This is a genomic window from Streptomyces barkulensis, assembly GCF_002843305.1.
Taxonomy (GTDB): Bacteria; Actinomycetota; Actinomycetes; order Streptomycetales; family Streptomycetaceae; genus Streptomyces; species Streptomyces barkulensis.
This window is the reverse complement of sequence record NZ_PGSG01000110.1, coordinates 1-112970: the sequence shown is the minus strand read 5'-3', so window position 1 is coordinate 112970 and position 112970 is coordinate 1. Positions and strand designations below refer to the sequence as shown.

The window sequence follows — 112970 nt, the reverse complement described above, 5'->3', positions numbered from 1 at the left end:
CGAAGAGGGCGTCGGCCTCGTCGAACAGCAGCAGTGCGCCGCCGCGTTCGGCGGCGTCGAAGACGCGGCGCAGGTTCTTCTCGGTCTCGCCGATGTACTTGGAGACGACCTGGGAGAGGTCCACGACGAACAGGTCGAGCCCCAGCTCGCGGGCCATCACCTCGGCGGCCAGGGTCTTTCCGGTGCCCGAGCCGCCCGCGAACAGGGCCGTGACCCCCAGGCCCCGGCGCAGGGTACGGGCGAAGCCCCACTCCTGGTGCACGGTGCCCCGCTGCCGTACGTGGGCGACGATCTCGCGCAGGACGCGCGACTGGCGCTCGGGCAGGACCAGATCGTCCCAGCCCGCCTCCGGCTCGATACGGCGGCCCAGTTCGTCCAGGCCGATGCGGGCTTCGGCGAGCCCGGCCCGCCAGGCCAGCTCGCAGACGTCCGCCCCCGGCCCGGCCGCCCCGTCGTTCCCGGCTTCCCCGGCCTGCCGGCGCACGGCCGCGGCGGCGGAGCGGATGATGTGCGGCGGCAGCGCGAACTGTGCGACCAGTCCGCGCAGTCGTCCTTCCCCGAGCTGCGGCGTCCCGGCGAGGGCGTCGGCCCACAGGCCGAGTTGCTCCTCCTCCCCCAGTGCCGGCACGGTGACGCGCTCGGCGCGCGTCCGCTCCGTCCGCCTCGGGTCGGGGCTGGAGACGGCGAGCGGTACGGCGGCGGAGGCGGCGAACGCGTCGACCGCGGCGTCCTGTTCGCGGTCCGGCTCACCCGCCTCCAGCAGCAGGGCGGCGGGCAGCAGGATCGCCTCGCGCTGCCACAGCCGGGCGAGCCGGTCGCGTTCGGTGTGGTCGGTGGGCAGGTCCTCGGCGTTCAGGGTGTAGAGGCCGAGTCCGCAGGCGCGGGCGGCGGCCGCTGCGATGTCGTGGCGGCTGTGCCGGTCGCCGCCGGTGAGTTCCACTCTCGGCGGCGTGCCGGGGCCGGCCCCGGCCCAGACAGCGGCGACGCGGTCCGCGGCGTGCTCGAAGGAGGGCGGCAGCCCGTCGGGCGCGGTGGCGCGGCTGAGCATGCCGTGCAGCCGCGTGTCGAGGTACGGGGAGCCGAGGAGGAAGTGCAGGACGCGCTCGTCCAGACGGATCCGGGTGGTGGTCAGCCGGGTCTCGTCGTCGAGTTCGGCCAGGCGCCAGCGGCGCAGCGGTGCGACGGGGGTGAGGGCGCTCCAGTGGGGCTCGCCGAGGGCGGCGAGCGCGAGGGAGAAGGTGGGGTGGGCGCGCTCGGGGTCCCCGCTCGCGGCGGCGCAGCGGCTGCCGGCGGTGGGCTCCAGTTCGGCGGCGGCCAGCAGCAGGACGATCTCGCGTTCGAAGGGTGTCAGCCCGAAGCAGCGGACGAGCGCCTCCAGTGCGGCGGGTTCCGAGGCGCCGGCCGGTTCGGAGGTGCCCGTGGGACCGGGGGCGTCCGTGTCCGCACCGCCCCCGCGGGCACGGGCGGCGTGGGCGTCGAGGCGGGCCAGGACGGCACGCATGGCGGCGGCCAGCGCCGGGCCCTCGGCAGTGCCCGTCCCGCCGGCGGTGCCGTCCGTGTTCCTGTCCGCCCCCGTCGTCGTCACCTCGTCTCAGCCCTCCTGGTCGTTCGTGGTGCCGTCGTCCCTGCCCGCCGGTGCGCTTCCGCCTGCGCGTGTGGATCCGGTGCCGGGCTGCTCGCGCGTACGGGGCCGGGACGCGGCGGTCCTGGCCGTGGCGCGCCGCTTGCCGGCGGTCTTCTTGCCGGCGGTCTTCTTGGCGGACGTCTTCTTGGCGGACGTCGATGTCTCCGGCTCGCTCCCCGACTCCGCCTGCGGTGTGGGCGCGGTGGATCTGGCGGCCATGCCGCTCGTCCGGCTCGCCCGGGCGGCCGCCTTCCGGACGGCCGCCCCGGATGAGCGCTCCGCGGGCGCGGTGGCGGGTACGGCGGGGCCGGCGGGGCCGGTGCCCGGCCGCCTCGGTGGCTCCGGTGCGCCCGGGGCTCCGAAGGGCAGCGCGCGCACCGTGTGCCGCTGGACCGGCCGGGGCACGACGGGCTGTTCGCGGCCCTCGATCAGCACCAGGGCCGCCTGGTAGGCGACCGACAGCGAGTACGGCGTCTGGTGGAGCATCCCCCACAGCCTGGAGGTCTCGTCGATGTCCATCCGGGTCGGTGTGAAGCGCACCCTCTGGACGGCTTCCGCCAGGTCGCTGCCCGCCAGGTACGGCCGTTGCGCGGCCTCCTCGATCAGCTCCCCCGGCAGCACCGGGAACTCGTGCAGGGTGCGTACCACACAGCCGATGAGCCGCTGCCCGACCAGTTCCGCCTCGTTGCCGTAGGCGCTGATCAGATAGTGCAGGTCCAGGGCCGCCGCCGGGCGCCTGAGCAGGGTGCCGTCCGGGGCGCGGGTGGGCAGGTCGTCGTTGCGCCGGGAGGCGTTCGGGGTGACCTGGTAGAGGAAGACGGTGATGGTGGCGTCGTCGGTGGCCTCCGCCGGCGGCCGCTCGGTCTTCACCGCGACCTGCATGTCGATCTCGGGTTGCAGATTGTGCTCGATCAGCAGGGCGAGTGCCTGTGTGACCGTGGCGATGGCGAGTGCGTTGCTCATCTCCTCAGTCCCTCCGCCCGCTGTCGGCCAGGTAGTCCGCGAGGCTCAACGCGGGTGCGGGCCGCGCCGGCCGCTGCGGCCGGCCCGCACCGGTGGGGCCCGCGGCCGGGGGTGCGGCGCTGACCTCCAGCCGGCCGATCCGAACGTGTACGGTCCGCTCCGCCGTCCGGGGCCGGCGCCTCCCGCCGGCGGCGCGTGCGGCGTCGCGTGCGGCCGAGGCGCCGGCGGCGCTGGGCCGCAGGGGCACGGTGCCGGCGGGGGCGAGGGCGGGGCCCGTGTTCCGGCGGGCGGGGGCGGGCACCGCCGCGGGGGGCACGTCCTGAGCCGCACGCGCCGGGACCGTACGCCCGCCGCGCCGGGGGGTGGGTTCCGTTCCGGGACGTGGCGGTGCCGCCGTGCGGCCGGTGGTCCGCGGCGGCCGGGCGGGCCGAGCCGACTCCGGCGGTCGCTCCCGGTCGCCGTGCGGGGCGGGTTCGGTCCGCACCACGGTGCGGTGCTCGGTGCGGATCTCCCGCTCGTGCCGGACCGCCGTCCGCTCCTCTCGCCGCACGGCCGGACGGGGCGCGGGGCGGAGGAAGGGGCCGGCTTCCTCCGTGCCCCGGGGCTCCGCCCGTAGTGCCTCGACGCGCTCGTACGGCTCGGGCAGCCGCGGACGCACCCGCACGGGGGTGTCCGGCCCGCCGCCCGGGGCGGCCCCGGCACCCGGGACCGCGGGGACGTGCCGGGTCAGCAGCCGGTCGAAGTAGTCAGACATCGGCGCACAACTCCAGGTAGTAGCGGCGGCGCAGTGGGCTGAGCGCCAGGATCTCCGGCTCGGTCCAGCCGTACGCGCCGGCGAGCAGATGGACGTCGAGGAGCAAGTCCCTCGCCCAGGCGTCGAGTTCGCCCCAGAGGTAGGAGGCGATGTCGAGCTCGGCCCGGGTGGTTCCGCCGCATTCGGGGCAGTGGACCTTGAGCGTCACGTCGGCGGCCGGGTCGGCCTGTTCGGCGGCCTCGGCGACGCGCCGCAGCACCGTCCCGGGCAGCAGGGCGGGCAACCGGTCGGCGGGGACCGGACGTCCCGCGCGCCGGGCCGACACGGTGCAGCGTGCGACCAGCAGGGCCCGGGCAGAGACTCCGTCCGGATCCTGCCCGTCTCCCGTGCCGTGTCCGGCCTCCGCGGCCCGGCCGTCTTCCACGGCCTCGGCCACGGCCGTGAGGTCGGCGACGGTCGGCAGCCGGAACTCCACCTCCCACTCCTCCTCGGCCACCCGCAGCGGGGCGTCCCGCCGGGGCGGCCGGGCGGCCAGGTCGTCCGTGCCGAGGTCGAACTCCATCGCCTCTCCGCACGGTTCGCACTCCACCCGCACCTGCATCCGCTCGCCGAACAGCGCCCGGCGCAGCGCGAGCAGATCCGCCTCCCGCTCGCCGACCGGCGCCGACAGCAGTTCGCCGTCGCCGGCCTCCGGGCGGGCGGTCCGGTGCAGCAGAAGGGCGCGTCCGGGACCGGCCAGCCCCAGCCCCGCCTCCCAGACGGCCAGCAGTTCCGCGGGCCCCGCCGCCACCGCCGCCATCGCCGCCGCCGTCTGCGCCGCCGCCCCCGCCGTCATCCGCCGTACCGTCCGCTCAGGGGTTGGTGAAGGAGGGCTCGGTGGGCTCGGGCACCTCGTAGTCGCGCTCCCAGCCCTCGCACTCCAGCTTGAGGCTCTGGATGGCCACCGCGTTGGCGTTGGCGTCCAGCTCGCCCAGCACCTGGTACTCGCTCGGCCAGGTCCGGTAGAGCTTGTGCGAGACGGCCACCTGCCCGGCCTCGTTGAGGACCTGGATGACGATGTCCTTGCGGAAGTCGGCGAGCGACACCTCTGCGCCGAGACCGGCGCCGACCTGCCACACCTTGTTGGCCCAGCGGTCGAATTCGGGGTCGTGCGTGACGCCGCGCTCCAGGGTGATGCCCTCGAACTCGGAGCGGCCCGGCGATTTGCGCGGTGAGCTCGGATCGCCGCCGTGCCGGTGCTTGACCACTTCCGTGGTCCGCTTCAGCGGGCTGACCTTGCTGACGCCCGCGACCGTGCGCCCGCCCCACAGCACCAGGAACTTGAAGTTCTTGTAGGGGTCAAAGCGCTGCGCGTTGACCTGGAATTCAGCCATCGGAATCCTAAATCTCGAACTGTCCGGCGGTCTGCTGGATCTTGACGACCACGAATTCGGCGGGCTTGACCGGCGCGATTCCGACCAGGACGTTCACCACACCGCGCGCGACGTCCTCGTCGGTGGTGGTCTCCTTGTCGCACTTGACGAAGTACGCCTCGCGCGGGGTGGCGCCCTTGAACGCGCCCTGCCGGAAGAGGGTGTTGAGGTAGGCCGAGGCGTCCAGCCGGATCTGCTGCCACAACTGCTCGCCGTTGGGTTCGAACACCACCCACTGCAGTCCGCGGTACAGGCTCTCCTCGATGTGCAGTGTCAGCCGCCGCACTGAGACGTACTTCCACTCGCTGTCGAGGGCGTCCGCGCCCTGGAGGGTGCGGGCGCCCCAGACCACCGATCCGACGGCCGGCAGGGTGCGCAGGCAGTTGACGCCGAGCGGGTTCAGCAGGGCGTTCTCGCGGTCGGTGAGCCGCACGCTCAGCGAGCGGACGCCGGCCAGCCGCGCCTCGGTGCCCGCGGGCGCCTTCCACACGCCGCGCTCGGCGTCGGTGCGGGCGCAGACGCCGGCGATCGCGCCCGAGGGCGGGAAGGAGCGCAGCCGTCCCGTGAGCGGGTCGTTCATCTGCACCTGGGGGAAGTACAGCGCCGTCCGCCCGTCCCGTACGGGGTCGAAGGCGCTCAGCCCGGCGCGGGCGCTGTCGACGTCGGTCCAGGAGCCGGGGGCGTCCGCGAGCAGGAAGATCCGCCGCTCCCGGCAGAGCGCCTGCGCGGCCGAGATCACCGTGATCATGTCGTCGGTGGAGTCGTAGGCCGCGAGTTCCGGGAGGGACAGCAGGTTGACGTCGTCGACCTCGCGCAGCGCGTGGAGCCCGGTCTTGCCGGCCTCGTCGCCGATGATGTCGCGCGGACCGGGCGGGTCTCCGTCCACACCTCCGGTCAGCGGGAAGACCGGCGGGTTGACGGTGGCCTCCAGGCCCAGGTCGTTGGCGCACTCGCCGACGAAGCGGACGGTGTCACGGGGGTCGGTGGAGCCCGCGACGACCTGGAGGCGGCGGCCGAAGGCGGTGACCTCCGCGCCGGCGAAGGCCCGCTTGCCGGGCGCGTCCGGCAGGGCACGCAGTCTGCGTTCCAGGAGCAGGGCCAGCTCGGCGACGTTCCGCGGGGGCTCGCCGTCCCGGTCGGGGTCGTGGAGCGTGAACTCGCGCTCCACGTCGCCGATCTTCACGGTCAGGTCGACGGCGAGGTCGGGCAGCTCGTCGGCGAACGGCTTGGAGACCGTGCCCGAGGGGTCCGGCCTGCCCTCGCCGACGACGTCGGCCCTCACCAGAGCGGAGCCGGCGTTCACCACCGTCTCGGCGTGGCGGCCGTGGCCCGGGTCCATGGACAGGCCGGTGAAGGTCTCGCGCGTGCCGCCGTCCGCGTCCAGGATCCGCAGGTTGAAGGTCTCCTCGGGCTCACGGGTGTCGTGGTCGACGGCCAGGCGCAGCCGGGAGCCCCAGACGCCGGGCTCCTTGGCGTGCACGGTCATCACCGGGCAGGCGCTGTGCCCCTCGGTCGACTCCAGGGTGGCGCCGGCCTCCTCGCCGGTGCCGGCCGCGGCGACGCGCACGACAACCGCGGTGGTGCCGCCGTTGCCGAAGAACTGGTGTACGGCGTAGGCGACGGCGCTCTGCGCCGTGAGCCCGCCGAAGCGGCGCTCGAAGTCCGCGAAGCCGGTGACTCTCACCGGCTGGTTGAGCGGGCCTCGGCGGGTGTGACCCACGAAGGCGGTGACCGAGGTGGTGACCGCCGAGATGGTGCGGACGCTACTGGGAAGTTCCTCGATGTACACGCCGGGATGGCCCGTTTGCACCGGCATTCCCCTCCATTCCCTTCGCGCACCGAGGGTTGAGGAGAAAGGGTGAAGAGAATGCGCGCAGGCGGCAACGCGCCGCGCACGCCTTTTTCGATTCCCCCGTCACACACCCCGTGCACGGTCGGTTTCGCACGGCCGGGCCGGGCGGCCCGTAACCCCTGATGCATGAGTTCTCCAGGAAGTGTCGAGCCCTGCCGTACGACGGGTCAAGGAGGGGTTTCGGTCATCCGGAAAGATCTCCCGGCCGGCGCGCCGCTTCCTCGAATTCCGCCCGACCAAGCCGATTTACGGAGATTAAAAGATATGGAAATAAGATCAACGAGGAGCCCGTCCCGCGAAATCGGGCATCGCCAACAGGACGAATGCGCAAGTCCCTCGGCGCGTCGATTTGCGGTCGGTGCGGGCCGGTGCCGGATCCCGTCCGGCCCGGGGAGCGTTTGGCGCCCCGCGCCGTGGCCGGAACCGGCCCACGCCCCGCGCCGGCCGCCGCACCCGTGCCGAACCTCCGGATACGTGCGGCGGCCGTCACCCCGCTCTCTTCGAGGGCCGGGCGCGTACGTGCATCCGCTCGCCCTGCGGCCCGAAGATGCTGATGAACTCGACGGGCCGCTCCCCGGCGTTCGCGAAGCCGTGGGGGGTGCGGGTGTCGAACTCGGCGGCCTCCCCCGCGCCGAGGACGAGGTCGTGCTCGCCCAGAGCCAGCCGCAGCCGCCCGGACAGGACGTAGAGCCACTCGTAGCCCTCGTGGGTCTGCTGCTCGGGCCGCCCGTCCCCGCCGTACCCGGCGGGCATGATCTGCTTGTAGGCGTGCAGGCCGCCCAGGCTGCGGGTCAGCGGCACGAAGGTCTGCCCGTAACGGGTGAAGGGGCGGGGGTGGACGCGGGGGTCGCCGGTGGCGGGCGCGCCGACGAGTTCGTCCAGGGGGACGCTGTAGGCCCTGGCCAGGGGGAGCAGCAGTTCCAGGGTCGGTCTGCGCTGCCCCGACTCCAGTCGCGAGAGGGTGCTGAGCGATATCCCGGTCGTCTCGCTCACCTGGGAGAGCGTGGCGCCACGCGCCTGGCGCAGGGTCCGCAGCCGGGGGCCCACACCGGTCAGAACGTTCTCGAGGTCGTCGTCGGCCATCCTCCTATTTGCCGTTCCGGCAAAGATGTTTGTCAAGCGGACAGTCCTGGGCGGAGGCTTGCCGCATGGCGGAAGGAAGAGGAGACATGACCGGACAAGACGAGCATTCCCCGGCCGCGCCCGCCCAGGGGGCCGGGGAGTTCTGGGACGACCTCTACGGTGCGGGCGAGCGGATCTGGAGCGGCGAGCCGAACGCCGTCCTGGTCCGCGAGACGGCGGATCTGGCCCCGGGCAGTGCCCTGGACCTGGGCTGCGGTGAGGGGGCCGACGCGATCTGGCTCGCCCGGCGGGGCTGGCGCGTCACCGCGGTGGACGTCTCGCGGATCGCCCTGGAACGCGGAGCCGAGCAGGCCCGGCGGGCGGGCGTCGCCGACCGGATCGACTGGCTGCGGCACGATCTGGCCGAGTCCTTCCCCGGCGGCGTCTTCGATCTGGTCTCCGCCCACTTCCTGCACGCCCCCTCCCCCGTCGAGCTGCCCCGCGAGCGGATTCTGCGCGACGCCGCGGCGGCCGTGTCGCCGGGCGGCGTGCTGCTGGTCGTCGGGCACGCCGGCCCTCCCCCGTGGGCGGCCGACCACGGCCACGACGACCACCCGCCCCTGCCCACGTCGGCGGAGGTCCTCGGCTCGCTCGGCCTCCCGGAGGAGGGATGGGAGCCGCTGGTGAGCGGGGAGTACCGGCGCGATGCGACCGGGCCCGACGGGCAGCGGGCCGTCCTCGAGGACGCCGTGCTCAAACTGCGGCGGCTGCCCGGCTGACACCTCCGGGCCGGGCCCGGAAACAGGACCGGGCCGGGGCGGGGACGCGTGTGCGTTCCCGCCCCGGCCCGGTGGTGCGCGGGGCCGCGCCCCGGCTCCGGCGCGTCAGACGAGCCGGGCGTCCAGGGTGATGTTCTTGACGCCGGCCAGGGCCTGGCTGACCGGGCAGTTGGCCTTGGCCTCCTCCGCGGCCGTCTGGAAGTCCTCCTCGGACAGCCCGGGAACGGTGGCGCGGACGGTCAGCTTGATGGCGGTGATGCCCTCGCCCGGCTGGAAGGTGACGTCGGCCCGGGTTTCGACCTTCTCCACCGTGTGGCCCTTGCGCGCCAGGCCGCCCGAGAAGGCCATCGAGTAGCAGGAGGAGTGGGCCGCCGCGATCAGTTCCTCGGGGCTGGTCTTGCCACCGGGCTCCTCGGCACGGGCGGGCCAGCTCACCTCATAGGTGCCGATCCCGGAGGATTCGAGGGCGACGTTGCCCTTGCCCTCGAGAAGGTTGCCTTCCCAGTGGGTCTTGGCGGTACGGGTGGTGGCCATGACTGTCGCTCCTGACGGGTTGTGAGTGACAAGAAGGTCTGCGGTGATCAGTTTATGCGGCAAGGCCGCCCCGGTCCGGCGAACCGGTCCGGGCCCGGTGCGTGCCGCACCGGGGCCGGCGTCCACGGGCCGCGCGGAACGGATAACCGATGGCCCGCGGTCCGGGGCACCGGTAGCGTCTCTTCCCGCCCGGCGCGGCGGCACACCTCCGTCCCCGGACCGTGTATCCCACCGCCCCCGCGATCCCGTCCGCGGGCCCCGCGCTAGGGTGCAGCGTGCTTCTGCGATCCCCTCACGGCTCCCTGGCCGGCGTACGCGTCCTGCACCACCGGGAGCAGGACGCTTCCTGGCCGATGCTGCTCTGGCGGCCCGAGTCCGGGCGGCGGATGATCAGCAGCGCACTGCTGGGCGGCGGGCTCGGTGAGCGCGGCTGGGTCCTCAACGCCCAGGTGCCCCCGGGCTACGCGCGCCTGGACGCCGAGCGGCACCTGGCCGAACTGGCCGGGCGGGCGGGCGCGGAGGGCCCCGGTGTGGGCCTGATGACCGCGGCCCGGGTGCTGGACCACTGCGTCGCGGTGGACGAGGGGGTCGAGGCCCTGGTCACGGCCGGGATCGGCGTACACGGCTGGGCCGCGGCGCCGGGCGCGGGCAGCGACGTACCGCTGCCCGCCGGCACGATCAACATCGTGGTCTCGGTGCCGGTCGCGCTGTCGGACGCCGCCCTGGTCAACGCCGTGGCCACGGCCACCGAGGCCAAGGTCCAGGCGCTGCGGGACGCCGGTGTGGACGCCTCGGGCACACCGACCGACGCGGTGTGCGTCGCCGCCGTACCGCCTTTGCCGGGTCGTCCGACCGCCGTCGAGCCCTTCGCCGGTCCCCGCTCCCCGTGGGGCGCCCGCCTGGCCCGCGCCGTGCACCGGGCGGCCTATCTGGCCTGCACCCGTACGGCGGCGGCCGACGGCTGACGGTCCGCCCGGCTCACAGATCGGCGCAGATCCCGCGCGCCCGCTCCAGGTCCTTCTTCGCCTGCGCGTCGAACCCGAAGGTCGAGAGAACCCGGTGGTGCGACTTCCGGAGCGCCTCCGCGAGCGGCTCGTACCGCTCGTCGCCCGCGGCCGCCGAGGCGGAGAGGGCCTGCGCCGCTCCCCAGCGGTTGAGCGCCGCCTCACCGGCCGGCCCCTTGTCCGTGTACCGCGACTCCTCGAAGCGGTCCAGGGCGCCGCACGCCGCAAGCGCGTCGGCCTCCGGGCCTGCGGCGGCGCCGCTTTCGCCGGTGAGGGCCCAGGCGGCCCCGACGCCCGCGCCGCCGATCACCAGTCCGGCCGCCAGCGCGGCGAGAAGCGGGCCCGTGCGGCGGCGGGCAGGGGACACCGGGGTTTCGGATGGCTGCTGCATGGGTCCGAAGCGTAGCGGCAGGCCGCCGCGCCGGTGAGAGGCCCCTCCCCCGCGAACCGCCCTGTCCGGCGGCCGAGTTGCCCGGCCGGCGAGTTGCCCGGCGGGCGCTCCGCCCCCGCCTCCGGGATCAGGCCGCGCCGTGGAGGCGGCGGTGCAGCTCGCGCACTTCCTGCGCGAGGCCGGGGACCGGCCCCTCCACCGCGACACCGGGCGCGATCTCCTTCACCGGCAGCGTCCGCACCGGTGGTGCGGGCACGCCCAGTTCGGCCAGCCAGGAGGCCAGTTGCGCGGAGGAACTCGCGTAGACGATGCGGCCCAGCCCGACCCAGGCGTGGGCGGCGGCGCACATCGGGCAGTGCTCCCCGGACGTGTAGACGGTCGCCGCCTCCCGTTCCTGCGGTGTCATGTGGGCGGCGGCCCAGCGCGCCGGCTCGAACTCCGGGTGGCGGGTGCGGTCGCCGAGGGCGACCCGGTTGCGGTCCTCGGCCAGGACCGTCCCGTCCCCGCCGACGAGTACGGAGCCGAACGGTTCGTCGCCCGCCTCCAGCGCCTCGGTCGCCAGCTCCACGCAGCGGCGCAGATGGCGCAGCCCGGCATCGTCCACCTTGACGGCCTCCTGCGGTGTGTGACCTCGCGGCTCGGATGCTACCGGGCCCTCCCGGCCGGGCTGGTCTGCGCCGCGCACACCCGGAGAGGGCGGGGGCGCGAGCCCCCGCCCGGCCGGGTCAGTACATGCTCGCCCTGTACGCGCTGAGCGCCTCGGGGACGGGCTGGTAGAAGGTGGTGCCGCCCCTGCGGCAGTCGCCGCTGCCGCCGGAGGTGATGCCCAGAGCCTTGGAACCGTCGTAGAGCGGGCCGCCGGAGTCGCCGGGCTCCGCGCAGACGTTCGTCTGGATCATGCCGCGGACGGTGCCGCTCCCGCTGTAGCGGACCGTGACGTTCAGGGCGGTGACGGTGCCGCTGTGGGTGCCGGTGGTGGATCCGGTGCGCTTGACCGACTGGCCCACGTAGGCGTCGGCCGGGGTGAAGCCGCCCGGATGCCCCAGGGAGGTGTTGTCGTAGCGGACGAGGGCGTAGTCGTTGCCGGGGAAGCTCGACTTCACGGTCGGGCCGATGAGCGTGCGCTGACCCGAGTCGGCGTACCAGGTGTCGACCACGTCGCCGCAGTGCCCGGCGGTGAGGAAGTGGTACGTGCCGCCCTTGAGGACGTTGAAGCCGAGTGAGCAGCGGTAGCCGTTGCCGTAGATGGCGTCGCCGGCGGAGCCCAGCGGGGCGATGACGCCCGGTGTCCGCTCGATCCTGATCGCGCCCGCGGCCGCGCCCGCGGCCTTCCGCAGGGCCGCTACGTCGGCGGGCGAGACGGTGCTGTCGGCGGTCACGACGACACGTCCGGCCCGGTCGTCGACGTGCCAGGCGATGCCGTCGACCTCCGTCTGGAGCACGGCGTCGCTCGCCCGGGAGAGTTCGGCCGCGCCGTAGGCGCGCGGGGCGGCCGCGGTGGCGCTCGGCGCGGTGGTCACGGCGGCGACGCCCAGGCCGATCACCGCGGCGAGCAGCCGGGCGCGGCGGATGGTGCTCCTTGCGGTGCTCCTTGTGGTGGTGCGTCTGGTCCTCACGTGGTCTCCTCCTGGTGGTGGGGAAGCCGGTGGGCGACGGCACGTGGGGGGTGTCGCGCGGCGCGCGGAGACGTGTCCACCGAGGGCCGTTGATGACGTGCACCTGACATCAACACAGCGAGTATCGGACCGTCGCGCGACCCGCGCAAGACCGCCTCCCCGCACCCGCACCCGGCCGTCTCTCAGACGCGCCGGGCCACGACCAGCCTGCAGCGGGGGCTGCCGTCCTCCCGCCTGCCGAGCTCCTCCAGCGGCAGCGTGCCCACCTCGAACCCCGCGTCGGCCAGTTCCCGGCGCACGCCGGGGAGGGGGAACGTCCGGTAGTACATGACGAACCGGGGACGCCACAGCGCGTTGCGCACCCGCATCGCCGCGTCGAAGCCCCACAGCGCCCAGTACGCGCGCGACCCGACCCGGGGCGGCGCGCCGACGGGGAAGGCGAACAGCCCCCCGGGGCGGAGCGCCGCGTGCACCCCCGCGAACAGCCCGGGCCGCTCCTCGGGCAGGAAGTGCCCGAACGCCCCGAAGCTGACGGCCAGGTCGAAGGCCCCGGCGAAGGGCAGTCTCCGTACGTCGGCGCGCACCCAGCCGACCGCCGGCCCGCCGGGGTCCTCCGGGTGGGCGGAGCGGGCCTCGCCGAGCATGCCGGCGCTGAAGTCGACGCCCACGGCCCGCCGTTCGCACAGCCGCAGCAGGACGCCCGTTCCCGCGCCGGTCCCGCAGCACACGTCCAGACCCGTCCCGAACGGCCCCAGCGGTTCGAGCGCGCGTGCGGTGGCCTCCAGCAGGCGGTCCGATGTCCTGAACGGCGTCAGGTCGAACTTCGGCGCGAGCAGGTCGTAGCCGCGCTCGACGGACGACAGCGCCTGCACGGCGAGTTCGGGGAGGGTCGGGCCCTGAGCGGTGAACATGCCGCCCACCGTAACGAGCGAACGGGTCCGCCCGTCACCCCGGCAGCCCCCCGCCCCTGCCGACGGGGGCCGCGGCAGGGGCGGAGGGCTGCCGGGGTGACGGCGGGCCGGCAGGGGTTGGCGGCGCGTCACATCTCGAAGACGACACGGGCCCTGACATGGCCGCCGAGGATCTCCTCGATGCAGTCGTTGACGGCCTCCAGCGGGCGGGTCTCGTAGATCACCTTCGTGCGTCCTGCCGCGTGGAGGGCGAAGACCTCCGCGAGGTCCTGCCGGGTGCCGACGATCGAGCCGATGACGGAGGTGCCGTTCAGCACGGTGTCGAAGACCGGGACGCGCAGGGCGCCGCCCGCCGGGAGCGAGACGAGCACCAGTTTCCCGCCGCGCCGCAGACCGCGCTGGAGCGCCTCCGTCGCCCGGTCGTCGACGGCGAGCGCGATGGCGGCGTGGGCTCCGCCGTGCTTGCGGAGCACCTCGGCCGGGTCCTCCTTGCGTGCGTCGATCAGGATGTCGGCGCCCAGTTCCGCGGCCAGGGAGAGCTTGTCGTCGGTGACGTCGACGGCCGCCACCGTGGCTCCGGCGATCTTCGCGTACTGGACGGCGAGGTGTCCCAGTCCGCCGATGCCGGAGACGGCCACCAGATCGGTCGGCCCCACCCCGGCCACCCTGACCGCCTTGTAGGTCGTCACGCCCGCGCAGGTCAGCGGGGCCGCCTCGCGCGGGTCGATGCCGTCGGGCACCGGCTGGGCGAAGTCGGCGTGGGCGAGCATCATCTCCGCGTGGCCGCCGTCGACGCCGTAGCCGGTGTTCTTCTGCCGCTCGCACAGCGTCTCCCAGCCGGACAGGCAGTGCTCGCAGCGCCCGCAGGCCCAGCCGAGCCAGGGCACCGCCACCCGTTGGCCGACCGACAGATGGGTGACGTCGTCACCGAGCCGCTCGATGATGCCGACGCCCTCGTGCCCGGGGACGAAGGGCGGGTTCGGCTTGACCGGCCAGTCGCCGCGGGCGGCGTGGATGTCGGTGTGGCACAGACCCGACGCCTCGACGCGGACGCTGACCTGCCCGGGGCCGGGCCGCGGATCGGGCCGCTCCTCGATGACCAGGGGTTCGCCGAGGGTTCGGACGACTGCTGCTCTCATGGTCTTGGCTCCTCGTGTCCGGCTCCGGCGTACCGGATTCCTGTCCTTCTCCTTCACTCTCCCGCCTCGTGAGGGGCGGCGACAGGTCCGACAGGAGCAGTCCGCGGGGCCGAACGGCCCCTCCTCCGTGGTGCCGTACGGCCTCGGCCGGCGCGGTCGTCGGCACGGCGGGTGCGGCGTTACGGCGGGTGCGCCGACACGGGGCGCGGATTCAGAGGGGGCGTCGGCCGCCGGGCGCGCCCAGGAGCGCGGCCAGTGCGCCGGGCAGGTCGTGCAGCGGGGCCGCGGCGCCGGGAACGCCCGGGGGCCAGCCCGGTCCGGCCGGGTGGACGGGGGCGGAGGCGGGGGCCGTCTCCAGCGCGGTCCGCAGCCAGGAGGGATCGGCCGTCGCGGAGGAGCGGGCCCACAGCACCACGGCGCCGGGGCGGGTGCGGACGAGGGCGTCGGTCAGGGCGGGGACGGGCAGGTCGCCGGCCAGGACGGCGGCACGGCCCTCCTCCGCCAGGGCGGCGGCCAGGGCCGTCAGCGGCAGCGTGTGGTGCTCGGCCGGTGCGGCGGCCAGGAGCACGGGGCCAAAGGCGCCGGGGCCGGACGGGAGCGCGGCGGCGCGGTCCTGGGCGTGGCGGCGCAGGGCGCTTTCGACGATGCCGCTGGTGACGTGCTCCACCTCGACACCGCGGCCGGTCTCCTCCCAGTGGTCGCCGATGGCGGTGAGGGCGGGCGCGAGCACGGTCGTCCAGGCGTCGGCGGCCCCGAGCCGGGCCAGCGATGCCGACACCACCGCCTGGACCGCCGCGGTGTCCAGCGCGTGCATGGCCTCGGTCAGCTCCGCCGCGCCCGTGCCCGTATCCGGCGGGCCGGCCGCGGCCACCGCGCGGGCCGCGTCGGCGGCGGGCACGCCCCGGCGGACGAGCGTACGCATGCGCTCCAGCCGCTCCAGGTCCCGCGCCGAGTAGCGGCGGTGTCCGCCGGGGGTCCGTCCGGAGGGGGCGAGGCCGTAGCGGCGCTCCCAGGCGCGGAGGGCGGCGGTGCTCATCTCCAGGCGTTCGGCCACCACACCCACCGGCAGCAGGATCTGGCCCGCCTCCTGCCCGAAGGCCGGGCACGCGCCGGCGCGGGAGGGGTGAGCGGAGGGCATGACGCAATCGTCCGCCCAGGTCGGACCGGGCGCAAGTCATCGGTTGTACAAGTTGCGCACAACTTTGTTTGCCCCTGCCGGACACGGGCACCCGCGAAGCGACGGGCCGCCCCGAACGGCCCGGCGCGCCTTGGAGGGGGCTTTCACACGTGCGTCGGCACCGCGCACTTCCCGTCGCCCATCCGCGCCGCGCGATGCCTCCGCTTCACCCGTCCAGAGCGCCCGTACTGAGAGCATTGTCTTCAATGTTCGGGTGTGAAAACTTCTGTCCGTATGTGCGCCGGGCGTCTCGGCCCCGCGCCGGGAAGGAGCCGCGATGCGGCACCAGGCCACCGACCTGGCCCTCGCCCCTGCCAGTCCCGCACCCGCACATCCCGTGTCGGCCGCTCTGGGAGGAGAGCAGACCGTCCGGGCCGCGCCCCGCTCGCCGCACCGCCCGGACGAAGCCCGCGCGGAACACCCCGCGGAACGCCGCACGGACCGCGGCCCCCTCCCCCGGGACCCCGACCACGACATCGCGGCCGCCGTCGACGCCGTGCTCACCGAGCATCTGACGCTGCGCCGGGCCGAGGCGCGGCGGATCAGCGACCGTTTCACCGCCGATGTCGCCGACCGGCTGATCGATCTGGTGCGGCGCGGCGGCAAGCGGCTGCGCCCGGCCTTCCTGTGGTGGGGCTGGCGGGCGGGCGGCGGCACGCCGGAGCACGCCGACGCGGAGGCGGTGCTGCACGCGGCCGCCGCGCTGGAGCTGATCCAGGCCTGTGCGCTGGTGCACGACGACCTGATGGACGACTCGCCGCTGCGCCGCGGCGCGCCCGCCGTCCATGTGGCCCTCGCCCACCGGCACCGTGCCCGGGGCCTGCGCGGGGACGCGGACGCGTTCGGGGCGTCCGCCGCCCTCCTGACGGGGGATCTGGCCCTGGTCTGGGCGGAGGACCTGTGGGACGCGGCCTCCCCCTGCGAGGAGGCCCGGCGGCGGGCCCGCCCCGTCTGGCGGGCGATGCGCACCGAGATGGTGGCCGGGCAGTACCTGGATCTGTACGGGCAGGCGGCCGGCTCACCCTCCCCCTCCTCCTCCCTGCGCATCGCCCACCTCAAGAGCGGGCTGTACACCGTGGAGCGCCCGCTGCACCTGGGGGCGGCGCTGGCCGGCGCGGACGCGCACACCACCTCGGCGCTGCGGCGGGCCGGGCGGTGCGCCGGGGTGGCGTTCCAGCTGCGCGACGACCTCCTGGGCGTCTTCGGGGACCCGGCCCGTACGGGGAAGCCCGCGGGCGACGACGTGCGGCAGGGCAAACCCACCCATCTGATGGCCCTGGGCCTGCGCCTGGCCCGCGTCCGCGGCCGGGGTACGGCCCGGGAACTGCTGGAGCACGCGCTCGGCGATCCCGCGCTGACCGAGGAGGACCTGGACCGGGTGCGCGCCGTGCTGACCGAACTGGGGGCCCGTGAGGCCGTGGAGCGGCGCATCGGCGGCCTGGCCGGCGAGGCGCTGGCCGCGCTGGAGGAGGCCGCGCTCGACGGGGCCCCGGCCCGGGAGCTGTCGGCGCTGCTGTACGCCGTCCTGGGCGAACCGGCCGCCGGCCGCCACCGCCCGGGCGGTGCCCTCCGCGGCGCCGCCGTCCTCCCCACCCGCTGAACACCTGCCGAAGGAATCCGGATGAGAAGACTGCACGGGCCGGGCGACCACGTCGTCATCGTCGGGGCGGGGCTGGCCGGGCTGTCCGCCGCACTGCACCTGCTGGGCGCCGGGCGCTCGGTCACCGTCGTCGAGCGGGAGGACGGGCCGGGTGGCCGGGCCGGGCGCGAGGAGTGGGCGGGCTACCGCGTCGACACCGGTCCCACCGTGCTGACCATGCCCGACCTGGTCGACGAGGCCATGGCCGCGGTGGGCGCCAGGCTCTCCGACCACGTCGAGCTGATCGGGCTCCACCCCGCCTACCGCGCCCGTTTCGCCGACGGCGGCTGCCTGGACGTGCACACCGACCCGCACGCCATGGAGGCCGAGATCGCCCGGGTGGCCGGGCCGAAGGAGGCGGCCGGGTACCGGCGGCTGCGCGACTGGCTGGAGCGGCTGTACCGGGTGCAGATGCGCTCGTTCATCGACGCCAACTTCGACTCGCCGCTGGGACTGCTGGGCGCCGACCTGGCCAGACTGGCCGCGCTCGGCGGATTCGGCACCTGGCACGGGCGCGTCGCGCGCTTCCTGAAGGACGAGCGGCTGCGCCGTGTGTTCTCCTTCCAGGCGCTGTACGCCGGGGTGCCGCCCACCCGGGCGCTGGCCGCGTACGCCGTCATCGCCTACATGGACACCGTCGCCGGGGTGTGGTTCCCGCGCGGCGGCATGCACGCCGTGCCCCGGGCCATGGCCGACGCCGCCGCCGGTGCCGGGGCCCGCTTCGTCTACGGCGCCGAGGTGACGCAGCTGGAGCGTTCGCCGGGCGGGCGCGCCGCGGCGGTGCGCACCGCCGGCGGGGAGCGCATCGCCTGCGACGCGGTGGTGCTCACCTGCGACCTGCCCCTCGCCCACCGCCTGCTGGGCGGCGCGCCGCGCCGCCCGGTGCCGCTGCGGTACGCGCCGTCGGCGGTCGTCCTGCACGCGGGCGGTGACCGGACCTGGCCCGAACTGGCCCACCACACGCTGTCGTTCGGCTCCGCCTGGGAGTCGACGTTCCGGCAGCTCACCCGGACCGGCGAGCTGATGAGCGACCCCTCCCTGCTGATCACCCGGCCCACCGCCACCGACCCCGCGCTGGCCCCCGGGGACAGGCATCTGCACTACGTGCTGGCGCCCTGCCCCAATCTGGTCACCGGCCCCCGCGACTGGGACCGTGTCGGCCCCCGCTACCGCGACGAACTGGTCACCGAGCTGGAGCGCCGCGGGCTGGACGGCTTCGGCGACGCGATCGAGGCGGAGCGTCTGGTCACCCCGGCCGACTGGGCCCGGCAGGGGCATGCGGCCGGCACCCCGTTCTCCGCCGCGCACACCTTCGCCCAGACGGGCCCGTTCCGGCCGCGGAACCTGCCGCGCGGCTGGGAGAACGTGGTCCTGGCCGGCTGCGGCACCACGCCCGGCGTGGGCGTGCCGACGGTGGTGGTCTCCGGCAAGCTCGCCGCCGCCCGCATCACCGCCGGCTCCGGCTGCCCACGCCCGCCACGGCGCACACCGCAGGCGCCGGCCGGTGCCGGCGCGGCCGAGGGGGCGGCCGTATGACGGCGCGCGAGCTGGACGCGGCGGGCGTCCACGACCCGGCGCTGCGCGCGGCCTACACCCGCTGCCGCGAGCTCAACGCCCGCCACGGCAGGACGTACTTCCTGGCCACCCGGCTGCTCACCCCGCGCCAGCGCCCGGCCGTCCACGCCCTGTACGGCTTCGCGCGCTGGGCGGACGACATCGTCGACGACCTCGACCCCGCCCTCGCTCCCGAGCGGCGCGCCCGGGAGCTGGCGAAGCTGGACGAGGAGCTGTCGGCGGCCCTGCGCACCGGGCGCGGCGGGCACCCGGTGGTCGCGGCCCTGGCCGACACCGCCGCGCGCTACGCCATCGACCCGGCGCACTTCACCGACTTCATGCGCTCGATGGCCATGGACCTGCACGTCACCGAGTACCCCACGCTCGACGACCTGCGGGTGTACACGCACGGTTCGGCGGCCGTGATCGGTCTTCAGGTGCTGCCGGTGCTGGACACGGTCGTGCCGCGCGAGGAGGCCGCCCCGCACGCCGCGGCGCTCGGGGTGGCCTTCCAGCTCACCAACTTCCTGCGGGACGTGGGAGAGGACCTGGACCGCGGCCGGATCTACCTGCCGCTGGACCGGCTGGCCGCCCACGGCGTCGACCGCGATCTGCTGCTGTGGTGCCGCCGGGCCGGGCGCACCGACGCCCGGGTGCGGGCCGCGCTGCGGGAGTTGTGCGAGACCACCCGGGGGATCTACCGGGAGGCCGAGCCGGGCATCGCCATGCTGCACCCGGTCTCGCGGCCCTGTGTGCGCGCCGCGTTCGTGCTCTACCGCGCCATCCTGGACCGGATCGAGGCGGGCGGGTACGCGGTGCTCCACCGGCGCGCGGTGGTCCCCCGCCGCAGGCGGGCCGCCGTGGCGCTGGGCGGGCTGGCGGACGTCGCCGCCTCACGTGCCCGCGGCGCCCTGACCGGTGACCTGCCGCGGGCGCCCGGCCGTCCGCAAGGCCCCGCGGGGAAACCGGCGGAGAGAACGGCGGAGAGAACGGCGGGGAAAACGGTGGAGAGAACAGAGGAAGCCCCGCGGACCCGTCGGCGGGACGCGCAGCGAGGAGGAGTGCTGTCTTGACCAAGCGCCGTGTCGGGGGTTCGACCGGTTGGCGCAGCCCCCTGCGCCTGATGTCCGACCCCGGCTGGAGCCGCCAGGAACCCACCTGGCGGGCGGCCCGGCCGCAGATCATCGCCGACGCCCTGAAGCGGGCCTCGGCCCGCCCCTCGGGCAACTGGTACGTGGTCGCGGCCAGCCGCGAGGTCCGCCCGGGCCGCCCCTTCGGCAGGACGGTCGCCGGAGTGGAGCTGGTGCTCTGGCGCACGGAGTCCGGGCGCCTGGCGGCCGGGCCGGGCGCCTGCCCGCACCTGGGCGCGCCGCTGTGCGACAGCGTGGTGGAGTCCGGGCGCCTGATCTGCCACTGGCACGGTCTGGGCCTGACCGGGCGGGGCATGCCCGGCTGGGAGCCCTACCCCGTGTACGACGACGGGGTGCTGGTGTGGGTGCGGCTGGACTCGGTGGGCGGCGAGGAGCCGCTGGAGCGGCCCTGCCTGCCGCGGCGCCCCGACCCGGCCGCCTCGGTGGACGCGGTGACGACCCTGGTGGGCGCCTGCGAGCCGGAGGACGTCATCGCCAACCGGCTCGACCCCTGGCACGGGGCGTGGTTCCATCCGTACGCCTTCACCCGGCTGACGGTGGTGGAGGAGCCGGACCCGGCCGTCAACGGCGACCGCTTCCTGGTCGACGTGGCCTACCGCGTCGGTCCCCGGGCGGGCGTGCCGGTGCGGGCCGCGTTCAGCGCGCCGGAGCCGCGCACGCTGGTGATGCACATCGTCGACGGCGAGGGCGAGACGTCGGCGGTGGAGACCCATGCCACGCCGCTCACCGCCCCGGGCGATCCGAATCCGCGCACCGCCGTGATCGAGGCCGTGCTGGCCACCTCCGGCCGGCCGGGCTTCGCCGTGGCCCGGGCCGCCGCGCCACTGCTGCGGCCGCTGATGCGGCGGGCCGCGGCCCGGCTGTGGCGCGACGATCTGGCGTACGCCGAACGCCGCCGGCTGCTGCGCGGCCGGGGCCGCTTCCCGGGGGCGGTGTGAGGGCCGCCGGGGCGGCGGCCCTCACACCGGGCTCAGTGCCGGGCTCAGTGCCGGGCTCAGTGCCGGGCTCAGTGCCGGGCTCAGTGCCGGGCTCAGTGCCGGGCTCAGTGCCGGGCTCAGCGCGGGGCTCAGCGCGGGACGCGGGCGAGGAAGGTGTGGAGGATGCCGTACTCCCAGCCCGGCAGCGGCGCCGTGCGGACGAGTTCGAAGCCCGCCGCCGTCAGCCGCTCCGCCAGTTCCGGCGCGGTGTCGAACTCCAGGACGCTGCGCCACAGATGGCGGTAGAGGTCCGCCCCGCCCGGGCCGAGGGAGCCCGCGGGGATGATCACCGAGCGGCACACGGCCGTCCAGACCAGGCGGTGCCGCGCCGCGCCGGACAGGGCGTACTCGTGGACGGCCAGTCGTCCGCCGGGGCGCAGCAGGTCCCGCAGCCCGTTCAGCACCTTGTCCGGGTCGGTCAGGTTGCGCACCAGATAGGCGGCGAACACCGCGTCGAACGGCCCGCGCACCCCCGCCCGCTCCAGCTCCTCGGCGGGCGTGTGGACGAAGGCGACGTTCTTCGGCCACTTCTTGGCGGCGGCCCGTTCCAGCATCCCGGCCGAGGCGTCCACCGCGGTGATCTCGGCGTGGGGCGCGGCGGCCAGCAGCGCGGCGGTGGAGGCGCCGGTTCCGCAGCCCAGGTCGAGTACGCGCAGGCCCTCACCGCCGTCCGGCAGGGCCAGTCTGCGGGCGGAGCGGCGCAGTTGCCGGTGGTAGCCGGGGTTCGCACCGACCAGGCGGTCGTAGGCGGTGGAGGCGCCGTCGAACGCCGCGGTCAGCGCGCCGTCCTGCAGGAGGGTCATCGTGTCCGTCCTTCCGCCCGTACGGGCCCGGGGTATGGGGTCATGGCCGCACGCCTACCCGGCGTGCGCCGCCCGGAACGCGCCGGTGAGAGCGCCGGACGCGCCGCCGGAGGGAGGGGGCGCGGATGAGCCGCCCGAAGACCCCCGCGGCCCCGGCCGCGCGCACGGGGACGGACGCGGACGTGGTGGTGGTCGGTGCGGGAGCGGCGGGCCTGTCTCTGGTCCGTCACCTCCTCGACGCCTCCTCCCCGCCCGCCCTCTCGGTCGCGGTGGTGGAGCCGCCGCCGGGCCCCGCCCGCAGCCCCGAGCGCACCTGGTGCTTCTGGGAGGAGGAAACCGGACCCGGTGAGCCAGGTGCCGGCCCCGGTACCGGACCCGGCGCGCCCGTCACCGCCTCCTGGCGGCGGCTGCTGGTGCGGGGCCCCGGCGGGGAGACCCTGGGCGGTGACAGCCCCCGGCGCTATCTGATGGTCCGCTCCGCGGACTTCACCCGGGCGATGGACGCCCGTCTGGCCGCCGCCGACGCCGTCACCCGTGTCACCGGCACCGTCACCGCCGTCGGGGACGGGCCGCACGGTGCGCGGGTGAGCGGCACGGACGCCGCGGGGCGCCCCTTCGCGCTCACCGGCCGCTGGGTGTTCGACTCGCGTCCGCCGCGGGCCCTGCCGCCCGCCCACACCACCTTGCTGCAGCACTTCCGGGGCTGGTTCGTGCGTACCGCCGAGGACCGCTTCGACCCGGGCACGGCGGAGCTGATGGATCTGCGCACCCCGCAGCCGCGGTGCGGGCTGTCCTTCGCCTACGTCCTGCCCCTCACCCCGCGCGAGGCCCTGGTGGAGTACACCGAGTTCTCCCCCCGGCCCCTGACCGTCCGGGAGTACGAGGCGGCGCTGCGGCACTACACCGAACGCGTCCGCCCGCTGGGCGAGTTCACCGTCACCGGTGCCGAGCAGGGCGTCATCCCCATGACCGACGGGCGCTTCGCTCGCCGGGCCGGGCGCTCGGTGTTCCGCATCGGCACGGCGGGCGGCGCCACCCGTCCCTCCACCGGCTACACCTTCGCCACCGTCCAGCGTCAGAGCGCGCAGGTGGCCGCGGCCCTCGCGGCCGGGCGCACCCCTGTGCCGCCCCGGCCGCACGCCCGCCGCCATCTGGCCATGGACGCCGCGCTGCTGCGCGCCCTGGCCACCGGCCGGGTGGACGGCGCGGACTTCTTCGCCCGCCTCTTCCGCCGCAACCGGCTGGAGAGCGTGCTGCGCTTCCTCGACGGCCGCTCCGCGCTCCGCGAGGAGGTCGCGATCGGACTGCGCTCCCCCATATGGCCGATGGCGCGCTCCCTGGCCGAACTTCCCCTCCTGCCGCGCCGGCCGTCCGCAGCCGTGCCGCGTCCCGGCGATCCCCACCAGCGAAAGGCCCCCCGATGACAGACGCGAGAAACCCGTTCCCGTACCCGCTCGCGGGCCGGGGCCGTACCCGGCTCGCCCGCGACCGTTACGCCGTGCACCGGCCGGCGCCCGCCGGGGCGGCCCGTGTGGGCGACCGCGGGGTGCGCGCCGCCGTGGTGGGCGGCGGCATCGCCGGACTCACCGCCGCCACCGCGCTGGCCGAACGCGGTGTGGCCGTGGACCTGCTGGAGCGCCGGGAGGTGCTGGGCGGGCGGGTCGGGGGCTGGTCCACGAAGCTGGCCGACGGCACGTCCGTCACCATGAGCCGCGGTTTCCACGCCTTCTTCCGGCAGTACTACAACCTGCGCAATCTGCTGCGGCGTATCGACCCGGCCCTGTCGATGCTCACCCCGCTGCCGGACTACCCGCTGTGGCACAGCGGCGGAGCGCGGGACAGCTTCGCGCGGGTGCCCCGCACCCCGCCGTGGAGCGTGCTGGGCTTCACCGCCCTCAGCCCGACCTTCACCCCCTCGGGGCTGGCGGGCATGAACCCCCGCGCGGCGCTGTCCCTGCTCGACGTGCGGGTGCCGGAGGTCCACGAGCGGCTGGACGGCGTGAGCGCCGCAAAGTTCCTGGACTCCATCGGCTTCCCCGAACCGGCCCGGCATCTGGCCTTCGAGGTGTTCTCCCGCAGTTTCTTCGCCGATCCGCGCGAGCTGTCGGCGGCCGAACTGGTGCTGATGTTCCACATCTACTTCCTGGGCTCGGCCGAGGGGCTGCTCTTCGACGTCCCCGACGACCCCTTCCCCGCCGTTCTGTGGGACCCGCTGGCCGCCCGGCTGGAGCGGCTGGGGGCGCGGGTGCGCACCGGTACCGCCGTGGAACTGGTGCGTCCCGGGCGGGACGGCTTCACCGTGGTGACGGCCGACGGCCGGGGGCCGGGGGCCGAGCGCGGGGAGCGCTACGACGCGGTCGTCCTGGCCGTGGACGGCGCGGGCCTGCGCGCCCTGGTCGACAACTCCCCGCAGCTGGGCGGTCCCGGCTGGCGGGCGTCGGTCGGACGGCTGCGCGAGGCCCCGCCCTTCCTGGTCTCCCGCTACTGGCTCGGCCGGCCCGTGGCCGCCGACCGGCCCGGCTTCCTGGGCACCAGCGGCTACGGCCCGCTGGACAACGTCAGCGTCCTGGACCGGTGGGAGGGCGAGGCCGCCCGCTGGGCCGCGCGGACGGGCGGCAGCGTGGTGGAGCTGCACGCCTACGCCGTCGATCCCGGCGCGGACCGCGCCGCCGTCCAGCGGGCGGCCCTGGCCGGACTCGCCCGCGTCTACCCGGAGACGGCCGGCGCCCCGGTCGTCGACGAGCGGCACGAGTGGCGGCAGGACTGCCCGCTGTTCGCCACCGGCACCTGGCGGGACCGGCCGGGGGTGCGCACCGGCCACCCCCGGCTGGTGCTCGCCGGGGACCTGGTGCGCACCACACTGCCGGTGGCGCTGATGGAGCGGGCGGCCACCACCGGTTTCGAGGCGGCCAACGCCCTGCTGGCCACCTGGGGGGTGCGCGGTCACCCGCTGCTGACGGTGCCGCGCCGGGGCCGCTCGGCGCCGCTGCGGCTGCTGGCCTCTGCCCTCGGCGGCTGACGGGTGCTCGGAAGACCGTTCGGAGGGCTGTTCAGAAGACGGGGAGCGGCGGGGCCCCGGCGGCCGGCAGGGCGCGCTCGTGCTCCAGAAGCGCCCGTTTGCGCTCCACTCCCCCGCCGTAACCGGTCAGGGCGCCGTCGGCTCCGATGACGCGGTGGCAGGGCACGATGACGCCGACCGGGTTCCTTCCGTTGGCGAGGCCGACGGCGCGGGACGCCGTCGGCCGGCCGATGTGCCCGGCGAGCCGGCCGTAGGTCCAGGTCTGTCCGTGGGGGATCTCGCGCAGCGCGGCCCAGACACGTCGCTGGAACGGTGTTCCGTACAGTCTCAGCGGCAGGTCGAAGCTCTCGCGGCGCCCGGCGAAGTACTCCTCCAGCTGCCGGGCCGTCTCGGCGAACGGCGGCCCGGCGGGCTCCGGCAGCCGCTCGCCGAAGGCCGGCTCGTCGGGCCGGTACCGCTGGGCCTCCATGTAGAGGCCGATCAGATGCTCCTCCTCGGCGACCAGGGTGAGCGGGCCGCAGGGGCTGTCGACGACGGTGTGTGCGCGCCTTCCGGGCGCCCGGGGCACTGCGGGCACGTGCTGGGTCTCCTCTCGGCCGCGGTCCGGACGGGTCCGGTCCGCCCGGCACCAGCATGGCCCGTCACCCACCGGCCGACCGGCGGTTTCCGGACATCTGCCCGCCACGCCTCCCCCGGCGGGGCGGAGCGGGGGCGGGGACGGCCGCCGCCGGACGCCGTCAGAGGGCGCCGGTCCGCTGCTCCGGCTCCCCGTTCCCGGCCTGCCCCGGGGGCTCCTCCCCGGGCGGTGCGGTGAGGTACTCCAGGGTGCCGGTGATGTCCAGGAGCCGTTCCAGGAAGGAAGGGCGGTTGTCGAGGTGGAGGCGGGTGCCGCGGGCGCCGGCGAGGCGGTGGACGAGCAGCAGCCCGGAGAGTCCCGTGGAGTCGCAGGTGCTCAGCGCGGCGAAGTCGAGGTGGAGGTCGTCCGGCGCCGGCCGGCCGTCGAGGTGCAGGCGCACGGCGCCGACCAGTTCCCCGGTGGTCTCGTGGTCGAGGTCGCCGGTGACGCGGAGCCGGGCGGTGCCGGGGCCGGTCTCGGCCGTGAGCGCGAAGGAGGGGCGGTGCATGGGTGTCATTCGGGCTCTCCGTGGCCGGTGGTGTCGGGTGTGGGGGCAGGCGCGGGGGCTGGAACGGGAGCGGGGACGGAGTCCGCGTCGAGGGCCCGGTGGGCCTGCTCCAGCAGGCGGGTGGCGCGGGGGAAGTCCTTCAGCCGACCGGCCAGCAGGTCCAGCGCGGGGCGCAGGGAGTGGGCGGGGACCTTGCGGGCGGTGAGGATCCGCGCGGTCCAGGTCATGAAGCCGGTGAACAGCTCCTCGTCGTCGACGTAGAGGGCGGCGGACAGGAAGTCGATGATGTGGGCGACGTCCTCGGCGGTGTGCAGCCGCTGGCGTTCGGTGTAGCCGCGCATGGCCGGGAACCGCTCCTCCAGCCCGGTCATGGTCTCCCCCACCAGCCGGGGGGCGGTGCGCGAGACCATCGTGTACTCCTGGTCGGCCAGGTGGGGCAGGTCGTCGACCGGGTGGTGCGCGGAGCGCGGGCCGGGCAGCGACGGCACGCCCCCGCTCAGCCTGTCGGCGGCGGCGCGGGCGTCCGGGGCCCAGGCGTCGGCGCCCAGCAGGCGGGCGTAGCGCCCGTCGGGGCCGAAGGCCGCACCGCCGGCCAGCACCGGGGTGCCGGCCGCCTGGCAGGCGGTGATCGCGGCGTGGGCGGTGGGCAGACGGGTGGGGATGGAGGAGGACAGCGCGACGGCGCAGGGTCCCGTGCGGTGCAGATGCGCTATCAGGTGCGGGACGGGGACCTGGGCGCCGAGGAAGTCGACCTGCCAGCCGCGCAGCGCCAGCACCTCGGCGAGCAGCCGGGCGGGCAGGGCGTGCCACTCGCCGTCCACACAGGCGACCGTGACGCGGCCCGCCCCGGCGCCGGGCCGTGTCCCGCCGCGCACCCGGTGGGCGAGTGCGGCGATGATCCGGTCGTTGATGGCGGTGGCGGCGTGCTCCTGCGCCACGGTGATGCGGTCGGCTGCCCACTCGGCGCCCACCTTCCGCTGGACGGGCGCGATGACGTCCAGCAGCACCGCCTCCGGGTCCGTGCCGGCGTCCAGCGCGGCGAAGACGGCCTCGGAGGCGGCGTACTCGTCGCCCTCGCGGACGGCGTCCCACAGCCTTTCCCGGGCCGCGTGCGGGCCGGTCCCGTGCGGATCGGCCGCGGACTTCGCGGCGGTGGAGGCGGGGTCTGTGCGGATGGTCATGAGGTGTACCTGCCCCGTGTGTGGCCGTCCACCGCGCTGAGGTGCACGGTGCGCGGCGCGGTGATGGCGACGACGGCCATGTCGTCGTGGCTTCTCCCGGAGACCCACTGGCCGGCGAGCATCCGGACGCGCTCGACCACCGCCTCCGCCGGCATGGCCGCGCACTCCCCGAGCGCGTCCTTCAGCCGCTCCTCCCCGAACATGTCGCCGCCCAGGGGACCGCCGCGCGCCTCGGTGATGCCGTCGGTGTACAGCAGGCACGTCTCACCCGGCGCGAGTTCGACCGTGGCCGTGCGCGCCCGGATCCTCGGCAGCACGCCGATCAGCGACCCGCGGGTGTCGGCCTCCTCCACGCTCCCGTCGGCGCGCACGATCAGCGGCGGAGGGTGGCCGGCACTGGTCAGCCGGAGCCTGACGTGGTTGTCCACGCGGACGGCGGAGGCCAGTACGAGGGTGGCGAAGCGGGTGTGGTGCGAGCTGACCAGCGCGCCGTTGAGCAGGCCGAGCACCCGCGGATGGTCGTCCGCCATCGGCAGCAGCGCGTGCAGCGTGTTGCGGATCTTCCCGGTCAGGACGGCCGCCTCCAGCCCCTTGCCGCACACGTCGCCCAGGACGACCAGGGACTCCTCGTCCGGCCCGGCCGCGGGGTGGAGGTCGTAGAAGTCGCCGCCGACCCACTCCTTGAGCTCCGATACGCGGTGGCCGCCGGCGAACTCGACTCCGTGCACCTGGCGCAGCTTCGGCGGGAACAGCTCACGCATCAGCGTTTCGGTGATGGCGGCCTGCTCGGCGTACAGGCGGGCGGCCGACAGCGCGGCTCCGGCCCGGGCGGCGAACAGCCTCGCGAAGGTCTCCTCGCTCCGGCTGAACGCGGCTTGGCCGGTGCGGCGCAGCAGGACCAGCGCCCCGGCCGGGACGCCGTGGCCGGGCAGGGGGGTGACCACCACCGAGCCCGCCGGTCCGTCGAACCGGGGCGGCACGACCCAGTCGGGCAGCAGCGCGGGGGCGATCCAGCGCGAGGGCGCAGGCGGGAACCCCTGGAGCGCCTCGCTCAGGCCCGGCACCGTCTCCGGGTCCGCCTCGACCGTGCCGTGCACCGGGCCCTCGGGGGTGCTGTGGGTGACCGGGAGCCTGCGTCCGGCCGCCGGGGCGATCAGCACGGCCGCGTCCGCCAGGTGCCGCACGGCCAGGCGCACGATCGCCTCCGTGCACCGCTCGACGTTCAGGGTGGCCGAGAGGGTCTCGGACACCTCCGCGAGAAGGGCGGTGCGTTCCCGCTCGCCGCGCAGGGCGTCCTCGGCCAGGCGCAGTTCGGTGTCGTCGAGCAGCCACCACACCACGTCGCCGTTCCCGCCTCGGGCCGGATGCGCCCGCAGGCTCCGCCCGCCGGCCTCGCCCCCGGGCGCCTCGCCCGGCCCGGAGCCCGGGGCGGAGGACGCGGTCAGGCGCCGGTGGGCATCGGCCAGCCAGTGCGGTACCGCCTCCTCCATCCGTGCGCCGGGCACCGCCTTCGGGAGGAGTCCGGTGGCGACCGCGTTGGCCCCCACCACCGTGCCGGACGGATCCACCACCACCACCGCGCAGGGCGCGTCGTCCCACACGGCACCGGAGCCGGTGCCGCGCGGCCGGGCAGATGAGTCCTCGGAGATCGTCACAACCGGGGCCCGCGCCGCGGGCCCCACCGCCTTCCTGCTGGATGAACGCTGAACGGAACGCCGGGCAGGACGCCGAACAGAGAATTGCCGTCCGGCAACCTTCCCCCGGATGCCGCGATCAGGGCAACCGCGACGCCCGCCGGGCGAGCGCCTCGTGCACGTCCCCCGCCTGCCCCATGAGAACAACCGGCGAGGTGGATTCGGGTGGAAAACGACGATTTCACGGAAATCGTGATGAAGATCACCGCCCCGACTCCGCCCTTCCGTCCCGCCTCGCCGCCTAAGCGGGGGCGGAGGACGGCAGCCGCCCGCGAGCGCGCTCGTGCGGTGTGCCGCGACGGGGAGACGGCGCGGGGCTCCGCCTCCCCGGCCCCCGTCGCCGTCCGCCGAACCGCCGAACCGCCGGAGCCCGGCGGCCGGGCACGGGCAGAGCCCCCGAACGCGGGCGGCGGGCCGTACGGGGCAGCGGTCACGGGCCGCCCTGGGGCCGCACGTCCCCGCCCCGGAAGCGGTGGCCGAGGCCGTACGTCCCGGGCGGCAGGGCCTTCCGGCCCTGATCCCCGCCCGGCGCCCGAAAGCGCTGCCCGCCGCTGCTAGACAGGTCATGGCCGCACGCCGGCGGCCGACGAACCCCGTGCCCCCTCCTCCTAGGAGCGTCATGCTTTCCGCCGAATCGGCCTCGGTGATCCGTGCCACCCTGCCCGCCGTTGGCGGTGCGCTGGACGAGATCACCACCCGCTTCTACGCGACCATGTTCGCCGACCGCCCCGAGCTGCTCGACGGCATGTTCAACCGCGGCAACCAGGCCAGCGGCGCGCAGCGGCAGGCCCTGGCGGGCTCCATCGCCGCCTTCGCCGGCGCCCTGGTCACCGAGCCCGGTACCCGGCCCGACACGCTGCTGGCCCGCATCGCCCACAAGCACGCCGCCGTCGGCGTCACCGAGGACCAGTACACGATCGTGCACAAGTACCTCTTCGCCGCCATAGCCGACGTGCTCGGCGACGCGGTCACCCCCGAGGTGGCGGCGGCCTGGGACGAGGTGTACTGGCTGATGGCCGGGGCCCTGATCGCCCAGGAGGCCCGCCTCTATCTCATGGCGCAGGTCAGGCCCGGGCACCCCTGGCGGCAGTGGACGGTCGTCGAGCGGCGCGAGGAGACCCCCGACACGGTGTCCCTCCTGCTGCGCCCCTCCGACGGGGCGCCCGCGCCGGCCGCCCGCGCGGGCCAGTACGTGAGCGTGCGGGTGCGGATGCCCGACGGTGTCCACCAGTTGCGCCAGTACAGCCTCTCCTCCGCTCCCGGGGACCGGACGCGCCGGATCACCGTCAAGCGGGTACAGGGCGACGGCGCCCCGGAGGGCGAGGTGTCCAACCTGCTGCACCGCACCGTGCGGCCGGGCGACGAACTCACCCTCTCCGCCCCCTTCGGGGACGTGGTGCTGGACCGGTCCGACCGTCCGCTGATGCTGGTCTCCGCCGGAATCGGCTGCACCCCCATGGTCGGCATGCTCGAACACCTCGCCGTCACCGGCTCCACCCGCCCGGTGACGGTGCTGCACGCCGACCGCTCCCCCGGCGACCACGCGCTGCGCGCCGACACCGAGCGGCTGGTGAAGCGGCTGCCGGAAGCGCGCTCGGTGTTCTGGTACGAGCGGCCCGGCGCCGAGGAATCCTGTTCCCGCCGGGGCTCGATGGACCTCGACGGGCTGGAGGTGGACACCGGCGCGAGCGTGTACCTGTGCGGTCCGCTGCCTTTCATGCGCTCCGTGCGCGAGCAGTTGCTGCGCGCGGGGGTGCCGGCCCGGGAGATCCGGTACGAGGTCTTCGGGCCCGACCTGTGGCTGGCCGACGCGGCGGTCTGAGCCGCCGCCCTTCCCCCCGGGGCGGTCACGGGTGAACGTACGGCCCGCCGGTGCGACCGGCGGGCCGTACGTGTGTGCGCTCCCGTACACGCGCAGGGAGCCGGACGACGGCCGGCTCCGGCGGGGCGGGAACATCCCGGGCCCGAACAGCGCTACCCAGTGTGCCCCTGCGTTATGAGCGGTATGAGACGGAAGGTGTGGGAACAGTGGCGGAGACAGGACGGGCGCTTCCCCATCCGGCCGATGAGACGCCGATGGTCACCTCCTGCGATCGGCGGATCACCGTGAAGTGTCTGCGGCTGCCCACCGCGGACCGGCCGATCAGCCGGGTCACCCTGGATCTCGGCCCGGGCCGCGGCAGCGCGCCGGGCACCTGGGCCGCGCTCACCCCCCGGGAGGCCCGCGAACTGGCACGGCGGCTCCTGGACCAGGCGGCCCTGGCCGAGCGCGAGACCCCCACGGCACCCGGCGCGCCGCCGCTCCCGCCCTCCTCCGCGTCATTCGGGCCCGCGTCGCCCGGCCTCCCCTCCTTCTGACCCGGCCCTCCCCCGGCGCCCGGCACGGGCGGCACGGCGGGTGAGACGGCCCGGCCGGCCCGTCCCCGGTGAGGGACGGGCCGGCCGGGCCGACCGGTCACGGGCGGCCGGTCACAGCCGGCCGGTGAGCATGCCGCGCCAGTACACGGGCGGCAGGCCGTACCGCTTGAACAGCCACATGTCGCGGCGTTCCCTGGTGGTGTCGATCAGCGGGAAGCTCGGCGCGGGCTTCAGGTCGTAGTCGAACTCGGCGAGCAGCATCCTGTCCCGAGCGGTCACCAGTGGGCAGGAGGTGTAGCCGTCGTACCGGCGCGAGGGCTCGGCCCCCCGCATGACGTCGAGCAGGTTGCCGACGACCACGGGCGCCTGCTTGCGGACGGCCGCGCCGGTCTTGGAGGTGGGCAGGTTCGCGACGTCGCCGATGGCGAAGACCTCCGGATGGCGGGGGTGGCGCAGGGTGTGCCTGTCCGCCTCGACGAAGCCGTAGGGGCCGGCCGGGTCGGCCAGCGGGCTCTTCTTGACCCAGTCGGGGGCGCTCTGCGGCGGTACCGCGTGCAGCATGTCGTAGCCGAGCGTCTCCTCGGCCCCGGCGGCGCGGTCGGTGAGGGTCACCGTGCGCCGGTCGCCGTCGACGGCGGTCATCTCGGTGTTCAGCCTGACCTCGATGCCGTACCGCCCGGCGACCCGCTCCAGTTCCCGGTTCCAGACCGGCACCTTGAACAGGGCCGGGTCCGGTATCACCAGCACCACCCTGATCCGGTCCAGGACGCCCTTCCTGCGCCAGTGGTCGGCGGCCAGATAGGCGATCTTCTGGGGTGCGCCGCCGCACTTGAGAGGGGTGGCGGGATGGGTGAAGACCGCGGTGCCCGAGCGCATGCCCTTGATGAGCTCCCAGGTGCGGGGGGCGTACTCCGGCGCGTAGTTGCTGCTGACGCCGTCGTGGCCGACCGCCTCGGCCAGGCCCGGGACGCCGTTCCAGTCGAGCTGGATGCCGGGGGCCATCACGAGGAAGTCGTAACCGGCCTCGGTGCCGTCGGAGAGGGTGACGGTGCGGGCGCCGGGGTCGACCGCCTCGGCGGCCTTCCGGATCCAGCGCACCCCCTCGGGGATGACGGAGGCCTCGGGCCGGCCGGTGACGCGCAGGGACGCCTGGCCGCCGCCGACGAGCGTCCACAGCGGCTGGTACCAGTGGATGTCGGAGGGGTCGATCACGGTGATGTCGCGGACTCCCGCGCGCCGCAGCCGGGCGGCGGTACTGATGCCGGCGCTGCCTCCGCCGACGATCAGCACGCGCCGGTCCGGGGCGCCGGGCCCGGCGCCGGAGCTGGTTCTGGGGGACATGGGGTGCTCCCGTCTGCATGGATGCGGTTGTGCCGGTGAGCCCTGGGGCTCACGTCGTCGCGGCGCGGCGGCGGCTCGGGCGGGAGCCGCCGGGGTCCGTGGCTTCCCCGGACACGCCCAGCATCTCCTCGCATACCCAGGGGGGTATTACGAGGCCGAGGGTAGAGCATCGCCCGGAGGAACCACAAATACCCGCGGGGGTATCCGCGGGCAATGTCACCGCCCGCCCGGGCGGCCGTGCCGAGAGGCCGGGCGAGGCCGCGGAGACTTCGGGCAGGACGAGGTGGCCCGGGCCGCTCCTCCCGGGCCGCCTCGTCCTGCTCCCCCCACGCGGCTCCCCACAGCCGCAACGACGATGCTGCCCGTCCCGCCGCGTCCGCCACAGGGCCGAAAGGGGAACACCGGGCGGGGACCAACGGCCCCGCCCGCCCGGCCGACAGGCCCCGCGCCCCCTGTCCGCTGTCCGCTGTCCGCTGTCCGCTGACGCACCGTCACCCGAACCGACCATGCCTCAGAAACGCTTCCCGGCGGCGGTGTTGCACCGCATGCGGACCGTTACCCCGGGGTACCCGGCGTACACGGCGCGCTCTGCGTGCCGCACAGCCGACGGCCGACGACGACCGGGGGTGCGACGGATGAGGCACGGTCTTCCGCGGAGGAGCGCGGGCTCCGACACGACCACAGCGGCACGCGGGGAGCCCGCCGCCCCCCGGTCGCCCCTGGTACGGGCGCTGGTGATGGTGGTGGCCCTGGCGGCGACGGTGCTGTTCGCCGTCGCCCTCGCCAGGCTGACCCTGACACCGTCGCACGCATCGGAGGCACTGGCGCACAGCAACCTGCGGCCGGGCGACTCCATTCGCGGCTACCTGAACCAGCCCGCGTTCCGCGACACCGTCAAACAGCTCGGCGGCAACATCGCCCTGGGGGTGCCGTTCGGGGTGCTGCTGCCGGTGGCCTGGCCGCGCGCCCGCGGACTGCTGCGGGTGGGCCTGCTGACCGCGGCGGTGATGGTGGCGGTGGAGCTGGTGCAGGGGGCCGTCGTGCCGGGCCGGGCGTTCGACGTCGACGACGTCATCCTCAACACCACCGGCGCGCTGCTGGGTTACCTGCTGCTCGGCCGCCGTATCGGCCGTGCCGTCCATCCGCCCCGCCGCCGCTGGTGGCAGCGGGGCACCAGGCGGGAGAGCGCCGCGGCCGCCGGGTCCGGGAAGGCCTGAGACACCGGCGCCGCGGCACCGGCCGGGCCGGTCCGCGGCGCCTTTACGCCTCCCTCATCGCCGGGCCGGCGGGAGGCCCGGTCTCACCAGATGGCCTCCACCCACTCGGGGCGGTCGATGAACGGATTCCGGTTGCGCTGGTACTCGTTGTAGATGACCTCGTTGCGGTTGCGCTCGAAGGAGTCGGGCGGGTCCTCCCGGTGCCACTGCTTCAGGACGCCGATACGCCCGTGGTAGGGCGCCGATCCGTTGCCCACCCGGTCGTTGGGCTCCAGATCGGCGAAGCCGTCCTCGCCCTCGTAGCGCACGGCCATGTAGAGGATCATGCGGGCCACGTCGCCCTTGACCGCGTCGCGGGGCTCGAAGCTGTCGCCGTCGGTGTAGTTGCCGGGGGCCCCCGAGACCGCGCTGCCGCCGTTGTCGAAGTCCTTGTTCCCCCGGATGCTGTTGACCCGTACGTCCGTGGGGCGCAGATGGTGCAGGTCGGTGCCGGGCCCGGTCCTGGTGCCGAAGTCACCGTGGGACTTGGCCCACACGTGCTCGCGGTTCCAGTCGCCCAGGTTGCCGCCGTGCTCGGACTTCGACTGGGAGCGGCCGCTGTACAGCAGGATCACGTTGTCCGGGTCGTAGGGGTCCTCGTCGGTGTCCCCCAGCGCGTCCCAGACCTGGCTGTAGGAGAGTCTGGTCTGCTCGCTGATGATGTCGTTGAGTGCCGCCTTCAGCGCGGTGCCGGTCTTGCCCTCGGCGGACGCGTAGTAGGTGTCCGCCGAGGAGGCCGGGAGCGCGGCGGACGGAACGGGGGCGGGGGCGGCCGAGACGGAGGTGGGGACGGCCGCGGCCAGCAGGGCGGCCGCGGCCAGGGCTATGCCTCCGGCCACGGACCCACGGGAGCGGGACATGTGGGGATGTCCTTTCGATTCGATGAGCCCCTGATCAGGGACTGCCGACGGTTGTTCGATATGCGGAGCCTCCCATATAGACATGTCCCTGCCAACAGCACAGTGGGAAGATCCCGTGACCGTCACGGGAACACCGGCCTCCACCGATCCCGGGTCCGTGCGCCCCGGGCGGGCGGGAGGGCCGGTCCGGGGCGCACGGGGCGGGTCACCCCGGAGAGTGGATCACTTCAGATAGGGGCCGTCCGCCCCGATCTTCCCGGTGCCGTTCAGGACGTGGACGCGCAGATTTCCCTTGCCCGGGGCGTCCACGGCCAGCCTTCCGTCGGTGACCTGCCGGGTCTCCCCGGTGACGGCGTCGGTGTAGGTGCCGTTGGGGATGCCGGTGTAGGTGGCGCCGTGGGTGACGGTGACCAGCGCGAAGCTGTCCGTGGAGCCGCTGGTGTAGCGGCGCTTGAAGGCCATCTCGCCGCTGACCCCCTCGGTGGAGTACTGGCCCGTCTGCAGGGCCGGCACCGCGCGCCGGATCAGGTTGAGCCGCTGCACATGTCTGACCAGCGGCTTGTCCAGGGTTTCGGCGACCGCCCCGGTGGCCGAAACCACCTCGGAGAAGTCCGAAGCGGTGACGCTTCCGGCGAGGTGGTCGCCGAAGTAGGCGCGACCGGTGGTGTCCAGCGGGCAGGTGGGCCCGCAGTCGATCTTCGCCCCCTTGCGGAACTCGATCTCCGAGCCGTAGTACAGGGTGGGGATGCCGCGGAAGGTCCACATCAGCGACATGTTCTCCGCCCAGGCGTCGGTGCCGCCGGTGTAGCGGTCGCCGCTCTTGTTGGGCCCGTAGTCGTGGCTGTCGACGTAGACGACGTTGTAGGTGGCGTCGTTGTAACTGTCGTCGGAGTCCTTGCCGTTGTGGAAGGCGTTCCGGGCGTCGCCGAAGTTCATGTGCATGCGCATGTCGATGACGTTCATGCCCGAGAACCGGCTGTGATCGGGGGCGTGGTAGTCGTTGCCGTGCAGGAAGGCGTTGTCCGAGGCCGGCTGGCCGGCCGGGCCCCGCGCCTGCTCCCACTCGTACATCTCCAGCGCCGCCTCGGCGTCGTCGGCGCTGTACTCCTTGCGCTCCTTCCAGGTGTAGAACTGCGCCGAGTGGTTGACCGACCCGCGGTTCCACTTGTCGTTGACGAAGGCCGCGACCTCGCCGAAGACGAAGAAGTTCCTCGCCGCCTCCGCGCCGAACCGCTGTGTGACGCGCTCCTGGATGGCCGGCAGGAAACGGCGGTTCCAGGTGGTGCGCGGGATGTGGACGGCCGTGTCCACCCGGAAGCCGTCCACGCCCATGTCGATGTACTTGTTGTAGGCGCCGATCAGATGGTTCTGCACGGCCGCGCTCTCGGTGTCGAAGTCGGCCAGGTCCTCGTGGATCCAGCAGGAGCGGGAGTCCTCGCCCTCCCAGTTGCCGATCCAGCAGTCGTGGTACAGGGCCCGGGGGAACATGCCGGACGTGGGGCTGGGCCACTGGCAGTTGTAGACCGTGTACCCCTCCGGACTTCTGGCGCCGGTGGGCTCGCCCCAGTTCAGGCAGGTGTTGCCGGCCGGCTCCGCCGTCGACCACAGGTCCCCGTTGTAGTGGGCCTTGCCGGACTTCGGGTCCACCGTCAGGCCGTCGTACTCGAAACCCTCGTTCGGCTCGTCGTAGTACCAGCTCCACTGACTGTCGCGCACCCCGTAGACGGTCGGAGTGAACAGTCCCTTGGCGCCCCAGCGGGAGGAGTGGTTGTAGACCACGTCCTGGTAGATCTTCATGCCCTTGGCGTGGGCGGCGTTGATCAGGTCCTGGTAGGAGGCGCCGGCGGACTCCAGGCGGGGGTCCACCCGGTAGAAGTCCCAGCCGTGGTAGCCGTGGTAGTCGTAGTCGGAGCGGTTGAGGACCACGGGGGTGACCCACACGGCGGAGAAGCCGAGCCCCTTGATGTAGTCGAGCCGGTCGATCAGCCCCTTGAAGTCGCCGCGGAACATGGGGTCGTCGTTGGCGGCGTTGCCGGACCTCTCGTGCTGGTTCCCGCCGCGGTTGTTGGAGGAGTCGCCGTCGTTGAAGCGGGCGGTGAGGACGAAGTAGATCGGGTCCTTGCGCGGGTCGGTGCCCAGCGGCCTGCCCCGGGCGGGCGCGGGCGGTTCCTCGCCGGTGGTGGCCCCGGCCTCGGCGGAGGGGGCCGAGAGGTTGCCCGCCGCGTCCACGGCCCTGACCGTGTAGGCGTAGGCGGTCCTCTCCTCCAGATCCGTGTCGGAGAAGACGGTGGAGCGGACGTCGGTGACGGCCGTGCCCTTGGTCCCGCCGGTACGGGTCACCTGGTAGCCGGTGACTCCCCGGTCGTCGGTGGACGGTTCCCAGGAGACCACGACCGAGGTGCCGTCGGCGCTCGCGGTCACCCCCTCGGGCGCGGTGGGGGCCTGTGTGTCGGGCTCCTCCTCGGCGCACGGGTCCGCGGCGTCCTGGGTGACGGTCCGGTTCTCGACGGTGGCGACTCCCGCGGCGATGGTGTAGTCGGTCCCGTTGTTGTTGTCCCAGACCCCGTTGCCGTTGTTGAAGGCGGCCTTCATCGAACCGGCGCCGCCCAGGTCCGCGGTGTGCTTCCACCAGCCGGCGCAGGCGGCCTCCATGCCGGCGCCGGGCGGTTCGGTCCACGTGCCGCCGTCCGGCCGGTAGTGGATGTTGGCGGTGGACCAGCCCAGGGCGGCCGTCGAGTAGTAGACCGTGGCGGTGCTCCCCTCGCCGTCCCCCTCGCCCGGGTCCGGTTCGGCTCCCGCGCAGGGGTCGGAGTGGGCGACCGCGCCGTCCCTGACGGTGATGTTCCCGGTGCCCAGGTCGTAGTTCCGCCCGCCGTTGTTGTCCCAGGTTCCCGAGCCGTCGTTGAAGGTGGCCTGCAGCCCGGAGGCGCCGCCCAGGTCGACGGTCTTCTTCACCCAGTCCGTACAGGCCGCCTCCATCGCCTCCCCGGGCACGGCCGTCCACTGCCCGCCGTCCGGCGCCCAGTGCAGGTTGTACTCGGACCAGTTCCTGGTCCCGGTGTGGTAGAAGACCGTCGCGGTGTGCCCGGCCTCCGCCGCGACGGGCACGGTCTCGGGGGCGGTCCCGCCCGGCGGTGCCACCGCGGGCAGGGCCAGCAGGCCGCTCGCCACGACGACCGCGACGGCAGCCGCCGACGAGCGCCGTGGCGGCGGAGATGTACCGATCTTCATGCGCGTCTCCAGGGCAGGGCCGCGGCTGCCGGAGCCGCGGCGGTCGTCGGCTGTGCGGATACGGCGTATCCGCACAGCCCCCGTGAGGACCGGATCCTGACGCGCCTCGGGAACCGGCCGGGCAGTGCGGTGAAACGGTGGAGCGGCAGCCCTGAAACAACTGCCGTAATATTTCCGCAAGTTGTTGCGGTGCCAAGAATTTATCCGTGCATGACACTCACGTAAAGGGCCGCGCCATCCTCCTGCCCGTGAGGCCTCACGGGCAGGAGGGGGCCGCCGGCAGGTCCGAGACCAGTTCGGACCACCGGTGGGTCCGCCTCGCCCGGCAGACCTCGGCCGCCACCTCGGCGGCGTCGAGCCTCCACAGGCGCTTCTCCTCGCCCGCGGTGGCCAGCGTCCGGCCGTCCGGGCTCAGGGCCATGGCGGAGATCTCCCCGTCGCCGGTGAGCGTGGCCACCGTGTCGCGCGAGGCGGTGTCCCACAGGTGGATCGTGCCCGTCCCCGCGGTGACCAGCGTCTCGCCGCGCGGGGAGAACGCCACGTGCTCGGCGCCGTCGGGGTGGCCCGTGAGGGTGACGGCGGTACGGTACGAGGCCGTGTCCCACAGCCGTACACGGCCTCCGGCGGCGGTCGCCAGCAGACGTCCGTCCGGGGAGAACGCCACGCCGGTGACCGGGCCCTCGTGGCCGGTGAGGGAGATCCGCACCTGCCGGTCGCGCACCTCCCACACCAGTACGGTGCGGTCGGCGGAGGCCGTGGCCAGGGTGCGGCCGTCCGGGGAGAACGCCAGCGCGCGCACCCGGTCGGTGTGCCGCCTCGGGACGGCCGTCCGCCGTCCCGAGGCGGCGTCCCACAGCCGGACCGTGCCGTCGGCGGTGCCGGTGGCCAGGGTGCGGCCGTCCGGGGAGAACGCCATGGCCGTCACTCCGCCGGTGTGACCGGTGAGGGCGGCCCGCCGCCGTCCCGAGGCGGCGTCCCACAGCCGGACCGTGCCGTCGGCGGTGCCGGTGGCCAGGGTGCGGCCGTCCGGGGAGAAGACCGCCGCGTGCACGTCGCTTCCGTGTTCCAGGGTGCGCAGCCGGCGGTGTCCGCCCGTCCGCCACAGCTCCACCGCCCCGTCGGCGGATCCGGTGGTGGCCAGGGTGCGGCCGTCCGGGGAGAACGCCGCCAGCCGGGAGAACGGCGCTGCGGTGCCCAGGAGGGCGGTCCGCTGCCGTGTGGCCGTGTCCCACAACTGCACCCGGCCCTCGCCGTCGGCCACGGCCAGGACGCGGCCGCCGGGGGACAGTGCCGTCTCGTAGGCGGCCGGGTCCTCTCCGGCGGTGATGGTGGCGGTCGTGCGGTGGTCGCCGGTGTCCCAGAACCTGACGGTGCCGTCGGCTCCGGTGATGGCGAGGGTACGGCTGTCGGGGGTGAACGCCAGTTCCCGGTGGGCGTGTTCGCGGCGGCCCGTCACCGAGGAGGTCTTGCGGTAGTGGTAGGTCGCGGTGTCCCACAGCCGGGTGATCTCGGTGCCGGCCGCGGCCAGGGTGCCGCCGTCCGGGGAGAACGCCACGTCGTGGACCGGGCTGCGCTGCCCGGTCGACGCGCTCCTCATGATGGTGAGGGTGCCGCTCTCGCGGCCCGTCCCGGTGTCCCACATGCGCAGGGTGGCGTCGACGCCGCCGGTCACCAGGGTGCCGCTCTCCGGGGAGAACGCCACGGCCGTCACCTCGCCCGTGTGTCCGGACAGGACGGCCGTCTGCCGCTCCTTCGCGACGTCCCACAGCCGCACGGTCCCGTCGCCGCCGCCGGTGGCCAGGGTGCGGCCGTCCGGGGAGAACGCCACCGTCGTCGCCTGGCCGGTGTGGCCGGTGAGCGTGGCGGCCACCCGGCGGGTTCGGGTGTCCCACAGCTTGACGCTGCGGTCGTCGCCCGCGGTGGCCAGCAGCCGGCCGTCCGGGGAGAAGGCCACATCGTTCACCCGGTCCGTGTGGCCGGCGAGGGTGGCGGCCACCCGGCGGGCCCGCGTGTCCCACAGTCTGACGCCGTGACCGCCCCCGGCCGTGGCCAGGGTGCGGCCGTCCGGGGAGAACTCCATCGCCGACACGGTGCCGGCCTGTCCGGCGAACCGGTCGGCCCGGTAACGGGCGTAGGCGGACAGCAGACTGCTGCGCGTCTCGGGGACGTCGGCCCGCTGGAAGGCGGCCAGGGCCAGCATCGCCGCCGCCTCCGGGCGTTCCCCGGCCATCGAGTCGGCCTGGGCGGCCAGTTCGTGCGAGGTGACGACGCGCCGCTGCTCACGGGCGATCGAGTACTGCTGGAAGGTCGCCGCGATCGCGGTCGCGCAGAGCACCAGCAGGGCGGACAGCACCGTCGAAAGCCGCCGCAGCCGCATGGTCCGGGCGCGGGCGTCCTCGGCCTCCGCCTTCTCGGCGGCCTCGCTGGCCAGCAGGAACTCCCGCTCCAGCGCGGTGAGACCGGCCCCCGTGCCGCCGAGCCGGTCCCGGGCCGCCGCGAGCCGGGCGCCCCGGTAGAGGGATCCCGCGTCGCGGTCCAGGGAGTGCCAGACCTGCGCGGCCTCCGTCAGCTGCCGGTGGACGAGCAGCCGCCGCCGGTCCGCCTCGATCCAGCCGCGCAGCCGGGGCCAGGCCGCGATCAGCGCCTCGTGCGCCAGGGTGACCGCCGAGCCGTCGAGGGTGACCAGACGGGCCCGCGCCAGCCGCTCCAGCACCTCCGCCTCGACGGTGCGGCCCGCGCCGTCCGCGCCCAGTTCGCCGCGGTCGGTGGGGCGCCGGGTGTCGGGCGCCCCCTCGCCGGGGTTGACCAGCCGCAGCAGGATCCCGCGGGCGGCGGCGGCCTGGTCGGGGTCCAGCCGGGTGTAGAGGTCCTCGGCGGTCTGGGCGATGGCGCCGCGTATGCCGCCGGCGGCCTCGTAGGCCGCCAGGGTCAGCGCGCGTCCGCGGCGCCGGCGCCAGGTCTCCAGCAGGGCGTGGGACATCAGCGGCAGTCCTCCGGGCTCGCCGGTCGCCTCGTCCACCAGCCTCGCGGTGAGGGCGCGTTCGACGATCAGGCCCGCGTCGGCGGCCGGGCGGACGATGGCCCGGCGCAGTTGCGCCGGGGTCATCGGCCCGACCAGGAGCGTGGCGTCCCGCAGGGCGTCGGCGAGGTCGGGATGGCCCGCGCAGTGGCCGAAGAAGTCCGCCCTGACCGCGACGACGACCCGCAGCCGGCTGCGGGGGCGGCGGGCCGCCAGCAGCAGGTCGGTGAACTCCCTGCGCTCCTCGGGGTCGCGGCACAGGGTGAAGGCCTCCTCGAACTGGTCGACGACGACCACCGTGTCCGCGTCGGGGGCGTGGGAGGCGGGCGCGAGCAGGCGGGGGTGGTCCCTCATCGGGTGCGGACCGGGGGTGAAGACGCGGATGGCGGCCGGCCGCACCGCGGCGGCGCCGGAGCGCAGGGCGGGTATCAGCCCCGCGCGCAGCAGCGAGGACTTGCCGCTGCCGGAGGCGCCGACGACGGCCGTGAACCGGCTCTCCCCCACCCGGCGTACGAGGTCGCCGGTGAGCTGCTCGCGTCCGAAGAAGCGTTTCTCGTCCTCCGGCTGGAAGCGTCTCAGCCCCGGGTAGGGTGCGTCGGCGCCGTCCGTGCCGGACGGCTGGGCCAGTACGTCGGCACACGCCCGGCGCCAGCGCTCCTCCCACTCCTGTCGGTCGCCGCCGCAGGCCTGCGCGTAGGCCAGGGCGACCGGGAGCGTGGGCAGTCTGCGGCCGGCCGCCGCCTCGGCCAGGGTCGCCGCCGAGTAGGGCGCCCGCTGGGCCATCGCCCGGTAGGTGGTGCCGCCCGACGCCCGGCGCAGTTCGCGCAGTTCGGCGGCGAACCGCTGCACCGGGCCGGCGGCCGGATCCAGTGGTTTCTCCCGGCGCCCCATCGCATGTCCTCCCCCGTCGCGTCCGCCCGCCGCGTCCGCGATCGGGCGCCACCGTAGGCCCCCCGCGACCGGCCGACAAGCCCGCGCTCCGCACTGTCGCCTCCTTCCCCGGCACGTGCCGCGCACCGGCCGCGAATTGTCCGGCGCGGCGGAACGGGCCTGCCTGACAACGCCTTCCGGCCGAGACTCGGTGCTCGGGCATGGCCGGACGGGCCGGTGTGCTCCGGCCGGGCCGGCGGCGGGGGACACGACCGGGGAGAAGGAGGAACACATGGTGTACGAGACGGCGTTCGCGAGCGAGGACGTGCCCGCGGCCGAGCGGTTCGGGCGCTGGTGCGAGCTGGTCCGGCGGGCCCACGCGCCCCTGGAGGCGGACAGCCCCCACCGGGCGGACTTCCGGGCCCGGCTGCGCGTGCTGAGCCTCGGGGCCGTCACGGTGTGGCCCGCGGAGTTCGCGCCCGCCGTCCTGCGGCGCACCCCGGAGCTGGCCCGGCGGCACGACCCGCGGACCGTCCATGTGTCCCTGCCGCTGCGGGGGCGGCTGAGGGTCGCCCGGGAGGGCCGCGCGGACGGCCACGGTCCCGGTTCCCTGTGCGTGGTGGACACCTCGCGCCCGTGCGAGATGTGGGCGGGCGACGACGACGGCCCGTACAGCGGCATCGGGCTGGAGGTCCCCCGGGACCTGCTGCACCTGCCGCCGGAGCGGCTGGCCGGGCTGACCCGTCGCAGCCTGTCGGCGCGGGAGGGGATGGGGGCGCTGCTGGCGCAGTTCCTGACCACGGTGGCGGCGGACTCCGCCCGCTACCGGCCGTCCGACGGGCCCCGGCTGGCCGCGGTCGCGGTCGACCTGCTGTCCGCCCTGTTCGCCCACGCCCTGGAGAGCGACCACGCGCTGCCGCCGGAGGACCAGCGGCGGGCCCTGCTGCTGCGCGTCCAGGCCTTCATACGCCGGCACCTGCACGACCCGCATCTGTCCCCGCCCGCGATCGCGGCGGCGCACCACATCTCCCTGAGCCATCTGCACCGGCTGTTCCGGGACGAGGGCTCCACCGTCTCGGCGTTCCTGCGCGACCAGCGGCTGCGGCGCATCCGGCAGGACCTGTCCGACCCCGCCCTGCACCGCACGCCCATCCACTCCGTCGCCGCCCGGTGGGGTCTGACCGACCCCTCCGCCTTCAGCCGCGCCTTCCGCGTCGCCTACGGCACCTCGCCCAGCGACTACCGGCAGCGCGTGCTGGCCGGCGGCGGTACGCCGGCGGCCGCGCGGGGCGGCCTCGTGGCGAACGCCGCCGGCCGCTGACGCACCGTTCGGTCCGGCACCCGGTACCCGGTACTCGGTGTCCGGTATCAGCCCATGCCCAGGCGGGCGGTGGCCTTGCGCATCATGCCCGCCTTCTGCTCGACCGGCTTCTGCTGCTCGCCCTGGAGCGCGCTGACGACTGTGAGCGCGCCGGTCAGGACGGGGATGCTCCACTGGGCCCAGCGCAGCTGCCGCTCGGCGTCCTCCATGGAGGCCGGGTGGTGCTGGGACCCGGCCGCCTTGTCCGGGTCGGTGGAGGTGGCCATCTCCAGCTTCTTGCCCATGGCGCGGCTGTAGGCGGTCGCCGCCAGGGCCGCGCCGGTCAGGACGGTCTTGATCGCCGAGGAGGCCCCCACTCCCCGCTGGTGCTCCACGCGGTACATGTTGGACGCCAGCAGGGAGGCGGCGCCCGCGAGGTGGGCGGCGATGGCCAGCCCGTTGACCGGCGTCCACTTCGCCCATCCGGTGCTCGCGATCCTGTCGCCGGCCGCGGCGTCCTCCCACTCCCTGGCGACGCCGTTCAGACCCACGGCGCCCATCAGGGAGCCGCCGAACCATGCGCCCATCCCCAGGTCGTGCAGGCTGCGAGCGAGCGTGTTGCGTTCGGACACGATGATCTCCAGTTCGCCTCGTCCGATTCGAGCGGTATCCACGACATTCGAGAATTTCGCGGCATTCAAGGCATACCAGAGGTTCCCGGGGGCCGCCGCCCGGAGCCGCACGTCCGGGCGGTGGCGCTCACGTCCGCACCGGGGCGCGGCGGCGGTCATCCGCCGGCGCCCTCCCCCGCCCCCGGCCGCCGCGGCTCGGGGCGGCACAGCACCGGGTTCTGCAGCTCGGTGCAGGGGCGGTGGCCGCGGGAGCGCACGATGTCCCTGCCGACCTCGTTCGTCAGATAGCGCAGGAAGCCGGCGGCCAGGGACCTGGCGGGGGGCTCGCCGTAGGTGTAGGCGTACTCCGTCTCCCAGAACGGGTAGACCCCGTGGTCGGCCGCCTCCAGTGTGGCCCGCTGTCCGCCGATGCGCACCAGCCGCAGGTCCTTCCGGCCGGACGCCTCGTCGAGGCCGCTGTAGCCGATGGCTCCGGGCGTCTGCGCCACCTCGTCCAGCACCTCGGTGGTGGAGCCCCGCTCGCAGTTGAGCGGGCCGCGCGGCGTGCCGGGCAGCAGGGTGAGGCAGTCGTCGGAGGTGCGCGCGAGGTTCCGCGATCCGCTGAAGATCCGCTCCTCGAAGACGCCGCGGGTACCGGAGTTGCTCAGTCGGCTCACCAGACGGACGGGCAGGTCCGCTCCTCCCACCTCCTTCCAGTTGGTGATCCTCCCGCCGTACAGGTCCCCGATCTGCTCCAGCGTGAGGTCCTGGACCCCGGCGTCCTCGTGGATCACGAGAGTGAAGAGGGTGAAGGCCACCGGACGCGGCAGCAGCAGCGGCTGGTCGTCCCGCTTGGCCCCGTCGGTGAACGCCAGTATCCGGGTGTTCCTCCCCTTGCTCTCACTCATCAGCGCCTCCAGGCCCCCCTTGCTGCCCCGGTAGTCGTGGTGGAACGTCACGTCCTGCTCGCCGCAGGTCTCCCGGTACGCCTCCGCGGCCTCCCGCAGCACGGGTTCGAAGGCCGTGGACCCGGTGAGGGTGAGCTTGCCGCCGGCGCAGTCCAGCGGCGCCGCGGTGTCGTCGCGGCCGAGCACGGAGAAGGCGAGTTGCCCGAGGATGACCAGGACCAGGAAGCAGACCAGCGCGACGGCCCGCCAGGGCGTCCCGGTCTGGCTCCTGGTCTCCTGTATGCCGCCGTTGCCCACACCGCCCTTGATCCCGCCTATGACCCTGGGCGGCTCGAACGGCGCCTGCGGGTCCGCGCCGGCCCCCGCACCGCCGGTGCGCTCCAGGGCGGCCAGGACCTTGTAGTGGGCGGAGCGGTTGAGCGGCACCTTGGGGAGTTCGATGACGCCGTCGCGCACGCTCAGACCCGAGTCGTCGCTGAAGCAGGGGCGCAGGAAGTCGTCGCTGAGCTCGGTCACCACCATCCCGGCGACCCTGCGCCCGGGGAACTCGACCCGGACACCGACCCTGTCGTCGGGGAGGACGGCGTAGTCGTCGATGTCGATGTGGGTCGCGCCGCTGTTCTCCACTCGCAGCAGGACGAAGGACGGGTCCACCAGCCGGGTGCCGTCGCCGTCCTGCAACTGCTGCAGCGCCCCCGCGTACTGGACCCCCGCGAACTGGGCGTGGACGGCGTCGGTGGCGGTGGTGTCCATCTGCACCCGGTAGCCCAGTCGCTTGCGTCCGACGAAGACGAACTCGTAGAGCGCGGCGACGATCGGCACGAGCACACCGAGCACCGCGAGAACGACTTCCCACCGAAGCATGTCCATGGCCTGTCCGCCCCCCGTGGAGAACATGGTGAAGGGCCGTCAAACATACGAGCGGGCCGGGCTCCGGCGAAGTGGCGTGTCCGGCTTCCGGCGAGTGTTCACCGGCTGTTGGGGAGCGGTGCGCCGGCCGTACGGCGCGCCGTACGCCCCCGGGCGGGCCGGGGGCGTACGGCTCCGGGCGGCGGGCCGCGACGGACAGCTCAGCCGCAGGAGGCCGTCCGCTCGTACCAGCCGGGCTCGGTCTCGGCGAGGGAGGTGACGGTGTAGACGTTCCACAGCCCGAGCGCGTCGCCGGAGCCGACCGCGTAGGTGTAGCCGTAGCGGACGGTGGCGCGTCCCTGCTGCACATGGGTGTAGTTGCTCGCCGTGAAGCAGGCGGGCGTCCCCGGGTCGCCCGGGTCGCCGGGGTCGCCCGGGTCGCCGGGGTCGCCGGGGTCGGTGTCGCCCAGGCCCCAGTCGGCGGTGATGTACGCCGTCGAGCACATCAGGTCGGCGGTGTACGCGCCGGTCGTTCCGCAGCCCTCCGACGGGCGCACCGGGACGGCGTGCCCCATGCCGGTGACGCGGTAGTCGCGCACGACGGTGCCCGCGGAGGAGTCGTAGTCCTTCCGCGTCACCCCTCCGGGCAGCGAGGCCGAGCCGTCCGCGGTGGCATCCGTGCCGTGCGTGTTCGTCCACTGCTTCACCAGCTCGTCCGCGTTCGCCGGGGCGACCGTGGTGTCGGAGGCGCCGTGCCAGATCGCGACCGACGGCCATGGGCCGCCGTATCCCGGGTTCTGGGCGCGGACCAGATCGCCCCACTGGGCGGCGGTCTTCGTGACGCCCGGGTTCATGCAGCCGAACGCCCCGACCATGCCGGTGGCGCAGCCGTGCGGCACGCCGGCCAGCACGGCGCCTCCCGCGAACACGTCCGGGTAGGCGGCGAGCACGCTCGCCGCCATCGCGCCGCCGCCGGAGAACCCGGCGACGTACACCCGGGACGGGTCGGCCCCCACCGCGCTCACGGTGTGGCCGGCCATCTGACGCAGCGACAGCGCCTCGCCCCGCCCGCGCGAGGTGTCGCCGCTCTGGAACCAGTTGAAGCAGCGGGAGCTGTTGTTGGCCGTCTCCTGCTGGGCGGCGACGAGCGCGAAGCCCCGGCTGTCGGCGTACGCGCGCCAGCCGTAGGTCGTCACGAAGCCGGGCGCGTCCTGGGTGCAGCCGTGCAGGACGAGGACGACCGGGGCACCGGCCGGCAGGTCGTCGGGGACGTAGCGGTACATGGTCAGCGCGCCCGGGTTGGAACCGAAGCCGGTGACGCGCTCGAGGCCGGCGGCCGCCGCCGGGGCGGCGGACAGCCCGGTGAACGCCAGCGCGAGCGTGCCCAGCAGCACGCCCGCGCGGCGCAGGAGGTTCATGGTTCTCATGAGGGGGGTCCTTACGCCTGAAAGGGACCTGACAATCAATGCCTGCACCGTAGGGCGTGACGCAGATCACTCGAACATGCCGGAGCCACAGGTTCACCTGCGCGCCGGTGGCCGCCGCCCACATTGCCCCGTAAGGGCCCGCGTCCGCGTAAGGTCACTCGGCGCAGGCCTGCTCCGGCCCCGAGCGGGCGAGGGCGGCGAGGGTGTCCAGCGCGCGGGCGAGGACGTCCGGCGGCGGCGAGGCGAGGGCGAGGCGTACGGCGTGGGGGGCCCGGAGCCCGTCGGCGGCGAACGCGGCCGACGGGGTGACCGCGATGCCGTGCCGGGCGGCGGCCGCGACGAAGGTGTCGGCCCGCCACGGAGGCGGCAGCTCCCACCAGCAGAAGTACGAGGACGGGTCGCCGCCGACCGCGAAGCCCTCCAGTCGGCGGGCGGCGATCTCCCGGCGGGCGGAGGCGTCCCGCCGTTTGGCCCGCACGATCTCGTCCACCGCCCCCTCGGCCCACCAGCGCCCCGCCGCGTCCAGGGCGAAGCGCGCGGGCCCCCACCCCCCGGAGCGCAGCGCCGCGGCGACGGCGGGCACGAGGGCGTGCGGGGCGACGGCATACCCCGCGGTCAGCCCGGGGGCCAGACGCTTGGAGAGGCTGTCGACCAGAACCGTGCGCTCCGGGAGCAGGGCGGCCAGCGGCGGCACGTCGCGGAGGAAGGCCCAGACGGCGTCCTCGATCACGGCAACGCCCAGCCGGCCGAGCACCTCCGCCAGCTCCGCCAGCCGCCGCGGCGGCGTCACCAGGCCCAGCGGGTTGTGGACGGTGGGCTGGAGGTAGACGGCTGCCAGCGGTGCGGCGCGGTGAGCCTCGGCGACGGCCTGCGGGACCACCCCTTCCCCGTCCACCGACAGCGGGACGACCTCCACCCCCAGCCGGCCCGCCACGGACCGCAGCACCGGATAGGTCAGCTCCTCGGCTCCCAGCCGCCCGCCCGGCGGGACCAGCGCGGCGATCGCGGCCGCGATCGCCTGGCGCCCGCCCCCCGCGAACAGCACCCGGTCCGGGTCCGGCCGCCAGCCGCCCCGAGCCAGCAGTCCGGCGGCGGCGCCCCGCGCGGCGGCCGTGCCCGCGGGGCCGACGGGGCGCGTGGCGGCCTCCAGGACGTCCGGGCGCAGCAGCGGCGCGATCCCGGCCGCGAGGAGCGCCGACTGCCCGGGCACCACGGGATGGTTGAACTCCAGATCGATGCGCCCCTCGGCCGGCTCGGCCACCGCCGGGTCCGCCGTGCGGGCGGAGGCCCGGACGAAGGTCCCCCTGCCGACCTCGCCGACCGTCAGGCCCCGGCGGGCCAGCTCGCGGTAGACCCGGGCGGCCGTGGAGCCCGCGATGCCGCGCCGCCGGGCGAACTCCCGCTGCGTGGGCAGCCGGTCGCCCGGCCGCAGCCGCCCGGCGGCGATGTCGGCCGCCATGCCGTCGGCGATCCGCCGGTAGTCGTCCACAGGACCCCCTCGCCGGTCTCTTCCGCTTCGTCCGCCACCGCCACAGCCGCCACAGCCGCCACCGCCCCAGCCGATGCCGCCGGTGCCGTCCGGTCACGTCATTGCACCGAGAGCAATATAGTGCATTGCATCGATGCATGCCGGAACATACGCTCGACGGGCGGTACTTCCCGCGGGCGGCCCGGCGGCCGCGGACCGGCTCCGGAAAGGCGGACACAGGCCATGCTCGGAACAGGTGCGGTGCTCGGCGTCGCGGTGGTCTCCCTGGGGATGGTCCTGACCCCGGGGCCGAACATGATCTACCTCGTCTCGCGGAGCATCGCCCAGGGGCGGCGCGCCGGAATCGTGTCGCTCGGCGGCGTCGCCCTCGGTTTCCTGGTCTACCTCACGGCCGCGAACCTGGGCCTGTCGGTCGTCTTCCTGGCCGTCCCCGGGCTGTACGCCACGGTGAAGCTCGCCGGAGCCGCGTATCTGGCGTGGCTCGCCTGGCAGGCCCTCCGGCCGGGGGGAGCGGCGGTCTTCGCCCCGCGGGACGTTCCGCACGACCCGCCCCGCCGCCTGTTCGTCATGGGGCTGGCGACGAACCTGCTCAATCCGAAGATCGCGGTCATGTACCTCTCGCTCATCCCCCAGTTCGTCGATCCGGGGGCCGGGCACGTCCTCCTCCAGGGGTTCGCGCTCGGTGCGGTCCAGGTGGCGGTCAGTCTGGCGGTGAACCTGGCCATCGTCCTGGCCGCCGGCTCCATCGCGGCCCTCCTGTCCCGGCACCCCTCCTGGCTGAGGATCCAGCGGTACGCCATGGGATCCGTCCTCGGCGTGCTGGCCGTCACCCTCGCCGTCGACGACTCGCGCCCCGCGCGGACGGCCTGAGGCGCCGACGGACGCCGTGAGCGACGACGCCGTGAGCGGCCGAGGGGCCGAGGGCCGAGAGGCGCCGGTGCGGCGGGTCACCACCGCAGGGCGAGCGACCCGTCCGGCTCGCGGTCGACACGCGAGCCGAGGCCGCGGCCGGCGCGGTCCAGGACCGCCCGCAGCCATTCGGCGTCCTCCCGCGAGGCGTGGCGCAGCCGTATCCGCCGCGCCTGGAACGGCACCATCCGCACACCGGCCGTCCGGCCGTCCGGCTCCAGCCGGACGAAGTACAGCAGCCGCAGGTCGTCCCGGTACCGCTCGTAGCCGGTGATGCCCTCGTAGTCGTTCACCAGATCGCCGCAGCCGTACAGCACGAGCCTTCCCCGGTACACCTCCGGGGGACGGGGGTGGTGCGAGGAGTGGCCGTGGACGATGTCCGCGCCGCCGTCGATCAGGGCGTGCGCGAAGCCGGCCTCCTCACCGGAGACCTCGTACCCCCAGTTCGGCCCCCAGTGGACCGAGGCGACCACGACGTCCCCCGGCCGCCTGACCCGGCGGATCCGCTCGGCCACGGCGGCAGCGGCGGCCGGCGAGGGTTCGTCCACGACGTCCACGCCGGGCCGGCCGGGACCGGCGGACCAGGACGGCGGTATGCCGCTGGAGGGCATGCCGAAGGCCAGGGCCACCACCCGCCGCCCGTTTTCCAGGGGTACGGTCGCGGGCCGCCGCGCGGCGGCGAGGTCCCGCCCCGCCCCCGCCGTGGCGATTCCCGCGCCCGCCAGGGCGTCGAGCGTCTCCTCCAGGCCAAGGCGGCCGAAGTCCAGGACGTGGTTGTTGGCCAGGACGCACACGTCGGGGCGGGCGGCCGACAGGCAGGGGAGGTTTGCGGGGCTCATCCGGTAGTGGACGCCCTTGCCCGGCGCGAACGCGCCGCCGCGCGTGACGGCGGTCTCCAGGTTGACGATCCGGGCGTCGGGGGCGACCTCGTCGATCATCGCGAGCGCCTCGCCCCAGGGCCACTCGAAACCGGCCGGCCGGGGCACCGGGCCGCCGGCCGCCTCGGCCAGCTCGACGTAGGAACGGGCGTCCCGGATGTACGCCTCGCGCAGCGCCGGATCACCGGGGTGCGGGAGAACCTGGTCGACGCCCCGGCCGAGCATCACGTCACCGCAGAGGAACAGGGTGACCGCGGCCCCGCTCATGCTTCCAAGGGTAGGACCTTCCCGCCCCGCCTCCGGGGCCGGCCGGCCCCGGAGGCGGGGGACCGTCGGCCCTGCCGCCCCGGCCCCGTCCGTGGTGTCCTGATGGTGGCCGTCGGAGGCGGCCACCGGACGCGGAGAAGCGGAGCGAGACCGCGCACCGCGCAATCGGAGCCCGCGGGAAGCGGGTGGCCTCCGGCAGGCCCCGTGTGCCCGGCGTGACCCCCGTACGCCGGGCACACGGCACGGGCGCGGCTATCCGCCGCTCCCCTCCGTCCCGTCCGTCCCGGCTCCCTCCAGGGTCGCGGCGTGGTCGGGCACAAGGGTCTGCGTCTCCCTCGGCGGCCGCCGGTAGCCGGTGGACGGCGGCCGGGGCGGCAGGCTCAGCTCCGGCGGCTCGACCTCGCGGTAGGGGACGCCGGACAGCAGATGGGCGATCATGTTGATCCGCGCCCGCCGCTTGTCGTCCGCGTCGACGACGTACCAGGGGGACCCGGGGATGTCGGTGTGGGCGAACATCTCGTCCTTGGCCCGCGAGTACGCCTCCCACCGGACGCGGGACTCCAGGTCCATCGGGGACAGCTTCCAGCGCCGCATGGGGTCCTCCAGCCTCGACCGGAAGCGCCTCTCCTGCTCCTCGTCGCTCACCGAGAACCAGTACTTGCGCAGCAGGATGCCGTCCTCGGTCAGCAGCCGCTCGAAGACGGGGCACTGGCGCAGGAAGCGCGCGTGCTCCTCCTCCGTGCAGAACCCCATGACACGCTCCACGCCCGCGCGGTTGTACCAGCTGCGGTCGAACAGCACGATCTCGCCGGCCGCCGGAAGCTGCTCGGCGTAGCGCTGGAAGTACCACTGGGTGCGCTGGCGTTCGGTGGGCGCGGGCAGGGCGACGATGCGGGCCACACGCGGGTTGAGGTACTCGGTGACGCGCTTGATGGCCCCGCCCTTGCCCGCCGCGTCGCGCCCCTCGAAGACGACGACCAGCCGGGCTCCGGTGGAGCGCACCCACTCCTGCATCATCACCAACTGCTCCTGGAGCCGGAGCAGTTCCCTCTCGTACACCGGGCGGGGCAGCCGGGCGCGCCGCCCTCCGGGCCTCTTCGGCGGCCGCTTCCCGCCGTCCTGTCGCGGCATACGTGTCCCTCTCTCCGACTTCCGGTCCCTGTCGGCACAGAGGGGCCCGGCGGGCCCGCCGGGCCCCTCTGTGCCGACAGGGACCGTCTCCCCCGTACCGCGGCGGGAAACACGGGGGACCGGGCCGGGGTGCCCCGGTGCCGGCGCCCCGGAGCGCACCGCGGTCCGCGCGGCGGTCACCATGGGGGCATGTCCCGACGCCGATCCCGTCCGCGCCAGAAGGCTCCGTCCGCCTCCCCCGCCCTCTCCCCCGGCGCGCCCTGCCCGTGCGGGCTGCCCGCCCCCTACGCCGACTGCTGCGGCCGGTTCCACCGGGGGCAGGCGGCCGCCCCCACCGCCGAGGCCCTGATGCGCTCCCGCTACAGCGCCTTCGCGGTGCGCGACCGGGCGTATCTGCTGCGCACCTGGCATCCGGACACCGCGCCGAGGCTGCTGGAGACGGACCCGGACACCCGGTGGCGGCGTCTGGAGATCCTCGGCGCCACCGGCGGCAGCCCCTTCCACACCGAGGGGACCGTCTCCTTCCGCGCCCACTTCACCGAGCGGGGGCGCGAGGGCGTCATGGAGGAGCACAGCCGCTTCGTGCGTCACGCCGGCTCATGGGTCTATCTCGACGCCTCCGGCACTCCCTGACCGTTCCCCTGACCGTACTCGGGCACCCCGGGGCACCCCGGGGCGCCCGAGGGGAGGGGTCCGGCGCGCGAGGACGTGAAGAAGCCGTGCACCGCCCGCGCACGACCGGTTCCGGCACGGGCGCGACCGAGTAAGGTCCTCTCCGGGGACCATCCGTGAGCGATCGCGTACTCTGCGGCGCGGCGCCGCGGTGGAGTGCGTGTCCGCCGCGGAACGTTCGCACGGGCGCACGACGGTCCCCTCCGCGCCCCGCTCTGCGGGCGCGGAGGAGGTACAGGAGGGGGGAGATGGCGTTGCGTCCCGACCCGAGGTCGCGGCTGCGCCGTCCGGCTGCCGGGGAGCCGCGCTCCCTGGGGCCGTGGGACCGCCCGGGGCCGGGCGCGCCGCAGGGTGCCGGTGGCGACGTGTCCGCGGGCGGGGCCGGTGCACGGGATACGGGGGCCGGCGGCGCCCACCGGGGCGGTGCGGCCGGTCCGTCCGGGCCCGCCGCGCCTCCCGAGCCGCGCACCGGCTTCCTGACCGGGCGCCGCGGCCCGCGCACCACCGCCCTGATCCTGACCACCGGCGCGATCGGCTCCGCCCTGGCGACCCTGCTGGTGGCCTCCGGTGTCCTGACGCCCGCCGACCCCCGCCCGCCGCTGTCCGGCGGCCCGCCGCCCTCCCCCGGGCGGACGGCCCCGGCGCCGGACGGCACGCCCTCCGCGTCCGGCTCACCGGACCCCGGGCCCTCCACGCCTTCCGCGCCCGCGGCCGCCCCGTCCGCCCCGGACGGCACGCCGTCCGCGCCCGCACAGCCGTCCCGCGCCCCGTCGGCGTCCGCCACACCGCCGCCCAACCCCGCCTCCCAGCAGTCGCGGCGCCCTGGGCCCGGCATGCTGCGGGAGGGCGACAGCGGTCCGGAGGTGGAGGAGCTCCAGCGGCGGCTGCGGCAGATCCAGGGCGTCTACCCCGGCGGCGAGGTCGACGGCCGCTACGACGCCGAGGTCACCGAGGCCGTCGCCCGCTACCAGCAGTGGTACGGCGTCCGGGGCGACGAGGAGGGCGTGTACGGCGACGACACCCGGCGCGACCTGGAGGCGCGCACCTGACGGACGGGCCACGCGCTCACCGACCGTGTGTTCGCCGCCCGGTCTTCACCACCCGTGCGCTCACCACCCGTGCGCCCCGAGCCAGGACTCCACCCGGCCCTCGTCCCAGGCGCCGTCCGCCACCACCACGCGGTAGCGGTAGGCGAAGCTCTCCCCCGGCGGCAGCTCGAACTCCTCGAAGAAGGCCCAGGAGAAGGCCACGACCGGGGTCGGCTCGGAGCGCACGAACCAGTGGGAGGCGTGGATCGCGCCCTCGTTCCCGGGCGCGTGGGCGAAGACCAGGGTGGTGTGCGCGTCCGCCCCGTCGCGTTCGGCGGTGAAGGCCAGCCAGGGGGCCTGAGTGCCCATCATGGCCGCTGCGCCGGCCTCCCCCTTCCCGCCCCGGCCGCCGGGGCCGAGGACGTCGCCGCCGGTGAGGTCGCGCGGACCGCGCCAGTGGAGACCGGTGTAGCCGGCCATCCCGCGCCCGGCGGTGGTCGGGGAACCGAACACCAGCGGTTCGGCGCGGAGGTTGGCGAGGTGGATCGACCAGTCCAGCGCCCAGGCGCCCTCCCCGGGCTCGGCCGAGTGCACCTCGACGGTGCGCGTCTCGCGGGCCCACTCCCGCCCGCCGTTCTCGATCCACGTCAGCCGTTCGGCCATGCGCACCCGGTCCCCGTCCGGGCCGAGGACGTCCACCGCGTCGAAGCCGTCGTGCCGCATCCACCCCACCCGGTCCCGCAGCGGCAGGTAACCGCGGCCGTGTACGTAGGAGTTGCCGCCCCAGAAGTTCTGCCCGGACAGATGGCTGGCGGTCATCTGCAGCCCCTTGTGCCAGCGGTGGTCGCTGGGCCGGTAGCCGGTGACGGTGCGGCCCGCCAGGGTGCGCAGCGGGTGGGCGTAGGGCTTGCGGGACTCGAAGGCGTCCGGGTCGGGCCGGTACACGTAGGCCATCAGCTCCACTCCGGCGCAGGCGACGGAGATCCGCTCGCCGTGGGTGTGGGTGACGGTCAGCGGCGCGCTCACCGGGTCGCCTCCTTCACGGGGGCGCCCGGCGCCCAGTCGGGGTGGTCTCCGTGCATGGCGGTGTGGTACGGGTCGCCGGGGACGATCTCGCCGGCGCGCACCGGCAGCCCGGTGAAGGCGGACTTGTACAGGGCGGCGGTGAACTCCAGGGTGCGGCGGGCCTCGTGGCCGCTGCCGGGCGGCCGGACGCCCGCGCGCCGGGCGGCCAGTACGGCGGCGAGCTGGGCGGTGTGGGAGCTGGGCAGGTCGGCGGCCGGGGTGCGCCAGGCGCGGACGCGGTCGGCCCCGTCGGGGGCGCCGGCCACGTGGGGGGCGGGGGTGTAGACCCAGTCGTCGTTGGAGTGGCCGTACAGATGGGTGAGCTCGACGGTGGCGTCGGCGCAGTCGATCCGTATGCGGCTGGTCTCCTGAGGGGACAGGACGCTGTTGACGACGGTGGCCATCACGCCGCTTTCGAAGCGGACCAGGGCGGTGGAGACGTCCTCGCTCTCCACCTCGTGCACCAGGCGTCCGGCCATGGCCCGCACCTCGGCCCAGTCGCCGAGCAGATGCAGCAGCAGGTCCGTCTGGTGGATGCCGTGGCCCATGGCGGGGCCGCCGCCCTCGGTGGCCCACCGGCCGCGCCAGGGTACGGAGTAGTAGGCGGCGTCGCGGTACCAGGTGGTCTGGCAGTGTGCGACGAGCGGGGCGCCCAGCGCGCCGGAGGCGAGCAGTTCACGGGCGTGGACGGCGCCGGAGCCGTAGCGGTGCTGGAGGAGGACGGTGGCGTACGGGCCGCCGTCCTCCTCCGGTCCCTCGGCGGCGGCGATCTCGTCGTACTCGGCGAGGGAGAGGCACAGCGGCTTCTCGCACAGCACCCACGCTCCGGCGCGCAGCGCGGCCACGGCCTGCTCGCGGTGGAGGGAGGGCGGGCTGCCGATCAGCACCAGGTCGGGCCTCTCCCGCTCCAGCATCGGGGCCAGGTCGGTGTAACCCGCCACCCTTTCGCCCGCCCGCGCGCGGAAGGCGTCGAGCCGTCCGGTGTCCACGTCGACGACGGCGACCGGCTCGACCTCGTCCGCGTGGGCTTCGAGAGCCGGCAGATGGCCGACGGTGGCGATGGCTCCGGCGCCGACGACGGCGGCGCGGAGGCGTTGGGTGACCGGGGGCATCGGATTCGGGCTCCTTCGGTGGCCGACAGCGACAGAAAGCGCTTACCGAACAGACCCTAGGCGCGGCGCGGGAATCTGGAAAGAGCCGCGGACGCGGTGCGTCCGCGGCTTCGCGCAGGTCAGCCCTGCCCGACGTCCTTGACGAAGACGATCCCGTCGCTGCCGGCCAGGCGGGCCGGCTCCAGGGGGGCGTAGCCGAACCAGGGCGACACCCGGGGCGCGGGCGGGGTGTCGCCGAGGGCCGTGGCGAGCCGCCGGGCGTCGAGGAGGCAGCGGTCCTCGGGGAGCGCGTACAGGAGCCCTTCGAGGGTGTCCGGCGGCGGGGCGTCCACGCCCCGGTGCCGGATCGTGCCCAGAGCCGTGGCCACGAAGGCGTACTCCTCGCCGAGCCGGGCGCCCACCAGCGCGCCGGCGCCCCACCACTCCACCGGCCCCTCCCACATCCTCATCGTGCTCCTCCCCCGCTGGAGATGGGAGTTGTGGGCGTGGACGAGCACCGGGCCCCGGTCGGCGAGGGCGAGGAGGTTTCCGGCCATCATCGAGTCCCGCAGCGCGCACAGCCGGGCCATACGCGCCGGTGACGCGTCGGCCATCCGGCAGTGGTAGCGCAGCAGACCGGTCGCGGCGCGCCCGTACAGGCGCGCCCTCTCCCACTCCTCCCGTGAGGCCGCCGCGATCAGGTGGGGTGTCTGCTCCTCCAGCAACGCCACCAGGTCGTCGGCGAGCAGCCGCAGCCCGTCCGCCTCGGCAGACCGTCCCACCGACCGGGACGGGTCCGTCATCGCGGCCGGTTCGGTCCACCGGGCGTCGTCGCCCAGCAGGCGGTCGAGCGTCCGCTCGTCACAGGGGAGCAGGTCCGCGTCCACATGGGCCGCGAGGTGGCGGTGGAGCGCGACGATGGCCTGCCGGGGGCTCGCGGCGTGGGTGATCTCCAGCGGACCGTCGAAACCGGCGAAGCGGAGCCGCTCGGAGGCGGGCCGGCCCTCGGCGTCGGCGCGGGCGTTGTGGGCTCGCATCCAGCGCACGAGCTCGCGGTTGGCCGCGAAGGCGCCCCAGCCGTGGCTGAACCCGCTCTCCACGGCTTGGTCGAGGGTGCCCGTGCCGGAGGTGACGTAGTCGTCCACGGTCAGGCCCGCCAGGCAGTCACTCTCGATCGCGATCGTCCGGTAGCCCTCCTCCTCGACGAGCCGCCGGAACAGCTCGTTGCGCAGGCCGAGCAGCGCGTCCTCGCCATGGGTGGGCTCGCCCAGGGCGAGCATCCGGGGCCGGGCCGGGAGCAGTTCCATGACGGCGGCGGCCTCGACGGCGCGGGCGATGTCCTTGGTTTCGGTAGCCATGCCTTCAACGCTATCGCTGAACCCTCGGTGGAGACTTTTCCGCGATACCGTCGGTCTCATGGGGAGAAACCTTCAAAGTGGTGAGCGGCTCAGGCCGGTCGATCTGGCGCGCGGGCACGGCCTGTCCACACAGGCGGTCAGAAACTACGAGGAGGCCGGCATCCTTCCGGCCGCCGACCGCACACCCCACGGCTACCGCACCTACACCCCGCTGCACGCGCGGGCCCTGCGCACCTTCCTGGCCCTGGTGCCCGGCCACGGCCACCGGACGGCGACGGCGATCATGCGGGCGGTGAACGAGGGAGCTCAGGAGGAGGCGTTCCGCCTCGTCGACGAGAGCCATTCCCAGCTCCTGGAGGACCGGCAGACCCTCCGGGCCGTGGAGAGCGCCCTGCGCGGCCTGGAACCCGGTGCGGCCCCCGGGCCGGGCTCGGTGTCCGGGTCCGGGTCCGGGTCCGGGTCCGGGTCCGGGTCCGGCGGCATGTTCATCGGGCCGCTGGCCGGGCGGCTCGGCGTCCGGCCCGCGACGCTGCGCAAGTGGGAGCGTGCCGGGCTGGTCCGCCCGCACCGCGACCCGCGCACCGGGTACCGCGTCTACGGCGAGGCCGACGTACGGGACGCCCGGCTGGTCCACCAGCTCAGGCGGGGCGGCTATCCGCTGGAGCGGATAGCCCCGCTGATCGACCGGGTGCGGACGGCCGGCGGGCTGGAGCCGCTGGAGGCCGCGCTGCACGACTGGCACGGCCGGCTGTCCGCCCGCGGTCGGGCGATGCTGGCCGGGGCCGCCGAGTTGGATGCGTACCTGCGCGAACGCGGGTGAAGCGTCCCTCTCCTGAGATCCGCGGACGAACGGCCGCCGCTCGGCGCGGAGTCCGGCGGCGCAGGCAGGGCGGAACGCCCCGGATCCGCCGCAACGTCTCCTGCGCCGCCCCGTCCGGCGGCTATGGTGCGGTCACCGGTCGGGCGAGGGGCGTGAGGGGCGGTATGGCGGACGAGGCGGTCGCGGGCGGCGGTGCGCGTACGGGATCCGGCAGGGAGTCCGTGCCGGAGCCGGCACCGGAAGCCGTGCTGGATTCGGTCCTGGAGTCCGTGGTGGTGCACGCCGTCGGGGCCGTGTGCCTCCGGCGCGCCCGCTGCGCCCTGCCGCCCGGTCTCCCGGCGGCTCCAAACGCGGCTGTACGTGTCCGGGTGGAGGGGCTGCCGATCTCCCTGTACGACCACTCGCTGCGCGGCCGGGTCGTCTCCGGTCCGGCCGGACTGCGGGTGACCGACGTACGGCCGGTGCGGTCCGCCGCTCCCCGGCAGGACCGCGAACTGCCCGCCCTGAGACTGGAGTTGGAGGAGGCCGAGAACCGGCTGGACCGGCTGCGCGAGCGGCGCGACCGGCTCACCGCGGAGATCGGGAAGGTGTCCGAGCTGCGGGCCGTACCGCCGCAGCCCCGCCGCGGGGACCCGCCCCGCTGGGCTCCGGTGGAGTCCCTGCTGGCGCTGGCGAACTTCGTGGACGGCCGGCTGGCGCTGCTCCAGCGGCGGCTGCGGGCGGTGGAGGACGAACTGAGCGACGCGGAGCACGACGCCGACGTACTCGTCCACCGTCTGGAGGCGGCCTCCGGCGCGCTGCCCGCCGCGCGGGCGGGCGAGTCGGCCGCCGCCGTCCTGACCCTGGAGTGGTCCGGGGACGGCGCGCCGCACAGCGACGGCGGGGACGAACAGGTTTCCTCCCGGGCTTCCTCCGAGGCGGAGTTGGAGGTCGAGTACCACGTGCCCGGGGCCACCTGGTCGCCGGTGTACCAGCTGCGGCTGGACGGCACGGACTCCGCCTCCGGCGGGACGCTCGTGCTGCGGGCCTGCGTGGCCCAGCGCACCGGCGAGGACTGGACGGGCGTACGGCTGGGCCTGTCCACCGCCGACCTGCTGCGGCCCGCGGACGTCCCCCGGCTGCGGTCGCTGCGGATCGGGCGGCGCCAGGAGGAGCCCGCCGCGCGGGGGTGGCGCGAACCCCCGCCGGGGCTGGAGGAGTTGTTCGCCGGGTACGACGCGGCCGTCCCGCCCGGGCCGCCGTCCGGCCCCGGCCCCGCCCGGGCCGGCGGGGCGCCGCCGGCCGCCTCCGCGGCCCCGCCGCTCCTGGCCGGTGCGGCCGCGGCGCCGGGACCGGCGGAGACGGCGGACACGAGCCGGGCGCTCCACGAGGCTGAACGCGGATTCGCCGCGTACGGCGCCCCCGCCGCGGCCTCCGCGCCGCTCGCCCCGGCCGCCCTGGCCGCCCCGGCCGCTCCCGGGGCGGCGGCCGCTCCCCCGCCACCGTCTCCTCGGCCGTCCCCGCCGGGCCCGGCCGAGGGCATGCTCGACTACTCGGGCCTGACGCTGGCCGGCCCCGACGAGCCCGGCCGGCGCGGCAGGCTGCGGCCCGCGCCGGACGAACTGGGCACGGCCGTCGCCGAGCACCGGCGGCGGGCCGAGTCCGTGGCGCGGCTGGCGCGGCCCGCCCACGCGGCCGACGTACGGCAATCGGCCGGCTCCTTCCACCACCGCTACGACACGGCCGCCCCCGTGGACGTGGCCGCGGACGGGGCCTGGCACACCGTCCCCGTCCGCGAGATCCCGGTGGAGACGGTGCCTCGGTACGTGTGCGTGCCGTCGGTGGACCCCACCGTGTACGGCACGGTGCTGCTGACCAACGCCTCCCGCCACCCGCTGCCGGCCGGGCCCGCCGATGTCGTCGTGGACGGCGACTTCGTCCTCACCGCGCCGCTGCCCACCCTCGCGCCCGGGGAGCGCCGCGGGATGGGGATCGGCGCGGTCGAGAGCGTGAAGGCGGCGCGGCGTACCCGTCTGCGCGAGTCCACCGCCGGGCTGCGCGGCGGGACGACGGTGCTCGACCACGCGGTCGAGGTCGAGATCGCCAACCGCCTCGCGCACCGGATCACGGTGGAGGTGCGCGAACGCGTGCCCGTCAGCACCGACAAGGAGGTGCGGATCGAGGAGCGCCCGGCCGAGCCGCCCTGGACGGACCCCGGCAGGCCCCTCGACGACGAGGGCTGGGGCGATGGCCGCCATGTGCGCGGTGCGCGGATCTGGCGGGTGGAGCTGGAGCCGGGCCGGACCACCGTCCTCAGGGGCGGATACGAGGTGCGGATCCCCGCGGGGAAGGCACTGGTCGGCGGGAACCGGAGGGACTGATCCACACCATGACTCAAGCACCCCAGGACATGGCCGGCCCCGGCGCGCCGGCCTCCCCCCGGGAACCGGTCCCCCTGCCGGTCACCGCCGTGACGTGCATGGAGGACCGCGCCCAGGTCGAGCGGCGCGGGAGCGTCGAACTGGCCGCGGGCGCGCAGCGGTTGCTCGTCGGCCCGGTGACGCCGCTGGCCGTGGACCGCTCCCTGCGCGCGGAGGTACCGGCCGGGGACGGCGGCGCGGGCGGCGTCCGGGTCGTCGACGCCCGCGTGGTGCGCACATACGCGCCCCCGCGCCCCGGGCGCCCGGGCGAGGACGCCTCAAAGCTGCGCCGCAGGGTCCACGATCTGGAGGAGGAGCTGCGCGACGCGCGGTGGCTGCGGCAGCGGCTGGAGAGCCGCCTCGCGGTCGTCGCCCAGGCCGGGGCGGAGCTGTACCGTGACGTCGCCGAGGGCGCCGGGGCCGGTTCGGCCGATCCGGAGCGCTGGGCGGACCGCATGGAGCGGATCGACCAGGAGGACGAGGCGCGTGCCGGGGAACTGCACGTGCTGCGGCGCCGGCTGCTCCGCGCGGAGGAGGAACTGGAGGACGCGCGCCGGGCTCTGCGGCGCACCGAGGAGGAGCCGCAGGAGCTGACGGCGGTCGTCGAGGTGGTCGTCGAGGCCGACCGCGCCGGGCCCGCCGTACTGCGTCTGACCCATCTGGTGCCCTGCGCCCTGTGGCGGCCGGCGTACCGGGCGACGCTGGCCGGGGACGAGCGGTCGGTGCGCCTGGAGACCGACGCGGTGGTGTGGCAGCGCACCGGCGAGGACTGGAAGGGGGTGCGGCTGTCGCTGTCCACCGCCCGGCCCACCCTCGCCTCCGGTCCTCCGGCCCTGTACGAGGACGAACTGGTGCTGCGGGAGCGCTCTGCCGCGGAGCGGCGCAGGGTCGAGGTGGATCTGCGCGAGGAGGAGGTGCGGACGGTCGGGGAGGAGTCCGTCCCGGGCGGGCCCGGCGGGGCGGACGCGGAGCTTCCCGGGCTGTCGGACGGCGGCGAGGTGCGGGTGATGACCGCCGCGGCGCCCGTCGACGTGGCCTGTGACGGGCGCCCCCACCGGGTGTCCCTGTCGGCGTTCACCGCGCCGTGCCGCACCGGGCTGGAGTGCGCACCCGAACTGTCGCCGCTGGTGACCAGGGTGGCCAGGGCTGCCAACGGGGCCGGGCACGTGCTGCTGGCCGGGCCGGTGGACCTGGTGCGCGGCGGCGGGTTCACCGGGCGCGGCGAACTGCCGTTCACCGGGCAGGGCGAGGAGGTCTCGCTGGCCTTCGGCAGCGAGGACACCTACCGGGTGGTGCGCCATGTCGAGGAGAGCCGCGGCGCCGCGGGCCTGAGCGGCGTCAACCACCGCACGGTGATCACCCGTACGGTGCGGCTGTTCGTCTCCCGGCTGGACTCCTCCCCGCAGGGGGAGGCGGCGGTCGTGGTGGTCCGCGAGCGCGTCCCGGTCTCGGAGGTCTCCGCCGTCGAGGTGCGGCTGCGCCGGGAAGCGTGCCTGCCGGAGCCCGACGAGGGCGTCGACGCGGAGGGCATGGTGCGCTACACCCTCCGTCTGGCCCCCGGCGAGAGGCGCGAGATCACGCTGGAGTACGAGCTCACGGCCTCGGACGGCGTCGTGGGGCTGTGACGGCTGTGACGGCTGTGACGGATGTGACGGATGTGAGGGATTCGACGGGCGGGCCTCCCCATAGCGCATCCGGCACCCGGTGTTCAAGGGCCTCCCGGACGGTCCGCTACGTTCGGCCCCATGGACTTCTCCGCGGCTCTGAAGCTTCTGAGGGACGGCCGCCGTATGGCGCGCCGCGGCTGGATCCAGCCGGGTAAGTACGTCTATCTGGAACCGGGGTCGGTCTGCGTCAGCCCCGACGGGCGGAGCCGGCCGCTCGCCGCCCACCTGCGGTTCGTCACCGCCGACGGCACCGTGCAGGCCGGGGTGCAGCCGTCGCACGCCGGCCTGCTGGCCGACGACTGGTACGACGTCGACGCACCGGAGGAGGCCGGCGAGATCTGACGGCCGCCCCCGGCCGGGGGCGGCCGTCAGATCTCGCCACGCGCCATGGCCAGCAGCCGGCCGTAGACGGCGGGGTCCACCCGTACGCCGTCGTGCGCGTGGGCGTTGGTGATCCAGGGGCGCAGGCCGCGTACGGCGGCGGCGGTGCGCAGGGAGTGCTCGCGGTCGACGTACATGTCGTCGTGGTAGACGGCCGCCGCGACCGGCACCCGGTTGGCGGCCAGGCGGTCGGCGTCGTACAGCGCGGGCCAGCCGGTGCGCCCGGCGAGCAGGTGGGCGGCCTGTGCCAGCGGCTCCAGCGCCGGGTCCTCCTCGAAGTGCCAGGGGTAGACCATCTCCCCGGTGAAGCGCAGCGGCCCGCCGCGCGAGGCGTCGAAGGCGGGGAACTCCTCTCGGACCCGGTGCGCGGACCAGGCGGTGGGCCGGCCGCCCTGGGCGTAGATGGCCTCGTGCAGGATGGCGTACAGGGGGTGTTCGGCGTAGGAGACGGCGGCCTCGACGCCGCGCAGGAAGGTGTCGGACAGCTCCGGTCCGCGCGCACCGGGCACGAACGCGGTCTCCAGCAGGTAGTGCAGGGAGTCGAAGGAGGAGACACCGCCGAAGGCGCTGCCCAGGGTCTGGAAGCGGCGCACGGTCAGCCGTTCGCCGGTGGGCAGCCGTACGTCCTCGCGCTCCAGGTGCCCGGCCACGGCGTCGGCCAGGCGCTGGTCGCCGGGGTAGCGGCCGAAGTAGCGCTCGTTGTGGTCCGCCACACGGGCGTAGGCGGCTCGGTAGACGTCGTCGGCGTGCGCGGTCAGGGAGGGCAGGCCGCCGGTGATCATCACCTTCTCCAGTCCCTCGGGCGCCAGGGACAGGTAGGTCAGGGCGCAGAACCCGCCGAAGCTCTGGCCGAGCACCGTCCAGGGGCGGTCCTGCTCGCCGTCGGCGGCGAGGTGGCGGCGCAGCAGTTCGGCGTCGCGGACGATGGAGTCGGCGCGGAAGTGCGCCAGGTGGGCCGCGGTCGCGGCGGCGTCCGGGAGGGCGGCGAGGGTGCGGCGGTCGGCCGGGGTGCTGCGGCCGGTGCCGCGCTGGTCCATCAGGACGACGCGGTGGTCGCGCAGCGCCTCGCGCAGCCAGGCGCCCGGGGTGTCGGGCCGTTCGGCCCGGTGTCCGGGACCGCCCTGGAGCCACAGCAGCCGGGGCAGGTCCTCCCCCTCCCGCCCGGCGGCGGTCACCTCACGGGCGAACAGGGTGATCTCCCGGCCGTCCGGGCGGGCGTGGTCCAGGGGCACCCGGAGGATGTGGTCGGCGCAGACGAGTCCGTTGTGGCGGTAGACGGCCGTGTCCATGGTGCTGGGCTCCTCGTGCCGGGGTCGGGGGTGCCGGGCGTGTGCCGGACGGCTCCGTTCGCACCGTACGCGGCACACGCCCCCTTCGGGGGCGCCGGCCCCCGCGAACGGGTGCCGCCGGGCTGCGTCGAGGTGGTGTTGACGCCCCGGCCGGGGCGTTCCTACTGTGCGGGGGCGCGGCCCGCCCACCCCGCGTGCGCCGCGTGTTCCGCCCTCCCGAACCGCCTGTCACCACGCACGACTTCAGCTTCTCGACGCCCGGTAAGCCCACCGCACCAGCCAACGAGAGGAACGCCGTGACGTCTTCGCCGAGAGGCGGCGGACACCGCGCCCGCGGGAGCGTGTGGCCGGCCCCGCTGCTGATACTGCTCGTCTCCCTGCTGCTCCCCCTGCTGGCCGCTCCCCCGGCCGCCGCCTCCGGCACCGGTGCCGGAGGCGGTGCCGGTGCCGGTGCCGGTGCCGGTGCCGGTGCCGGTGCCGGTGAGGCCGGATCACGCGAGCGGGGGCCGGCGCGCGGCCGCAGCGCGATCTGGAGCGCGAGTCTCCAGGGGGCGCACGGCACCTCCCCCGACCTGACCGTGCGCAACATCGCCCGCGCCTCGGTGTCGGCCACCTGGCTGCGGGTGCGGATCGGCAACCCGTACGGCGACCGCCCGGCGGTCTTCCGCTCCGCCACGATCGGGCTGCAGCGGCGGGTCGGGGAGGCCGACCTCGTCCCCCGCTCCCTGCGCACCCTCACCTTCGGCGGGCGCGGCCGGGTGACCCTGGCACCGGGCGAGCGCGTCTACAGCGACCCGGTGCCGCTGCGGGTGTCCGCCCAGCAGAACCTGGCGGTCAGCCTGTACGCGCCGGGCGCGCCGGTCAACGACCACACCTTCCCCCCGCCCACCCCGAACCCTCCCGGCAGCTTCCTGTCGCTGCCCGGCGACCACACCCGCGACACCGGCGACGCCTCCTATCCGGAGCAGGACCGGGGGCTGTCGGAAGAACCGGGGTACCACCCGGGCCAGTTGTGGTGGGTGGACGTCGTCGACGGCCGCACGCCCGCGGCGGGCACCATCGTCGCCCTGGGCAACTCCAACACCTCCGGCCACAACGCCACCGGGGGCGGCGACCGGTGGACGGACCTGCTGGCGCGCCGGATCAACGCCCTTCCCCCGCACCGGCAGCTGGCCGTCGCCAACGCCGGGATCTCGGGCAACACCGTCAGCCGCCAGCCCAACCCCTACGACCCCACCGGCCAGTGCTGCGGGCCGCCCGCACCCGACCGGCTGGAGGACGACGTACTGGCCCTGGCGGGCGCGCGGTACATGGTCCTGTTCGAGGGCACCAACGATCTGGGCGGCGGCGAGTTCGCTCCTCCGGCCCCGGCGGAACAGGTCATCGACGCCATGCGGGAGATCACCGAACGCGCCCGCGAGCGCGGGCTGAAGGTCGTCGGCGCCACCCTGATGCCCATGTGCAACGCCGCCGGCGGCGCCAAGGAGGCCAACCGGCTGGCGGTGAACGAGTTCGTGCGCACCGGCGGGCTGTTCGACGGTGTCGTCGACTTCGACGCCGCCGTCCGGGACCCGGCCGACCCGACCAGGATCCGCGCGGAGTACGAGGCGGACTGCTACCACCCCAACGCGGCGGGCCACGCGGCGATGGCGGAGGCGATCGACCTCGGCGTCTTCGGCCTCGGCCGGTGGGAGGCGGGCTCCGCCCGGACCGACCGGGCCGCCTGAGCGGGGCCGGCCCGTCCGGGCGGGCGGGCCGGCCCCGCTCAGGTCCGCAGGTAGGAGGCCCCGTTCAGGTCCAGTACCGCGCCCGCGCTCCACTGGGCCCGCGGGGACGCCAGCCACAGCACCGCCTCGGCCACCTCCTCGGGCGAGGCCACCCGCCCGTACGGGCTCTGCGCGCGGATGGCCTCCCCCTCGGGGCCGGTCAGGCGGTGGGTGACGCGTTCGGTGTCGATGAAGCCCGGCGCCACCGAGGTGACGGCGATGCCGTAGGGGGCGAGGGCGACGGCCAGGGACTGGCCCAGCGCGTGGACGGCGGCCTTGGTGGCGCCGTAGGCGGGGTGGTCGGGTTCGCCCCGGAACGCCCCGCGCGAGCCGACGTTGACGATCCGGCCGCCGGTGCCCTGGCCGATCATGTGGCGGGCGGCGGCGTGGCTGAGGTTCGCCGTGCCGAGCAGGTTGACGTCCACGTGCCGCCGCCAGGCCGCGCACCAGTGGTCGTACTCCGTGGTCGCGGGCGGGTGCGGGGTGTTGACGGCCGCGTTGTTGACCAGGACGTCGAGGCCGCCCAGGGCCTCGGCCGCCGCGTCCGCCAGCTCCGCGGTCTGCCGCGGGTCGGCCAGGTCGGCGCCGAGCAGGACGTGCCCGTCGCCGGGCAGGGAGGCCAAGGTGGCCTCGGCGTCCTGGCGGCGGCTGCCGTGGTGCACGGCCACCGTGTCCCCGTTGGCGGCGAACGCCCGCGCCACCGCCCGGCCCAGCCCCCGGGAAGCGCCGCTGACCAGCACGCGCCGGCCGCTGCCGGGAAACGCGGTGCTGTCCGCGGCCGCCCGGTCGGCGGCGGATGTCTCGGGTCCTCCGGGGTGCTGCACGGCGGGGCTCCTGGGTGGGTCGCGGATGTGGCCGTCGGGCCGTCGGGCGCCCACACCCTAATCCGGATGCGCGGGCGGAGGCGGGCGGGTGAGACCCGGGGGGCGAACGCCACCGTCCGGTGCCCCTGCTCAGGGCGCCGTGCCCGCACCATGCACGACCTCCTGCGGGACCGGGCCGCCCACGGCGTCCAGCCGTGGGCGAGGCTGTGGGACGATCGCCCGCACGGTCTTCTCCCACTACCGCAAGCGCGCGGTGCTGGGGCTGTCGCTCTTCGTTGGCCGGGCGTTCCTCTGCAACGCCATCACCTTCGGCTTCGGCGCGATCCTGACCACGTTCTTCGACGTGGGCACCGGTTCGACCGGCTACCACTTCGCCGTCATCGCCGTCGGCAACTTCTTCGGCCCGCTGCTGCTGGGCAGGTTCTTCGACACCGTCGGCCGCCGCGTGATGATCTCCGGCACGTACATACTCTCCGGACTGCTGCTCTCCGTGACCGCCTGGCTGTTCGGCGCCGGGCTGATGACCGTGGCCGGGCTGGTGGCCGTCCTCCTGGCGGTACCGGCCGAGCGGCGCGCGCTGGAGGACATCGCGGTACCGCTGTCGGCGCAGGTGACGCCCGCCCCGGGCAAGCGCGGGTGACCCCGGCCCCGGAACGGGGCGGAGGGGGTACGGAGGGGGTGCTGCGGCGGTACCCCCTCCGTACCCCCTCCGCCGTGCGGGGTCCGCTCAGGAGCCGGCCGGGCGCGGCGACAGTGCGCGGATGCGCTGGTCCAGCTCGCCGCTGTAGAACTCCAGGAAGCCGTCCGGGTCGGGGCCGGCGTTCATCAGCACCAGCCGGTCGAAGCCCGCGTCCACGTACCGCTGCGCCATCTCCACGAACCGGGCCGGGTCCGGGCCGCAGGCGAAGTTGGCGAGCATGTCCTCCTCGCGGACGGTGGTGGTGGCGGCCGCGAAGTTGACCGGGTTGGGCAGCTCGCTCATGACCTTCCAGCCGGTGACGGCCCACCGGGTGGTCTCCAGGACGGCCCGGGCCGCGGTGTGCTCGTCGAGCGCCCAGGCCACGGGCACCTCGGCGTAGGCGGGGCCGGAGCCGCCGGCGTCGTGGTACCGGCGCAGGATCTCCGGTTTGGCCTCGGTCGCGAACAGCCCGTCACCGAGCTCGGCGGCGATCCGCGCCGACGGGCGGCCGCTGGCGGCCACCGCGATCAGCGGGAGCTCCTCGGGGAGGTCGAAGACCCGCGCGTCCTCCAGGTGCAGGTGCTTGCCCTCGTAGGACCGGTACCCGCCGCGCCACAGCAGCCGGATGATCTCCAGCGCCTCGCGGAGCATCTCGTGGCGCGCGGCGACGGCCGGGAAGCCCCGGCCGACGACGTGCTCGTTGAGCCGCTCGCCGGCGCCGACGCCGAGGACGAACCGGCCCTCCGAGAGCAGGGCGAGCGTCGCGGCGGCCTGGGCGATGATCGCCGGGTGGTACCGCACGGTCGGACAGGTCACGCCGGTGGCCAGTCCGATGCGCTCGGTCCTCGCCGCGATGGTGCCCAGGACCGTCCAGGCGAACGGCGAGTGGCCCTGGTTGTCCAGCCACGGGTGGTAGTGGTCGCTGATCTCGACGAAGTCGAAACCGGCCTGCTCCGCGCGGACCGCCTGCCGGACGAGTTCGGCGGGCCCGAACGCCTCCGCCGCCAGTTTGTAGCCGATCTGCATCTGTCCCTCTGTCCCTCGCCGTACGTCGCCGTACGTGGTGCCGTTCGGTTGCCGCTCGCGGCGGGTTCCCACGGCGCGCGGCGCGAAACGGCGCGGTGGGCCATGTGGGCGAGGGACGGTGATGGAAGTGCCGCACCGGCTCCGGTGACATCGCCCCTGGCCGGAGAGGCGAATACGCCGATCGGGTGATGCGCCGTCACAGTCCCTGCGGGAGCCGTCCGCTGGAGGTCGGCCCGGGAAGGCGGACGTGGATCGATTTTCCACGGCCGGCCGGGTGTGAGCGGCGGATCGCCGGGCACGCGCATGGTGCGGCCGCGCCCGCGACGCCCCTCCCCCTCGTCGCGGCGCGGCCTTGTGCTGTCCGGGGCCGGGGCTCGCAGCCGTTCGGTGAACGACCCTCACTCCATCCGGAAAACTACCGAAACTTTCGACTGGAAACATGTCCCGCTCGATCCATCCCTCCCTTCGCATGCTCCAACAGCCATGTCAGACAAGGGAAGTGAACCTCGATAACGTCCGAAACTTTTCCGGAAGAAAGCATTGACGCTGACTCGTGGTCAGCGCATACTCCACTTCGATCGTTGCTGATCGCCATGGACCTGTCACCGGCCTCGCGCCGGTCGGCGGGGCCAGGAGCCGCGAACGGCACCACCGGCCCGACGGCGTCCCGTCCTGCCCCGGCAGGACGAAGGCGGGCCACGGACGAAGGGACCGCAGTGACCGACACCCCCCGCACCTCCCCCGAACCCAGAACACCAGGCCGGCGCGGCCGCTCCGCGCTGCGCAACGCGCTGGTCGTGGGCGCCACTCTGGCGCTGGCGGCCGCAGGCACCGTCACCGCTCTGACCGGCACCGCGTCCGCCGCCTCCACCCTGGCCGGAGCGGCCGCGGAGCAGGGCCGCTACTTCGGCACCGCGATCGCCGCCGGCCGGATGGGCGAGTCGGACTACATGAGCGTCCTGAACCGCGAGTTCGACTCGATCACCGCCGAGAACGCGATGAAGTGGGACGCCCTGCAGCCCTCCCGCAACTCGTTCAACTTCTCCACCGCCGACCGGATCGCCAACCACGCCCGCAGCCAGGGGATGAAGCTGCGCGGCCACACCCTGGTGTGGCACTCCCAGCTGCCGAACTGGGTGACCAACCTGTCCGCGAGCGACCTGCGCTCGACGATGAACAACCACATCAACCGGGTGATGGGCCAGTACAAGGGCCAGGTTCATTCCTGGGACGTGGTCAACGAGGCGTTCGAGGACGGCTCCAGCGGCGCGCGCCGCAACTCCGTCTTCCAGCAGCGTCTGGGCAACGGCTTCATCGAGGAGGCCTTCCGCACCGCCCGGGCCGCCGACCCGGACGCCAAGCTCTGCTACAACGACTACAACACCGACAACTGGAACCACGCCAAGACCCAGGCCGTGTACAACATGGTCAGGGACTTCAAGGCGCGCGGCGTGCCCATCGACTGCGTCGGCTTCCAGGCCCACTTCAACAGCGGCAACCCGGTGCCCAGCAACTACCACACCACCCTGCAGAACTTCGCCGACCTCGGCGTCGACGTCCAGATCACCGAGCTCGACATCGCCGGCTCCGGTTCCTCGCAGGCCGAGCAGTTCAAGGGCGTCACCCAGGCGTGCCTGGCCGTCTCCCGCTGCACCGGCATCACCGTCTGGGGTGTGACCGACAAGTACTCCTGGCGCTCCTCCGACACCCCGCTGCTCTTCGACGGCAACTACAACAAGAAGCCCGCCTACTACGGCGTCCTCGAAGCCCTCGGCGGCTCCGACTCCGGCGGGACCACGGGCGGCACGGACGGCGGGACGACAGGCGGCACGGACGGCGGGACCACCGGTGGCGGCGACTCTGCCTCCTGCACCGTCACCTACGAGCAGACCGAACGCTGGGGCGACCGCTTCAACGGCAGGGTGACCGTCAAGGCCGGCAGCACCCCGATCACCAACTGGTCCACGACGGTTACCGTCTCCTCGCCCCAGAAGATCTCCGCCACCTGGAACGGCACCCCGAGCTGGGACTCCAGCGGCAACGTCATGACCATGCGGCCCAACGGGAACGGCACACTGGCCGCCGGATCCTCCACCAGCTTCGGCTTCACGGTGATGGCCAACGGCAACTGGAACGCGCCCAGGCTCGGTTCCTGCACCGCCTCCTGACCCCGGTCACGGCGGCTTCCGCACACTCCCTCCCCCCACAACCGGTGGCGCGGCGGTCTCCGGACCGCCGCGCCACCGGCGCGTCCGCATCCTCCTTCCGCCCCCGCCCCCGCCGCCCTCGCCCGGTGCGCCGCCCGCCCGGATCCGCCGGGCGGGCGGCGATGAGTTCCGGCGGCCCGGCCGGTCCACCCTTCGGAAGGCGTTCGGCATCCGCACACCAGGAGGGCACACCGTGCAGAAACAGAAGATCGCGACCTGTCTGTGGTTCGACGGCCGGGCCGAGGAGGCCGCCCGGTACTACACCTCCCTCTTCCCCGACTCCCGGATCACGGACGTCCAGTACTACGGCGAGGCCGGGCCGGGCGAGCCGGGATCGGTCATGACCGTCACCTTCGAGCTCGCGGGACGCGAGTTCATCGCGCTCAACGGCGGCCCGGAGTTCACCTTCAGCGAGGCGATCTCGCTCTCGGTGGACTGCGCCGACCAGGCGGAGGTGGACGAGCTGTGGGCCAGGCTCACCGACGGCGGCGAGGAGAGTGTGTGCGGCTGGCTCAAGGACCGCTACGGCCTGTCGTGGCAGATCGTCCCGCGGGAACTGCCCGAGCTGCTGGGCCACCCCGACCCGGCGGTGTCCCAGCAGGTCATGAAGGCCATGCTCGGCATGAGGAAGATCGACATCCAGGCCCTGCGGGAGGCCGCCGGAAAGTGACGTCCGGCGCCTCCTCCCGGCCCGGGCGGCCCGCGCCGGGCCACTCAGGCCGGGAGGGGGCGCTCCATGCGCACCAGGGCGTCGATCGCGTGGGCCCGTCCGCCTTCGGGGCCGGCCACCGGGCGGCGCACTCGTTCGGCGCGCCGGGGCTCCAGGCCCGATTCCGCGAGGTCGGCGAGGACGTCGTCGGGTGTGAACAGCACGGTGGCGTCCTGCGGTCCGCCCACTCCCTCGGTGAGGTTCACGGTGTCGTGCCCGACGACCAGCAGCACACCTCCTGGGGCCACGGCCCGCGCCGCGCGCCGCAGCACGGCACGGCGTTCCTCGGCGGGCAGGTGCAGGTAGATCACCAGCACCAGCTCGAAGGCCCCGGCCCCGGCCCCGGCACCGGGACGGTAGGAGGCCACATCGGCCCGGACCCAGTCGAGCCGTTCGCGGGCCTGTGACGGCAGACTCCCGGCCAGGCGCCGGCCGCGCTCGAGTGCGACCTCGGAGAAGTCGACGGCGGTCACATCCCATCCCCCGGCGGCCAGCCACAGGGCGTTGCGCCCCTCTCCGGCCGCCAGGTCCAGTGCGCGGCCGGGGGCGAGCCCCTCGGTCTCGCGGACCACCCAGCGGTTGGGCTCACCGCCCCAGACCAGATCCGCGGCCGCGTACCGCTCGTCCCACGCCCGGCTGTCCATCGTCCCTCCGCTCCCCGCGCTCTCCGTCTTCCCCGGACGCCGGCCTCTCCCCGCGCCCGCCTCCGGTCCCGTGCCGGCCGTGCGTGGCGCCCCCTCTGGACATTCATACCCCTAGGGGTATAGAAACAGAGGCGGTGTCCGCGCCCCGGCCTCCCCCGCCCACCCGGCGGAAGGAAGGAAGATCCGCGGTCGACGCCGTCCTGTACGCTGCCGAGTGTCCCCGGTTACCCGGTGGACCGCATGTTCGACACCGTATGTCTCACGCCGACCGAGCGGCCGAGCCCTGTGGGAGAGGGGGAGCACAAGCGATGCACGCCTTCCGTCGCATCCCCGGCCTCTCCCCGCAGGTCCTCTGCGCCCTGGCACTGGCCCTCACGGCTCTGCTGACAGTGCTCTGTGTCCCGGCACCGGCCTCCTCGGCCCATCAGGACCGCGCGCTCGTCCCCGCCGGGTCCGCGCCCCTCACGGAGGGGGCCCACCCCTCGGGGACGCCCGCGTACGCCGACCGGGCCATGGCGGCGGTGACCGCGCCCACGGCGGGCGACGGCGACTCCCCCTCGTGTTCCGGCGACGAGGGCGCGCCGGCGGTCGTACCCGCCACGGGCGCGGGAGACCCCGTGGCAGCGCCCGAGGTGCACGGGCGCCCCGTGTCCGCGGACCCCGACATCCACGGCGCCCGGGCCCCCACGGGCCGGGCCGGGCCCGTCACGCACGACCCGCACGCCTTCACCGTCCTGAGGATCTAGACCTGTCCCGGGGCCGCCTCCCGCGGCTCCCGCCGTCGCCCTCGTTCACACGCGGTCCGCACACGGACCTCCCGGTCCCCCGGTTCCGCGTCACGACAGGACAGGATCTCCCTCATGCTCTCCTCCCTCCCGCGCACCCTGCGCACGGCCAACGCCGCCCTCGCGGCGTGGACCCCGCCGCGCTGGGGCGCCGCGGCGGGCGGCGCCGCCCTGACCGCCCTGCTGGTCGGCCTCCCCACCGCCGTCATCCCCAATCCGCTCTTCTCCCGGATGACCCCGACGCTGTGGTGGAACTACCCGACGCTCGTCGCCACCGCCCTGCTGGCCGGCATCGTCCTCGCCACCTATGTCAAGGCCCCCGCCGCCCCCCGGGCGTCGCGCTCGGGCTCCATCGGCGGTGTGCTGTCCTTCCTGGCCGTGGGCTGCCCGGTGTGCAACAAGTTCGTCCTCATCGCGCTGGGCACCTCCGGCGCGCTCAGCATCTGGGCCCCCATCCAGCCGTTCCTCGCCCTCGCCTCGGTCGCTCTGCTGGCCGTGGCGGCGGTGAAGCGGCTGACCGGTGAGATCGCCTGCCGCGCTCCCGTACAGGACGCGGCCCCCGCGGCCTGACCTCTTCCCCCCGCAGGGCTTCCGGCAGGGCTTCCGGCAGAGCCTTCTGTCCGCCCTCCTCCCTGCCGTCCACCGCTTCCTCCCGTTCCTCTCCGTTCTTCCCTGGAGCTTCGCCATGCCCGCCATGTCCAGCACGTCCACACGCCGCAAGCGCGGCACCCTGGCCGCCGTCGCCGTCCTCGTCCTCGCACTCGTCCTGGGCCTGGTGTCGGCCCTGGGCGCGGGCTCCGGTTCCGGCTCCGGCGACGACGAGCCCGCGGCCCGGGTCGAGACCCCGCAGGACACCGCGCCCCCCGACGAGGACCTCCTCGCCCTCGCCCGCCGCGACGACGGCGATCCGAACGCCCTCGGCAGCACCGACGCCCCTGTGGTGCTGATCGAGTACGCCGACTTCCAGTGCCCGTTCTGCGGGAAGTTCGCCCGGGACACCGAACCGGAACTGATCGAGAAGTACGTCGAGTCCGGCGTGCTGCGCATCGAGTGGCGCGACTTCCCGATCTTCGGCGAGGAGTCCGAGGCCGCCGCGCGGGCCGGGTACGCCGCCGGGCGGCAGGGCAGGTTCTGGGAGTTCCACAAGCTCGCCTTCGGCGAGGAGCGCAAGATGAACAGCGGCCACTTCGCCGGGGACAAACTCGTGGAGATGGCCCGCGAGGCCGGGGTGAAGGACCTGGAGAAGTTCCGCTCCGACATGGACAGCGACGCCGCCGGCAAGGCGATCGAGCGCGACTCCCGGGAGGGCTACGAGCTGGGCGTCACCAGCACCCCGGCCTTCCTGGTCAACGACCGGCCCATCCTGGGCGCCCAGCCGACCGAGGTCTTCACCGACGCGATCGAGGACGCGAAGAAGGCGGCGGAGGCGCACGCCAAGTGAGCGACATCGGATATCTCGCCGCGTTCGCCGGCGGGCTGCTCGCCCTGCTCAGCCCGTGCAGCGCCCTGCTCCTGCCCGCCTTCTTCGCCTACTCCTTCAACAGCCCGGCCCGGCTGCTGGGCCGGACCGCGGTCTTCTACGGCGGCCTGTGCCTGACGCTCGTGCCGCTGGGCGCCGCCGGCTCCTTCGCCAGCCGGCTGTTCTACGGCAACCGCGACCTGCTGGTCACCGTCGCGGGCTGGACGGTCATCGCGCTCGGCGTCGCCCAGATCCTGGGCCTGGGGTTCGCCTCGCGCCGGATGCAGACGGCCGCGGCCGGCATCCGGCCCTCCTCGCCCCTGTCGGTCCTGGCCCTGGGCGCGGTGTACGGGCTGGCGGGCTTCTGCGCCGGGCCCATCCTGGGCAGCGTCCTGACCGTCGCCGCCGTCAGCGGCAGCCCCTGGTACGGCGGCGCCCTGCTGGCCGTCTACGCGCTGGGCATGGCCGTGCCGCTGTTCGTCCTGGCCCTGTTCTGGGACCGCTTCGAACTGGGGCGCAGGAAGTGGCTGCGCGGCCGCCCCCTGCGCATCGGGCCGCTGGAGACGCACAGCGTCTCGCTGCTGTCCGGACTGTTCTTCATCCTGCTGGGCGCCGTCTTCCTGGTCTTCGACGGCTCCTCCGCGCTGCCCGCGCTGCTCGACGTCGACCAGGAGTTCGCCCTGCAGCAGTGGGTGACGGACTGGGGCGGCGGCATCCCCGACGCGGCCGTGCTGGCCGGGATCGCCGCCCTGGCGGCCGCCGTCCTGCTGCTTCGGGCATGGCGCTCCCCCCGGCAGGGCGGCGACAGCGGCGAGGGCGACGGCAGCGGCGAGGGTGACGGCAGCGAGGGCGGGGCGGGCGGCCCGGAACGGAGGCGGGAGACCACCGGCCGGACCGACTGACGCGGACCCCCGGGCGGGTGCGGGTGGCCGCCGGGGTGGGACACCGTCCGTGCGCCGTCCGGCCCGGCGGCCCCGGGCGGAGTGCTCCTACCGGCGGCCGGGCCCGGAAGGGCCCAGTTCGCGCAGCACCTGTTCCAGGGTGCCGAAGCCGACCGGCGGCGCGGGCAGGGGGCGGACGGGCGCGGCGCGCAGACCGTCCAGCAGCAGGGCCAGACAGCGGCGCCACGCGGCGGGCTCGACCGCCGCGGAGGCCGGTACCGCCCGCCCCAGCGCCGCCAGGGCGAACAGCAGGTCCTCGGCGGTGACGTCCGGCCGCACCGCGCCCTGCTGCTGGGCGCGGCGGAGCAGGGCGTCCACCGTCTCGCGGTTGTGGGCCCGCAACTCCTCCAGGGAGGGGGACCCCTCGGCTCCGGTGGTCATCAGGTCGTTGGCCCCCCGGTCGGCGGCCAGTCCCTCGAAGATCCTCTCCAGGTAGGCGGTCAGCCCTTCCCAGGGGTCCTCGGCGAGCCGCGCCTCCTCCCCCATGCGCAGGGTCTCGGTGAGCGAGTCGCGGAAGACCGCCTCGATGAGCGCACCGCGCGTGGGGAAGTGCCGGTAGAGGGTGGCGTTGCCGACCCCGGCCCGCCGGGCGATGTCGTCCAGCGGCGCCTCGACGCCCTGCTCGGCGTAGACCTCGCGGGCGGCGGCGATCAGCCGTTCCCTGTTGCGCCGCGCGTCCCGCCGCAGTGGCGCGGACCCGCCCGTCCCGTCTCTCCCGACCGTGCACATGGACGGCACCCTAACAGTGAAGCGTGGACCGCTCCCCGGTTCACTGTTACCGTCGCAAAAGCGGGGACTACTCCCCGGATGACTCGCCGACACGCCACCGACCACTTCTGGAGGCAGGCCCATGATCGTGCCCGACCTCGGTTACCTGGCCCCCCGCGGCACGGACTTCACCGCCGACCCCCATCCCGTGTACGCCCTGCTGCGCGAGCGCGGCCCGGTCCACCGCTTCCCCACCGACCGGACGAGAGGTGTCTGGCTGGTCCTCGGCCACGACGCGGTGCGGGCCGCGCTCACCGATCCACGGCTGCGCAACGACATACGCCACTCGGCCGACCGGGAGGACGACGGCGGCCACTCGATCGGCCGGAACATGCTCCAGACCGACCCGCCCCACCACACCCGCCTGCGGCGACTGGTGGCACGGGAGTTCACCGGCCGCCGCGTCGAGTCGCTGCGCCCGCGCGTCAGGCGGATCGCGGACGGCCTCCTGGACGCCGTGTCCGCGCGGGGCCGCACCGATCTGGTCGCCTCCTTCGCCATGCCGCTGCCGGTGGCCGTGATCTGCGAACTCCTCGGCGTCCCCGCCTCCGACCGGGCCGCTTTCCGCGCCTGGTCGACCGAGATGGTCCACCCCGCCGACCCGGCCTCCGCGAACGCCGCCGCACAGGCCATGACGGACTATCTCGACGCCCTCGTCGAACAGAAGCTGAGGAGACCGGGCGACGACCTCCTGAGCGCCCTGGCCTCCACAGCCGCCCACGGGGAGGGGGAACTCCCGCCCGATGAACTGCTCGGCATGGCGTTCCTCCTGCTCGTCGCCGGACACGAGACCACCGTCAACCTCATTTCCGGCGCCGTCCACGCCCTGCTCACCCACCCGGATCAGCTCGACGCCCTCCGCTGCGACCCCTCGCTGCTCCCGGGCGCCGTCGAGGAGACCCTGCGCCACAACGGCCCGGTGGCCGCCTCGGCCTGCCGTTTCACCGCCGAGCCCGTGGAGATCGGCGGTACCGTCGTCCCCGCCGGGGAGTCCGTGCTCGCCGTGCTGGCCTCGGCGTCCCGCGACCCGTCGCGCTTCCCCGACCCCGACCGCTTCGACATCCGCCGCGACACCCGGGGTCACTCGGCCTTCGGCCACGGCATCCACCACTGCCTGGGCGCACCGCTCGCCCGCCTGGAAGCCGCCGTCGCTCTGGAGTGCCTTCTGGAACGCCTTCCCGATCTCACGCTCGACGCCGATCCCGCCGACCTCGCCTGGAGACCCGGAATGCTGCGGGGCCTGCGCCGCCTGCCCGCGCGCTATACCCCTCAGCGCCCCGGGGAGCGCTGAGGGCCCGCGCGTCACGCCCCGGCGGTGGTCCAGGCACGGCGGAGCTGCTCGAAGCGGGTGGGCAGCGGGGGGCGCCGGCCGGCGTGGGCGGCGTTGGTGCGGTACACGAAGCGGCGCCAGGAGAGCACCAGACCCTGCCGGGTGATGGGCAGCCCGGCCGCGACCGTCACCCCGTTGTCGTGCGTGTGGTGGACCGTCAGCAGCAGTGCCTCGGGGACCGAACCCTCCAGCTCGGCGCACAGGTCGGCGCGGACGTCCATCCAGCGGCGCAGCACCGGCACCGTGCCCGCGTCCAGGCCGTGCCGCCGCGGGACGCGGTGCTTGCCGTGCTCGACGTCCACCCGGCCCGCCCCCAGGTCCAGCGACCGCACCGTGCACCGCAGCAGGTCGCCGTAGCGTGCGCCGGAGGCCCGGGCCAGGCCGGTCACCACGGCCAGCCGCACCGTCTCCGGCTTCGCACCCTCCTCCATGGCCTGGGAGGCCAGGGTCCGCCACACCCACTCGGCCTCCTCCAGCGACACCGGGGGCCTGGGGTAGCGGGCCTGTGCCGCCCTGCCGGGCTCCTCCGCCTGCTCCGCCTCTTCCGCCTGCCCGGTGGTCATGGTCTCCGTTCCGTCCGTACTGCTCGGATTCTTCAGAGTTATCGTACGCTTGGCACATTATTTTTGTCGATGACGGCGCTCCGCCCCGGCGGGACGGTCGCGTCCCGCCGGTCACTCCGTGTGGATGCGGCGCCCGGTGACGCGCTCGGCCCGGATGACCACCCACAGGTCGCGTTCCTCTCCCCCGGCCCAGGGCTCGCTGAGCTCCTGTCCGGCCAGATGGCGGGCCTCGTCCGCGCCGGCGGCCCGGGCCCGGCCCACGACCAGGACGCTCCAGCCGCGCCGGAAGGCGTCGTCCACGTAGTCGACCTCGAACGCCACCTCGTGCCCCACGGCCGCCGAGGGCGCGGAGCCGGGCTTGGTGCGGAAGGCGATCGCGCCGTCCGCTACCTGGTAGTTCACCGGGATGATGGCGGGCCCGTCGGCGGTGGTGACCGCGATGCGCCCCACGCCGTGCGTGGAGAGCCTGGCCCAGCACTCCCCCTCGTCGAGTTCGAGGTACCGGGGGCGGCCCGCGGCCCGCCCCCGCCCGGGCGGGGTGTTGGTGCCGCCGCCGCGCAGCCACTCCACGGAGGTCTCCAGGGCGGCGGCCAGCCTGAGCAGTCCCGGCCCGCTCGGGGCCGACGGGTGCTCCTCCAGGTACTGCAGGTATCCCGGCGCCATGCCGGCCCGTACGGCGGCCTCCTCCCGGGTGAGGCCCAGCCGCTCGCGCTGGAGGGCCACCCGCCGGCCGATGTCCCCGGTGTCCGGCAGCTCGTGGTGCTCCTTGTCGGGCACGGCCACCGCCTCCTTCCTCGAGCCCACCGCTGGTGCGGGCTCCGCCGTGGCGATCGGGTACCCGTGCACGGGTACCCGATCACGCCCCGCTCCATGGGGGCCGAAGGGGCACAGTCGCGGACAGGGTCCGAGGCCGGGGGCGGCCGGCGGTTCAGGCCTCGGCGGTGGGCACCAGTACCGCCCGGCCGTCGACCCGGCCGTCGCGCAGCCGCTGGTAGACCTCGCCCGCCTCACCGAGCGGGTGCACCTCCACATGCGGGCGGATCCGCCCCGCCCGGGCGAGGGCGACGACCTCGGCCAGTTCCGGCCGGGTGCCCCAGTACGGGATCGACACCGCCGCCTCGAAGGGCACGGCCCCGAAGGTGACGGGCAGTGTGCCGCCGGCCAGTCCGACGACGGTGATGTCGGCCTCCACGGCGGCGCACGCGGCGGCGGTGGCCATCGTGGCGTCGGCGCCGACGCAGTCCAGCACCAGGGTGGCGCCGAGGCCGCCGGTCAGCGTGCGGATCCGGTCCGCGTCCCCCTCCCCGGCGGGCACGCAGTGGTCGGCGCCCGCCCCGGCGGCCAGGTCGAGCTTGTCGGAGGCGAGGTCGACGGCGATGACGTCGACCGGGCTCAGCGCCTTGAGCAGCTGGACGGCCATGTGTCCCAGCCCGCCCACGCCGATCACCACCGCCGCCGTTCCCGGCACCAGCTTGTGCAGGGAGCGCTTGACCGCGTGGTAGGGCGTCAGCGCGGCGTCGGTCAGCGGGGCGGCGGTGCGCGGGTCCAGGTCGCCCAGCGGTACGAGCAGCCGGGTGGAGGGGACGAGCATGTACTCGGCCATGCCGCCGTCCAGGCCCAGCCCTCCGCCGGCGGCCCGCAGTTCGGCGGCCCGGTGGCAGTAGTTCTCCGCTCCCCGGGCGCAGGCGGGGCACACCCCGCAGCCCCAGGGGCCGTAGACCAGCACCGCGTCGCCCTCGCGCAGCCCGGTGTTCTGCGTGCCCGGCCCCAGGGCGTGCACCCAGCCGGAGGTCTCGTGGCCCAGGGTGAAGGGCAGGTCGTAGGGCAGCGCGCCGGCGGGCCAGTCCATGACGTGCAGGTCGGAGTGGCACACCCCGGCGCCCGCCACCTTCAGCAGGGCTTCTCCCGGGCCGGGTTCGGGTACCGGGACCCGGGTCACCTCCGGGGGCTTCTGCCAGCCGGTGAGCCGCACCGCGGTCATCTCGGACATCCGCTTCCTCCCATCCGTACACGGCCTCGAAGCCGTCCCGCCCCGCGGTACCCCCGGAGTACCGGTGCGACACCACCGGGCCGCGGGGCGGGCCGGAACATACGGGCGGAGGGCCGGGAACGCGGGGAGGCGCGGGTCAGCCGGCCAGGGCGGCCAGGGTGGCGTCCAGGTCGGCGGGCCGGGGGCGGTTGTGGGGCAGTTTGGCCAGTACGCGGGCCATGCCGCAGGTGTCGGTGAGGGCGGAGAAGACCAGGCCGCCGGCGATGCCCGCGGAGATCAGGCGAGCGGCCGGTTTGCGGCGGCCGGCGATCAGGCCCAGCAGGACCAGGGAACCGGCGGTGAGCCGGACCTGCCGCTCCATGGCCCAGGCGGTACGGGCGCCGGCGGGCCGGTGCAGGTCGTGGCCGCGCTCGGTCCAGGCGGTGGTGCCGCCCTCGAGGGCGGCGGCGGTGATGCCGTGCTCGGCCAGGACGGCGCAGGCGGTCTCCGAGCGGGCTCCGGAGGCGCACACCACCAGCAGGTCCCCGCGGGCGGAGGCGGTCCGCAGGGCGGGCAGTGCCTGCTGGAGATGGTCCAGGGGGATGTTGTGGGCGCCGGGCAGGTGGCCGGAGGCGTACTCGCCGGGGGTGCGCACGTCGACGACGGTCAGCTCGTGTATGCGGAGGCTGCTCTGTTCGACGGTGAGTGCGGGGGCGGTGGACATGTGTGAGATGTTTCCTTCCGAACGCGGGGGAGGACGACCCGGCAGGTAGGGTACCCGGCGGGGTATGAAAGGGGAGGTTCCGTGGAACTGGCGATGGCGGCCGAGGAACTGAGGACGGTGGTCAACCGGCTGCGCCGGGCGCAGGGCCAGATCGCCGGAGTGATCAAGATGATCGAGGAGGGGCGGGACTGCGAGGAGGTCGTCACACAGCTCGCGGCGGCCTCCCGGGCACTGGACAAGGCCGGTTTCGCGGTCATCGCCACCGGTCTGCAGCACTGCCTGACCGAGAGCCCCGACGGCGACCCCGCTGCCGCCCTCGACCGCGAGCAGATGCGGGCCCGGCTGGAGAAGCTCTTCCTCTCCCTGGCCTGATCCTTCGCGGGTCCCGCGGGACCCGCGAAGGATCACAGCAGGGTGTCGGCGAGCATCACGGCGGCCACCGTCAGCAGTACGGCCGCGAAGATCCGCTGCAGGACACCGGCGGGGACCCTGGCCGCCAGCCGCCTGCCGTCCCACGCGCCCAGGACGGCCGTGCCGGCGAAGGGCAGCAGCGCCGCCCAGTGGATGCCGTCTGCCGTGTCGCCGCGGGCGGCCAGGGCCGCCAGGGCGTTCGCCACGATCACCAGCAGGCTGGTGCCCACCGCGGCCCGCATCGGCAGGGCCAGGACGGTGCGCAGGGCGGGCACGGCCAGGAAGCCCCCTCCGACACCCAGCAGTCCGGTCAGCGCGCCCAGCCCGGCCCCCGCTCCGGCGGTCCGCAGCGGCCGTGCGCCGCCTCTCTCCGCGCCGTCCGCGCCGGCCGCCGACGCGCCGCGGAACATCACCGCCGCGGCCGCGGCGGCCACGGCCGCGAAGGCTCCGGTCAGCACGGCGGGGGGCACCTCGGTGGCCACGGCGCCGGCGGCGGCCGCGGGCAGCAGCCCGGCGGCGGCGAAGACGGATCCGGCCTTCCAGCGCACCTGACCGGCCCGGGCGTGTGCGGCCAGGGCCGTCAGCGACGTCGCGGTGACGATCAGCAGGGAGGCCGTGGTGGCCTCGGCCGGGGTGAAGCCGAGCAGGTAGATCAGGGCGGGCACGGTCAGGATGCTGCCGCCGGCCCCCAGCGCGCCCAGCGACCAGCCGACCACGGCCCCGGCCGCCAGGGCCAGGGCCAGGGCCGGGAGGGTCACGCGACGGTGCCGGGGCGCCCGCGCCCGTCGCGCACGGGCAGGCCCTGCCTCTCCCACGCGGCCATGCCGCCGGTGACGTCCACCGCCTCCACACCGCGCTCGGCCAGCAGCCTGGCGGCCTTCTGCGAGCGGTTGCCGGAACGGCAGACGGCCACCACGGGCTTGTCCTTCAGATGACCGGGCAGTTGCGCGCCCTCGGCCAGGCGGGACAGCGGCAGATGGACGGCGTGCGGGGCGTGGCCGGCCTTCCACTCGGCGTCCTCGCGCACGTCCAGCAAAACGGCGTCGCCCTCGGCGGTGCGCCGGTTGGCCTCGGCCGGGTCGACGCGGCCGGGGCCGCGGCGGAACAGGGACATGGTGCTCTCCTCCGGTGGATGGTGGGGTGGTGGGGTGGTGGGGTGGTGGGGTGGTGAGGGCGGCCGGCAGGGCGAAAGGGCGGGAGGGCCCTCAGGGCCGTACGACGGTCAGCCCGGCCTGCTCGGCCGCGTCGAAGGGATCGTCCACGGCGACCACCTCGCGGCCGGCCGCGTCCAGCATCGAGGCGGCGATCGTCGCGCGCATCCCGCTGGCGCAGTGGACCCAGACGGTCCCGTCGGGCACCTCGGCGACGCGCTCGTGGAGCTGGTGGACGGGTATGTGGGCCGACCCCTCGACATAGCCGTTCGCGCGCTCGGAGTCGCGGCGCACGTCGAGCACCACCACCTCCTCGCCGCGCTCGCGGACGCCGGCCAGCCCGGCGAAGCTCTCCCGGGGGAAGGAGCGCGGCTCCCCGCCGTCGCCGAGCCAGTCCGCGGGGCCGCCGGTGGCGGCCGCGGCGGGGCGGTCGATGCCGACCCTGGCCAGCTCCCGCTGGGCGTCGGCAAGCTGTTCGAGGCTCTCGGCCAGCAGGGTGACCGGCTTGCCCCAGGGGATCAGCCAGGCCAGGTAGGTGGCGAGCTTGCCGTCGGCCTCGAAGTTGTACGCGCCCGCCACATGGCCCTCGGCGAACGCCACGCGGCTGCGCAGGTCCACCACCCACTCCCCCGCGGCCAGCCGGCCGGCGATCTCCTCCGCGTCCGCGCGCCGGGGCGGGGTGAGGTCGATCGGTTCCGGTCCGGCCGAGTTCACCGGTCCCATGTGGGCGTAGTACGCGGGGATGTCGTCCAGGCCGGCGAGCAGGTCGGCGACGAACTCGTCGACGTCCTTGACCAGCGCGTCGTTGGCCTCGCGCTCCTTGCCGATGGTGGTGGAGTCGCCCTCGGCCTGGGTGGAGGAGCAGAAGCTGCCGAAGCCGTGGGTCGGCATCACGGGCACGTCGTCGTCCAGCTCGTCGGCCAGCCTGCGGGCGGAGGCGTGCTGGGCGCGGGCCAGTTCGCGCGTCATGCGGGGCTCGACCAGATCCGGCCGTCCGACGGCGCCGATCAGCAGCGAGCCGCCGGTGAAGACGGCGACCGCGCGACCGTCCTCCTCCAGCACGTAGGAGGTGTGGTGCGGGGTGTGGCCGGGGGTGGCCAGCGCGCGCAGCGTCAGCCCCTCCTCGATTCCGGCGGTGTCGCCGTCGGCCACCGGCGTGCGGGGGTAGGACACACGGGCGTCGGCGGGCACCAGGTACTCCGCGCCCGTCACACGGGCCAGCTCCAGCCCGCCGGTGACGTAGTCGTTGTGTACATGGGTCTCGACGACGAGGGCGATCCGCACCTCCCGCCGGGCCGCCAGTGCGAGCATCCGGTCGATGTCCCGCGGCGGGTCCACCACCACGGCCGCCGACCGGCCCCCGGCCAGGTAGCCGCGATTGCCCAGTCCCTGGATCTCCACGGTGTCTGCGAAGAACACGGTGTTGCTCCTTCCGGATCGCTCTGCCCCGGGGGATGTGATCACCACCGTAACACATACCCTGGGGGGTATTCTGGAAAGCAGGGCGCCGCGTAGCCCCCCGCCCCGGCGGGTACCCGCCGGGGCGGGCGGAAACGGACGCCGCACACCGGCCCGCGAAACCGACGAGCACAGGAGAGTCACGACGTGAGCTACGACCGCACCGTCCGGGTGAGCACCGACTTCGACACCACCGTGGCCGCCGTGCGCGACGCGCTGGCCGAGCAGGGATTCGGCGTCCTCACCGAGATCGACGTCACCGCCACCCTGAAGAAGAAGCTCGACCAGGACATCGAGGACTACCTGATCCTGGGCGCCTGCAACCCGCAACTGGCCCACCGGGCGCTGGAGAACGACCGGGACATCGGCCTGCTGCTCCCGTGCAACGTGGTCGTGCGCCGCGACGGAGACCAGACGGTCGTCCAGGCCCTCGACCCCGGCACCATGGTGACCCTCACCGGGCTGCCCGCCATGGAGCCCGTCGCCTCCGAGGCCACCCGGCGCCTGGACGCGGCCCTGGCGGCGCTGGGCTGAACCGGCCCCCCGCAGGGGCGTCCGCCGGACGAGTGGCGGGGCGCGGGCGGCGGCGCGATGCTGGAGGCATGAGCGGACACCGGCGGGGAGCCCGCCTGCTCCCCCTCACCATGGCCTCCGCGGCCTCCGCGCTCTACGCGCTCCGGATCCGCCCCCGGCTGCTGACCTGGGGCGCGACCGAGGAGGAGACCGCGAGCACCTACCCCGGCGACGACCTCGTCCCCGACGCCACCAGTTCGTCGACGATGGCCACCACCCTCCCGGCACCGCCCGAGGAGGTCTGGGCCTGGCTGGCCCAGATGGGCGGCGACCGCGGCGGCTGGTACAGCTGGGACAGCCTGGACCACTACGGCGAGCCGAGCGCGGACCGCCTCGTGCCCGAGTGGCAGGGCCTGGCGGAGGGGCAGCGGCTGCTCGCGACGCGCGACGGCCGCGCCTGGTTCACCGCGGCCCTGCTGGAACCGAACCGGACCCTGGTGCTGCGCTCGGACCTGGAGCTGCCGTCCGGCCACTCCTTCGACATGCCGACCGCCGCCCCGCCCCGGGCGTACATGGACGGCATCTGGGCCTTCCATCTGCGGCCGGTCCCGGCGGGCGGAACGCGCCTGGTGGTCCGCACCCGCGGCCGGAGCCGGCCGCGGGGCATCACCAAGCCGTTCGACCTGCTGATGGGTGAGCCGGCGCACTTCATCATGCAGGTGCGCCAGTTCCAGAACCTGCGGTCCCGCGTCGGCGCCGGGGCCTGACGTCCGCCGGGTTCGGCCCCCGGCCCCCCATATCCCCCTCTCCCCCTGTCAGCTCTTTTCCGTGGAGGGTGAGTTGCCGTAGGGTGCCGGACGACCGCATGGGAGCGCTCCCAGCGCGGTTCGGCAGTCCCCGACCACCCGAGGGAGAACTCCCATGCGCTCCTTACCCGGCTCGTCCCGTTCGCCCCGCCGCCGGCCCCGCGCCTCCCGGCGGCTGTCCGGCCTGCTCGGCGCCCTCGCCCTGGCCGCCGTCACCACCCTCGCCGCCACCGGCGGCGCGGCCTCCGTCCCCCACCCCGCCCACGACCGGCCCGGCGACCGTCCGCCGCACCGCGGCTGCGTCCCCTCCCCCGCCCTGCTGTTCTGCGAGGACTTCGAGGACCTGCCGCGCGGCGCGGGCACCAGCATGGACTGGGGCGTGGACACCCGGCACGGCACTCTGACCGTGGAGCGCTCCACCGGACGCGACCGCCGCCACACCGGAGGGCACCGGCCGGGGCAGGTGCTGCACCTGCGCACCGAGGGCAACGGTTACGCCTTCCTGGAGGTCGACGACTTCGACGCCCCCGGCAACAGCTTCTTCGGCCGGATGCGGGTCCGCGTGGACGCCTTCCCCACCGCCCCGGACTGGGCCCACTTCACCCTGGTCGAGGCCACCGGCCGCGGCGACGGCAGCGTGGTGCGGCCCATCGGCGGCCAGTACGTGCCGACCGTCGGCGGCGGGACGCAGCTGTGGGGCGTGGGCTCCGACGGCGGACCGACGGGCGACTGGACCGACTGGCGCGAGTCCGCCCCGGCCGAGGCCGGGAAGTGGACGTGCCTGGAGTGGGAGGCGGACGCGGACGACAACCGGGTCTCGGTCTGGATCGACGGCGAGCCCAAGCCGGACCTGACCGTCACCACCACCCGCCACGGCGGCAACCCCGTCGACTTCGTCCTCCCCGACGTCGACACCGTCCGCATCGGCTGGCAGCTCTACCAGGGCGACCCCACCCCCGGCTCCTACGACCTGCTCCTGGACGACCTGGTCCTGTCCACCGAGCGCGTGGGCTGCGGTCGCTGACGGCCGCCGTACGTCAGACGGCGCCGGCGCCGAGCCAGGCGGCGAGGGCGGTGAAGTCCTCGTCGGCAAGGCCCCTGGCCGGGTCGACGCGGTGGAGCAGCGCAGGCGCCCGGTGCTGTGCGTCGACCCAGAGGCGGTCCATGGCGCCGATCTCGTCGTCGATCCAGACGAACGGGCGGTGGCCGGCCCGCTCCACGAGGTGGCGGGTCTTCCAGTGCAGGCCGCGCGGCCCCTGGCCGGCGGAGGTGTCCGGCCACCTCACCACGGGCAGCCTCGGCAGCCCGATGCGCGGGGCGACGGCCTCGTTGGCCTCGTCCATCCAGGTCGTAGCCCACACCAGGTCGCAGCCCAGCGCCGCCAGACGCGGTCCGACGGCGGGGTCGAGCCGCTCCAGCAGTGGATTCCCCTGCCCGTCGGTCGCCGCGGGGCCGGGCACGGGTGTTCGCCGGGGCCGGTGGGGCGGCGCACCGAACGGGATGAGCGGGCCGTCGACGTCGAGGAAGAGGATGGGGCGCTGGGCAGGGCGGGTCACGTCAGCACAGTAGTCCTTCGCCGGTCCCCCACCGCGGGGAGCCGGTTCGGCGGTCCGTCTCGCCGGAAAACGGCGGCCCGCCGGCCGCTCCGTCGGAGACGGGGCGCCCGGCGGGCCGGTTCGGGTGGACGGGGCGGGTGTCAGCGGGCCAGGCGGTGGGCCTCGGCCAGGTGGCGGATCGCCTTGGCGTAGTCGCCGGAGGCCAGGGCGTGGTCGGCGTCCGCGGTGCGGGACACCGCGCGCTCCGGAGCGCCGTCACCGGCCTTCAGCAGGGTGGCCTGGGCGATGTCCCGGGCGACCGAGGCGAGTTGGTCCGCCTGGAGGTAGGAGTCGGCCCTCGACTTCTCCAGCAGGGCGGCGGCCTTGGAAAGGCGCTTCAGGACCGCGTCCGCGCCGCGGACCGTACCGTCGGACTTCCAGTGCCGGTTCTTGAGTGCGAGGCGGACGTGGACGGCCGCGACGCGGGAGGCGATGTCGCGGCGCTCCCGCAGCTCCTCGCGGACGTCCTCCAGGCGGTCGCGGGCGCTGTCGGTGCGCAGGCCCCAGCCGTACGGGTAGAGCGGGTCGTAGGAGGCGTCGCCGACGTTGACCGGGACCTGGGCGGCCGAGCGCGGCCAGCTCACCGGCAGGCGGCCGGTGAAGGGCCGCTCGCCGAAGAGGGTGTCGGCCACGCCGGCGCCCTCGGTGCCCGGCAGCCAGGAGGCGACCAGGGCGTCGATGTCGCCGAGCCGGTCGGTGATGATCTGCGGGCGGCCGGAGACGACCAGCACCGCGCACTCCATGGCGCCGCAGACGGTGTCGATCGCCTTCCCGTCCGCCTCGGACAGCTCCAGATCGTGGCCGTTGCCGACGTCGCCGACGCCCTCGGCGTACGGGGTCTCGCCGACCACCACGATGCCCGTCCGGTGCCCGTCGGTGGGCGCGGAGGCGTCCTCGCTGAAGGTGACGGAGGCGTCCGGGGCGACCTGGCGGATTCCTTCCAGGATGGTGGTGCCCTCGGTGATGTCGCCGGAGGAGCCCTGCCAGGAGATGGTCCAGCCGCCGGCCTGGTTGCCGATGTCGTCGGCGTTGGAGCCTGCGACGTAGAGCTTCTCGTCGCCCTTCAGCGGCAGCAGGTTCCCGTCGTTCTTCAGCAGCACCTGGGAGTCGGCGGCGGCCCGGCGGGCCAGCTCGCGGTGGGGCGCGGAGCCGACGGAGTCCAGGTGGGTGCGGTCGGCGTAGGGCTTCTCGAACAGGCCGAGCTGGAACTTCTTGGTGAGGATGCGGGTCACCGCGTCGTCGATCCGCGCCATGGGCACGGCGCCGGAGTCGACCTGCTCGCGCAGGGTGGAGGTGAAGCCCTTGTAGTCGTACGGGACCATGATCATGTCGAGTCCGGCGTTGATGGAGGTCCGCACGTCGGAGGCGTAGTCGCCGGGGATCTGGTCGATGGCCTCCCAGTCGCTGATCACGAACCCGTCGAAGCCGAGGTCGCCCTTGAGGACGTCCGTGATCAGGTCGGCGTGGGCGTGCATCTTGACCGGGCCCTGGTCGTCACCGATGAAGTCGACGCTGGAGAAGGACGGCATGACGGTGCCCACTCCCTCGTCGACCGCCTCCGTGAAGGGGGCGATGTGGACGGTCTCCAGCTCCTCGCGCGTCGTCCTCGTGACGCCCTGGTCGATGGTGTACGTGCCGGTGGTGGAGGAGCCGAACTCGGTGCCGCCGTCGCCGACGTAGTGCTTGGCGGTGGCCAGCACCCGGTCGGCGTCCTTCAGGTCCCGCCCGTCGGCGCGGCCCTGGTGGCCCTGGACGGCCGTGGCGAGCCGCGTGACCAGCGCCGGGTCCTCGCCGAACGCCTCGTATGCCCGTCCCCAGCGCTCGTCGCGGCTGACGCACAGGCAGGGGCTGAAGTTCCAGGGGACGCCGGTGGCGCGGACCTCCTTGGCGGTGACGTGGGCGGTGTCCTCGACCAGCTCCGGGTCGCGGGCGGCGCCGAGGCCGGTGTTGTGCGGGAAGACGGTGGCGCCGACGACGTTGTTGTGGCCGTGGACGGCGTCGACTCCGTAGATCAGCGGGATCTGCAGCCTGGTCTGCTGTGCGCGCAACTGGAAGCCGTCGACCATGTCGGCCCAGGCCTCGGGCGTGTTGGGGGCGGGGTTGGAGCCGCCGCCGGACAGCAGCGAGCCCAGCTCGTAGGAGGCGATGTGGTCCTGGGCCTCCAGGGCGCCGCGCTCGGCCTGGGTCATCTGGCCGATCTTCTCGTCCACCGTCATCCGGGACAGCAGGTCCTCCACCCGCTCCTCCACCGGGAGCCGGGGGTCCTGGTACGGCAGGCCGTGCGCGTCGATGACGACGGTGGGCTGGTCGTCGGGGGCGCGTGCGCCGTCGGCGGAGAGGGTGACGGGGATGGTCTTGGCGGTGGCGGGCTCCGCGCTGCGCTCGGTGTCGACGGTGAAGGTCTTCGCCGTGCCGGAGGGGGTGCCGGCGGGGAAGGTGAGGGTGCCCTCGACCGGGGTGTAGTCCTCGCCGGGCTCCGCGGTGCCCTCGCCGGTGGCGTAGGTGACGGTGACGGGCTCGGCCAGCGGCACGCCGCCGGTGGTGCCCACCGACACCTCCACGGTGGCGGTGCCGCCGTGCTCGACGGTGTGGACGGGCCGGCCGGTGGCGACGCGGGCCCGCACCCCGCCCACGCCGTACAGCTCGACCTGGTCGAACTCCAGGGCGCCGGAGGCGGTGGGCAGGTTGACGGCGTAGCCCCACATGCGGGTCAGGTCCAGCACGCCGTCGTCCGGGGCGCCGGCGGGCTGGTGGTCGGGGCGCCGGACGAAGTCCTCGAAGGGGGTGCGCACCTGCTTCCAGCCGTCGGTGTCGTCGGTGAAGTAGCCGGCCCACAGCTCGGCCTGTCCGGCGTTCGGGCCGCCGTCCTTGACCTCGAACTGGACGCGCTCCCCGCTGCCGGTGCCCTTCACCCAGAAGGAGAAGCCCTCGTGGCCGCTCCAGTCCTCGGCGCCGGACAGGGCGTGGTCGAAGCCGCCCCAGGCGGTGATGTCGTACTCCACGCGCATGGCGCGGTTGAAGGCGTTGGCGCCCGGGCGGGCCTCGGCGGCGACCTGGCTGAGCCCGGGGGTGTCCTCGGGGGTGCTGCCGTAGGTGCCGATCGGGCCGGGGACGGCGCTGTCGAAGTCGTCCAGGACGCGGTCCTGCGCGGCGGCCGACGCGGCGGGGGTCAGACCGGAGGCGAGCAGGGCGAGGAGGGCGCCGAGGGTCGCGGCGGCCGTTCGTCCGCGCCGCCTTCGCCGGCCTCCTTCCCCGGGTCCCGTTCCTGCGTGCAGCGGCTGTCCCATGGCGGCTCCCTCGGGGCGGTCGAAGTTTTCAACACTTGGACACACGGAGACACAGGCGCACTGTCATGCGCACGGCGCTGATCCTGTATGCGACCGGATGGACCGTCAATACCCTTGATCCGTAAACCTCTTGGAGGCGGGAGCCCTCCCGGCGCTCCCGCCGACCGAGGAATGAGAGCGCTCTCGGCATCGTGGCAGATGAGGGGCCCACGGGGCGCTCGCAACCGCCCCGCGGGCCCCTGGCACGCCATCGCACACCGGATGCCCGGCGAACGGCTCAGCCGTCGCCCGGGTAGCGGACCCCGACGCGCTCGCGGACGGCGTCCAGCGTCGCCATCACCGCCAGCGTCCCGTCCAGCGGCACCAGCGGGGACTCCGTCTCCTTCTCCCGCAGGCAGCGCATCACCTCGGCCGCCTCGGGCCCGTAGCCGGTGCCGCCCTCGGCCTGCGGCACCCGGACCTCCTCGGCCTCACGCCCCTCGCGGTGCAGGACGAAGGACTCCGGGGCGAAGAAGCCGTGCGGCAGCTCGATGCGTCCCCGGGTGCCGCTGACGGCCGCCACGGTGGGGCTGGCGGAGGCGATGGAGCACGAGAGGGTGGCGACGGCTCCGCTGTCGTAGCCCAGCAGGACGCCGGTGGTCTCGTCCACGCCCTCGGGCGTCAGATGGGCCCAGGCTGCTACGGAGGAGGGCTCGCCGAGGACGAGATGGGCGAAGGAGACCGGGTAGACGCCCAGGTCCAGCAGTGCGCCGCCGCCCAGCCGGGGGTCGCGCAGGCGGTGCGAGGCGTCCGCGGGGGCGACGATGCCGAAGTCGGCGTGGACCGAGCGCACCTCGCCGATCGCGCCGTCGGCGACGAGGTCGAGCATGCGGCGGACCACCGGGTTGCAGTAGGTCCACATGGCCTCCATCAGGAAGACTCCCCTGCGGCGCGCCAGCTCGACCATCTCCCGCGCCTGGGCGAGGTTGAGGGTGAGCGGCTTCTCGCACAGCACCGCCTTGTCCGCCTCCAGGCAGACGGTGGCGGCCTCCAGGTGCGCCGAGTGGGGCGTGGCGACGTAGACCACGTCCACGTCCGGGTCGGCGGCCAGCTCGCCCCAGCTTCCGTAGGCGCGCGGGGCGCCGTGCTCCTCGGCGAAGCGGCGGGCGGACTCGGGCGAGCGCGAGCCCACCGCGAGGAGCTCGCCGCCGGGCAGGGGCGCGAGGTCGCGGGCGAAGGCTCCGGCTATGCCGCCGGTGGCGAGGATGCCCCATCTGATCGTGTCGTCGGTGCGCGTCATGTGCGTGTGCTCCCCCGGGTGCGGGCCGGATCCGGCGTGGGCGTGTCGGCGATCACACTACGGCGGGCGCGCGGGGTGCGGGCGGGCTGTCCGCATGGTGTACGCCGGCCCGGCGGGGAGCGGGGCGGCTGCCGCCGGGCGGCCGGGCGCCGCCGCACCGCCGCCTCCGGGCGGGAGGTCACGCGCGTTTCCGCCCGGGGACGGCGAGCAGAAGAGGGGGAGGACAGCCGTTCCGGCCCGGGCCGCCGGGCGGGCGGCGAGCGAGGAGGTCCGTTGGAGACCTGGCAGGTCGTACTGATCGCCGTCGGCGCGGTGCTCGCCGCGGTGACGCTGGCCGTCGCCGCCGTCCTGCTGGTCAGGCTGGTGCGCACCTACCTGCTCCTGCGCGGCGCGGACATCCCGGTGAGCGCCAGGGCCGCGTTCTGGGTGGCGCTGGTCTACACGGTCTTCCCCGTCGATCTGCTCCCGGACCCGGTGTACCTGGACGACGTCGGCCTGCTGCTGCTCGTCCTCCACCATCTGGGCGCGGTGGCCCGGCGGTACGGGCGGGCCGGCGGGGAGGCGGAGGCGAAGCCCCCGGCGGCCGCGGAGGTTCGCCGCCGGCGCTGACGGAGCCGGCACCGGCGGACGCGTACGCGTCCGCCGCCGTTCCGGAATTACTCTCGTCCCATGACACAGCGGGACGAGGGGGCGGTGGGTCCGGTGGGTCCGGTGGATCCGGTGGAGGACAAGGCCCCGGTGATCGATCTCAACGCCGATCTGGGCGAGGGCTTCGGACGGTGGGAGCTCACCCACGACGAGGCGCTGCTCTCGGTCGTCAGCAGCGCCAACATCGCCTGCGGCTTCCACGCCGGGGATCCCTCCACCATGCGCCGGGTGTGCGCGCAGGCGGCCGAGCGGGGGGTGGCGATCGGCGCCCAGGTCGCCTACCGCGATCTGGCGGGTTTCGGGCGGCGGCCGATGGAGGTCCCCGAGGACGAGCTGGCCGACGAGATCGCCTACCAGATCGGCGCCCTGCGGGTGTTCGCCGAGTCCGCCGGGGCGCGGGTGGCGTACGTCAAACCGCACGGCGCGCTCTACAACCGCGCGGTGCACGACGAGGGCCAGGCGCGGGCGGTGGTGTCCGGGGTGCTGCTGGCGGGCGGGGAGCTGCCGGTGCTGGGGCTGCCCGGGTCGCTGCTGCTGGGGGCCGCCGAGGAGGCCGGGCTGCCCGCCGTCGCCGAGGCGTTCGCCGACCGCGGCTACACCGCGCTGGGCACGCTGGTGTCCCGGCGGGAGCCGGGGGCGGTGATCCACGAGCCGGACGCCGTGGTCTCCCAGGCGCTGGGCATCGCGCTGCGCGGGAGTGTGGCCACCGGCGACGGCGGGGAGGTGGCCGCCGGCGCCAGGTCGCTGTGCGTGCACGGCGACACCCCGGGCGCCGTGGCGCTCGCCCGGCGGGTGCGGCAGGCCCTCGCGGAGGCCGGGGTGCGCATCGAGGCGTTCACGCCGTGAGGGTGACGCGGGTGCTGCCCATGGGCAGGCGCGCCCTGCTGCTGGAGGTGGGGAGCACCGGGCGGGCCCAGGCCCTCCACGCCGAACTGGTGCGGCTGCGGGAGACCGGAGAGCTGCCCGAGGTGGAGGAGATCGTCCCGGCCGCGGCCACCGTCCTGCTGGACGGGCTGGAGGACCCGGGGGCGCTGGCGCGGTGGCTGCAAGGCAGGGAGTTCCCCGGCGACGCCCCGGCGGACACCGCCGCGGTGGTGCTGCCGGTGCGCTACGACGGCCCCGATCTGGCCGGGGTGGCGGCGCTGTGGGGGGTGGACGAGGAGGAGGCGGTCGCGATCCACACCCGCACCGAGTTCCGGGTCGCCTTCTGCGGGTTCGCCCCCGGGTTCGGCTATCTCACCGGACTGCCCGGGGAGTTGGGCGTGCCCCGCCGCGCCGTCCCCCGCACCTCGGTGCCGCCGGGCTCGGTGGGGCTGGCCGGGGCGTACACCGGGGTGTATCCGCGCACCTCGCCCGGCGGCTGGCAGCTGATCGGCCGGACGGACGCGGTGCTGTGGGACGTGCGCCGGGAGCCGGCCGCGCTGCTGGCCCCGGGTGCCCGGGTGCGGTTCGAGGCGGTGGCATGACGGGCGCGGGGGTGCTGGAGGTCCTGCGGCCGGGTGCGCTGACCACCGTGCAGGATCTGGGCCGGGTGGGCCTGGCCCATCTGGGGGTGCCGCGTTCGGGGGCGCTGGACTCCCCCGCCCACCGGCTCGCCAACCGCCTGGTGGGCAACGCGCCCGGTGCCGCGACGCTGGAGACCACCCTCACCGGGTGTGCGGTGCGCCCGGACCGGGCCGTGGTGGCGGCGGTGACCGGTGCTCCGTGCCCGGTGCGGATCGACGGCCGTCCGGCGCCGTGGGGCGCGGCGGTACGGGTGCCGGGCGGGGCGGTGCTGGAGGTCGGCGCCGCGCGGGCCGGGGTGCGCAGCTATCTGGCCGTGGCCGGCGGCGTCGGCGTCGAGCCGGTGCTCGGCAGCCGCTCCACCGATCTGCTGTCCGGGCTCGGACCGGCGCCGCTGTCGGCGGGGGTACGGCTTCCGGTGGGTACGGCGGCGGGGCCCGTGCCCTGGGCCGACGCGGTCGCCTCCGCCGCTCCGGGGCCGCCGTCGGGCGAGCTGGTGCTGCCGCTGGTGCCCGGACCCCGCGACGGCTGGTTCACCCCGGGCGCGCTGCGCGCGCTGGCCCGGGGGGTCTACCGGGTGTCCGCCGAGAGCAACCGTGTCGGGCTGCGGACCGAGGGGCCCGCCCTGGAGCGGTCGGTGCGCGGTGAGCTGCCCAGCGAGGGGATGGTGGCGGGCGCGGTGCAGGTGCCGCCGGGCGGCGAGCCGATCGTCTTCCTCGCCGACCACCCGACCACGGGGGGCTATCCGGTGGTCGGCGTGGTGCCGCGGGAGGCGCTGGCGGCGGCGGCGCAGGCGGTGCCGGGGCTGAAGGTGCGCTTCGTCCCGCTGCGGCGCTGAGCGCTCCGGGCCGCTCCGGACCGCTCCGGACCGCTCCGGACCGCTCCGGGGCTGCCCGCGCCGGGGCTCAGCTTCCGGGCTTCCGGCCGGAGCCGGAGGCGTCCTCCTCCGCCCGCCGCGCCTTGCCGGAGGCGTCCTCCTCGGCCTCGACGCCCTTGAGCGGTTCGCCCTCGACGGTGCCGCCGCCGGAGAAGCCCTCGGCGGCGCTCGCCGTGCCGGGGACGGTGCGGTGCTCCATCCCCGTCTCCTGGCCGGAGTGGGCTCCGGGGCCCCGGTCGGCCGGGTCGGTGCGGCGCCCGGCCCCGTGGCCGTGCTCGCCCTCGCCCTGCTCCTGGTGCCTGTTCGTCTCGCCCATGGCCGTCGTCCTCACCGTGTGTCGCGTTCTCGGGTGCACGGCGCAGGTACCCGGTGCGCGGGAGCGGAAACGGCCGGGCGTCAGGGCCTGGAGGACCTGGTCACCGAATCCCCGTCCTTGCGAACACCGGCGGACATGCCGGAGGTTGGGCGTTCATGCGCCGCGGGCCGGCGAAAGGCCGCCGGCCCGCGGCGCCGGGCTCAGATCAGGCGCCGTCCGTCGCGGCGGGCCTCGGCCCACTCGCGGTAGAACGCGCGGCTGATCACGAACAGTACGGCGGCCACGATGACGGGCCACATCAGGATGTACGTACTCAGGGCGAGGGTGCTCACCGCGTCTCCTCCTTGCTCACTCGCTCACTCGCTCCATCCGGCCGGGCGCTCCCGGCGGGTTCGGGCTCGCCGTCGCCGCCCTCCGCCTGCCGCGGGACGGCGGCGGCCGCGCCACCGGCGTTCCCCGTGCCGCCGGCACCGCCGTCGTCGAAGTCGCCGGTGCGCCGGGCGATGAGGGTGAAGTCGAACCTCTCGCCGCTGCCCGCGGACATCGCCCAGCAGATGACGGTGCTCACTGAGTAGGCGACCAGGGAGCCGGACAGCGTCGCGTACTCGTGGAGGGATCCGATGGCGAACGGGGCGGCGGCCGCCGCCGACAGCACACCGGTGATCTTCGCGGCGCGGAGCCCGAGGAAGCCGAACACCATCAGGCCGAGGACCACGCCGATCCCGATGACGGAGAGCACGTCCACGGCGATGCCGGTGACGCCGTCCATGGGGATCCAGCCGAAGCGGACCGGCAGGAACACCGCGAGCGCCGCGATGACCGAGGTGGTGAACGCCCTGTTGGTGACCTTGTCCCAGTAGAAGCTGGCCAGCACCGGGAAGACCAGGGCTCCCCACAGCGCGCCGACGAAGACCAGCAGGTCGAGGATGTTCAGCTGAAGGCTGGCGAAGGCCACGGCCGCCGCGGTGGCCACCACCATCGTGATGCGGCCGACCAGCAGCATCGTCTTCGGGTTCGCCTTCTCCTTGCCCGCCACGTTCTGGCCGTAGACGTCGGCCATCATGATCGAGGAGAGGGCCGAGAGGTCGGAGTCGGCGGTGGAGGAGAGCGCGCCGACGATCATGAGGAAGAACACCGCCAGCAGCACGGGCGGCAGGTAGTCGGCGGCCATCTCGGGGATGAGGTTGTTCACGTCGCCGCCGGTCGGCTCGAAGCCCAGGTAGAGGGCGAGTACGCCGAGCATGCCGACACCGATCACCATGGCGCCGTAGCCGATGGTCGCGGTGACGAAGGTGGGCTTGATCAGGTTCTGCCGCACGGCGAAGAGGCGCTGCGCGATGGTCTGGTTGCCGATGGCGTAGGCCAGCACCGCGGCGATGTAGGGGGCGCCCTGGTTCATGAAGGCGTCGCTGGAGAAGAAGTCGCTCTGCTGGGCGGTCAGGTTCGCCGCCCCGGTCTCGAACGCCGCCGGGAAACCGGCCGCGAAGAAGATCACCGGGACGAGCACGGCCACCGCCCCGAGCATCGCGACGACCTGCACGAAGTCGGTCAGCACGGAGGCGCGGAAACCGGACCACAGGGTGTAGAGCAGCACGCCCGCGGCCACCGCGAAGACGCCCTGGATGAAGTTGAGCGGCGACAGCATCGAGATCAGCACGCCGCCGGCGATGAAGTTCGACATCAGGCTGATGAGGCTGCCGACGAGGTTGGAGCCGGCGAGCATCAGCTGACTGGAGCGGCCGTGCCGTGCGTACATGACCTCGGCCAGCGTGTGCGCCTTGGGGGCGACGGCCCGGATGCGCTTGCCGAAGGGGTAGATGAACAGGATCATCAGGGCGCCCCAGAGCCCGTAGTGGATGGGGCCCGATATGCCGTAGGTGTAGCCCGACGTCGCCGAGGCGTACATCGAGGACGCCCAGATCCACGTTGCCGTCATGCTGGCGGCGGAGATCCCGAAGCCGATGTTGTGGCCGGCCGTCATGTATCCGTCGGCGTTCTCCTTCCTCTTCCCGATGCGGGTCGAGATCAGGAAGGTCCCTCCATAGAAGAGGACCAGCAGGCCGAGTACCACCACGGCGCCGAACTGGGCTGTCTCCACCCCGTCCACGCGCGCCACCTCCTCACGAGTCGTGGAGCCCGGCACCGGCCGCGGCCCACGGCGAGCGGGCCGGGGGCCGCGGACAGGTTCCGCGCACCGCGGGCGGCGGAAGGGGCTCCGGCCCCGGAGCGGCGGCGTCACCGTCGGCCCCGGGGATGTTCACACAAAAGCGGACTCTTCTAGTCCGCAAACTCGCCGGAGGTTAACAGCTTCTTCACGCCACCACGACCCACGATCAGCCTGGAGGGAGCATGGGGTTGCTTATCCTATTTTCCATAGATTCATCACAGGATAGTCGAACATTCAACAACCGATTCGTCCCATTCACCGTGTCCGTACTGCCCGTTTGCATCCACTTCTTTACAAGTCGCAAATGCGACGTCAAGCTCTACGGCACGTAGTGGAGATCACCAACGGCGGCCCGTTCGAAGCCGTTTCGTGACCATCGCTCCCATGACCCCCGGCTCGTTCCCCCCGGCCCGGGCCCGCCTCACTCCTCCATGCCGAACGAGCCGTGGCCGGGCCGACCCGCCGCCCGGTAGGTGCCGATCACCACCCCGGTGGAGGTCATCCCGCCTCCCGTCCGCTCCAGTGCGGTCGGCACGGCGCCGCCGTCGAACAGGCGCTTGCCGCCGCCCAGGATCACGGGGTAGGTCAGCAGGCGGTACTCGTCGATGAGGCCGTGCGCCATCAGGCTCCGCGCCAGGTTCCCGCTGCCGTGGATCTGCACCTCGCCCTCCAGCCGCTCCTTGAGGGCCGCGACCTCCCGCACCGCGTCACCTCCCAGCAGCGTGGAGTTGCGCCACCCGACGCTGTCCAGCGTCCGGGAGGCGACGTACTTGGGCAGGGTGTTGAGCCTGCTCGCGACCGGGTTGTCCGGATCGGTGACCTGCGGCCAGTAGGCGGCGAAGATCTGGTACGTCCTGCGGCCCAGCAGGAAGGCGTCCGCGGACCCGAAGCCCTCCGCGACGAACCTCCCCATGTCCTCGTCGGCGTACGGAACCAGCCAGCCGCCGTGCTCGAACCCTCCGTCGCGGTCCTCGTCCGGGGCTCCGGGCGCCTGCACGACCCCGTCCAGGGTCAGGAACTGCGTCAGTGTCACCTTCGCCATCGTCCTCTTCCTCTCCAGTCGGCCTCACGGGTTCGGACCCGCCGGTGCGCCGGAAGTCATCGGCCCCGGCACATCTGTTCTTCCGCACGCCGTCCGGCACCGGTGACGGCCGTCCGGGTGGAGGCACGGGCGGCGCGCGGGAAAGTGGAGATCGCCTTCGGCGGAGTGCAGCGCTCCCCCGTTGCCCGGAGGGCGTAACGCCGCGGTTCGCCCGGGTGCCGCGTTACCGGGAGGACAGGGCGGCGGCGGAGCCCGACACCGTGGAGGCGGTGCTCGCCCCGGCCGGATGAGTGCTCCCGTCCCGCGGGGCCGGGTCCCGCGTAACCTGGGCCGTACGAGCACCTCCGCGAAAGCCCGCCACCGCCGCCGCACTCAGGGAGGCCGCACCGTGACCGAACGCAAACCGCCCGGGACCGACTCCGAGACGTGGGCCGACCGGCAGATCCGCGAGGCGACCGAGCGCGGCGAGTTCGACGCCCTGCCGGGCATGGGCCGGCCGCTGCCCGACCTGGACCAGCCCTATGACGACCTGTGGTGGGTCAGGAAGAAGATGAGCCGCGAGGGGCTGTCCTACCTGCCGCCCGCGCTCGCTCTGCGCAAGGAGGCGGAGGACGCCCTGGCCGCCGCCCGCCGGGCCCGCTCGGAGCCGGAGGTGCGGCGGATCGTGGCGGGAATCAACGAGAGGATCCGCGCGGCGCTGCGGATGCCGCCACCCGGTCCCCCGCTGGGCCTGGAGCCCTTCGACGCCGACGACGTCGTACGACAGTGGTACGAGGAGCGTGAGGGACGCGGGGACGGCCGGCCGCGCCTCGTCTGACCTCCCGGGAAGAGCCGGCCGCGGGCCCGGCCGACGGATCGGTGGCCGGGCCCGCGGCCGGGGCCTCGGGGTCCTGGGGCCTCGGGGCCCCGGGCTCGGTCGGGTGCGGTCAGGCGCCCGTGCCGGGCTCCGGCGGCAGGGCGCCGTCGCGGACCACCTGCGCGTACCAGCGGGCGCTGGACTTGGGGATGCGCCTGCCGGTCGCGTAGTCCACGTACACCGCGCCGAAGCGCTTGCTGTAGCCGTATCCCCACTCGAAGTTGTCCAGCAGGGACCACAGGAAGTAGCCGCGCACGTCCGCCCCGGCCTCGATGGCCCGGTGCACCGCCGCCAGATGGCCGTGGAGGTAGGAGATCCGCTGCGGGTCCAGCACGCGGCCCTCGGGGTCGACGTAGTCGTCGAAGGCCGCGCCGTTCTCGGTGATGACCACCGGCATGCCGGGGAAGTCGTCCCGGACCCGCAGCAGCAGGTCGTACATGCCGGTGGGGTCGATCGTCCAGCCCATGGCGGTGGTCTCGCCGGGCGTGCGGTGGAAGGCGACGTCGTCGCCGCCCGGCCAGGGGCTGTGCTCGCTCGCGCCGTGCCCGTCGGCGTTGTGGGTTCCGGGGCCGGAGGCGGCGGAGACGAGGGTGGGGCTGTAGTAGTTGACGCCCAGGAAGTCCAGCGGCTGGTGGATGTCCGCCAGGTCCCCGTCCCGTACGAACGACCAGTCCGTCAGGTGCGCGGTGTCCCGCAGGACGTCCTGCGGGTACTCGCCGCGCAGCATGGGGCCGGTGAAGACCCGGTTGGCGACGCCGTCGATGCGGCGTGCGGCGTCGGTGTCGGCGGGATCGCCGGTCAGGGACCGCACATGGTGGAGGTTGAGCGTGACGGAGGTCTGCGCGCCGTCGGGGAGGGCGGCGCGCAGGGCCTGGGTGCCCAGCCCGTGGGCGAGGTTGAGGTGGTGGGCGGCGCGCAGGGAGTCCGCCTGGTCGGTGCGGCCGGGGGCGTGGACGCCCGAGCCGTAGCCGAGGAAGGCCGAGCACCACGGCTCGTTGAGGGTCGTCCAGGTGCCCACCCGGTCGCCGAGCGCGCCGGCGACCAGCGAGGCGTACTCGGCGAACCGCTCGGCGGTGGCGCGCTCCGGCCAGCCGCCGGCGTCCTCCAGTTCCTGGGGCAGGTCCCAGTGGTAGAGGGTGACGACGGGCTGGATGCCCTTGTCCAGCAGCCCGTCCACCAGACGGCTGTAGAAGTCCAGCCCCTCGCGGGAGGCGGGGCCGCGGCCGGTGGGCTGGACGCGCGGCCAGGAGACGGAGAACCGGTAGGCGCCCACGCCGAGATCGGCCATGATCTCCAGGTCCTCGCGCCAGCGGTGGTAGTGGTCGCAGGCGATGTCCCCGGTGTCGCCGTTGCGCGTCCTGCCGGGGGTGCGGGAGAAGGTGTCCCAGATGGAGGGGGTGCGGCCGCCCTCGGCGGCGGCGCCCTCGATCTGGTAGGCGGCGGTCGCGGTGCCCCACAGGAAGCCGGGCGGGAACACCCGGGCGCTCCGGGTCGCCGGGGCGGGTTCGGCTGTACGGGATGCGGTGGCCACGAAGGTCCTTCCGGATCGGTGGTGTCGGGAGGGTGGGATCGGGGAGGTGGATCGGGGCGGGAGGGGCCCGGGGTCGCGGGGTCGCCCGGCTCTCCCTGGCGGGGCGTCAGCCCTTGACCGCGCCCTGCATGATGCCGCCGACGATCTGCTTGCCGAAGACGACGAACATCGCCAGCAGCGGCAGGGTGCCCAGCAGCGCGCCGGCCATGATGAGCGACTGGTCGCGCACGTATCCCGCGCTGAGCTGGGTCAGGGCGACGGGGATCGTGGGGTTGGTCATGTCGAGCACGATGAACGGCCAGAAGAAGTCGTTCCAGGCGTGCACGAAGGTGATCATGAAGACCACCGCCATCGCCGGGCGGGCGACCGGCAGGACGACGCTCCAGAAGATCCGCAGACTGTGCGCGCCGTCCACGCGGCCGGCCTCGATGAGCTCGTCGGGCAGCGCCTCCAGCAGGTACTGCCGCATGAAGAACACGCCGACGGCGCTGACCAGGGTGGGGAAGATGACGGCGGGCAGCTTCTGTCCCCAGCCCAGCTCGGTCATCATCATGAACAGCGGCACCACGCTCAGCTGCGGCGGCACCATCATCGTGCCGATGACCAGCATCAGCAGGATGTTGCGGCCGCGGAAGCGCAGTTTGGCGAAGGCGAAGCCGGCCAGGGTGGCGAACAGGACGGTGGACAGGGCGATCGTCATGGCGACGATGAGGCTGTTGACCAGCGCCGTGCCCATCGCCGCGTCCTCCCAGGCGGCCGAGAGGTTCTTCAGCAGGTTGGGGCCGGGGAGGAACGGCGGCGGGGTCTGGGAGACCCTGGTGTTGTCGGTGGAGGCCGCCACCATCGTCCAGTACAGCGGGAACAGGGAGAGCAGCGCGGCCAGGCCGAGCAGCGCGTAGGCGACGGGCCCGGCCTTCCGCTGCTGGCCGGCCTTCGGGCGCAGGGACAGACGGGGCCGGCGGCTCGTGGGCGCGACGGTGTCCGCGAGCGGCTCGGGTACGTCCGCCCGGGGGCGGGCGGTGTCGGTGGTCATGGGATTACCGCTCCCTGGTCAGGACGTGCGGGACTTGACGCGCTTGACGACGCGCTGCAGGACGAAGGCGAGGATGAGCAGGAGGAACATCGCCCAGGCGACCGTGGCGGCCCGCCCCATCTCGTAGTTCTTCCAGCCCTCCTCGTACAGCAGCAGGCCGAGCGTCTGGTACTGGTTGTCCGCTCCTCCGCTGACGCCGTTCGGCCCCTGGCCGAAGATCAGCGGTTCGCCGAAGAGCTGGGTGGCTCCGATGGTGGACAGCACGATGGTGAAGACGATCGTGGAGCGGATGCCGGGGATGGTGACCTTGGTGAACTGCTGCCAGCGCGAGGCGCCGTCGATGGCCGCCGCCTCGTACCGCTCCTGTGGGATGGCCTGCATCGCGGCCAGGTACAGCAGGGCGTTGTAGCCGGTCCAGCGCCAGATCACGATGGAGGAGATCGCGAACTGGGCGGGCCACTTGCTGCTCTCCCAGTCGACGTTGTCGACCCCGAACAGGCTCAGGAACCAGTTGATCATTCCGAAGTCGCGCTCGAAGAGCATGGTGAACACCAGTGCGGCGGCGCCGATCGAGGTCGCGTAGGGCGTCAGGGCCGCGACCCGGAAGAACGCCGAACCCTTCAGCTTGTAGTTGAGCAGGTGCGCCAGGCCGAGGGCCATCAGCAGCTGCGGGACGGTGGAGATCACACCGATGGTGAAGGTGTTCGCCAGCGCGTTCCAGAAGCGGTCGTCCTGCCAGAGCTGCGAGTAGTTCCCGAAGCCCTCCCACTCCATGATGTCCGTGGTCGCCAGCTCCACGTCGTGGAGGGAGATCCAGGCCGTGTAGAGCAGCGGATAGAGGCTGAACGCGCCGAAGACGACGAAGAAGGGGGCGACGAAGGCGTAGGGGGCCGCCTTGATGTCGAAGCGGTGCAGGAGGGTGCTCCACGGCCGCCGGGGACGCGCCCCGTTCCGGCCGTCGGGGCTCTCCTTGGTGGGGCCGGCCGGTCCGCTCTGCGGCCCGCCGAGGCCGGATGCCGGGGTGGAGGTGGCCACGGGGGGCTTCCTTCCTGGGAGTGCTTGGTGGGGCGGTGGGACCCAGGGCCCCGGCGGCCGCGCGGGGAGGCGGTGGCCGCCGGGGAACCCGGAGAGGGGAGGCCGGGTCAGTCGACGGCCTTCCTGATGCGCTCGTCGGTGGTCTCCCACGCCTCGGCCGGGCTCTTGCCCTGTTCGACGAGCTGGAGGCCCTGGGAGAAGGTGTCCTTGATGGTGCCGTCCTTGGGCCCGAGCACCTGCTCGTCGGGGATGTCCTGGGCCGCGGCGCCGAAGACCTCACCGATCGGGGCGTTGTTGAAGTACTCGGACTTCGCCCCGGTCACCGCCGGGGACTTGAGAGCCTCCGCGGAGGAGGGGAAGTTGCCGATCTCCTTGAAGATGTGCTCCTGCTGCTCCGGCGCGGTCAGCCAGGCCACCAGCTTCTCGGCCTCCTTCCTCACCGGGCTGCTCTCCATGACCCCGAGGAAGGAGCCGCCCCAGTTGGCGCCCTTGGGGGCCTTGGCGACGTCCCACTTGCCCTTGTTGGCCTCGCCGGCCTTCTCGCTGATGTGGGCGAGCATCCACGCCGGGCAGACGGTGGTGGCGAAGCTGCTGTTGGCCAGGCCCGGGTCCCAGCCGGGCTGGAACTGGCGGAGTTTGGCCGTCAGGCCGTCCCGGGCCGCTCCGGTGGCCAGCTCCCAGGCGTCCTTGATGACCGGGTTGTCCTGGTAGATCAGCTCCCCGTTCTTGTCGTAGAACTGCTCGGAGCTGCCGTAGATCATGGCGTTGAACAGGCCGCTGGCGCTGTCCAGGTAGGCGGCGTCGCCCTTGAAGTTCTCCTTGAAGTCCTTGCCGACCTCGACGTACTTCGCCCAGTCGCCGTCCCAGAGCGCGGCGACCTCCTCGCGGTCGGTGGGCAGGCCCGCCTTCTCGAACATGTCCTTGCGGTAGCAGACCGCCATCGGGCCGATGTCCGTGCCCAGGCCGATCACCCTGCCGTCGCCGGTGGTGACCTGGCTCTGCTTCCAGGGCAGGAAGTGGTCGGTGCCGGGGACGCCGGAGAGGTCGGCGAACCTGTCGGCCCGGGTGTCGGCGAGCTCCTTGGCGCGGCCGACCTCTATGCCCTGGATGTCCTTGAGGCCGCTGCCGGCGGCCAGGCGGGTCTGCAGCGCGGTGTAGTACGTCTGCTCGTCACCGGCGATCTCGGCCTTGATGACGATGTCCGGGTTCTCCTCCATGTACTTCTCGAGGAGGCCGGTCTCCTTGATGCCCATGACACCGAACAGGCCCATGGTGATGACGGTCTTGCCGTCCTCGGTCTTTCCGTCGCTGTCGCCGCCGCCCGAGCAGCCCGCCACGAGTGTGAGGGCGGCGACCGACGCGACGGCCACGACTCTTGTACCGAAAAGCTTGCGGGCACTGCCCATGGCGTCCTCCTTGCGGGCGGCGACGGAAATCACCGCGGTGCGGCCCCGGCGGGCCGCACGGGCCCGACGGGTGGAATCGTTCCCACTCGAAGGTGGGAGCGTTCCCATCAGGTTGTGGAAGACTGTCCGCAGGAACGTTCGCTGTCAAGGACGGGGACCGGATCCGTTACCCGCCGAGGCCTCGGCGGGCACCGGCGCCGGGCCGGCCGCCGCACGGCCGTCTGACACAATGCGCTGGTGAGCGCCGTGCGCGGCGCGGCGGAAGCAAAAGGAGGCGGGTACGCCATGGGGGCCACTCGGCGGCCGACCATCAAGACCGTGGCCGCCCGGGCCGGAGTGGGGCGCACCACCGTCTCCCGGGTCCTCAACGGCTCCACCCTGGTCAGCGACGAGGCCAGGCAGGCGGTGCAGACGGCGATCGCCGAACTGGGCTACGTGCCCAGCTCCGTGGCGCGGTCGCTGGTGACCAGCAGGACCGACTCCATCGCCCTGGTCATACCCGAGTCGGAGAGCCGGCTGGGGTCGGAGCCCTACTTCTCCGCCGTGATCCGCGGTGTGAGCAACGGCCTGGCCGGCACCCAGATCCAGCTGCTGCTCACCCTGGTCCGCGACCAGCGGGAGATGGACCAGCTCACCCGCTTCCTCACCGCGCGCCGGGTGGACGGCGTACTGCTGGTCTCGGTGCACCGCGACGATCCGCTGCCCGGCCTGCTGGAGAAACTCGGGCTGCCGACCGTCCTGGCCGGGCGCCGCTCCCCGGCCGAGCCGCTGCACCATGTGCACTCGGACAACATCGGAGGCGCACGCGACGCGGTGCGCCACCTGATCGAGCGCGGGCGGGGCGAGATCGCGACCATCACCGGCCCGCCGGACATGGACGTGGCCGACAGCCGTCTGCGGGGCTGGCGGGACGCTCTGGAGGAGGCTGGACGGGAGGCCGACGGGGAGCTGGTCGCCCCCGCCGACTTCACCGAGGAGGGCGGACGCCTCGCCATGCGCGAGCTGCTGGAGCGCCGTCCCCGGCTGGAGGCGGTCTTCGCCGCCTCCGACGTGATGGCGGCCGGCGCCCTGGCCGAACTGCGCCACCGGGGGCGGCGGGTGCCGGACGACGTGGCGGTGGTGGGCTTCGACGACTCGATCGTCGCCCGGCACACCGACCCGCCGCTGACCACCGTTCGGCAGCCGGTCGAGGAGATCGGACGGACGATCACCGAACTGCTGCTGCGGGAGATCGGCGAGCCCGGCGGCGCACGGCGGCACATGGTGCTCCCCACCTCCCTCGTCGTCCGCGACTCCGCCTGACGCCGTCCGCCCGCGGCTCCGCGGCGCTTCGTGCTCCGCTCAACCGGCTTCCGCTCAACCCGCTTCCGCACAAGGGGAGTTGCTCCCGGACGGGCCACCGGGGCGCACTGCGGAAAGTGATCGGCGAGTGTTCGCCTTTCCGCGGCGAGGAGGGGCCGCGCCTGGCAGCATGGGCCTCGACTCGGCGGGCGCCGCCCCAGTCTCGACACATCTCCCAGGCGGAAGGTTGTGAAGGCCCGGATGAACCAGTCCAGGGAACCCCTCACCGGCAAGATCGACGTCACCGTCCCCACGGCCGCGCGTATGTACGACTACTACCTGGGCGGCAAGAACAACTACGCCGTCGACCGGGAGGCGGCCGACAAGCTCCTGGAGGTCGTCCCCAGCACCCAGGCGCTGGCGCTCAACAACCGCCGCTTCCTGCAGCGCGTGGTGCGCGTCCTGGCCCGGGACTACGGGATCCGGCAGTTCATAGACCACGGCTCCGGCCTGCCCACCCAGGACAACGTCCACCAGATCGCGCAGCGGGTGGACCCCGATGCGCGCGTGGTCTACGTGGACAACGACCCGATCGTGCTGGCCCACGGCCGCGCGCTGCTGGCGGAGAACGAGAACACCACCGTCATCCAGGCGGACATGTGCGACACCGACGGCATCCTCGACCACCCGGACACCGCCCGGCTGATCGACTTCGACCGGCCCGTCGCCGCCCTGTTCAACTCCGTCTTCCACTGCGTCCCCGACTCCGCCGACCCGGCCGGCGTGGTCAAGCGGGTGGCCGAACGGCTGGCGCCGGGGAGCTTCTTCGTGATCTGCCAGCTGGTCAGTGAGGACGCCGAGACGCGCAGGTCCGTGACCGAGTTCATGGACGAGAGCACCGGCGGCAACTGGGGCCGGGTCAGGGAGCCGCACGAGGTCGAGCGGTTCTTCGAGGGGCTGGAGATCCTGGAGCCCGGCCTGGTGGAGGTCTCCACCTGGCGCCCGGACTCGGACGTGGGGCCCAGGCAGCGCACCTGGGAGTGGCAGGAGTTCGGGGGCGTCGCCCGCATGCCCTGAGGCCCGCCGCCGGCCCCGCGCGGATGAACGGACTGTTCCCGCCCCCGTGTTCAGCCGAGTCCTTCCAGAAGTCCCTCCAGGAAGCCCACGCTGTCCACGGGGGTCTCGGCGACCGCGCACAGCCGGTCCATGATGGACAGGTAGTGGTCGACGTCCTCCTCCTTGTCCAGGTAGAGCGCGCTGGTCAGCTGCTCCAGATAGACGACGTCGGGCAGATCCGGCTCGGGGAAGCGCAGTATCGTCACCGGGCCGCCCACCGCGGCCAGGCCGCCGGTCTCGAAGGGCGCGACCTGCAGCGTGACGTTCGGCCGCCGCGCCGCCTCGATCAGACGGCGGAGCTGACCGCGCATCACCTCGGCGTCGCCGAGCGGGCGCCGCAGGGCGGCCTCGTCCAGGACCGCCCACAGGCGCGGGGCGTCCGGCCGGGTGAGCAGGGCCTGCCGTTCCATGCGCAGCCGGACCCGCCGGTCGTTCTCCTGGACGGAGGCGTGGGGATGGCACAGACGGGTCACCGCGTGGGCGTACGCCTCCGTCTGCAGCAGGCCGGGGATGAACTGCACCTCGTAGGTGCGGATGATCGCGGCGGCCTCCTCCAGGCCGAGGTGCCGCTCGAACCACTCGGGGAGGACGTCGCTGTACCGGTGCCACCACCCGCGGGTGTTCGTCTGGCGGGCCAGCGCGAGGAAGTCCGCCCGTTCGTCCTCGTCCAGCACCCCGTAGAGCGTGAGCAGGTCCGCGATGTCGCGCTCCTTGCACGCTCCCTGGCCCCGCTCCAGACGGCTCACCTTGGCGGTGGAGCCGCGGATCGCCTTGGCCGCCTCCTCCAGATCGATGCCGCGCTCCTTGCGCAGCCGCCGAAGCTGGGAGCCGACCACCAGGCGCAGCACCGTCGGACTGCCCTTGGGATGCTCGATATAGCGCTTTATCGACAAGGAGTGGCTCGGTCCGGCGGCCATGATTGCTCTCCTGGGTGAAGGGACAGGCACTCAGTGTGCCACCGCCGCCACCGCGCCGTACAGCGGTGCCGCCGGGCCGCCGCCGGTTCGGCCGATCCCGCGGAAGCCCTCCCTCCGCCCCCGTCCGGCCTCGGCTCAGCCGACCATGTCGTCGAACTCGCCGTCCTTGGCGCCCTGAAGGAAGGCCGCCATCTCCTCACGGGTGTAGACGAGGGCGGGGCCGTCGGGGTGACGGGAGTTGCGCACGGCCACCGCGCCGTCCGGCAGCGGGGCGAGTTCGACGCAGTTGCCCATGCTGCTGCGGCGGCTCTTGCGCCACGCCGCACCCTCGAGCTCCGCGGCCGGCATGCCGTTGACGGTCTGCTGCACTGTCGCCCCTCACCGGCCGGGCCGTCCCCTCGGACCCGGCCCCGGCCATGACGTTCCACTGTTCCGCGTATCGGCGTCGCCCTGGCTGCAATTACATCTGCGCTTGCAGATGTAATTGCAGCCAGATGCGACAGTCGAGGATGGTAGTGCCTGCGACCGGTTCCCGTGCCGGGTTCCCCGACGGACCCCGGGTGGTCGGACGGGCGGCCGCCCGTCCGGCTGCTTCGGTGGGCGGCGCCCCGCCGACTCGCCGGGTTCGTACGGGCCGGACGGCCCGTACGAACCCGGCCGCGGCCGGGCAGCGGTCAGGCGGCGGTCGCGGTGCAGGTGACGGTCGCCGAGGCGGAGTCGGCCGACGCCACGAAGCCGAAGGACGCACTGCCTCCGGCGGGGACCGTTCCGTTCCAGGCGGCGTTGCGCACGGTGGCGGTCCCGTCGGCCCCGGCTTCGAGGGTTCCGTTCCAGGCCTGGGTGATCCGGCCGTCCCCGTCCGGGGCGATCCGGATCGTCCAGCCCGAGATCGGCCCGGTCCCGGTGTTGCTGACCGTCACCTCGCCCTGGTAGCCGCCCTGCCAGCTCGACGCCACGCGGAGCGAGGCGGTGCAGGCGGCCCCGCCCTGGCCGGGATCGTCCGGGTCACCGGGCTCGTCCGGGTCACCGGGGTCACCGGGGTCGTCCCCCGCCAGCAGGTCGGCCAGGGGCGGGAACCAGCGGGCGGCGATCTTCTCGTCACCGGAGGCGTTGGGGTGCACACCGTCGTAGGTGTCGCTCCCGGTGCTGAAACCCGTCCACTGGTCGACCGCGACCACCGGCGAGCCGGGAGTGCTCTCGGAACGGGCCCAGTCCGGGATCCGCTCGTTGAGCGCCACGACGCGCCGGGCGCACTCGCCGCAGGTGGCGGGGTTCATCGGGATGATCTGCGCGACGAGGATCTTCATGCCCGGGTTGCTCGCCCGCATCTGGTCCACCAGGGTGCTGTAGGCGGCGAGGACGGCCTCCGGCGAGCGGTTGCTCCAGACGTCGTTGGTCCCGAAATGCATGACAACGATGTCCGGCCGAGTGGCGGACAGCCAGCCCGGCAGCAGGTTCCGGCTCGCCACATCGGTCACCAGCGCGCCGCCGTGCCCCTCGTTGTCGCCGTCGTGCGGCTGCCCGCACCCCTGGGGGCCGAGCGTTCCGACGAAGTCGACGTCCGTGTGCCCCGCCTCCTGGAGGCGGTTCCACAACAGCGAGCGCCAGCATCCCGGCGAGCCGGTGATGGAGTCGCCCAGCGGCATGATCCGCACCGGCTCCGCGGCGGCGCCCGCCGGGGCCGCGGCAGCGGTGCCCGCTCCCGGCGGGCCGAGGGATCCGAGGGGCCCGAGAAGCCCGAGCAGTACGGCCAGGGCGGTCAGGGCCGCCCGTAAGAGATGTCTACCGCGCACAGTACGTCCTTCCGATGGATTGGGAGCGCTCCCAACCAGGCCATCAAGCCACCGGGCCGGCAGTGCGTCAAGAACCGGGTTCCGGCGAATCGCCCCTCCGCCCCCGGGGAGCATCCCGGGGGCGGCTGCCCTACCCTCGAAAGACAGGGCGGCGGCCCTCGCCGCGGAAGGGCCCGGAACTCCGGGAACTCCGGGAACTCCGGGAACTCCGGGAAAGCAGTCCACGGCCGACGGCCGTGTGCGATGATCGGCACCCGTCAACGGTCGCTGAACCTCGGGGCGGGCCGACGGAAGCGGAACGAATGCCTCCGTCCGGCTCAACACCCCTCTTCCCGACGAGCCGCCGCCCACGGCCTGGAAGACCCTTGAGGCACCAGCGGCGGGGTGCGAGTGGGGAGAGTCGTGACAGCGAACGGCAGCGGTGGCCACCGGCGGCATCGGCCCGTACGGAGCGGCCGGGCGCCCGTGCGCATGCGTCGCGCGACCGCCGCCCTGGCCCGCCCCCGCGACTCCCGCAGCCGCCTGGCGTGGCTCAACCAGGCGAGCACCATGATCGGCACGACGCTCGACCTGGAGCGGACCGCGCAGGAACTGGCCGACTTCACCGTCCCCCGGCTGGCCGACGGTGCGGCCGTCGACCTGCTGGAGTCGGTGCTGCGCGGCGGGGGCGGCGAGCGGTGGACGGGGCCGGAACCCCCGGTCACCCGGGCCGTCGCGGTGTCCTCGGTCGTCGAGATGGAGGACCTGGAGCCGGACGAGCCCGGCGAGCTCTCCGTCCACCCCCAGACGCTGCTCTCGGTCCACTGCCTGCGGGCCCAGGAGCCGGTCCTGCTGAGCCGGATGAGGCGCGACGACTACGTGCGGGTGGCCCCGACCCCCAGCGCGGCGCTCAAGCTGCGCCAGGCGGGGGTGCACAGCTACATGGCCGTACCGCTGACCGCACGCGGTGTGCTGCTCGGGGTCGCCGACTTCGTCCGCGGCCCCGGCAGCCCCTCGTTCGCCCGCGCCGACGTCGAACTGGCGACGGAGCTGGCCTCCAAGGCCGCGGTCTTCATCGACAACGCCCGCCTCTACGGGCGCGAGCGCGAGCACGTCCTCTCCCTCCAGCGCAGCCTGCTGCCCCGCGCCACGCCGAACACACCGGGTCTGGAGGTCCTCACCCACTACACGCCGAGCCTGGACCCCAGCGGAGTCGGCGGCGACTGGTTCGACGTGATCGCCCTGCCCGGCGGCCGGACGGCCCTGGTGGTGGGGGACGTCATGGGCCACGGGGTGCCCGCGGCGGCCACGATGGGGCGGCTGCGCACGGTCGGCCGCACGCTGCTGGCCCTGGACACCGCCCCCGACCGCGTACTGGCCCGGCTGGACCTGGCCGCCCGCGACCTGGAGGACGACCAGGTCGCCACCTGTCTGTGCGCCGTCTACGACCCGGCCACCGCGAGCTGCACCATCGCCGGCGCGGGGCACATGCCGCCGCTGCTGGTGGACGCCGACGGCACCGTCTCGCGAGTCGAGGTGCCCGCCGGGGCGCCGCTGGGCGCCGGGGTGATCCCCTATGACGCGGCCACCGTGCGGGTGCCGGCCGGGAGCCGGCTGGTGCTGTACACCGACGGTCTGGTCAAGACGCGCCGGGGGGACATCGAGGTGCAGCTGCGGCAGCTGGCGAAGACCGCTCCGGAGCTGGTGGACCGGCTGCTGGAGCACCGGAACCCGGACGGGATCGCTCCGGGGGGCGTGGAGCGCCTGGACGAGTCCGTCCTGCTGGTGGCCGCCGGCGGGAAGCTGCCGCCGGGCACCGACCTGTGCGTGTGGCCGCTGCCGCCGGACGGCACCGCCGCGTCCGTGGCCCGCTCCCTGGTCACCGAACGGCTCGCCCTGTGGGGCCTGGAGGAGCTCTCCGACATCGCCGAGCTGGTCGTCAGCGAGCTGGTCGGCAACGCCCTGCGCTACGGCGGCGGGCCCGGGCAGCTGCGTGTGATGCGGCACGAGAGGCTGACGCTGGAGGTGTCCGACACCGGCCCCGATCTGCCACAGATCCAGCACGCGGAGCTCAGCGACGAGGGCGGGCGCGGCCTGCAGCTGGTCAACATGCTCAGCCGCAACTGGGGTTCGTGCCGCACGCCCGGTGGGAAGGTCGTCTGGGCGGAGCAGGACATCCCCCGCACCGTCTCCTGAGGCGCCCTTCCCGAGGGGCCGGGCGGGCGGACGGGCGGGGCCGGAGAGGGGCGGGAGCCGGCGTGGAGCAGGCGCGGTACGTGCGTTTCCAGGGTGCGGACCGGGGTGGACGGGACATCCACCCCGGAGTCTTCGCACTGGTCAACAATCTGGCCCGGGCAGGCCGGCTGACCTCCGAACAGGAACTCTTCCGGCGGATCAACAACGCCTGGTACGACGCCAACTTCACCAACCCCACCTCCGTGGACCCCACGATCTACGACCCCGCGGTGAACCCGGGCGCGGTGGCCTGGTTCAAGTCCTCGGCCCGGCACCTGATCGAGCGCGTGGACGGCTATCTGGAGATCCTCACCGCGCACGGTGTCGCCTACCGGTGCCTGCGGTCCTCGGACCCCGGGCGGATCGTCTACGAGGACGACGACCAGGTCGTCGCCGTACCGCACCCCCGCTCGGGTTGACGCACGGCCTCCCCGGCCGGCCGGGGAGGCGGGCCGGTACGTCAGTAGGGCCGTGCGGCCTCCTGGCGGTCGAAGGCGAGCCGGTGCGCCATCTCCCGGGGGAAGCTGACCGTCTCCGGGTCGCCGTCGGAGGTGTAGCGCTCGACCGTGCCGTCGCCCAGTTTGTCCAGCCAGGCCGAGGAGCTGTACGCGCCCTCGGCGGTGTCGGTCTCCTGGGAGCGAATGCGCGGGATGGCGCCGGGGTCGAGGTCGGAGGAGTAGGGCGAGGGCGCGGGGCGCCCGCCGGCGAGGTAGACGCCCTGGTGGCGGTAGCGCACACCGCCGTACTCGCCGGTGAGGGCGAGCTTCCGGTCACGGGGCATGGAGCCGTAGGGAAGCGCCATCGACACCACCGGCGAGTCGGGCAGTGCCTTGTCGATCAGCCACTGGTTGGAGGCGATGTCCCACTGGACCGTCGCGTCGTCGGCGTCTCCCAGGGCGTTGTGCTTCAGGGTGTGGTTGCCGATCTCGAACCCGTGGTCGTCCAGCCACTTCAGCGTCTTGCGTCCGCCGGGTTCGCCGAACGGGTCGGCGTTGACGAAGAAGGTCGCCACGGGCCGGAAGCCCGGGTGGCGCCCGGCCACGTCCAGCAGGATGTCCACCGCGGTGCCGGGGGCGGGGCGGCCGTCATCGCCGAGCCGGAACTGGCTGGGGGTGGAGTCGTCGAAGGTGAGCACCACCGGGTGCTTTCCGGCGGGTATGTCCATGTCCGCGCCGGTGAACTCCCGTGCGGTGACCGGCACGTAGCCCTCCCGCGCCAGCCGCTCCAGCTCGGCGCGGAACTCCTGGGGGGTGCGGTCGTCGATGCTCCGGGGTTCGTCGGTGATCTGGTGGTACATGAGCACCGGTACGGCGCCCAGTTCGTTGGCCCGCACCGCCGCCGGGTCGCTCTCCCCGGGACCGCTCCCGGCGTCGCCCCGCGGCCTGTCGGATCTGTCCCGCTGCGGGTTCTGGTGGGAGTCCTGCCGTGCGTTCCCCGGCGCCTTCGGCGCCCGGTCGTCGGGTGTCGCGGGGGTCTGGGAGCCGGCCGTCGCGGAACAGCCGGCGAGGACTATGGCGATCGCGGCCAGCGCCGCGCGGTCACCTCGGATGATGTGGCGCATGGTGCCCTCCGGGTGTCGGCAGGGGGGACGTCCGGCCGGTCGCCGGGCCGTCTCCCCCAGACTCCGGCAGCGCCGCGTTCTTCTCCTGTCACGCTCGGCCGATCGGCGGAGGGTGGGCCGATCGGCCGTCACACGTGCGGGGCCCAGCCGGGTTCCGGCCGGGCCCGGTGCCGGGTTCGCGCGGTTCACTCCCCGGGCGGGACCGGCGGCACGGGCAGGACCAGGGTCGCGTGGGCGTGCGCGGGGACGGCGGGGCTGCGGGGCGCGACCGGCCGCACGCGTACGTAGCCGGTGCCCTGCTCGGGGCGGGGGTCGGCCTCGCCCTTGTTGGGCCACAGGGACATCGCCCGCTCGGCCTGGGCGGTGATGGTCAGCGACGGGTTGACGCCGAGGTTGGCGGAGACGGCCGCGCCGTCCACCACCGAGATGCCCGGGTGGCCGTAGAGCCGGTGGTAGGGGTCGATGACGCCCTCCTCGGGCGAGGCGCCGATCGGGCAGCCGCCCAGGAAGTGCGCGGTCAGCGGTCTGCCCATCAGCTCGCCGAGGTTCGTCCCCGGAAAGCCGCCGATCTCCTCCGCCAGGAGCCTGACCGCCTCGGCGCCCTCGGGGATGTGGTCGGGGTTGGGCGCCCCGTGGCCCTGCTTCGCCGTCAGCAGGCCCTTGCCCGGCCCCCTGGGCTTGCGGTAGGTGGTCAGGGAGTTGTCCAGGGTCTGCATCACCAGGCCGATGATCGTCCGCTCCGACCAGCGGTAGGTGGTGGCGGTGCGCGCCACCAGGACCGGGTGCCGCAGGAACTGGAGCGTGGCGGCCAGCCATCCCGGCAGCGGTCCGTCCCTGCGGTACTGCGGCACGCAGAGCAGGGCCATGAGGTTGGAGCCCTTGCCGTAGCGGACGTTCTCGATGTGGGTGGTGTCGTTGGGGTGGATGGAGGAGGTGATGGCCACCCCCTTGGTGAAGTCCGGCTCCGCGTGTGGCCCGTGCTTCCTGCGGTAGCGGCGGGGGAAGGTCAGGGCGCCGACCAGGGCCTCGGAGTTGGTGCGGGTCAGCTCGCCCAGTCTCGGGGAGATGTGCGGCAGGACGCCCTCGTCGCGCATCCGGTGCAGCAGCGTCTGGGTGCCGTAGGTGCCGGCGGCCAGGACGACCCGGCGGCAGCGCAGCACGGCAGGTCTTCCCCGGCGGCGCCTCCTGGCGGTGGGGACGGTGGTGACGGTGAAGCCTCCGGCGCCGTCCTCGGCGACCTCGGTGACGGTGGTCATCGGGTGGATGGCCGCGCCGGCCTTCTCGGCGAGGTAGAGGTAGTTCTCGGTGAGGGTGTTCTTGGCCCCGTGCCGGCAGCCGGTCATGCAGGAGCCGCATCCCAGGCAGGTGGTGCGGGAGGGTCCCGCGCCGCCGAAGTAGGGGTCGGGCACCTCCTCGCCCGGGGCGGCCCTGACCTCGCCCGAGGCGTCCTCGCCGTCGCCGAAGAAGACGCCCACCGGGGTGAGCCGGAAGGTGTCGCCCACGCCCATCCGCCGGGCGACGTTCTCCAGATGGGTGTCGGCCTCGGTCCTGGTGGGGTTGGTGCGCACGCCCAGCATCCGCCTGGCCTGGTCGTAGTACGGCTTCAGCTCCTCCTGCCAGTCGGTGATGTGCCCCCACTGGCGGTCGGCGAAGAAGGCCGGCGGCGGCACGTAGAGGGTGTTGGCGTAGTTCAGCGAACCGCCGCCCACCCCGGCGCCGGCCAGGATCATCACCTTGTCCATCAGATGGATGCGCTGGATGCCGTACAGGCCCAGCGCCGGGGCCCACAGGTAGTTCCGCAGGTCCCAGGAGTTCCTCGGCAGCGTCTCGCGGGTGAAGCGCCGCCCCGCCTCCAGCACCCCGACCCGGTAGCCCTTCTCCGTCAGCCGCAGCGCGGACACCGAACCGCCGAAACCGGAACCGACCACGATCACGTCGTAGTCGTA

100 protein-coding genes and 1 pseudogene (1 of these 101 running past the window's edge) are annotated in these 112970 nt (G+C 74.4%); 41 read left to right on the top strand and 60 right to left on the bottom strand.

Annotated features, from left to right (window positions below; all coding sequences use genetic code 11):
• From CUT83_RS25435 to CUT83_RS25405, 7 genes are all read right to left on the bottom strand, one after another.
• Positions 1-1501: the 5' portion of an ATP-binding protein gene (locus CUT83_RS25435; protein ID WP_101258254.1), read on the bottom strand. 431 nt of this gene lie to the left of the window's left edge; the window shows 1501 of its 1932 coding nt (coding positions 1-1501); the start codon lies at positions 1499-1501; its stop codon lies off the left edge, out of view.
• Between the two features lie 90 nt (positions 1502-1591).
• Positions 1592-2587: a Pvc16 family protein gene (locus CUT83_RS25430; RefSeq protein WP_101258164.1), complete on the bottom strand. Its 996-nt coding sequence runs from the start codon at positions 2585-2587 to the stop codon at positions 1592-1594.
• 4 nt (positions 2588-2591) lie between these two features.
• Entirely contained in the window at positions 2592-3341 is a 750-nt protein-coding gene (locus tag CUT83_RS25425; protein WP_101258163.1) for a hypothetical protein, read from the bottom strand.
• Entirely contained in the window at positions 3334-4176 is an 843-nt protein-coding gene (locus CUT83_RS25420; RefSeq protein WP_240958206.1) for a T4 family baseplate hub assembly chaperone, read from the bottom strand. The genes CUT83_RS25425 and CUT83_RS25420 overlap by 8 nt, the downstream gene beginning before the upstream one ends.
• 16 nt (positions 4177-4192) lie before the next feature.
• The gene (locus CUT83_RS25415) at positions 4193-4714 is read right to left on the bottom strand and encodes a phage tail protein (protein ID WP_101258162.1); all 522 of its coding nucleotides are present in this window, start codon (positions 4712-4714) and stop codon (positions 4193-4195) included.
• A 7-nt stretch (positions 4715-4721) separates the two neighbouring features.
• Positions 4722-6569: a phage tail sheath C-terminal domain-containing protein gene (locus CUT83_RS25410; RefSeq protein ID WP_101258161.1), complete on the bottom strand. Its 1848-nt coding sequence runs from the start codon at positions 6567-6569 to the stop codon at positions 4722-4724.
• 522 nt (positions 6570-7091) lie between these two features.
• Positions 7092-7688, bottom strand: a complete 597-nt coding sequence (locus tag CUT83_RS25405) for a helix-turn-helix domain-containing protein (RefSeq protein ID WP_101258160.1) — start codon at positions 7686-7688, stop codon at positions 7092-7094.
• Between the two features lie 86 nt (positions 7689-7774).
• On the opposite strand from CUT83_RS25405, the gene CUT83_RS25400 reads away from it, so the two are divergent.
• Complete coding sequence (locus tag CUT83_RS25400; protein ID WP_101258159.1) at positions 7775-8446, top strand: class I SAM-dependent methyltransferase; 672 nt, start codon at positions 7775-7777, stop codon at positions 8444-8446.
• A 105-nt stretch (positions 8447-8551) separates the two neighbouring features.
• On the opposite strand, the gene CUT83_RS25395 is transcribed toward CUT83_RS25400, so the two are convergent.
• Positions 8552-8980: an OsmC family protein gene (locus CUT83_RS25395; RefSeq protein ID WP_101258158.1), complete on the bottom strand. Its 429-nt coding sequence runs from the start codon at positions 8978-8980 to the stop codon at positions 8552-8554.
• Positions 8981-9333: 353 nt separating this feature from the next.
• Here CUT83_RS25395 and CUT83_RS25390 point away from each other — a divergent pair, with 353 nt between their 5' ends.
• Entirely contained in the window at positions 9334-9945 is a 612-nt protein-coding gene (locus CUT83_RS25390; RefSeq protein ID WP_101258157.1) for an adenosylcobinamide amidohydrolase, read from the top strand.
• 13 nt (positions 9946-9958) lie between these two features.
• On the opposite strand, the gene CUT83_RS25385 is transcribed toward CUT83_RS25390, so the two are convergent.
• The 6 genes from CUT83_RS25385 to CUT83_RS31450 all read right to left on the bottom strand — a co-directional run bounded on the left by CUT83_RS25385 (position 9959) and on the right by CUT83_RS31450 (position 15179).
• Positions 9959-10375 carry a hypothetical protein gene (locus CUT83_RS25385; protein ID WP_101258156.1) on the bottom strand — a complete coding sequence of 139 codons (417 nt, stop codon included), beginning with the start codon at positions 10373-10375 and terminating at the stop codon, positions 9959-9961.
• A gap of 127 nt (positions 10376-10502) precedes the next feature.
• Positions 10503-10979, bottom strand: a complete 477-nt coding sequence (locus CUT83_RS25380) for a nucleoside deaminase (protein ID WP_101258155.1) — start codon at positions 10977-10979, stop codon at positions 10503-10505.
• Positions 10980-11100: 121 nt separating this feature from the next.
• Positions 11101-11991 (bottom strand): S1 family peptidase, encoded by an 891-nt coding sequence (locus CUT83_RS25375; RefSeq protein ID WP_101258154.1) that lies wholly within the window; start codon positions 11989-11991, stop codon positions 11101-11103.
• A 182-nt stretch (positions 11992-12173) separates the two neighbouring features.
• On the bottom strand, positions 12174-12902 hold the full coding sequence (locus CUT83_RS25370; protein ID WP_101258153.1) for a class I SAM-dependent methyltransferase: 729 nt from the start codon (positions 12900-12902) through the stop codon (positions 12174-12176).
• 128 nt (positions 12903-13030) lie between these two features.
• A complete protein-coding gene (locus CUT83_RS25365) occupies positions 13031-14041 on the bottom strand; it encodes a zinc-dependent alcohol dehydrogenase (protein ID WP_101258152.1) in 1011 nt (336 codons plus the stop codon).
• A 211-nt stretch (positions 14042-14252) separates the two neighbouring features.
• Entirely contained in the window at positions 14253-15179 is a 927-nt protein-coding gene (locus CUT83_RS31450; protein ID WP_101258151.1) for a MerR family transcriptional regulator, read from the bottom strand.
• Positions 15180-15495: 316 nt separating this feature from the next.
• Between CUT83_RS31450 and CUT83_RS25355 the strand changes: the two genes are divergently transcribed.
• From CUT83_RS25355 to CUT83_RS25340, 4 genes are read left to right on the top strand one after another with little or no spacing between them, the layout of a single operon-like run.
• Positions 15496-16818, top strand: coding sequence for a polyprenyl synthetase family protein (locus tag CUT83_RS25355; RefSeq protein ID WP_101258150.1), 1323 nt, complete (start codon positions 15496-15498; stop codon positions 16816-16818).
• A gap of 21 nt (positions 16819-16839) precedes the next feature.
• A complete protein-coding gene (gene crtI / locus CUT83_RS25350) occupies positions 16840-18393 on the top strand; it encodes a phytoene desaturase family protein (RefSeq protein WP_101258149.1) in 1554 nt (517 codons plus the stop codon).
• Positions 18390-19484 carry a phytoene/squalene synthase family protein gene (locus CUT83_RS25345; RefSeq protein WP_101258148.1) on the top strand — a complete coding sequence of 365 codons (1095 nt, stop codon included), beginning with the start codon at positions 18390-18392 and terminating at the stop codon, positions 19482-19484. Before crtI ends, CUT83_RS25345 begins: the two co-directional genes overlap by 4 nt.
• Before the next feature lie 50 nt (positions 19485-19534).
• Complete coding sequence (locus CUT83_RS25340) at positions 19535-20500, top strand: Rieske (2Fe-2S) protein (RefSeq protein ID WP_101258252.1); 966 nt, start codon at positions 19535-19537, stop codon at positions 20498-20500.
• A gap of 128 nt (positions 20501-20628) precedes the next feature.
• Here the strand turns inward: CUT83_RS25340 and CUT83_RS25335 are convergent, their stop codons facing one another.
• A complete protein-coding gene (locus tag CUT83_RS25335) occupies positions 20629-21342 on the bottom strand; it encodes a class I SAM-dependent methyltransferase (RefSeq protein WP_101258147.1) in 714 nt (237 codons plus the stop codon).
• A 125-nt stretch (positions 21343-21467) separates the two neighbouring features.
• Between CUT83_RS25335 and CUT83_RS25330 the strand changes: the two genes are divergently transcribed.
• Both CUT83_RS25330 and CUT83_RS25325 read left to right on the top strand, forming a co-directional pair.
• Positions 21468-22766: a lycopene cyclase family protein gene (locus tag CUT83_RS25330; RefSeq protein ID WP_101258146.1), complete on the top strand. Its 1299-nt coding sequence runs from the start codon at positions 21468-21470 to the stop codon at positions 22764-22766.
• On the top strand, positions 22763-24361 hold the full coding sequence (locus CUT83_RS25325) for an FAD-dependent oxidoreductase (RefSeq protein ID WP_101258145.1): 1599 nt from the start codon (positions 22763-22765) through the stop codon (positions 24359-24361). Before CUT83_RS25330 ends, CUT83_RS25325 begins: the two co-directional genes overlap by 4 nt.
• 31 nt (positions 24362-24392) lie before the next feature.
• Here CUT83_RS25325 and CUT83_RS25320 read toward each other — a convergent pair whose 3' ends face one another.
• The 4 genes from CUT83_RS25320 to CUT83_RS25305 form a co-directional block, all read right to left on the bottom strand.
• Positions 24393-24938, bottom strand: a complete 546-nt coding sequence (locus CUT83_RS25320; RefSeq protein WP_240958204.1) for a methylated-DNA--[protein]-cysteine S-methyltransferase — start codon at positions 24936-24938, stop codon at positions 24393-24395.
• Between the two features lie 160 nt (positions 24939-25098).
• Complete coding sequence (locus CUT83_RS25315) at positions 25099-25494, bottom strand: STAS domain-containing protein (RefSeq protein WP_206282659.1); 396 nt, start codon at positions 25492-25494, stop codon at positions 25099-25101.
• Positions 25491-26666, bottom strand: coding sequence for a cobalamin B12-binding domain-containing protein (locus CUT83_RS25310; protein WP_101258143.1), 1176 nt, complete (start codon positions 26664-26666; stop codon positions 25491-25493). Before CUT83_RS25310 ends, CUT83_RS25315 begins: the two co-directional genes overlap by 4 nt.
• Complete coding sequence (locus tag CUT83_RS25305; RefSeq protein ID WP_173915150.1) at positions 26663-28321, bottom strand: PP2C family protein-serine/threonine phosphatase; 1659 nt, start codon at positions 28319-28321, stop codon at positions 26663-26665. The genes CUT83_RS25310 and CUT83_RS25305 overlap by 4 nt, the downstream gene beginning before the upstream one ends.
• Positions 28322-28979: 658 nt before the next feature.
• On the opposite strand from CUT83_RS25305, the gene CUT83_RS25300 reads away from it, so the two are divergent.
• Both CUT83_RS25300 and CUT83_RS31165 read left to right on the top strand, forming a co-directional pair.
• Positions 28980-30182: a globin domain-containing protein gene (locus CUT83_RS25300; RefSeq protein ID WP_101258142.1), complete on the top strand. Its 1203-nt coding sequence runs from the start codon at positions 28980-28982 to the stop codon at positions 30180-30182.
• 206 nt (positions 30183-30388) lie between these two features.
• On the top strand, positions 30389-30718 hold the full coding sequence (locus tag CUT83_RS31165; RefSeq protein ID WP_240958203.1) for a hypothetical protein: 330 nt from the start codon (positions 30389-30391) through the stop codon (positions 30716-30718).
• Between the two features lie 111 nt (positions 30719-30829).
• Here the strand turns inward: CUT83_RS31165 and CUT83_RS25290 are convergent, their stop codons facing one another.
• Complete coding sequence (locus CUT83_RS25290; protein ID WP_101258141.1) at positions 30830-32059, bottom strand: NAD(P)/FAD-dependent oxidoreductase; 1230 nt, start codon at positions 32057-32059, stop codon at positions 30830-30832.
• 635 nt (positions 32060-32694) lie between these two features.
• On the opposite strand from CUT83_RS25290, the gene CUT83_RS25285 reads away from it, so the two are divergent.
• The gene (locus tag CUT83_RS25285; protein WP_240958201.1) at positions 32695-33276 is read left to right on the top strand and encodes a VanZ family protein; all 582 of its coding nucleotides are present in this window, start codon (positions 32695-32697) and stop codon (positions 33274-33276) included.
• 83 nt (positions 33277-33359) lie between these two features.
• On the opposite strand, the gene CUT83_RS25280 is transcribed toward CUT83_RS25285, so the two are convergent.
• The 3 genes from CUT83_RS25280 to CUT83_RS25270 all read right to left on the bottom strand — a co-directional run bounded on the left by CUT83_RS25280 (position 33360) and on the right by CUT83_RS25270 (position 41316).
• On the bottom strand, positions 33360-34175 hold the full coding sequence (locus CUT83_RS25280; protein ID WP_101258139.1) for an endonuclease I family protein: 816 nt from the start codon (positions 34173-34175) through the stop codon (positions 33360-33362).
• A gap of 222 nt (positions 34176-34397) precedes the next feature.
• Complete coding sequence (locus CUT83_RS25275; protein ID WP_101258138.1) at positions 34398-37406, bottom strand: carbohydrate binding domain-containing protein; 3009 nt, start codon at positions 37404-37406, stop codon at positions 34398-34400.
• A 256-nt stretch (positions 37407-37662) separates the two neighbouring features.
• Positions 37663-41316, bottom strand: a complete 3654-nt coding sequence (locus CUT83_RS25270) for a WD40 repeat domain-containing protein (RefSeq protein ID WP_101258137.1) — start codon at positions 41314-41316, stop codon at positions 37663-37665.
• A 271-nt stretch (positions 41317-41587) separates the two neighbouring features.
• Between CUT83_RS25270 and CUT83_RS25265 the strand changes: the two genes are divergently transcribed.
• On the top strand, positions 41588-42616 hold the full coding sequence (locus CUT83_RS25265; RefSeq protein ID WP_101258136.1) for an AraC-like ligand-binding domain-containing protein: 1029 nt from the start codon (positions 41588-41590) through the stop codon (positions 42614-42616).
• A 47-nt stretch (positions 42617-42663) separates the two neighbouring features.
• On the opposite strand, the gene CUT83_RS25260 is transcribed toward CUT83_RS25265, so the two are convergent.
• The 4 genes from CUT83_RS25260 to CUT83_RS25245 all read right to left on the bottom strand — a co-directional run bounded on the left by CUT83_RS25260 (position 42664) and on the right by CUT83_RS25245 (position 47879).
• Positions 42664-43269, bottom strand: coding sequence for a hypothetical protein (locus CUT83_RS25260; RefSeq protein ID WP_338154117.1), 606 nt, complete (start codon positions 43267-43269; stop codon positions 42664-42666).
• A gap of 113 nt (positions 43270-43382) precedes the next feature.
• On the bottom strand, positions 43383-44984 hold the full coding sequence (locus CUT83_RS25255; protein ID WP_101258250.1) for a substrate-binding domain-containing protein: 1602 nt from the start codon (positions 44982-44984) through the stop codon (positions 43383-43385).
• Between the two features lie 200 nt (positions 44985-45184).
• A complete protein-coding gene (locus tag CUT83_RS25250) occupies positions 45185-46390 on the bottom strand; it encodes an extracellular catalytic domain type 1 short-chain-length polyhydroxyalkanoate depolymerase (protein WP_101258134.1) in 1206 nt (401 codons plus the stop codon).
• A gap of 154 nt (positions 46391-46544) precedes the next feature.
• Positions 46545-47879, bottom strand: a complete 1335-nt coding sequence (locus CUT83_RS25245) for an aminotransferase-like domain-containing protein (RefSeq protein ID WP_101258133.1) — start codon at positions 47877-47879, stop codon at positions 46545-46547.
• A 222-nt stretch (positions 47880-48101) separates the two neighbouring features.
• Between CUT83_RS25245 and CUT83_RS25240 the strand changes: the two genes are divergently transcribed.
• Positions 48102-48749 carry a LysE family translocator gene (locus tag CUT83_RS25240; protein WP_101258132.1) on the top strand — a complete coding sequence of 216 codons (648 nt, stop codon included), beginning with the start codon at positions 48102-48104 and terminating at the stop codon, positions 48747-48749.
• A 77-nt stretch (positions 48750-48826) separates the two neighbouring features.
• Here the strand turns inward: CUT83_RS25240 and CUT83_RS25235 are convergent, their stop codons facing one another.
• Together CUT83_RS25235 and ppk2 are read right to left on the bottom strand one after the other, a co-directional pair.
• Positions 48827-49933, bottom strand: coding sequence for a CapA family protein (locus CUT83_RS25235; protein WP_101258131.1), 1107 nt, complete (start codon positions 49931-49933; stop codon positions 48827-48829).
• Between the two features lie 252 nt (positions 49934-50185).
• A complete protein-coding gene (gene ppk2 / locus CUT83_RS25230) occupies positions 50186-51064 on the bottom strand; it encodes a polyphosphate kinase 2 (RefSeq protein WP_101258130.1) in 879 nt (292 codons plus the stop codon).
• 189 nt (positions 51065-51253) lie between these two features.
• On the opposite strand from ppk2, the gene CUT83_RS25225 reads away from it, so the two are divergent.
• A complete protein-coding gene (locus CUT83_RS25225) occupies positions 51254-51697 on the top strand; it encodes a YchJ family protein (RefSeq protein ID WP_101258129.1) in 444 nt (147 codons plus the stop codon).
• 287 nt (positions 51698-51984) lie between these two features.
• Positions 51985-52785 (top strand): peptidoglycan-binding domain-containing protein, encoded by an 801-nt coding sequence (locus CUT83_RS30580; RefSeq protein WP_173915149.1) that lies wholly within the window; start codon positions 51985-51987, stop codon positions 52783-52785.
• A 60-nt stretch (positions 52786-52845) separates the two neighbouring features.
• Here CUT83_RS30580 and CUT83_RS25215 read toward each other — a convergent pair whose 3' ends face one another.
• From CUT83_RS25215 to CUT83_RS25205, 3 genes are all read right to left on the bottom strand, one after another.
• A complete protein-coding gene (locus CUT83_RS25215; protein WP_101258128.1) occupies positions 52846-53790 on the bottom strand; it encodes a DUF6807 domain-containing protein in 945 nt (314 codons plus the stop codon).
• Positions 53787-54941 (bottom strand): Gfo/Idh/MocA family protein, encoded by a 1155-nt coding sequence (locus tag CUT83_RS25210; RefSeq protein WP_101258127.1) that lies wholly within the window; start codon positions 54939-54941, stop codon positions 53787-53789. Before CUT83_RS25210 ends, CUT83_RS25215 begins: the two co-directional genes overlap by 4 nt.
• A 119-nt stretch (positions 54942-55060) precedes the next feature.
• Entirely contained in the window at positions 55061-56278 is a 1218-nt protein-coding gene (locus CUT83_RS25205; protein ID WP_101258126.1) for an erythromycin esterase family protein, read from the bottom strand.
• Between the two features lie 58 nt (positions 56279-56336).
• Here CUT83_RS25205 and CUT83_RS25200 point away from each other — a divergent pair, with 58 nt between their 5' ends.
• The 4 genes from CUT83_RS25200 to CUT83_RS25185 all read left to right on the top strand — a co-directional run bounded on the left by CUT83_RS25200 (position 56337) and on the right by CUT83_RS25185 (position 61506).
• Positions 56337-57098, top strand: a complete 762-nt coding sequence (locus CUT83_RS25200; RefSeq protein WP_101258125.1) for a TioE family transcriptional regulator — start codon at positions 56337-56339, stop codon at positions 57096-57098.
• A 164-nt stretch (positions 57099-57262) separates the two neighbouring features.
• Complete coding sequence (locus CUT83_RS25195) at positions 57263-59458, top strand: DUF4139 domain-containing protein (protein ID WP_101258124.1); 2196 nt, start codon at positions 57263-57265, stop codon at positions 59456-59458.
• A gap of 8 nt (positions 59459-59466) precedes the next feature.
• Complete coding sequence (locus CUT83_RS25190; protein ID WP_240958195.1) at positions 59467-61122, top strand: DUF4139 domain-containing protein; 1656 nt, start codon at positions 59467-59469, stop codon at positions 61120-61122.
• Between the two features lie 120 nt (positions 61123-61242).
• Positions 61243-61506 carry a Thoeris anti-defense Tad2 family protein gene (locus tag CUT83_RS25185; protein ID WP_101258122.1) on the top strand — a complete coding sequence of 88 codons (264 nt, stop codon included), beginning with the start codon at positions 61243-61245 and terminating at the stop codon, positions 61504-61506.
• Between the two features lie 26 nt (positions 61507-61532).
• On the opposite strand, the gene CUT83_RS25180 is transcribed toward CUT83_RS25185, so the two are convergent.
• Entirely contained in the window at positions 61533-62834 is a 1302-nt protein-coding gene (locus CUT83_RS25180) for an alpha/beta fold hydrolase (RefSeq protein WP_101258121.1), read from the bottom strand.
• Positions 62835-63130: 296 nt separating this feature from the next.
• Here CUT83_RS25180 and CUT83_RS25175 point away from each other — a divergent pair, with 296 nt between their 5' ends.
• The gene (locus CUT83_RS25175; protein ID WP_206282658.1) at positions 63131-64561 is read left to right on the top strand and encodes a GDSL-type esterase/lipase family protein; all 1431 of its coding nucleotides are present in this window, start codon (positions 63131-63133) and stop codon (positions 64559-64561) included.
• Positions 64562-64599: 38 nt separating this feature from the next.
• Here the strand turns inward: CUT83_RS25175 and CUT83_RS25170 are convergent, their stop codons facing one another.
• Positions 64600-65340, bottom strand: coding sequence for an SDR family NAD(P)-dependent oxidoreductase (locus tag CUT83_RS25170; protein WP_240958223.1), 741 nt, complete (start codon positions 65338-65340; stop codon positions 64600-64602).
• Positions 65341-65626: 286 nt separating this feature from the next.
• On the opposite strand from CUT83_RS25170, the pseudogene CUT83_RS25165 reads away from it, so the two are divergent.
• Positions 65627-66064: pseudogene (locus tag CUT83_RS25165) on the top strand (hypothetical protein); the annotation flags it as partial.
• An 87-nt stretch (positions 66065-66151) separates the two neighbouring features.
• On the opposite strand, the gene CUT83_RS25160 reads toward CUT83_RS25165, so the two are convergent.
• A complete protein-coding gene (locus CUT83_RS25160; protein ID WP_101258119.1) occupies positions 66152-67129 on the bottom strand; it encodes a TIGR03557 family F420-dependent LLM class oxidoreductase in 978 nt (325 codons plus the stop codon).
• A 716-nt stretch (positions 67130-67845) separates the two neighbouring features.
• Between CUT83_RS25160 and CUT83_RS25155 the strand changes: the two genes are divergently transcribed.
• Entirely contained in the window at positions 67846-69297 is a 1452-nt protein-coding gene (locus tag CUT83_RS25155) for a glycoside hydrolase family 10 protein (RefSeq protein WP_420882462.1), read from the top strand.
• A gap of 232 nt (positions 69298-69529) precedes the next feature.
• Positions 69530-70006: a VOC family protein gene (locus CUT83_RS25150; RefSeq protein WP_101258118.1), complete on the top strand. Its 477-nt coding sequence runs from the start codon at positions 69530-69532 to the stop codon at positions 70004-70006.
• A 44-nt stretch (positions 70007-70050) separates the two neighbouring features.
• On the opposite strand, the gene CUT83_RS25145 is transcribed toward CUT83_RS25150, so the two are convergent.
• Entirely contained in the window at positions 70051-70689 is a 639-nt protein-coding gene (locus CUT83_RS25145; protein ID WP_101258117.1) for a class I SAM-dependent methyltransferase, read from the bottom strand.
• Between the two features lie 308 nt (positions 70690-70997).
• Here CUT83_RS25145 and CUT83_RS25140 point away from each other — a divergent pair, with 308 nt between their 5' ends.
• The 4 genes from CUT83_RS25140 (at position 70998) to CUT83_RS25125 (ending at position 73835) form a co-directional block, all read left to right on the top strand.
• Complete coding sequence (locus CUT83_RS25140) at positions 70998-71435, top strand: hypothetical protein (RefSeq protein ID WP_101258116.1); 438 nt, start codon at positions 70998-71000, stop codon at positions 71433-71435.
• Positions 71436-71549: 114 nt separating this feature from the next.
• Entirely contained in the window at positions 71550-72044 is a 495-nt protein-coding gene (locus CUT83_RS25135; RefSeq protein WP_101258115.1) for a hypothetical protein, read from the top strand.
• 124 nt (positions 72045-72168) lie between these two features.
• Positions 72169-72915 (top strand): DsbA family protein, encoded by a 747-nt coding sequence (locus CUT83_RS25130; protein WP_165869572.1) that lies wholly within the window; start codon positions 72169-72171, stop codon positions 72913-72915.
• Positions 72912-73835 (top strand): cytochrome c biogenesis CcdA family protein, encoded by a 924-nt coding sequence (locus tag CUT83_RS25125; protein ID WP_101258113.1) that lies wholly within the window; start codon positions 72912-72914, stop codon positions 73833-73835. Before CUT83_RS25130 ends, CUT83_RS25125 begins: the two co-directional genes overlap by 4 nt.
• A gap of 87 nt (positions 73836-73922) precedes the next feature.
• On the opposite strand, the gene CUT83_RS25120 is transcribed toward CUT83_RS25125, so the two are convergent.
• A complete protein-coding gene (locus tag CUT83_RS25120) occupies positions 73923-74603 on the bottom strand; it encodes a TetR/AcrR family transcriptional regulator (RefSeq protein ID WP_173915148.1) in 681 nt (226 codons plus the stop codon).
• Positions 74604-74724: 121 nt separating this feature from the next.
• Between CUT83_RS25120 and CUT83_RS25115 the strand changes: the two genes are divergently transcribed.
• Positions 74725-75933, top strand: a complete 1209-nt coding sequence (locus CUT83_RS25115; RefSeq protein WP_101258112.1) for a cytochrome P450 family protein — start codon at positions 74725-74727, stop codon at positions 75931-75933.
• Positions 75934-75944: 11 nt separating this feature from the next.
• Here the strand turns inward: CUT83_RS25115 and CUT83_RS25110 are convergent, their stop codons facing one another.
• From CUT83_RS25110 to CUT83_RS25095, 4 genes are all read right to left on the bottom strand, one after another.
• Positions 75945-76535 (bottom strand): tyrosine-type recombinase/integrase, encoded by a 591-nt coding sequence (locus tag CUT83_RS25110; RefSeq protein WP_101258111.1) that lies wholly within the window; start codon positions 76533-76535, stop codon positions 75945-75947.
• A 111-nt stretch (positions 76536-76646) separates the two neighbouring features.
• Positions 76647-77312 carry a helix-turn-helix domain-containing protein gene (locus tag CUT83_RS25105; protein WP_338104205.1) on the bottom strand — a complete coding sequence of 222 codons (666 nt, stop codon included), beginning with the start codon at positions 77310-77312 and terminating at the stop codon, positions 76647-76649.
• Between the two features lie 151 nt (positions 77313-77463).
• Positions 77464-78516, bottom strand: coding sequence for an NAD(P)-dependent alcohol dehydrogenase (locus CUT83_RS25100; RefSeq protein WP_101258244.1), 1053 nt, complete (start codon positions 78514-78516; stop codon positions 77464-77466).
• Between the two features lie 145 nt (positions 78517-78661).
• Entirely contained in the window at positions 78662-79228 is a 567-nt protein-coding gene (locus CUT83_RS25095) for a rhodanese-like domain-containing protein (protein ID WP_101258110.1), read from the bottom strand.
• An 81-nt stretch (positions 79229-79309) separates the two neighbouring features.
• Between CUT83_RS25095 and CUT83_RS25090 the strand changes: the two genes are divergently transcribed.
• Positions 79310-79600 carry a metal-sensitive transcriptional regulator gene (locus tag CUT83_RS25090; RefSeq protein WP_101258109.1) on the top strand — a complete coding sequence of 97 codons (291 nt, stop codon included), beginning with the start codon at positions 79310-79312 and terminating at the stop codon, positions 79598-79600.
• A 32-nt stretch (positions 79601-79632) separates the two neighbouring features.
• Here the strand turns inward: CUT83_RS25090 and CUT83_RS25085 are convergent, their stop codons facing one another.
• The 3 genes from CUT83_RS25085 to CUT83_RS25075 all read right to left on the bottom strand — a co-directional run bounded on the left by CUT83_RS25085 (position 79633) and on the right by CUT83_RS25075 (position 82209).
• Entirely contained in the window at positions 79633-80397 is a 765-nt protein-coding gene (locus CUT83_RS25085) for a sulfite exporter TauE/SafE family protein (RefSeq protein ID WP_101258108.1), read from the bottom strand.
• Positions 80394-80753 carry a rhodanese-like domain-containing protein gene (locus CUT83_RS25080; RefSeq protein ID WP_101258107.1) on the bottom strand — a complete coding sequence of 120 codons (360 nt, stop codon included), beginning with the start codon at positions 80751-80753 and terminating at the stop codon, positions 80394-80396. Before CUT83_RS25080 ends, CUT83_RS25085 begins: the two co-directional genes overlap by 4 nt.
• A gap of 91 nt (positions 80754-80844) precedes the next feature.
• Positions 80845-82209 carry an MBL fold metallo-hydrolase gene (locus CUT83_RS25075; RefSeq protein WP_101258106.1) on the bottom strand — a complete coding sequence of 455 codons (1365 nt, stop codon included), beginning with the start codon at positions 82207-82209 and terminating at the stop codon, positions 80845-80847.
• A gap of 186 nt (positions 82210-82395) precedes the next feature.
• On the opposite strand from CUT83_RS25075, the gene CUT83_RS25070 reads away from it, so the two are divergent.
• From CUT83_RS25070 to CUT83_RS25060, 3 genes are all read left to right on the top strand, one after another.
• Complete coding sequence (locus CUT83_RS25070; protein WP_101258105.1) at positions 82396-82782, top strand: DUF302 domain-containing protein; 387 nt, start codon at positions 82396-82398, stop codon at positions 82780-82782.
• 68 nt (positions 82783-82850) lie between these two features.
• A complete protein-coding gene (locus tag CUT83_RS25065) occupies positions 82851-83528 on the top strand; it encodes a hypothetical protein (RefSeq protein WP_101258104.1) in 678 nt (225 codons plus the stop codon).
• A gap of 154 nt (positions 83529-83682) precedes the next feature.
• Positions 83683-84591: a hypothetical protein gene (locus CUT83_RS25060; RefSeq protein WP_101258103.1), complete on the top strand. Its 909-nt coding sequence runs from the start codon at positions 83683-83685 to the stop codon at positions 84589-84591.
• Between the two features lie 13 nt (positions 84592-84604).
• On the opposite strand, the gene CUT83_RS25055 is transcribed toward CUT83_RS25060, so the two are convergent.
• The 3 genes from CUT83_RS25055 to CUT83_RS25045 form a co-directional block, all read right to left on the bottom strand.
• Positions 84605-85123 carry an HAD domain-containing protein gene (locus tag CUT83_RS25055; protein ID WP_101258102.1) on the bottom strand — a complete coding sequence of 173 codons (519 nt, stop codon included), beginning with the start codon at positions 85121-85123 and terminating at the stop codon, positions 84605-84607.
• A gap of 140 nt (positions 85124-85263) precedes the next feature.
• The gene (locus CUT83_RS25050; RefSeq protein ID WP_101258101.1) at positions 85264-88449 is read right to left on the bottom strand and encodes a glycoside hydrolase family 3 N-terminal domain-containing protein; all 3186 of its coding nucleotides are present in this window, start codon (positions 88447-88449) and stop codon (positions 85264-85266) included.
• Positions 88450-88726: 277 nt separating this feature from the next.
• Complete coding sequence (locus tag CUT83_RS25045; RefSeq protein WP_101258100.1) at positions 88727-89728, bottom strand: Gfo/Idh/MocA family protein; 1002 nt, start codon at positions 89726-89728, stop codon at positions 88727-88729.
• Positions 89729-90001: 273 nt separating this feature from the next.
• On the opposite strand from CUT83_RS25045, the gene CUT83_RS25040 reads away from it, so the two are divergent.
• From CUT83_RS25040 to CUT83_RS25025, 4 genes are all read left to right on the top strand, one after another.
• Complete coding sequence (locus tag CUT83_RS25040) at positions 90002-90337, top strand: YkvA family protein (protein WP_101258099.1); 336 nt, start codon at positions 90002-90004, stop codon at positions 90335-90337.
• A 129-nt stretch (positions 90338-90466) separates the two neighbouring features.
• Positions 90467-91222, top strand: coding sequence for a LamB/YcsF family protein (locus tag CUT83_RS25035; protein WP_101258243.1), 756 nt, complete (start codon positions 90467-90469; stop codon positions 91220-91222).
• 20 nt (positions 91223-91242) lie between these two features.
• Entirely contained in the window at positions 91243-91842 is a 600-nt protein-coding gene (locus tag CUT83_RS25030; protein WP_101258242.1) for a 5-oxoprolinase subunit B family protein, read from the top strand.
• Positions 91839-92717: a 5-oxoprolinase subunit C family protein gene (locus tag CUT83_RS25025; RefSeq protein WP_101258098.1), complete on the top strand. Its 879-nt coding sequence runs from the start codon at positions 91839-91841 to the stop codon at positions 92715-92717. The genes CUT83_RS25030 and CUT83_RS25025 overlap by 4 nt, the downstream gene beginning before the upstream one ends.
• 67 nt (positions 92718-92784) lie before the next feature.
• Here the strand turns inward: CUT83_RS25025 and CUT83_RS25020 are convergent, their stop codons facing one another.
• The 4 genes from CUT83_RS25020 to CUT83_RS25010 form a co-directional block, all read right to left on the bottom strand.
• A complete protein-coding gene (locus CUT83_RS25020) occupies positions 92785-93072 on the bottom strand; it encodes a hypothetical protein (RefSeq protein WP_194074731.1) in 288 nt (95 codons plus the stop codon).
• Positions 93073-93272: 200 nt separating this feature from the next.
• Entirely contained in the window at positions 93273-93404 is a 132-nt protein-coding gene (locus CUT83_RS31160) for a putative transporter small subunit (protein WP_240957886.1), read from the bottom strand.
• Positions 93401-95179: a sodium:solute symporter family protein gene (locus tag CUT83_RS25015; RefSeq protein WP_101258097.1), complete on the bottom strand. Its 1779-nt coding sequence runs from the start codon at positions 95177-95179 to the stop codon at positions 93401-93403. The genes CUT83_RS31160 and CUT83_RS25015 overlap by 4 nt, the downstream gene beginning before the upstream one ends.
• A gap of 481 nt (positions 95180-95660) precedes the next feature.
• Entirely contained in the window at positions 95661-96281 is a 621-nt protein-coding gene (locus CUT83_RS25010; RefSeq protein WP_101258096.1) for a dihydrofolate reductase family protein, read from the bottom strand.
• Positions 96282-96669: 388 nt separating this feature from the next.
• Between CUT83_RS25010 and CUT83_RS25005 the strand changes: the two genes are divergently transcribed.
• Positions 96670-97098 (top strand): DnaJ family domain-containing protein, encoded by a 429-nt coding sequence (locus CUT83_RS25005; protein ID WP_101258095.1) that lies wholly within the window; start codon positions 96670-96672, stop codon positions 97096-97098.
• A gap of 109 nt (positions 97099-97207) precedes the next feature.
• Here CUT83_RS25005 and CUT83_RS25000 read toward each other — a convergent pair whose 3' ends face one another.
• The 4 genes from CUT83_RS25000 to CUT83_RS24985 all read right to left on the bottom strand — a co-directional run bounded on the left by CUT83_RS25000 (position 97208) and on the right by CUT83_RS24985 (position 102142).
• On the bottom strand, positions 97208-98668 hold the full coding sequence (locus CUT83_RS25000; protein ID WP_101258094.1) for a GH1 family beta-glucosidase: 1461 nt from the start codon (positions 98666-98668) through the stop codon (positions 97208-97210).
• Between the two features lie 106 nt (positions 98669-98774).
• Complete coding sequence (locus CUT83_RS24995) at positions 98775-99701, bottom strand: carbohydrate ABC transporter permease (protein WP_093850462.1); 927 nt, start codon at positions 99699-99701, stop codon at positions 98775-98777.
• Positions 99702-99719: 18 nt separating this feature from the next.
• Complete coding sequence (locus tag CUT83_RS24990; RefSeq protein WP_101258093.1) at positions 99720-100736, bottom strand: carbohydrate ABC transporter permease; 1017 nt, start codon at positions 100734-100736, stop codon at positions 99720-99722.
• 107 nt (positions 100737-100843) lie between these two features.
• Entirely contained in the window at positions 100844-102142 is a 1299-nt protein-coding gene (locus CUT83_RS24985; protein WP_101258092.1) for an ABC transporter substrate-binding protein, read from the bottom strand.
• A gap of 285 nt (positions 102143-102427) precedes the next feature.
• On the opposite strand from CUT83_RS24985, the gene CUT83_RS24980 reads away from it, so the two are divergent.
• Complete coding sequence (locus CUT83_RS24980; protein ID WP_101258091.1) at positions 102428-103444, top strand: LacI family DNA-binding transcriptional regulator; 1017 nt, start codon at positions 102428-102430, stop codon at positions 103442-103444.
• Positions 103445-103684: 240 nt separating this feature from the next.
• Positions 103685-104500 carry an SAM-dependent methyltransferase gene (locus CUT83_RS24975; protein WP_101258241.1) on the top strand — a complete coding sequence of 272 codons (816 nt, stop codon included), beginning with the start codon at positions 103685-103687 and terminating at the stop codon, positions 104498-104500.
• 50 nt (positions 104501-104550) lie between these two features.
• On the opposite strand, the gene CUT83_RS24970 is transcribed toward CUT83_RS24975, so the two are convergent.
• The 3 genes from CUT83_RS24970 to CUT83_RS24960 all read right to left on the bottom strand — a co-directional run bounded on the left by CUT83_RS24970 (position 104551) and on the right by CUT83_RS24960 (position 107249).
• Positions 104551-105456 (bottom strand): Sco1979 family transcriptional regulator, encoded by a 906-nt coding sequence (locus CUT83_RS24970; RefSeq protein ID WP_101258090.1) that lies wholly within the window; start codon positions 105454-105456, stop codon positions 104551-104553.
• A gap of 135 nt (positions 105457-105591) precedes the next feature.
• On the bottom strand, positions 105592-105804 hold the full coding sequence (locus CUT83_RS24965) for a DUF397 domain-containing protein (protein WP_420882411.1): 213 nt from the start codon (positions 105802-105804) through the stop codon (positions 105592-105594).
• A 326-nt stretch (positions 105805-106130) separates the two neighbouring features.
• Positions 106131-107249, bottom strand: coding sequence for a GDSL-type esterase/lipase family protein (locus CUT83_RS24960; protein ID WP_240957885.1), 1119 nt, complete (start codon positions 107247-107249; stop codon positions 106131-106133).
• A 471-nt stretch (positions 107250-107720) separates the two neighbouring features.
• Between CUT83_RS24960 and CUT83_RS24955 the strand changes: the two genes are divergently transcribed.
• Both CUT83_RS24955 and CUT83_RS24950 read left to right on the top strand, forming a co-directional pair.
• Positions 107721-109424 (top strand): ATP-binding SpoIIE family protein phosphatase, encoded by a 1704-nt coding sequence (locus tag CUT83_RS24955; protein ID WP_101258087.1) that lies wholly within the window; start codon positions 107721-107723, stop codon positions 109422-109424.
• Positions 109425-109486: 62 nt separating this feature from the next.
• Complete coding sequence (locus CUT83_RS24950; protein ID WP_101258086.1) at positions 109487-109882, top strand: hypothetical protein; 396 nt, start codon at positions 109487-109489, stop codon at positions 109880-109882.
• 41 nt (positions 109883-109923) lie between these two features.
• Here CUT83_RS24950 and CUT83_RS24945 read toward each other — a convergent pair whose 3' ends face one another.
• Positions 109924-111024 (bottom strand): polysaccharide deacetylase family protein, encoded by a 1101-nt coding sequence (locus CUT83_RS24945; RefSeq protein ID WP_101258085.1) that lies wholly within the window; start codon positions 111022-111024, stop codon positions 109924-109926.
• A 185-nt stretch (positions 111025-111209) separates the two neighbouring features.
• The coding region (locus tag CUT83_RS24940) for a GMC oxidoreductase (protein ID WP_101258084.1) at positions 111210-112970 on the bottom strand (1761 nt) is incomplete at its 5' end.

Coding starts and splice junctions, on each gene's coding strand:
- CUT83_RS25430 (WP_101258164.1), bottom strand. CDS start 2,587: ATGAGCAACGCACTCGCCATCGCCACGGTCACACAGGCACTCGCCCTG.
- CUT83_RS25425 (WP_101258163.1), bottom strand. CDS start 3,341: ATGTCTGACTACTTCGACCGGCTGCTGACCCGGCACGTCCCCGCGGTC.
- CUT83_RS25420 (WP_240958206.1), bottom strand. CDS start 4,176: ATGACGGCGGGGGCGGCGGCGCAGACGGCGGCGGCGATGGCGGCGGTG.
- CUT83_RS25415 (WP_101258162.1), bottom strand. CDS start 4,714: ATGGCTGAATTCCAGGTCAACGCGCAGCGCTTTGACCCCTACAAGAAC.
- CUT83_RS25410 (WP_101258161.1), bottom strand. CDS start 6,569: ATGCCGGTGCAAACGGGCCATCCCGGCGTGTACATCGAGGAACTTCCC.
- CUT83_RS25405 (WP_101258160.1), bottom strand. CDS start 7,688: ATGGCCGACGACGACCTCGAGAACGTTCTGACCGGTGTGGGCCCCCGG.
- CUT83_RS25400 (WP_101258159.1), top strand. CDS start 7,775: ATGACCGGACAAGACGAGCATTCCCCGGCCGCGCCCGCCCAGGGGGCC.
- CUT83_RS25395 (WP_101258158.1), bottom strand. CDS start 8,980: ATGGCCACCACCCGTACCGCCAAGACCCACTGGGAAGGCAACCTTCTC.
- CUT83_RS25390 (WP_101258157.1), top strand. CDS start 9,334: ATGCTGCTCTGGCGGCCCGAGTCCGGGCGGCGGATGATCAGCAGCGCA.
- CUT83_RS25385 (WP_101258156.1), bottom strand. CDS start 10,375: ATGCAGCAGCCATCCGAAACCCCGGTGTCCCCTGCCCGCCGCCGCACG.
- CUT83_RS25370 (WP_101258153.1), bottom strand. CDS start 12,902: ATGTTCACCGCTCAGGGCCCGACCCTCCCCGAACTCGCCGTGCAGGCG.
- CUT83_RS25365 (WP_101258152.1), bottom strand. CDS start 14,041: ATGAGAGCAGCAGTCGTCCGAACCCTCGGCGAACCCCTGGTCATCGAG.
- CUT83_RS31450 (WP_101258151.1), bottom strand. CDS start 15,179: ATGCCCTCCGCTCACCCCTCCCGCGCCGGCGCGTGCCCGGCCTTCGGG.
- CUT83_RS25355 (WP_101258150.1), top strand. CDS start 15,496: ATGCGGCACCAGGCCACCGACCTGGCCCTCGCCCCTGCCAGTCCCGCA.
- crtI (WP_101258149.1), top strand. CDS start 16,840: ATGAGAAGACTGCACGGGCCGGGCGACCACGTCGTCATCGTCGGGGCG.
- CUT83_RS25345 (WP_101258148.1), top strand. CDS start 18,390: ATGACGGCGCGCGAGCTGGACGCGGCGGGCGTCCACGACCCGGCGCTG.
- CUT83_RS25340 (WP_101258252.1), top strand. CDS start 19,535: ATGTCCGACCCCGGCTGGAGCCGCCAGGAACCCACCTGGCGGGCGGCC.
- CUT83_RS25335 (WP_101258147.1), bottom strand. CDS start 21,342: ATGACCCTCCTGCAGGACGGCGCGCTGACCGCGGCGTTCGACGGCGCC.
- CUT83_RS25330 (WP_101258146.1), top strand. CDS start 21,468: ATGAGCCGCCCGAAGACCCCCGCGGCCCCGGCCGCGCGCACGGGGACG.
- CUT83_RS25325 (WP_101258145.1), top strand. CDS start 22,763: ATGACAGACGCGAGAAACCCGTTCCCGTACCCGCTCGCGGGCCGGGGC.
- CUT83_RS25315 (WP_206282659.1), bottom strand. CDS start 25,494: ATGACACCCATGCACCGCCCCTCCTTCGCGCTCACGGCCGAGACCGGC.
- CUT83_RS25310 (WP_101258143.1), bottom strand. CDS start 26,666: ATGACCATCCGCACAGACCCCGCCTCCACCGCCGCGAAGTCCGCGGCC.
- CUT83_RS25300 (WP_101258142.1), top strand. CDS start 28,980: ATGCTTTCCGCCGAATCGGCCTCGGTGATCCGTGCCACCCTGCCCGCC.
- CUT83_RS25290 (WP_101258141.1), bottom strand. CDS start 32,059: ATGTCCCCCAGAACCAGCTCCGGCGCCGGGCCCGGCGCCCCGGACCGG.
- CUT83_RS25285 (WP_240958201.1), top strand. CDS start 32,695: ATGAGGCACGGTCTTCCGCGGAGGAGCGCGGGCTCCGACACGACCACA.
- CUT83_RS25280 (WP_101258139.1), bottom strand. CDS start 34,175: ATGTCCCGCTCCCGTGGGTCCGTGGCCGGAGGCATAGCCCTGGCCGCG.
- CUT83_RS25275 (WP_101258138.1), bottom strand. CDS start 37,406: ATGAAGATCGGTACATCTCCGCCGCCACGGCGCTCGTCGGCGGCTGCC.
- CUT83_RS25270 (WP_101258137.1), bottom strand. CDS start 41,316: ATGGGGCGCCGGGAGAAACCACTGGATCCGGCCGCCGGCCCGGTGCAG.
- CUT83_RS25265 (WP_101258136.1), top strand. CDS start 41,588: ATGGTGTACGAGACGGCGTTCGCGAGCGAGGACGTGCCCGCGGCCGAG.
- CUT83_RS25255 (WP_101258250.1), bottom strand. CDS start 44,984: ATGGACATGCTTCGGTGGGAAGTCGTTCTCGCGGTGCTCGGTGTGCTC.
- CUT83_RS25250 (WP_101258134.1), bottom strand. CDS start 46,390: ATGAGAACCATGAACCTCCTGCGCCGCGCGGGCGTGCTGCTGGGCACG.
- CUT83_RS25240 (WP_101258132.1), top strand. CDS start 48,102: ATGCTCGGAACAGGTGCGGTGCTCGGCGTCGCGGTGGTCTCCCTGGGG.
- CUT83_RS25235 (WP_101258131.1), bottom strand. CDS start 49,933: ATGAGCGGGGCCGCGGTCACCCTGTTCCTCTGCGGTGACGTGATGCTC.
- ppk2 (WP_101258130.1), bottom strand. CDS start 51,064: ATGCCGCGACAGGACGGCGGGAAGCGGCCGCCGAAGAGGCCCGGAGGG.
- CUT83_RS25225 (WP_101258129.1), top strand. CDS start 51,254: ATGTCCCGACGCCGATCCCGTCCGCGCCAGAAGGCTCCGTCCGCCTCC.
- CUT83_RS30580 (WP_173915149.1), top strand. CDS start 51,985: ATGGCGTTGCGTCCCGACCCGAGGTCGCGGCTGCGCCGTCCGGCTGCC.
- CUT83_RS25210 (WP_101258127.1), bottom strand. CDS start 54,941: ATGCCCCCGGTCACCCAACGCCTCCGCGCCGCCGTCGTCGGCGCCGGA.
- CUT83_RS25205 (WP_101258126.1), bottom strand. CDS start 56,278: ATGGCTACCGAAACCAAGGACATCGCCCGCGCCGTCGAGGCCGCCGCC.
- CUT83_RS25200 (WP_101258125.1), top strand. CDS start 56,337: ATGGGGAGAAACCTTCAAAGTGGTGAGCGGCTCAGGCCGGTCGATCTG.
- CUT83_RS25195 (WP_101258124.1), top strand. CDS start 57,263: ATGGCGGACGAGGCGGTCGCGGGCGGCGGTGCGCGTACGGGATCCGGC.
- CUT83_RS25190 (WP_240958195.1), top strand. CDS start 59,467: ATGACTCAAGCACCCCAGGACATGGCCGGCCCCGGCGCGCCGGCCTCC.
- CUT83_RS25185 (WP_101258122.1), top strand. CDS start 61,243: ATGGACTTCTCCGCGGCTCTGAAGCTTCTGAGGGACGGCCGCCGTATG.
- CUT83_RS25180 (WP_101258121.1), bottom strand. CDS start 62,834: ATGGACACGGCCGTCTACCGCCACAACGGACTCGTCTGCGCCGACCAC.
- CUT83_RS25160 (WP_101258119.1), bottom strand. CDS start 67,129: ATGCAGATCGGCTACAAACTGGCGGCGGAGGCGTTCGGGCCCGCCGAA.
- CUT83_RS25145 (WP_101258117.1), bottom strand. CDS start 70,689: ATGGACAGCCGGGCGTGGGACGAGCGGTACGCGGCCGCGGATCTGGTC.
- CUT83_RS25140 (WP_101258116.1), top strand. CDS start 70,998: ATGCACGCCTTCCGTCGCATCCCCGGCCTCTCCCCGCAGGTCCTCTGC.
- CUT83_RS25135 (WP_101258115.1), top strand. CDS start 71,550: ATGCTCTCCTCCCTCCCGCGCACCCTGCGCACGGCCAACGCCGCCCTC.
- CUT83_RS25130 (WP_165869572.1), top strand. CDS start 72,169: ATGTCCAGCACGTCCACACGCCGCAAGCGCGGCACCCTGGCCGCCGTC.
- CUT83_RS25120 (WP_173915148.1), bottom strand. CDS start 74,603: ATGTGCACGGTCGGGAGAGACGGGACGGGCGGGTCCGCGCCACTGCGG.
- CUT83_RS25115 (WP_101258112.1), top strand. CDS start 74,725: ATGATCGTGCCCGACCTCGGTTACCTGGCCCCCCGCGGCACGGACTTC.
- CUT83_RS25110 (WP_101258111.1), bottom strand. CDS start 76,535: ATGACCACCGGGCAGGCGGAAGAGGCGGAGCAGGCGGAGGAGCCCGGC.
- CUT83_RS25100 (WP_101258244.1), bottom strand. CDS start 78,516: ATGACCGCGGTGCGGCTCACCGGCTGGCAGAAGCCCCCGGAGGTGACC.
- CUT83_RS25095 (WP_101258110.1), bottom strand. CDS start 79,228: ATGTCCACCGCCCCCGCACTCACCGTCGAACAGAGCAGCCTCCGCATA.
- CUT83_RS25080 (WP_101258107.1), bottom strand. CDS start 80,753: ATGTCCCTGTTCCGCCGCGGCCCCGGCCGCGTCGACCCGGCCGAGGCC.
- CUT83_RS25065 (WP_101258104.1), top strand. CDS start 82,851: ATGAGCGGACACCGGCGGGGAGCCCGCCTGCTCCCCCTCACCATGGCC.
- CUT83_RS25060 (WP_101258103.1), top strand. CDS start 83,683: ATGCGCTCCTTACCCGGCTCGTCCCGTTCGCCCCGCCGCCGGCCCCGC.
- CUT83_RS25050 (WP_101258101.1), bottom strand. CDS start 88,449: ATGGGACAGCCGCTGCACGCAGGAACGGGACCCGGGGAAGGAGGCCGG.
- CUT83_RS25045 (WP_101258100.1), bottom strand. CDS start 89,728: ATGACGCGCACCGACGACACGATCAGATGGGGCATCCTCGCCACCGGC.
- CUT83_RS25030 (WP_101258242.1), top strand. CDS start 91,243: ATGGGCAGGCGCGCCCTGCTGCTGGAGGTGGGGAGCACCGGGCGGGCC.
- CUT83_RS25025 (WP_101258098.1), top strand. CDS start 91,839: ATGACGGGCGCGGGGGTGCTGGAGGTCCTGCGGCCGGGTGCGCTGACC.
- CUT83_RS25020 (WP_194074731.1), bottom strand. CDS start 93,072: ATGGGCGAGACGAACAGGCACCAGGAGCAGGGCGAGGGCGAGCACGGC.
- CUT83_RS25010 (WP_101258096.1), bottom strand. CDS start 96,281: ATGGCGAAGGTGACACTGACGCAGTTCCTGACCCTGGACGGGGTCGTG.
- CUT83_RS24995 (WP_093850462.1), bottom strand. CDS start 99,701: ATGACCACCGACACCGCCCGCCCCCGGGCGGACGTACCCGAGCCGCTC.
- CUT83_RS24985 (WP_101258092.1), bottom strand. CDS start 102,142: ATGGGCAGTGCCCGCAAGCTTTTCGGTACAAGAGTCGTGGCCGTCGCG.
- CUT83_RS24980 (WP_101258091.1), top strand. CDS start 102,428: ATGGGGGCCACTCGGCGGCCGACCATCAAGACCGTGGCCGCCCGGGCC.
- CUT83_RS24975 (WP_101258241.1), top strand. CDS start 103,685: ATGAACCAGTCCAGGGAACCCCTCACCGGCAAGATCGACGTCACCGTC.
- CUT83_RS24970 (WP_101258090.1), bottom strand. CDS start 105,456: ATGGCCGCCGGACCGAGCCACTCCTTGTCGATAAAGCGCTATATCGAG.
- CUT83_RS24965 (WP_420882411.1), bottom strand. CDS start 105,804: ATGCCGGCCGCGGAGCTCGAGGGTGCGGCGTGGCGCAAGAGCCGCCGC.
- CUT83_RS24955 (WP_101258087.1), top strand. CDS start 107,721: ATGCGTCGCGCGACCGCCGCCCTGGCCCGCCCCCGCGACTCCCGCAGC.
- CUT83_RS24945 (WP_101258085.1), bottom strand. CDS start 111,024: ATGCGCCACATCATCCGAGGTGACCGCGCGGCGCTGGCCGCGATCGCC.